100 protein-coding genes and 5 pseudogenes (2 of these 105 running past the window's edge) are annotated in these 115,343 nt (G+C 43.5%); 54 read left to right on the forward strand and 51 right to left on the reverse strand.

Annotated elements, in window-relative coordinates:
• The 4 genes from lpxA to rnhB all read left to right on the forward strand — a co-directional run.
• Nucleotides 1-699, forward strand: partial view of an acyl-ACP--UDP-N-acetylglucosamine O-acyltransferase gene (gene lpxA / locus C8N29_RS04065; RefSeq protein ID WP_107864765.1) — the 3' portion only. It extends 78 nt beyond the left edge of the window; the window shows 699 of its 777 coding nt (coding positions 79-777); its start codon lies beyond the left edge, outside the window; its stop codon occupies nt 697-699.
• Between the two features lie 146 nt (nt 700-845).
• On the forward strand, nt 846-2,108 hold the full coding sequence (locus C8N29_RS04070) for a DNA adenine methylase (protein WP_107864766.1): 1,263 nt from the start codon (nt 846-848) through the stop codon (nt 2,106-2,108).
• Between the two features lie 25 nt (nt 2,109-2,133).
• Complete coding sequence (lpxB, locus tag C8N29_RS04075) at nt 2,134-3,315, forward strand: lipid-A-disaccharide synthase (protein WP_107864767.1); 1,182 nt, start codon at nt 2,134-2,136, stop codon at nt 3,313-3,315.
• Nucleotides 3,315-3,923 carry a ribonuclease HII gene (rnhB, locus tag C8N29_RS04080; protein ID WP_107864768.1) on the forward strand — a complete coding sequence of 203 codons (609 nt, stop codon included), beginning with the start codon at nt 3,315-3,317 and terminating at the stop codon, nt 3,921-3,923. Before lpxB ends, rnhB begins: the two co-directional genes overlap by 1 nt.
• A gap of 76 nt (nt 3,924-3,999) precedes the next feature.
• Here rnhB and C8N29_RS04085 read toward each other — a convergent pair whose 3' ends face one another.
• Together C8N29_RS04085 and C8N29_RS04090 are read right to left on the reverse strand one after the other, a co-directional pair.
• On the reverse strand, nt 4,000-4,938 hold the full coding sequence (locus C8N29_RS04085; RefSeq protein ID WP_107864769.1) for an SDR family oxidoreductase: 939 nt from the start codon (nt 4,936-4,938) through the stop codon (nt 4,000-4,002).
• Between the two features lie 71 nt (nt 4,939-5,009).
• Nucleotides 5,010-5,822, reverse strand: a complete 813-nt coding sequence (locus C8N29_RS04090; protein WP_170106883.1) for a lysophospholipid acyltransferase family protein — start codon at nt 5,820-5,822, stop codon at nt 5,010-5,012.
• 319 nt (nt 5,823-6,141) lie between these two features.
• On the opposite strand from C8N29_RS04090, the gene C8N29_RS04095 reads away from it, so the two are divergent.
• The 3 genes from C8N29_RS04095 (at nt 6,142) to C8N29_RS04105 (ending at nt 9,300) form a co-directional block, all read left to right on the forward strand.
• Nucleotides 6,142-6,414 carry an HU family DNA-binding protein gene (locus C8N29_RS04095; RefSeq protein ID WP_107864771.1) on the forward strand — a complete coding sequence of 91 codons (273 nt, stop codon included), beginning with the start codon at nt 6,142-6,144 and terminating at the stop codon, nt 6,412-6,414.
• Between the two features lie 78 nt (nt 6,415-6,492).
• Nucleotides 6,493-8,397, forward strand: a complete 1,905-nt coding sequence (locus C8N29_RS04100; RefSeq protein ID WP_107864772.1) for a SurA N-terminal domain-containing protein — start codon at nt 6,493-6,495, stop codon at nt 8,395-8,397.
• Between the two features lie 111 nt (nt 8,398-8,508).
• Nucleotides 8,509-9,300, forward strand: coding sequence for a TrmH family RNA methyltransferase (locus tag C8N29_RS04105; protein ID WP_107864773.1), 792 nt, complete (start codon nt 8,509-8,511; stop codon nt 9,298-9,300).
• Between the two features lie 107 nt (nt 9,301-9,407).
• Here the strand turns inward: C8N29_RS04105 and C8N29_RS04110 are convergent, their stop codons facing one another.
• From C8N29_RS04110 to gloB, 10 genes are all read right to left on the reverse strand, one after another.
• The gene (locus C8N29_RS04110) at nt 9,408-10,196 is read right to left on the reverse strand and encodes an enoyl-ACP reductase FabI (RefSeq protein WP_107864774.1); all 789 of its coding nucleotides are present in this window, start codon (nt 10,194-10,196) and stop codon (nt 9,408-9,410) included.
• Between the two features lie 2 nt (nt 10,197-10,198).
• A complete protein-coding gene (locus C8N29_RS04115) occupies nt 10,199-10,936 on the reverse strand; it encodes an alpha/beta fold hydrolase (RefSeq protein ID WP_107864775.1) in 738 nt (245 codons plus the stop codon).
• Between the two features lie 11 nt (nt 10,937-10,947).
• Nucleotides 10,948-12,576 carry an ABC transporter ATP-binding protein gene (locus C8N29_RS04120; RefSeq protein WP_107864776.1) on the reverse strand — a complete coding sequence of 543 codons (1,629 nt, stop codon included), beginning with the start codon at nt 12,574-12,576 and terminating at the stop codon, nt 10,948-10,950.
• A complete protein-coding gene (locus C8N29_RS04125; protein ID WP_107864777.1) occupies nt 12,551-13,570 on the reverse strand; it encodes an ABC transporter permease in 1,020 nt (339 codons plus the stop codon). Before C8N29_RS04125 ends, C8N29_RS04120 begins: the two co-directional genes overlap by 26 nt.
• 1 nt (nt 13,571) lies before the next feature.
• Entirely contained in the window at nt 13,572-14,669 is a 1,098-nt protein-coding gene (locus C8N29_RS04130; RefSeq protein ID WP_107864778.1) for a microcin C ABC transporter permease YejB, read from the reverse strand.
• Between the two features lie 12 nt (nt 14,670-14,681).
• The gene (locus C8N29_RS04135) at nt 14,682-14,870 is read right to left on the reverse strand and encodes a hypothetical protein (protein ID WP_107864779.1); all 189 of its coding nucleotides are present in this window, start codon (nt 14,868-14,870) and stop codon (nt 14,682-14,684) included.
• Nucleotides 14,845-16,476 carry an N-6 DNA methylase family protein gene (locus C8N29_RS04140; protein ID WP_146164419.1) on the reverse strand — a complete coding sequence of 544 codons (1,632 nt, stop codon included), beginning with the start codon at nt 16,474-16,476 and terminating at the stop codon, nt 14,845-14,847. Before C8N29_RS04140 ends, C8N29_RS04135 begins: the two co-directional genes overlap by 26 nt.
• Nucleotides 16,477-16,489: 13 nt before the next feature.
• Complete coding sequence (locus C8N29_RS04145; RefSeq protein WP_107864781.1) at nt 16,490-18,307, reverse strand: extracellular solute-binding protein; 1,818 nt, start codon at nt 18,305-18,307, stop codon at nt 16,490-16,492.
• A 131-nt stretch (nt 18,308-18,438) separates the two neighbouring features.
• On the reverse strand, nt 18,439-20,319 hold the full coding sequence (locus C8N29_RS17465) for a LysM peptidoglycan-binding domain-containing protein (RefSeq protein ID WP_107864782.1): 1,881 nt from the start codon (nt 20,317-20,319) through the stop codon (nt 18,439-18,441).
• Nucleotides 20,320-20,571: 252 nt separating this feature from the next.
• Nucleotides 20,572-21,339: a hydroxyacylglutathione hydrolase gene (gene gloB, locus C8N29_RS04155; RefSeq protein ID WP_107864783.1), complete on the reverse strand. Its 768-nt coding sequence runs from the start codon at nt 21,337-21,339 to the stop codon at nt 20,572-20,574.
• A 22-nt stretch (nt 21,340-21,361) separates the two neighbouring features.
• Between gloB and C8N29_RS04160 the strand changes: the two genes are divergently transcribed.
• From C8N29_RS04160 to C8N29_RS04240, 16 genes and pseudogenes are all read left to right on the forward strand, one after another.
• Complete coding sequence (locus C8N29_RS04160; RefSeq protein ID WP_107864784.1) at nt 21,362-22,144, forward strand: methyltransferase domain-containing protein; 783 nt, start codon at nt 21,362-21,364, stop codon at nt 22,142-22,144.
• Between the two features lie 25 nt (nt 22,145-22,169).
• Nucleotides 22,170-23,367 (forward strand): annotated as a pseudogene (gene dnaQ, locus C8N29_RS17470) (DNA polymerase III subunit epsilon).
• A 387-nt stretch (nt 23,368-23,754) separates the two neighbouring features.
• Complete coding sequence (locus C8N29_RS04175) at nt 23,755-25,431, forward strand: FimL-related protein (RefSeq protein ID WP_107864787.1); 1,677 nt, start codon at nt 23,755-23,757, stop codon at nt 25,429-25,431.
• A gap of 14 nt (nt 25,432-25,445) precedes the next feature.
• Nucleotides 25,446-26,243 (forward strand): NAD(+) diphosphatase, encoded by a 798-nt coding sequence (gene nudC / locus C8N29_RS04180; RefSeq protein ID WP_107864962.1) that lies wholly within the window; start codon nt 25,446-25,448, stop codon nt 26,241-26,243.
• A 192-nt stretch (nt 26,244-26,435) separates the two neighbouring features.
• Nucleotides 26,436-27,473: a protease SohB gene (sohB, locus tag C8N29_RS04185; RefSeq protein WP_239986956.1), complete on the forward strand. Its 1,038-nt coding sequence runs from the start codon at nt 26,436-26,438 to the stop codon at nt 27,471-27,473.
• Between the two features lie 11 nt (nt 27,474-27,484).
• On the forward strand, nt 27,485-27,709 hold the full coding sequence (locus C8N29_RS04190; protein WP_107864788.1) for a TIGR02450 family Trp-rich protein: 225 nt from the start codon (nt 27,485-27,487) through the stop codon (nt 27,707-27,709).
• A 60-nt stretch (nt 27,710-27,769) separates the two neighbouring features.
• A complete protein-coding gene (locus C8N29_RS04195) occupies nt 27,770-28,753 on the forward strand; it encodes a DUF2157 domain-containing protein (protein WP_107864789.1) in 984 nt (327 codons plus the stop codon).
• Nucleotides 28,743-29,792, forward strand: a complete 1,050-nt coding sequence (locus C8N29_RS04200) for a DUF4401 domain-containing protein (protein ID WP_107864790.1) — start codon at nt 28,743-28,745, stop codon at nt 29,790-29,792. The genes C8N29_RS04195 and C8N29_RS04200 overlap by 11 nt, the downstream gene beginning before the upstream one ends.
• Nucleotides 29,785-30,291, forward strand: coding sequence for a GDYXXLXY domain-containing protein (locus tag C8N29_RS04205; RefSeq protein ID WP_107864791.1), 507 nt, complete (start codon nt 29,785-29,787; stop codon nt 30,289-30,291). The genes C8N29_RS04200 and C8N29_RS04205 overlap by 8 nt, the downstream gene beginning before the upstream one ends.
• 37 nt (nt 30,292-30,328) lie before the next feature.
• Nucleotides 30,329-31,711 (forward strand): ATP-dependent RNA helicase DbpA, encoded by a 1,383-nt coding sequence (gene dbpA / locus C8N29_RS04210; RefSeq protein ID WP_107864792.1) that lies wholly within the window; start codon nt 30,329-30,331, stop codon nt 31,709-31,711.
• Nucleotides 31,712-31,713: 2 nt separating this feature from the next.
• On the forward strand, nt 31,714-32,940 hold the full coding sequence (locus C8N29_RS04215; protein ID WP_107864793.1) for a TIGR03862 family flavoprotein: 1,227 nt from the start codon (nt 31,714-31,716) through the stop codon (nt 32,938-32,940).
• A gap of 17 nt (nt 32,941-32,957) precedes the next feature.
• Entirely contained in the window at nt 32,958-33,653 is a 696-nt protein-coding gene (locus C8N29_RS04220) for a hypothetical protein (RefSeq protein WP_107864794.1), read from the forward strand.
• Between the two features lie 149 nt (nt 33,654-33,802).
• On the forward strand, nt 33,803-34,582 hold the full coding sequence (locus C8N29_RS04225; protein WP_170106884.1) for an Lcl C-terminal domain-containing protein: 780 nt from the start codon (nt 33,803-33,805) through the stop codon (nt 34,580-34,582).
• A 243-nt stretch (nt 34,583-34,825) separates the two neighbouring features.
• Nucleotides 34,826-35,071 carry a TIGR03643 family protein gene (locus tag C8N29_RS04230; protein WP_107864796.1) on the forward strand — a complete coding sequence of 82 codons (246 nt, stop codon included), beginning with the start codon at nt 34,826-34,828 and terminating at the stop codon, nt 35,069-35,071.
• Between the two features lie 9 nt (nt 35,072-35,080).
• Nucleotides 35,081-35,602 (forward strand): lipocalin family protein, encoded by a 522-nt coding sequence (locus C8N29_RS04235; protein WP_107864797.1) that lies wholly within the window; start codon nt 35,081-35,083, stop codon nt 35,600-35,602.
• A gap of 230 nt (nt 35,603-35,832) precedes the next feature.
• Nucleotides 35,833-36,144, forward strand: coding sequence for a hypothetical protein (locus C8N29_RS04240; RefSeq protein WP_146164420.1), 312 nt, complete (start codon nt 35,833-35,835; stop codon nt 36,142-36,144).
• Here the strand turns inward: C8N29_RS04240 and C8N29_RS04245 are convergent.
• The 6 genes from C8N29_RS04245 to C8N29_RS04270 all read right to left on the reverse strand — a co-directional run bounded on the left by C8N29_RS04245 (nt 36,105) and on the right by C8N29_RS04270 (nt 42,507).
• Entirely contained in the window at nt 36,105-36,824 is a 720-nt protein-coding gene (locus C8N29_RS04245) for a response regulator transcription factor (RefSeq protein ID WP_107864799.1), read from the reverse strand. The two genes, C8N29_RS04240 and C8N29_RS04245, sit on opposite strands and share 40 nt — an antisense overlap.
• On the reverse strand, nt 36,821-38,440 hold the full coding sequence (locus C8N29_RS04250) for a sensor histidine kinase (protein ID WP_107864800.1): 1,620 nt from the start codon (nt 38,438-38,440) through the stop codon (nt 36,821-36,823). Before C8N29_RS04250 ends, C8N29_RS04245 begins: the two co-directional genes overlap by 4 nt.
• Nucleotides 38,441-38,538: 98 nt before the next feature.
• Nucleotides 38,539-39,108: a TerD family protein gene (locus tag C8N29_RS04255; protein WP_107864801.1), complete on the reverse strand. Its 570-nt coding sequence runs from the start codon at nt 39,106-39,108 to the stop codon at nt 38,539-38,541.
• 71 nt (nt 39,109-39,179) lie between these two features.
• On the reverse strand, nt 39,180-40,409 hold the full coding sequence (locus tag C8N29_RS04260; protein ID WP_107864802.1) for a toxic anion resistance protein: 1,230 nt from the start codon (nt 40,407-40,409) through the stop codon (nt 39,180-39,182).
• A gap of 93 nt (nt 40,410-40,502) precedes the next feature.
• Nucleotides 40,503-41,519 carry a toxic anion resistance protein gene (locus C8N29_RS04265; RefSeq protein ID WP_107864803.1) on the reverse strand — a complete coding sequence of 339 codons (1,017 nt, stop codon included), beginning with the start codon at nt 41,517-41,519 and terminating at the stop codon, nt 40,503-40,505.
• A 64-nt stretch (nt 41,520-41,583) separates the two neighbouring features.
• Nucleotides 41,584-42,507 (reverse strand): lysophospholipid acyltransferase family protein, encoded by a 924-nt coding sequence (locus C8N29_RS04270; protein WP_107864804.1) that lies wholly within the window; start codon nt 42,505-42,507, stop codon nt 41,584-41,586.
• 252 nt (nt 42,508-42,759) lie between these two features.
• Here C8N29_RS04270 and C8N29_RS04275 point away from each other — a divergent pair, with 252 nt between their 5' ends.
• The 4 genes from C8N29_RS04275 (at nt 42,760) to C8N29_RS04290 (ending at nt 47,203) form a co-directional block, all read left to right on the forward strand.
• The gene (locus C8N29_RS04275) at nt 42,760-43,365 is read left to right on the forward strand and encodes a MiaE family protein (protein WP_107864805.1); all 606 of its coding nucleotides are present in this window, start codon (nt 42,760-42,762) and stop codon (nt 43,363-43,365) included.
• 350 nt (nt 43,366-43,715) lie between these two features.
• Nucleotides 43,716-44,651, forward strand: coding sequence for a lipase family alpha/beta hydrolase (locus C8N29_RS04280; protein WP_107864806.1), 936 nt, complete (start codon nt 43,716-43,718; stop codon nt 44,649-44,651).
• Nucleotides 44,652-44,904: 253 nt separating this feature from the next.
• Nucleotides 44,905-45,954 (forward strand): lipase secretion chaperone, encoded by a 1,050-nt coding sequence (locus tag C8N29_RS04285; RefSeq protein ID WP_170106885.1) that lies wholly within the window; start codon nt 44,905-44,907, stop codon nt 45,952-45,954.
• A 313-nt stretch (nt 45,955-46,267) separates the two neighbouring features.
• Entirely contained in the window at nt 46,268-47,203 is a 936-nt protein-coding gene (locus C8N29_RS04290; RefSeq protein ID WP_107864808.1) for a lipase family alpha/beta hydrolase, read from the forward strand.
• 107 nt (nt 47,204-47,310) lie between these two features.
• On the opposite strand, the gene C8N29_RS04295 is transcribed toward C8N29_RS04290, so the two are convergent.
• From C8N29_RS04295 to C8N29_RS04310, 4 genes are all read right to left on the reverse strand, one after another.
• Entirely contained in the window at nt 47,311-48,048 is a 738-nt protein-coding gene (locus C8N29_RS04295; RefSeq protein ID WP_107864809.1) for a UDP-2,3-diacylglucosamine diphosphatase, read from the reverse strand.
• A 449-nt stretch (nt 48,049-48,497) separates the two neighbouring features.
• On the reverse strand, nt 48,498-49,223 hold the full coding sequence (locus tag C8N29_RS04300) for an START domain-containing protein (protein WP_107864810.1): 726 nt from the start codon (nt 49,221-49,223) through the stop codon (nt 48,498-48,500).
• A 1,746-nt stretch (nt 49,224-50,969) separates the two neighbouring features.
• Nucleotides 50,970-51,251: a hypothetical protein gene (locus C8N29_RS04305; protein ID WP_107864811.1), complete on the reverse strand. Its 282-nt coding sequence runs from the start codon at nt 51,249-51,251 to the stop codon at nt 50,970-50,972.
• Between the two features lie 476 nt (nt 51,252-51,727).
• Nucleotides 51,728-52,228 carry a peptidylprolyl isomerase gene (locus C8N29_RS04310; protein ID WP_107864812.1) on the reverse strand — a complete coding sequence of 167 codons (501 nt, stop codon included), beginning with the start codon at nt 52,226-52,228 and terminating at the stop codon, nt 51,728-51,730.
• A gap of 213 nt (nt 52,229-52,441) precedes the next feature.
• Here C8N29_RS04310 and C8N29_RS04315 point away from each other — a divergent pair.
• Nucleotides 52,442-54,070: pseudogene (locus C8N29_RS04315) on the forward strand (glutamine--tRNA ligase/YqeY domain fusion protein); the annotation flags it as partial.
• 73 nt (nt 54,071-54,143) lie between these two features.
• On the opposite strand, the gene C8N29_RS04320 reads toward C8N29_RS04315, so the two are convergent.
• Complete coding sequence (locus tag C8N29_RS04320; RefSeq protein WP_170106886.1) at nt 54,144-54,743, reverse strand: PilZ domain-containing protein; 600 nt, start codon at nt 54,741-54,743, stop codon at nt 54,144-54,146.
• Between the two features lie 61 nt (nt 54,744-54,804).
• Here C8N29_RS04320 and C8N29_RS04325 point away from each other — a divergent pair, with 61 nt between their 5' ends.
• Nucleotides 54,805-56,040 carry a lipoprotein-releasing ABC transporter permease subunit gene (locus C8N29_RS04325; RefSeq protein ID WP_107864815.1) on the forward strand — a complete coding sequence of 412 codons (1,236 nt, stop codon included), beginning with the start codon at nt 54,805-54,807 and terminating at the stop codon, nt 56,038-56,040.
• Nucleotides 56,033-56,722, forward strand: a complete 690-nt coding sequence (gene lolD / locus C8N29_RS04330; protein ID WP_107864816.1) for a lipoprotein-releasing ABC transporter ATP-binding protein LolD — start codon at nt 56,033-56,035, stop codon at nt 56,720-56,722. The genes C8N29_RS04325 and lolD overlap by 8 nt, the downstream gene beginning before the upstream one ends.
• Nucleotides 56,723-56,731: 9 nt before the next feature.
• Here the strand turns inward: lolD and C8N29_RS04335 are convergent, their stop codons facing one another.
• On the reverse strand, nt 56,732-57,322 hold the full coding sequence (locus C8N29_RS04335; protein ID WP_107864817.1) for a DUF2062 domain-containing protein: 591 nt from the start codon (nt 57,320-57,322) through the stop codon (nt 56,732-56,734).
• 262 nt (nt 57,323-57,584) lie between these two features.
• Between C8N29_RS04335 and C8N29_RS04340 the strand changes: the two genes are divergently transcribed.
• The 9 genes from C8N29_RS04340 (at nt 57,585) to murB (ending at nt 66,292) form a co-directional block, all read left to right on the forward strand.
• The gene (locus tag C8N29_RS04340) at nt 57,585-59,861 is read left to right on the forward strand and encodes a DNA internalization-related competence protein ComEC/Rec2 (protein WP_107864818.1); all 2,277 of its coding nucleotides are present in this window, start codon (nt 57,585-57,587) and stop codon (nt 59,859-59,861) included.
• Between the two features lie 85 nt (nt 59,862-59,946).
• Nucleotides 59,947-60,570 (forward strand): MotA/TolQ/ExbB proton channel family protein, encoded by a 624-nt coding sequence (locus tag C8N29_RS04345; RefSeq protein WP_107864819.1) that lies wholly within the window; start codon nt 59,947-59,949, stop codon nt 60,568-60,570.
• 8 nt (nt 60,571-60,578) lie between these two features.
• A complete protein-coding gene (locus C8N29_RS04350) occupies nt 60,579-61,004 on the forward strand; it encodes an ExbD/TolR family protein (protein WP_107864820.1) in 426 nt (141 codons plus the stop codon).
• Nucleotides 61,004-62,755, forward strand: coding sequence for a lipid A export permease/ATP-binding protein MsbA (gene msbA / locus C8N29_RS04355; RefSeq protein ID WP_107864821.1), 1,752 nt, complete (start codon nt 61,004-61,006; stop codon nt 62,753-62,755). Before C8N29_RS04350 ends, msbA begins: the two co-directional genes overlap by 1 nt.
• Entirely contained in the window at nt 62,752-63,750 is a 999-nt protein-coding gene (lpxK, locus tag C8N29_RS04360) for a tetraacyldisaccharide 4'-kinase (protein ID WP_107864822.1), read from the forward strand. The genes msbA and lpxK overlap by 4 nt, the downstream gene beginning before the upstream one ends.
• Nucleotides 63,743-63,928 (forward strand): Trm112 family protein, encoded by a 186-nt coding sequence (locus tag C8N29_RS04365; RefSeq protein WP_107864823.1) that lies wholly within the window; start codon nt 63,743-63,745, stop codon nt 63,926-63,928. The genes lpxK and C8N29_RS04365 overlap by 8 nt, the downstream gene beginning before the upstream one ends.
• A gap of 3 nt (nt 63,929-63,931) precedes the next feature.
• Nucleotides 63,932-64,711, forward strand: coding sequence for a 3-deoxy-manno-octulosonate cytidylyltransferase (gene kdsB, locus C8N29_RS04370; RefSeq protein WP_204509270.1), 780 nt, complete (start codon nt 63,932-63,934; stop codon nt 64,709-64,711).
• On the forward strand, nt 64,704-65,210 hold the full coding sequence (locus C8N29_RS04375; RefSeq protein ID WP_107864825.1) for a low molecular weight protein-tyrosine-phosphatase: 507 nt from the start codon (nt 64,704-64,706) through the stop codon (nt 65,208-65,210). The genes kdsB and C8N29_RS04375 overlap by 8 nt, the downstream gene beginning before the upstream one ends.
• Nucleotides 65,211-65,281: 71 nt before the next feature.
• Entirely contained in the window at nt 65,282-66,292 is a 1,011-nt protein-coding gene (gene murB, locus C8N29_RS04380; RefSeq protein ID WP_107864826.1) for a UDP-N-acetylmuramate dehydrogenase, read from the forward strand.
• Nucleotides 66,293-66,523: 231 nt separating this feature from the next.
• Here the strand turns inward: murB and C8N29_RS04385 are convergent, their stop codons facing one another.
• Nucleotides 66,524-69,745, reverse strand: coding sequence for an Rne/Rng family ribonuclease (locus tag C8N29_RS04385; RefSeq protein ID WP_107864827.1), 3,222 nt, complete (start codon nt 69,743-69,745; stop codon nt 66,524-66,526).
• Nucleotides 69,746-70,364: 619 nt separating this feature from the next.
• Here C8N29_RS04385 and rluC point away from each other — a divergent pair.
• Genes rluC through sppA form a run of 3 tightly spaced genes read left to right on the forward strand, consistent with a single transcriptional unit; the run spans nt 70,365 to nt 72,949 of the window.
• Complete coding sequence (gene rluC / locus C8N29_RS04390; RefSeq protein WP_107864828.1) at nt 70,365-71,327, forward strand: 23S rRNA pseudouridine(955/2504/2580) synthase RluC; 963 nt, start codon at nt 70,365-70,367, stop codon at nt 71,325-71,327.
• On the forward strand, nt 71,314-71,961 hold the full coding sequence (locus tag C8N29_RS04395) for an HAD family hydrolase (protein ID WP_107864829.1): 648 nt from the start codon (nt 71,314-71,316) through the stop codon (nt 71,959-71,961). The genes rluC and C8N29_RS04395 overlap by 14 nt, the downstream gene beginning before the upstream one ends.
• A 40-nt stretch (nt 71,962-72,001) precedes the next feature.
• Nucleotides 72,002-72,949 carry a signal peptide peptidase SppA gene (sppA, locus tag C8N29_RS04400; RefSeq protein ID WP_107864830.1) on the forward strand — a complete coding sequence of 316 codons (948 nt, stop codon included), beginning with the start codon at nt 72,002-72,004 and terminating at the stop codon, nt 72,947-72,949.
• A 23-nt stretch (nt 72,950-72,972) separates the two neighbouring features.
• On the opposite strand, the gene C8N29_RS04405 is transcribed toward sppA, so the two are convergent.
• Nucleotides 72,973-73,545 (reverse strand): TetR/AcrR family transcriptional regulator, encoded by a 573-nt coding sequence (locus C8N29_RS04405; protein ID WP_107864831.1) that lies wholly within the window; start codon nt 73,543-73,545, stop codon nt 72,973-72,975.
• A gap of 168 nt (nt 73,546-73,713) precedes the next feature.
• Here C8N29_RS04405 and fdxA point away from each other — a divergent pair, with 168 nt between their 5' ends.
• The 4 genes from fdxA to C8N29_RS04425 all read left to right on the forward strand — a co-directional run bounded on the left by fdxA (nt 73,714) and on the right by C8N29_RS04425 (nt 78,270).
• Nucleotides 73,714-74,052, forward strand: coding sequence for a ferredoxin FdxA (fdxA, locus tag C8N29_RS04410; RefSeq protein ID WP_107864832.1), 339 nt, complete (start codon nt 73,714-73,716; stop codon nt 74,050-74,052).
• Nucleotides 74,053-74,156: 104 nt separating this feature from the next.
• Complete coding sequence (locus C8N29_RS04415) at nt 74,157-74,942, forward strand: alpha/beta fold hydrolase (protein WP_170106887.1); 786 nt, start codon at nt 74,157-74,159, stop codon at nt 74,940-74,942.
• A gap of 12 nt (nt 74,943-74,954) precedes the next feature.
• Complete coding sequence (locus C8N29_RS04420) at nt 74,955-77,309, forward strand: molybdopterin-containing oxidoreductase family protein (RefSeq protein WP_107864834.1); 2,355 nt, start codon at nt 74,955-74,957, stop codon at nt 77,307-77,309.
• A 19-nt stretch (nt 77,310-77,328) separates the two neighbouring features.
• Nucleotides 77,329-78,270 (forward strand): haloalkane dehalogenase, encoded by a 942-nt coding sequence (locus C8N29_RS04425; protein WP_107864835.1) that lies wholly within the window; start codon nt 77,329-77,331, stop codon nt 78,268-78,270.
• Between the two features lie 38 nt (nt 78,271-78,308).
• On the opposite strand, the gene C8N29_RS04430 is transcribed toward C8N29_RS04425, so the two are convergent.
• A complete protein-coding gene (locus C8N29_RS04430; RefSeq protein WP_107864836.1) occupies nt 78,309-79,145 on the reverse strand; it encodes a metal-dependent hydrolase in 837 nt (278 codons plus the stop codon).
• A 273-nt stretch (nt 79,146-79,418) separates the two neighbouring features.
• Between C8N29_RS04430 and C8N29_RS04435 the strand changes: the two genes are divergently transcribed.
• Complete coding sequence (locus C8N29_RS04435; protein WP_107864837.1) at nt 79,419-80,483, forward strand: NAD(P)H-dependent flavin oxidoreductase; 1,065 nt, start codon at nt 79,419-79,421, stop codon at nt 80,481-80,483.
• A gap of 51 nt (nt 80,484-80,534) precedes the next feature.
• Here C8N29_RS04435 and C8N29_RS04440 read toward each other — a convergent pair.
• The 10 genes and pseudogenes from C8N29_RS04440 to C8N29_RS04485 all read right to left on the reverse strand — a co-directional run.
• Nucleotides 80,535-81,116 (reverse strand): annotated as a pseudogene (locus tag C8N29_RS04440) (septal ring lytic transglycosylase RlpA family protein); the annotation flags it as partial.
• Nucleotides 81,117-81,799: 683 nt separating this feature from the next.
• Entirely contained in the window at nt 81,800-82,354 is a 555-nt protein-coding gene (locus tag C8N29_RS04445; RefSeq protein ID WP_107864838.1) for a YbhB/YbcL family Raf kinase inhibitor-like protein, read from the reverse strand.
• A gap of 156 nt (nt 82,355-82,510) precedes the next feature.
• On the reverse strand, nt 82,511-83,584 hold the full coding sequence (gene mltB, locus C8N29_RS04450) for a lytic murein transglycosylase B (RefSeq protein ID WP_107864839.1): 1,074 nt from the start codon (nt 83,582-83,584) through the stop codon (nt 82,511-82,513).
• A gap of 8 nt (nt 83,585-83,592) precedes the next feature.
• Nucleotides 83,593-84,738, reverse strand: coding sequence for a rod shape-determining protein RodA (gene rodA, locus C8N29_RS04455; protein WP_107864840.1), 1,146 nt, complete (start codon nt 84,736-84,738; stop codon nt 83,593-83,595).
• Complete coding sequence (mrdA, locus tag C8N29_RS04460; RefSeq protein ID WP_107864841.1) at nt 84,735-86,654, reverse strand: penicillin-binding protein 2; 1,920 nt, start codon at nt 86,652-86,654, stop codon at nt 84,735-84,737. The genes rodA and mrdA overlap by 4 nt, the downstream gene beginning before the upstream one ends.
• A 171-nt stretch (nt 86,655-86,825) precedes the next feature.
• Nucleotides 86,826-87,293 (reverse strand): 23S rRNA (pseudouridine(1915)-N(3))-methyltransferase RlmH, encoded by a 468-nt coding sequence (gene rlmH / locus C8N29_RS04465; protein WP_107864842.1) that lies wholly within the window; start codon nt 87,291-87,293, stop codon nt 86,826-86,828.
• Complete coding sequence (gene rsfS / locus C8N29_RS04470; RefSeq protein ID WP_107864843.1) at nt 87,290-87,646, reverse strand: ribosome silencing factor; 357 nt, start codon at nt 87,644-87,646, stop codon at nt 87,290-87,292. Before rsfS ends, rlmH begins: the two co-directional genes overlap by 4 nt.
• The gene (gene nadD / locus C8N29_RS04475; RefSeq protein WP_107864844.1) at nt 87,636-88,295 is read right to left on the reverse strand and encodes a nicotinate-nucleotide adenylyltransferase; all 660 of its coding nucleotides are present in this window, start codon (nt 88,293-88,295) and stop codon (nt 87,636-87,638) included. The genes rsfS and nadD overlap by 11 nt, the downstream gene beginning before the upstream one ends.
• Nucleotides 88,295-89,548 (reverse strand): glutamate-5-semialdehyde dehydrogenase, encoded by a 1,254-nt coding sequence (locus tag C8N29_RS04480; RefSeq protein WP_107864965.1) that lies wholly within the window; start codon nt 89,546-89,548, stop codon nt 88,295-88,297. Before C8N29_RS04480 ends, nadD begins: the two co-directional genes overlap by 1 nt.
• Nucleotides 89,549-89,707: 159 nt before the next feature.
• The gene (locus tag C8N29_RS04485; RefSeq protein WP_107864845.1) at nt 89,708-90,988 is read right to left on the reverse strand and encodes an alpha/beta fold hydrolase; all 1,281 of its coding nucleotides are present in this window, start codon (nt 90,986-90,988) and stop codon (nt 89,708-89,710) included.
• A 321-nt stretch (nt 90,989-91,309) separates the two neighbouring features.
• Here C8N29_RS04485 and cysC point away from each other — a divergent pair, with 321 nt between their 5' ends.
• A complete protein-coding gene (cysC, locus tag C8N29_RS04490; protein WP_107864846.1) occupies nt 91,310-91,915 on the forward strand; it encodes an adenylyl-sulfate kinase in 606 nt (201 codons plus the stop codon).
• Here cysC and C8N29_RS04495 read toward each other — a convergent pair.
• From C8N29_RS04495 to leuS, 5 genes are all read right to left on the reverse strand, one after another.
• The gene (locus C8N29_RS04495) at nt 91,912-92,751 is read right to left on the reverse strand and encodes a class I SAM-dependent methyltransferase (RefSeq protein WP_107864847.1); all 840 of its coding nucleotides are present in this window, start codon (nt 92,749-92,751) and stop codon (nt 91,912-91,914) included. The two genes, cysC and C8N29_RS04495, sit on opposite strands and share 4 nt — an antisense overlap.
• Nucleotides 92,752-92,812: 61 nt before the next feature.
• Nucleotides 92,813-93,082, reverse strand: a complete 270-nt coding sequence (locus tag C8N29_RS04500) for a hypothetical protein (RefSeq protein ID WP_107864848.1) — start codon at nt 93,080-93,082, stop codon at nt 92,813-92,815.
• On the reverse strand, nt 93,066-94,085 hold the full coding sequence (gene holA, locus C8N29_RS04505) for a DNA polymerase III subunit delta (RefSeq protein ID WP_107864849.1): 1,020 nt from the start codon (nt 94,083-94,085) through the stop codon (nt 93,066-93,068). Before holA ends, C8N29_RS04500 begins: the two co-directional genes overlap by 17 nt.
• Nucleotides 94,082-94,576, reverse strand: coding sequence for an LPS-assembly lipoprotein LptE (locus tag C8N29_RS04510; protein ID WP_170106888.1), 495 nt, complete (start codon nt 94,574-94,576; stop codon nt 94,082-94,084). The genes holA and C8N29_RS04510 overlap by 4 nt, the downstream gene beginning before the upstream one ends.
• 213 nt (nt 94,577-94,789) lie before the next feature.
• Nucleotides 94,790-97,399, reverse strand: a complete 2,610-nt coding sequence (leuS, locus tag C8N29_RS04515) for a leucine--tRNA ligase (protein ID WP_107864966.1) — start codon at nt 97,397-97,399, stop codon at nt 94,790-94,792.
• A 195-nt stretch (nt 97,400-97,594) separates the two neighbouring features.
• Here leuS and C8N29_RS04520 point away from each other — a divergent pair, with 195 nt between their 5' ends.
• The gene (locus tag C8N29_RS04520; protein WP_107864851.1) at nt 97,595-98,308 is read left to right on the forward strand and encodes a YdcF family protein; all 714 of its coding nucleotides are present in this window, start codon (nt 97,595-97,597) and stop codon (nt 98,306-98,308) included.
• Nucleotides 98,309-98,340: 32 nt separating this feature from the next.
• Here C8N29_RS04520 and C8N29_RS04525 read toward each other — a convergent pair whose 3' ends face one another.
• The gene (locus C8N29_RS04525; RefSeq protein WP_107864852.1) at nt 98,341-99,252 is read right to left on the reverse strand and encodes a TIGR01777 family oxidoreductase; all 912 of its coding nucleotides are present in this window, start codon (nt 99,250-99,252) and stop codon (nt 98,341-98,343) included.
• 204 nt (nt 99,253-99,456) lie between these two features.
• Between C8N29_RS04525 and zigA the strand changes: the two genes are divergently transcribed.
• Nucleotides 99,457-100,644: a zinc metallochaperone GTPase ZigA gene (zigA, locus tag C8N29_RS04530; RefSeq protein WP_107864853.1), complete on the forward strand. Its 1,188-nt coding sequence runs from the start codon at nt 99,457-99,459 to the stop codon at nt 100,642-100,644.
• 203 nt (nt 100,645-100,847) lie between these two features.
• Nucleotides 100,848-101,849, forward strand: a complete 1,002-nt coding sequence (locus tag C8N29_RS04535; protein ID WP_107864854.1) for a CobW family GTP-binding protein — start codon at nt 100,848-100,850, stop codon at nt 101,847-101,849.
• 43 nt (nt 101,850-101,892) lie between these two features.
• Here C8N29_RS04535 and lnt read toward each other — a convergent pair whose 3' ends face one another.
• Nucleotides 101,893-103,437, reverse strand: a complete 1,545-nt coding sequence (gene lnt, locus C8N29_RS04540) for an apolipoprotein N-acyltransferase (protein WP_107864855.1) — start codon at nt 103,435-103,437, stop codon at nt 101,893-101,895.
• Entirely contained in the window at nt 103,434-104,276 is an 843-nt protein-coding gene (locus C8N29_RS04545) for an HlyC/CorC family transporter (RefSeq protein WP_107864856.1), read from the reverse strand. Before C8N29_RS04545 ends, lnt begins: the two co-directional genes overlap by 4 nt.
• 249 nt (nt 104,277-104,525) lie before the next feature.
• Between C8N29_RS04545 and C8N29_RS04550 the strand changes: the two genes are divergently transcribed.
• Nucleotides 104,526-105,746: a GAF domain-containing sensor histidine kinase gene (locus C8N29_RS04550; protein ID WP_107864857.1), complete on the forward strand. Its 1,221-nt coding sequence runs from the start codon at nt 104,526-104,528 to the stop codon at nt 105,744-105,746.
• Between the two features lie 49 nt (nt 105,747-105,795).
• On the opposite strand, the gene ybeY is transcribed toward C8N29_RS04550, so the two are convergent.
• The 3 genes and pseudogenes from ybeY to miaB all read right to left on the reverse strand — a co-directional run.
• Nucleotides 105,796-106,284, reverse strand: a complete 489-nt coding sequence (ybeY, locus tag C8N29_RS04555; protein WP_107864858.1) for an rRNA maturation RNase YbeY — start codon at nt 106,282-106,284, stop codon at nt 105,796-105,798.
• Between the two features lie 28 nt (nt 106,285-106,312).
• Nucleotides 106,313-107,260 (reverse strand): annotated as a pseudogene (locus C8N29_RS04560) (PhoH family protein); the annotation flags it as partial.
• 302 nt (nt 107,261-107,562) lie between these two features.
• A pseudogene (gene miaB, locus C8N29_RS04565) lies at nt 107,563-108,900 on the reverse strand (tRNA (N6-isopentenyl adenosine(37)-C2)-methylthiotransferase MiaB); the annotation flags it as partial.
• A gap of 334 nt (nt 108,901-109,234) precedes the next feature.
• On the opposite strand from miaB, the gene C8N29_RS04570 reads away from it, so the two are divergent.
• Nucleotides 109,235-109,939: an START domain-containing protein gene (locus tag C8N29_RS04570; protein ID WP_107864860.1), complete on the forward strand. Its 705-nt coding sequence runs from the start codon at nt 109,235-109,237 to the stop codon at nt 109,937-109,939.
• Between the two features lie 246 nt (nt 109,940-110,185).
• A complete protein-coding gene (locus tag C8N29_RS04575; RefSeq protein WP_107864861.1) occupies nt 110,186-112,144 on the forward strand; it encodes a lytic transglycosylase domain-containing protein in 1,959 nt (652 codons plus the stop codon).
• A 140-nt stretch (nt 112,145-112,284) separates the two neighbouring features.
• On the opposite strand, the gene C8N29_RS04580 is transcribed toward C8N29_RS04575, so the two are convergent.
• The 3 genes from C8N29_RS04580 to C8N29_RS04590 all read right to left on the reverse strand — a co-directional run.
• Nucleotides 112,285-113,331, reverse strand: coding sequence for a putative solute-binding protein (locus tag C8N29_RS04580; protein WP_107864862.1), 1,047 nt, complete (start codon nt 113,329-113,331; stop codon nt 112,285-112,287).
• Nucleotides 113,332-113,509: 178 nt separating this feature from the next.
• A complete protein-coding gene (locus tag C8N29_RS04585; RefSeq protein WP_107864863.1) occupies nt 113,510-114,616 on the reverse strand; it encodes a putative solute-binding protein in 1,107 nt (368 codons plus the stop codon).
• A 196-nt stretch (nt 114,617-114,812) separates the two neighbouring features.
• A protein-coding gene (locus tag C8N29_RS04590; protein WP_107864864.1) for a putative solute-binding protein crosses the window boundary here: on the reverse strand, nt 114,813-115,343 show its 3' end. The gene runs 588 nt beyond the window's last position; the window shows 531 of its 1,119 coding nt (coding positions 589-1,119); the start codon falls outside the window, past its right edge; it ends in the stop codon at nt 114,813-114,815.

Below are 115,343 nucleotides of genomic sequence, written 5' to 3' on the forward strand. Positions count from 1 at the left end.
ATTGGTGCAGATGTGGTTATTGGTTCTGGGTGTGAAATTGGCCCGCATGTCGTCATTAAAGGGGCAACAACCTTAGGTAAAAACAACCGTATCTTTCAATTTGCGACCATTGGCGAAGATTGCCAAGATAAAAAATATAAAGGCGAGCGTACATTTTTAGAGATTGGCGATAACAATACCATCCGCGAAAACTGCACTATTCATCGAGGTACTGTACAAGATAACAGTATCACACGTATTGGTAGTCATAATTGGTTAATGGTTAATACACATATTGCACACGACTGTATCGTTGGTGATAACTGTATTTTTGCCAATAACGCAGGTTTGGCAGGACACGTCAAAGTCGGTGACGGTGTCATTGTCGGTGGTAACACAGGCGTACATCAGTTCTGCCAAATTGGCTCTTACGCGATGATGGGGGGTGCCAGTTTAGTCTTAAAAGATATCCCAGCCTTTGTTATGGTGTCAGGGAACCCAGCACAAGCTGCAGGCATGAATTTTGAAGGCATGCGTCGTCGCGGTTGGTCGAGTGATACCATTATGTTGTTAAAGCGTGCCTATAAAGTCGTGTATCGTCAAGGTTTAACCTTAGAAGTGGCAATTCAACAGCTCGAACAGGATATTTTGCCACAGTGTCCCGAAGTGCAATTATTTATTGATTCACTCAAAGCCTCAACACGCGGGATTACACGTTAGTCTGTGTGCTCACTGATGACCGCTAGCTATAGCGGTCATGTGTCTGTTGTCTTGGCAAATCATTTATAGCCCACCGTCAGTATTGTTTTGCTCATCGGCACACGGCATTGAGACGGAATTTTCTATATTGTCACTGATTGTGCCTTATGTTTCATTATCATAAAGACTCACATGCGGCAGCCACTACGCAAGAGTATGTTTTTCAACAATTAATTCCCTATATTGGTAACAAGCGTCGCTTGTTGACCATGATAGCCGAGGCCATTCAATATACAGAAATAAATCCGCGTCAGGCCACATTCTTAGACCTTTTTGCAGGCAGTGGTGTGGTCTCGCGTATGGCAAAACGGATGGGGTTTAGGGTCTTGGCCAATGATTGGGAACCGTATTCAGCCGCCATCAATCAATGTTACATCGCATGCAATCATGCCCCTAATTTTCTGGATTTAGGCGGTTATGACAATGTTATTGCCTACTTAAATGCCTTAAACCCTGTAGAAGATTGGGTAACACGGCATTTATGTCCGAGTCACGATGTCTATTTTGATATTCGCGTCGACCGTATGTTTTTTACTCGCTTTAATGGTCAGCGTTTAGATGCCATGCGTGAGCAAATAGAGCAGTGGCAACAAGCGCAACTCATTACCCCTTATGAGCAGGCCTGTTTACTTGCTCCCTTATTGTTTCAAGCCAGTTATACCAGTAATACCAGTGGCGTTTTTAAGGCCTTTCATCAAGGTTGGGGCGGTAAAACGAAAACTGCACTCAGTCGTATTTTGTCGGTCTTAGAACTAAAAGAAGCCGTATTTTATGATAATCAACGTGCTAATCAGGTGTATCAATTAGACAGTTTTATTTTGGCGCAACAACTGGCACAAACGAATATCAAAGTCGATATTGCCTACTTAGACCCACCGTACAATCAACATGCCTATGGTAGCAATTACCATGTGTTGAATAGTTTGACTTTATGGGATAAGCCCTTAGTCAGTGAAAAAATTCAAGGCCGCAATAAAGCAGCGATTCGTCAAGATTGGCGCACTGAACGTCGTAGCCCCTATAATTACCGTGGCGAAGCCGAACAGGCCTTAGCCCATTTATTGTCAGTTCTAGACGCACACTTTATTTTGGCAAGTTACAGCACAGAAGGCCTAATTAGTTTAGAAAGTCTAGTCAGCTTGGCGCTTGCACGGGGTCATACAGAGTTGTTATGTTATGCGCATAAACGCTATCGCGTCAGTGCGGTGCGTAGTTCGGCTAAACCGATGATTGTCGAATTTGTGTTAGTCATAAATACGCATAAAAAGCATAAAGGTTGGTCGATAGATGCTTTTTGTCAACATATCCGTCAAACCGAGCAGCAAGCCTTAGCACAGCATGCGTTATTGACATTCAATGAAGCACTATAAGTCATTCAAAAGATGAGAAAATAATATGCAGACAACACAGCGCCCCCTCGTGTTTGGTTTAGTAGCAGGTGAGGTATCGGGTGATACATTGGGTGCAGGTTTAATACGTGTCTTAAAGCAACAATACCCTAATGCCCGTTTTGTCGGGATTTGTGGGAGTCAAATGCTTGCTGAAGGAGGGGAGACATGGTTTCCTATGGAGCGTTTGTCCGTGATGGGGTTGGTGGAAGTTTTAGGTCGTATCAAAGAATTATTTGCTATTCGTGCCGAATTAGAACAGCGATTTGTGACCGAAAAAGTAGATGTTTTTATTGGTATTGATGCGCCTGATTTTAATATAGGCTTAGCTGCCAAACTCAAAGCGCAAGGCATTAAAACCGTACATTATGTGAGTCCTTCAGTGTGGGCGTGGCGCCAAGGTCGTATTCATAAAATCAAGGCGGCCATTGATTTAATGTTGTGTTTGTTGCCATTCGAAAAACAATTTTATGACCAGCATCAATTAGAGGCGGTCTTTGTGGGGCATCCCTTAGCCGACAGTATGCCTTTACAGAATGATACGCAGGCAGCACGTCAGCAATTACAATTAAGCACTAATCAACCTGTGATTGCACTATTGCCTGGTAGTCGCGGGGGGGAAGTGTCTCGTTTAGCAGAGCCGCTATTTGCCGCAGGTTTGGCATTACAAAAAAAATATCCTACGGCACAATTTATCATTCCCGCTATTAATCGGTTACGCCAACAACAAATTGAAGCCTTATTAGTTGAGTCAGGTTTGCAAGCCACCGTATTAACCGCAAGTAGTATGGGTGCAAGCGTGGGCCGTTTAGTGATGGCGGCAGCGGATGTCGTGGTATTGGCCTCTGGCACAGCGACCTTAGAGGCCATGTTGCTAAAAAAACCGATGGTCGTCGTTTATAAACTGCATTGGTTAACCTATTTAATTGTTAAACTACTCAGCCATGCTCGTTTTATTAGTTTACCCAACTTACTGGCTAATGAAGCCTTAGTACCTGAATTAGTACAGCAGCAAGCAAGCGCAGAGAATATCGCTCGTGCTAGTCAAGCGTGGTTAGAGCATCCGCAACACATTCAACAGTTACAACAGCGTTTTGATGACTTGCATCGTTTATTACAAGCGGATGGAAGTGTCACGGCTGCAAAGGCTATTCTAAAACTTATAAACAATCCAATGAGAACATCTTGATGGAATTAACCGATATTTTTCAACGCTACCGACTCATTGCAGGGGTTGATGAAGTAGGACGTGGCCCTTTAGTGGGCGCAGTAGTGACGGCAGCAGTGATTCTTGACCCCAATCGCCCGATTGAGGGCTTAAAAGACTCCAAAAAGTTGACGGATAAAAAACGTGAAGCATTAGCCGAGGACATTAAAACCCATGCGCTGGCATGGAGTTTAGGGCGAGCAGAACGTCTAGAAATCGATGAGTTAAATATTTTAAAAGCAACCTTGTTGGCCATGCAGCGTGCTGTGAATGCCTTGAGCATTCATCCTGATTTTGTATTGGTTGATGGTAACAAAACCCCAATTTTTACCTATCCCGCACAGGCGATTGTGAAAGGTGATGCCTTAGTGCCTGCGATTAGTGCGGCGAGTATTTTGGCAAAAGTAGCACGCGACCAAGAAATGTTGATATTACATGATAAATACCCACAGTATGGTTTTGCTGACCATAAGGGGTATCCGACAGCTAAGCATTTGGCAGCACTCAAGGAGTTTGGACCCATTATGGAACATAGACGTTCATTTGCCCCTGTCAGAGAGGCAGTGAGCCAACGTTTATTAGCCTTATAGAATAGATATGATGCCCGCCCTGTTGCACGAGGTGGGATGGGGGAACAGTGACGCCCGTGTACACGGGCGAGGCTGTTTAACTCTTTAAGTTACGGTAATGGGCAAAAATTTCTTTTAAGCCATAACGTGGCTTAAAACCAAAGGTTTGTGCAAATAAAGAACCGTCAATGGTTGCGGCATACTTAAAATAGTCGATAAGGTGCGGGGGGAATAACTCCCGTTTGAACACACTCGACAACAGTTTAGGCATATTTTCTGGTACAGACGGTACAGGCAGTTTTTTGCATCCACATAACTCAATCGCACTTTGATAAGGGACGCAATCGTCGGGCGCGACGTTATAAATACCAGGCTGATTTTGGTCAAAGGCGGTTACAATCGCATCGGCCATGTCCTCCAAATGAATAAACTGCATCATTGGCGAAAAACCCATTAAGACGGGGACGCGTGGCTGCATTAATGCCTGACTGAGGGTGTTGTTAACACCAGGCCCCACGATATTACAAGGGCGTAAAATCGTGATATGTAAGTCTGGATATTTCCATAAATAAATCGTTGCTAAATTTTCAAGTTCTACCGAGTCTACTAAATCCATGGTAATCCCTGCCGCTTTTAAGGGCGAGCTTTCACTCAAATAGGCGGGATTGAGGGGGTGCGCACCATAAACAAAGTAAGTCGATAAAATCAGGGTTTGTTTGACGCCATATTTACGTGCTAAATCTAATAACCGTTGACTGCCAATCACATTAGCGGCATAACGGCCTTCGCGGCTATATTCGTTGGTACCAATCCGACCTAAGTGAATAATCCCGTCAAAATTATATTCCTTAAATAAATCCTCAAAACGACGCTTATTAAAATCGACGTGATAGCTTGGAATATCTTCGGGCATACTGACTTCCCGTCGACTATCGCACACGACTAAGCGGTATTTGCCATGTAAACGGTTAATGACTTGTTGTGCCAGTGCGCCTGCCGCACCTGTAATTAATATGCACGGTAATTTTTCGCTCATGTTCTAGTTCCTTGTCTCAGGCATGTACGTATTAACATAAAATCAAGATATCTTAAGTGTGGATAATACACTCAACGACGGTCACTGTTTTTGTCTTGTGCTTGTTGAATCAATTGGCGAATTTTAGCCTTGACGACATTCACTTTAGCTTCTAAGTCCTCTTCACAATGAATAGGCCCGTCAAAATACATGGGTTCGCCATACACTAAGGTCACGCGTGTCGGAATGGGAAAAGGGACAGTAATCGGAAAATAAGGTAAATTAAATTTTTTCGCTAAGCCTTCGGCATTACCAAACATAGGGAGGGCTTCTTCACAACCCACAATACCGACAGGAATAATCGGTGTATTGGTCTCAATAGCAATGTGCATAAAGCCATTACCAAAACGCTGGAGTTGGTACCGACGGGCAAAGCCTTTGCTAGTACCACGCATGCCTTCGGGAAAAATAATAATCGCTTCTTCTTTTTTGAGCATGTCATAACAGTTTTGTACTTCACCTGTCACTGCACCAATTTTATTTAGCAAATTGCCCATATAAGGCATATCGGTAAATAAACGCTCAATCATCGCACGTGGCACACGTGGCGCATAAGGGTTGGTGAGTAAGCTGTAGCCAACCAGCATGCCATCTAACGGTAAATAACCTGAATGATTACCGACAACCATCACCCGACCTTGTGCAGGAATATGTTCGCGGCCAAAGGCCTGTACCTGAAAATAACGCTCATAAAAATAACGCATCAGCGCGGCGGCTTTGTAGGCTGTTTCTTTATGGTAGCCCCAACGGTCATAATCTAAGCTGCCTAGGGCTTTGGGTGCATTATCTATATTTTGTTTTAAGTCGGCAGGTAATAACCAATCTTCAAATTTTTTCAACCGCATCTTATGCATCCTAGAGTCAATGGTGTGTTATGCTAGCAATAACGACAAATGATTGTTAAGTCAAACACAAAAAAACAGCTTTTAGCGATGAAATACAATACATCAACCGTCTTTAGCTTGACCCTAGTGTATTAGCGTTGTTATAAATTGCGTTCATTGCGCTGCGCCTAAGTTAGCTGCGTATGTCGTTTTCAGGCATTAGGCCTATAGTTTGTCTTTAACCGCACAGAAGTATACCAAACAACGTCTAGATTCGGCGTTAAGTGGTAGTCTGTATGATTCCTGATTTTGAAGATCAGACCAATAACAAGGGGAAAAAATGAATAAGTCCGAATTGATTGATGCGATTGCTGGCTCTGCTGAAATTACAAAAGCGGATGCAGGCCGTGCTTTAGACGCAACGATTGCTGCAATTACGGCAGCATTAAAAGCGGGTGATGCAGTGACCTTAGTTGGCTTTGGTACTTTCAGTGTTAAAGAACGTGCCGCTCGTAAAGGCCGTAATCCTAAGACTGGCGAGTCGTTAGATATTGCCGCCAGCAAAGTACCTGACTTTAAGGCAGGTAAAGGCTTAAAAGACGCAGTTGCTTAAATGAGCACTGTGTTGTTAGTTTAAGCGCGCCCCGTTGGGCGCGTTTTATTTTCGTTTTTTCATGCGTGGTGGATATTCATGCAGGCCTTTCGTGATTTGATACGTGGTTGGCTCGGCAAAGCCTTGCTTGTGTTGTTACTTGTTCCTTTCGCTTTAGTCGGAATAGAATCTTATTTTGTCGGTGGTCAAGCCGCACCAGTTGCCACAGTCAACGACCAAGAAATTGGTCAATTGGAGCTTGATCGGAGCGTTGACCAACAAAAACAACGAATCTTAGCCAGTTTAGGGGAAAACCCAGACCCGTCTTTAATCAATACCACGGTATTACGCCAGCAAGTGTTGAAGGATTTAGTCGACCGTGAAGTGCTAAATCAATATGCGGTGAATGCGGGATTGTTGGTTGATGATGCCAAAATTGCTAAACTACTGCATGAAGCCCCCTCATTTCAAGAAAACGGTGTCTTTTCTCAAGCCCGTTACGAACAAGTGTTGCGTAATATGGGTGAAGACCCTGCAACCTTCCCCGCCAAAGCTAAAAAAGAAATTGCGGTCAGTCAGTTGACGACAGGACTAGGTCAGTCTGCCTTTGTCACCGATAAGCAAATGAATAATTTGTTAGCGGTGATGGGACAAAAACGAGATATTCATATAGCTACTGTCTCTGCGGCGGCATATTTGACACAAGTAAAAGCAACCGATGCGGAAGTACAAAAGTATTATCAAGATAATGCCGCAAAATACACCGTAGAAGAGCAAGTTGCCGTTGACTATATGGAGTTGGGTATTGAGCAATTCATCAATAAAGTGATTGTCTCAAATGAAGATTTAGACGCCCGTTACGCTGAAAAATTAAAAGATGCTGAAAAAAATGAACAGCGTCAAGCCTCGCACATCTTGATTAAAATCGGTGATAAAGTAAAAGAAGCTGATGCGCTTGCTAAGATTCAAGAGATTGAAAAACGTGTCAAAGCAGGCGAAGATTTTGGTGCTTTGGCCAAAACCTTGTCTCAAGATGAAGGTTCAGCGACCAATAATGGCGATTTAGGCATGGCAACTCGCGGCATGTTTGTCCCTGAGTTTGATAAAGCCTTATATGCGCTCAAAGTCGGAGAAGTGTCAGCCCCTGTCAAAACACAATACGGGTATCACCTGATTAAGTTATTGGCCGTCCAAACACCCCCAGTCCCTAGTCTGGCTGAGTTAAAGCCTGCGTTAGAGTTAGAGATTCGTGGCATCAAAGCTGAAGAGTTGTATATAGAAGCCGTTGAGAAAATGGATGCCTTAGCTTATGAGTCCGCTGATTTGCAAGAGGGGGCTAAACAATATGGTATCGCGATTCAAACATCTCCCTTATTTACTAATAAAGGCGCAGCGACAGGGATTATGGCTAGCCGTAAAGTGGTACAGGCAGCATTTAGTGAAGAAGTCTTAAAAGAAGGTAAAAATTCTCAAGCGATTGCTTTAGATAACAAACACAGTGTTTGGTTGCGCGTCAATAAACACTTACCTGCGCGTGTGAAGCCCTTAGAGGAAGTCAAAGTCGATGCCCGTTTAGCAACAGAGTTAGATAAAGCCAGTTTGTTAGCTAAGGCTCAAGCAGAGACGATTGCTAAGGCGGTCAATAGTGGTAAAACTGCGACTGAGATTGCGTCACAGTATAATTTGCAATGGCAAGAGTTTTTAGCGACCGAGCGGCGCGCACCTTCTCCTGCGCCAGAACTACTCAAAACGGCTTTCCGTCTACCCATGCCCAAAGCGAATACGATGACGGCACAAACTGCACCGTCAGGTAAAGACTTTGTGGTCGTGGCGGTGAGCCGTGTCGAGGCGGGGACAGCAGCGACCTTTACCGATGAGCAAAAGAAGCAAGCGATGGCAAGTTTAGCGAATACCGTAGGCCAGCAAAATCTCAAAGATTTTATTGTTCACTTACGTGCGCAAGCTAAAATTAAAGAAACAGCGCCTAAAGCTGCAGAGCAATAATGTGCGTTGTGTGTTGTCCTAGAGACAACCGCCCTTAATAAAGCAGGCTTCGGCCTGCTTTGTTGTTCTTGAGCGCGTTTGCGCACAAGTAAATACCTTAAAGACAATGTGATGAAAACAATTAGCTCTCGACAAAATCCGACGATTAAGCAACTGCATCAATTGGCGCACTCGGCTTCTGAACGACGTAAACAACAGCAAACCGTGTTGGATGGCATACATTTACTGCAAGGTGCCTTACAACACGGCATTGCCCTTGAGTTAGTTTGTGTTAGCGAACAAGGCTTACAACATCCCGAAATCCAAGACTTGATAGCTAGAGTAGAGGCAGAGTATCCCTGTTTGCTGTTGACGGATAGTGTCTTTGATTACATTAGCCCAACAGACAGTCCTGCGGGGGTATTGGCGGTTATCAATATGCCCACACCAACAGAGATGAGCGTGCCAACTCGCTCTTGTATCTTATTAGAAAGTGTACAAGATGCAGGTAATTTGGGCACGATTATGCGGACTGCGGTTGCGGCAGGTATTAACGACTTGGTGTTAAGTACAGGCTGTGCCAGTGTGTGGTCGCCTCGTGTCTTGCGGGCGGGTATGGGGGCACACTTTGTCATGCGTATTCAAGAAAAAAGCGATTTATCGCAGGTGATACAAGCCTACAATGGCCAAGTGTTAGCAACAGGCTTAGAGCTGGCGCAGAGTCTATATGACTTAGATTTAACCCAGCCTACGGCATGGTTGTTTGGTAATGAGGGACAGGGCTTATCGGCCTCTTTGCTGTGTTTGGCACATCAGCGTGTCATTATTCCAATGGCTGACGGCATTGAGTCGTTAAATGTGGGGGCGGCGGTAGCAGTGTGCTTATTTGAACAGCGTCGGCAATTATTACACCTAAGTGCGTAGAACGTGTGGATGCTTGGTACTCGATAATGATATGCGCAGTCGTCATCGACGCTACGTATTTAGCTCACCTCACAGCGAAGCAAGCTAAATCAAAGCAACAGCAAACCTTAGATTTCGCCTGCAGGCATGGCAGTCGTATTAAATCCACCATCGACATATAAAATTTCACCACTAATGCCAGATGCTAAGTCGGAGCATAAAAACGCTGCTGCATTCCCAACTTCTTCAATCGTGACATTACGTCGTAACGGTGTCGCGGCTTCGTTATAAGCCAACATTTTTCTAAAGTTTTTAATGCCACTGGCGGCTAAGGTACGAATAGGCCCTGCCGAAATACCGTTTACGCGAACTCCCAGTGGGCCAAGGCTAGACGCTAAATAACGGACATTGGCTTCTAACGAGGCTTTTGCCAAACCCATGACATTATAATTAGGTAACACACGCTCAGACCCTTGGTAGGTGAGTGTCACCACATTACCTTTGGCATTAACAAGTAACGGTTTAGCAGCCTTGACCAACGCGGTTAAACTATAACTGCTAATGTCATGTGCAATTCTGAAACCTTCGCGGGTGGTGACATCACTAAAATCCCCTTCCAGTTGGTCAGCAGGGGCATAAGCCACTGAATGCACTAAGGTATCCAAACCAGTCCATATTTGACCGAGTGCGGCAAATAAACTGTCAATTTGCGTATCATCGCTGACATCACAGGGAAAAACTAAATTAGACCCAAAGTGAGCGGCAAATTCTTCCACACGGCTTTTGAGTTTCTCATTTTGATAGGTAAAAGCGAGCTGCGCGCCTTCACGATGCATGGCAGCAGCAATACCATAAGCAATAGATAATTTACTGGCGACACCGACAATCAATACACGTTTACCTTGCATAAAACCCATAATTAAGCTCCTGTTTTTGCGTTCATACTGACGGACGTTGTTTTATTAAAAGCGCCTGTCGCCAAAAAGGCTTGAATCTGACGAATGACGTGACGCGAGTTTGCCATAAAAGTGTGACCACTCTCTACCTCAATAAAGTCTTTCATTTCATCGAGTTTCGTACTGGCTACAGAAACCTTACCATCATTTGCACCTGTAAACAGGTGTGTAAACCACGGGTCGGAGGACGAAGTCCCCGCAATAATGCCTATTTCATAAGGAATGGCATGCAGTCGATTGGGTAAGCTATTGGCCTCAGTCCCAAGCTGTTGACCTGCGGAGCCAGTCAACCACTTAAACCACCAGCGGTCTTTATACTTATCGACAATTTCGCTGCCATGATTGGGTGCACCCAACATGACGATACGTTTAACTTGCGTTGGGTGTTGTTGTTGGAAGTAAACCCTCACTAAAATGCCTCCCAGTGAGTGGGTGACAAAGTGAATTGCCTGTGGCTTGTACTTTGCACATTCATTGAGTCCCTGACCCACCACCAAGGCTAAACGCTCAATCTCTGTTTCTCGGGAACGATAACTTTGATTAACGACCCAGTAACCTACTTTTTGTAGTTGGGTGTCAATTTGTTGCATCGACCATGCACTGCGACCTAAACCATGTAGCAACACCACACAGTCTTTGCCATAACTCAGATTAGGCAAGGCAAAGACGGCACTCACGCAGCATAATACAAATGCACGCATATTCTTTGTCTCTACAACACGGGAGTACTGGCAAAAGCGGCAGCGAGAAGCTGTTTGGTATAGGCTTGCTGCGGTGCGCTAAACAGTGCGTGGGTATGATTGGTTTCGACCATCACACCATGACGCATCACTAATACCCGATGGCTGACTGCGCGAATGACCTTTAAGTCATGGCTAATAAATAAACAGGCAAAGCCATATTCTTGCTGTAAACGACGTAGTAGTAATACAATCTGTTTTTGCACGGTACGGTCGAGTGCAGAGGTAGGCTCATCCAAAATTAAGAGTTTAGGCTCTAATACCAATGCCCGCGCAATCGCAATACGTTGCCGTTGGCCACCCGAAAACTCATGGGGATAACGATGTCTTGCGGCTGGGTCTAATTCGACAGCCGTTAAGGCTTGGATAACCCGTTGTTCTTGGATGTCTTTATCTAAACCTAATAACTCTAAGCCTTCGCTGATAATTTGTTGAATACTGAGGCGTGGACTAAGGCTGCCGTAAGGGTCTTGAAAAACGATTTGCAAATCTTTGCGTAACGGTCGTAATTGCCGTTGTGTTAGCCCAGTGATTTCTTGATTTTGAAAGATAAGAGTGCCATCGGTAATTTGATTAAGCCGACTAATGGCAAAGGCAAGAGTCGATTTGCCAGAGCCACTTTCACCGACAACTCCTAAGGTTTCACCTGCTTTGAGCTGTAAACTGATACCATCGACACCTTTAATATAGCCCACCGTCCGTTGCCAAAAGCCTTGTTTAATTGGAAACCAAACCTTTAATTGATTGACGTCTAATAAGGTTGAGGCCTGTTCAGGTACAGGTTGTGGTTGACCATCGGGTTCAGCCGCTAGTAGCATTTGAGTATAAGCATGTTGAGGCTGTTCAAATAATGGCTCAGTATGATTAGTTTCTACGATGAGCCCATGTTGCATCACCGCGACTCTATCAGCAAAACGACGTACTAAACTCAAATCATGCGAGATGAGCAAAACGGCTAGGCCAAATTTATGTCTGAGTTGTTGAATTAGTTGCAAAATCTGTTCTTGTAGCGTGACATCAAGGGCGGTAGTGGGTTCGTCGGCAATCAATAAAGCAGGATTATTGGCGAGTGCCATTGCAATCATCACCCGCTGCCGTTGTCCGCCTGATAATTGATGCGGATAGCTGTTTAAGCGTTTTTCGGGTTCAGGAATACCCACTTCATGCAGTAGTTCCAGTGTACGGGTTTTGGCGACATCTTTGCTCAGTGTCTGATGCGTCAAGAGCATTTCGCTAATTTGTTTTTCGATGGTATGCAGTGGGTTTAACGATGTCATCGGCTCTTGAAAAATCATGGCAATACGGTCACCACGTAAGGCTTGCAAACGACTTTCGGGTGCTTGGAGTAAGTTTTCACCCTGAAACAAAATTTGCCCTTCGTAGTGAGCATGGCTAGGTAGCAAACGCATAATCGCTTGAGCGGTTAGAGATTTGCCTGAACCACTTTCGCCAACAATCGCCAGCATTTCACCCGTTGCTATTTCAAAGCTAACTCCTTGCACGGGTTCGGTAGCAGCCATACCTGTTTGTTGAAAACGAATATGAAGCTTATCAACGCGCAATAGCGGTGCGGCGTTATTGTTTGCGGGGGTCAAAGGCATCACGTACCGCCTCACCAATAAAAACTAACAGGGTTAATAAAATGGCTAAGGTAAAAAAAGCAGATAAACCTAGCCACGGTGCGCTTAAATTATTTTTGCCTTGGGCGACTAATTCACCTAGAGACGGTGAGCCAACAGGTAAACCAAAACCCAAAAAGTCGAGCGAGGTTAATAAACCAATCGCACCTGTAAAAATAAAGGGTAAAAAAGACAGGGTAGACACCATCGCATTGGGTAGAATATGTCTAAACATGATTTTGCTATCGCTTAAACCCAACGCTCTGGCTGCACGCACATATTCTAAATTACGACCGCGTAAAAATTCGGCACGTACTAAGCCTGTTAATTCTGTCCAGCTAAATAACAACATCAAACCCAGTAGCCACCAAAAATTGGGTTCTACCAAGCTGGCCATGATAATTAACATAAATAACATGGGTAAGCCCGACCAAATCTCAATAATACGCTGGCCAATCAAGTCGACCCAACCGCCATAAAAGCCTTGAATGGCACCGACAATAACCCCTACGACGGAGCTAATCACGGTTAAAGTAAAGGCAAATAAAATAGAAATCCTAAAACCATAAATAATCCGCGCTAACACATCCCGACCTTGGTCGTCTGTACCCAGTAGATTATCGCTAGATGGAGGGGCAGGGGCAGGCACGGTTAGGTTATAGTTAATGGTGTTATAACTAAAGCGAATGATAGGCCAGACTATCCAACCTTGTTCGTTGATAAGACTAGCGACATAGGGGTCGCGGTAATCGGCATTACTGGTGAGCGTGCCGCCAAACGTGGTTTCGGGGTAGTCCTTAAAAACAGGGTAGTACAGTGTCTGTTGATATGAAACGACAATCGGTTTGTCATTCGCCCAAAACTCAGCAAATAGACTGATAATAAACAAACTTAAAAATAGCCATAACGCATAATAACCGCGTTTATTCGCCTTAAAATTGGCAATGCGTCGTTGGTTTAATGGAGAAAATGCCACCTTAGCCTCGACTATTAAAATCAATACGGGGGTCAACAAACATATAGGTTAAATCACTGATAATGCGTAATAACAAACCTACGAGGGTAAAAATATATAATGTGCCAAAAATAACGGGATAATCACGATTGATGACCGATTCAAAACTTAATAAACCTAAACCGTCTAAGTTAAAAATCACTTCAATCAGAAAAGAGCCTGTAAAAAATACGCCCAATAATGCCGCAGGAAACCCTGCAATAATAATCAACATGGCATTTCTAAAAACATGGCCATATAAGATTTGTTTATCAGTTAACCCTTTGGCGCGAGCAGTCACCACATATTGTTTATGTATTTCATCTAAAAAAGAATTTTTTGTCAGCATGGTCAAGGTCGCAAAACCGCCAATGGTCAAACAGACCGTCGGTAACACCATGTGATGCGCATAATCGAGTAGTTTATCCACGGTGCTCAGTTGTGCAAAGTTTTCAGAAACTAAGCCTTGCATCGGAAACAATTGCCAATAGCTACCGCCTGCAAATAAGACAATTAATAAAATGGCAAATAAAAAACCTGGAATCGCATAACCAACAATAATCAGGCTGCTGGTGGCCACATCAAAACGTGAGCCATGACGAATAGCTTTTTTAATGCCAAGCGGTATAGAAATAAAATAAACAATCAACGTGCTCCATAAGCCCAGTGAAATGGACACAGGTAATTTTTCTTTAATCAGTTCAATCACAGAGGCATCACGAAAAAAGCTGTTGCCAAAATCAAACTGTAAATAGTTACGAACCATCAACCAAAAACGCTCACTGGCGGATTTGTCAAAGCCATATTGTCGTTCTAAGTCTTTAATCAGTTCAGGGTCTAGACCTTGGGCACCACGATAGCCAGAGGAGTTGTCACCATTATTTGGCTGACTAGGGCTACTCATGTCCCCATTTTCAGTCCCTGTTACGCGCGAGCTGCTATTGTCTAAACCTTGGAGTTTGGCAATCGCTTGTTCTACAGGGCCACCTGGCGCAGCTTGAGTAATGACAAAATTAATCAATAAAATTCCAAACAAGGTAGGAATAATCAGTAGTAGGCGGCGTAGCACATAAGCTAACACGGTAGAGACTCCTTAAACGATAAGACGACTAGCAGCGTGGCGTATGGCTGCTTCTAGATGGTCATCGGTTAGCTCATATTGAGAAAGTACGTGGGTATTGTCCTGTGTGATATGCATTTGGCCTGCATAGGCTTGTGCTAACGCCTCATCAGCGCCATTAAACGAGGCAATTATTTTATTTTTTAATTCTAAAAGTTCCATGTTCTGTTTTCTCAATATTCAGTGCGTTGAGGTAATCCGCTTCTATAAAATGGCCATCTGTTAAAAATTGGGCATGAATAGGCAGACGTTCTAAATCACTTCGCAACACTTTATGGGTATTAAATAGTTTTTTAAACAGCCAGTTAAGTAGTTCGCTATTCAATAAATCAGCAAGCAGTGACATGGAAATAGGAAATTTATCATCAGTAATCAGTAAGTTAGCACTATTAATAATAAAACGAGCTTCTGTGTCATAAAAAAAACATAGCCTTGAAGAAATAAATTTGTAAATGAGTTTTTCTGCTGCCTGATACAAATGTAGAGGGGCAACTTGTTGATATTGTGAAAAATCTGTGCCTAAAAAATTCGTCGCTGTTTTAAGTACTCTGGGTGTGATATCTGACCCTTTATAGACACTCACATAGCCTTGCTCAGGTTTATCACGCAGGTATTTGGTATTATTGCCCGTGACAATGCCTAAGCCCCAACGGGCATAACCTTCTAAGGTGAGGTGAGGAATACGATACAAATGTGTAATGAGCGCTGCTTCGTCGTTATTACAAGAGAGATTAAAGATATATTTAGGATTATGCCTCAAGGAGTCACTCGTACGCTGAAAATGTACATTCTCATAAAGACAATCAATTTGCCGTGCAGCATCGTTTTCTTGTTTGGTCAATACCAAGCCGACGGCGTTTGTTTGTAACCCTTTGAAGGCTTTGGCATAATCGCATAAACGCGTAATTTGGTAGCTTAGGGCAGAGGCTCTGGCATCGGCATAGGCCGACACATTAAAAAAGGCGTCAGGCAATAGCAGTCCGAGTACACCGTGTGTGTTGAGTGCATGTAGGCAGGCAAAGTAAAACAAGGCACAGGTATCTAAACTGTTCCCTGCCTGAAGTAGGCGACTGAGCCTATCTTTTTCGCTTTTGGCGATTTTTTTGCCCCATGGTGGGTTGGTAAAAATATAATCGTAATGCCCCGTTTCTTGAGTGGTCGCTAAGTGTAAAAAATCGGCACAGATAATCTGATTGCTGACAAAACCAGTGTGGTCAAAAATACGTTTTTTGGCAATGGCTACTGCAACAGGGTCAATATCAAAACCAAATAGATTTTCTGGCTTAAAGCCCAAGTCTAACGCCCTGAGTAAAAAGTTACCCGAACCACAACAAGGGTCACAAAAAGTCTTATGTTTTACAGAGGTATCAGAGAGATTGAATAAATCATTGACGATATGTTCAGGCGTATAATAAATCCCTTCTTGATTCTTGTAAGAGTCCGATAGACTGTCTTCGTAGTCCTTACCTAAGGCCTCGTTCGCAGGCTCAGATGATTGAGCGCGTGCTAAAAAGTCAGCACTAATCAGCAGGTGATTATGGCTATCTTTTTGCGATTTATTGGCGCGTTGGTAGAGTTTTTCTTTGCCCAATATCTCACGCTTAAATTGCATGACAGAGGCGTGGCTAACATGCCCCTTATTTGAGAGGGTCAAGTAGCCTGTTTTAATCCAATTTCTCACAGTTGCCTCAGAAACAGCCAGAGTCTTGGCGCATGCTTCGATGCTGAGTGTCTGGCGTGTATCATCATCAAATAACGAAGATTGCATTGCGCCCGACACCTTATTTCACGCCTTGCGCAGCGCGAACCTTCGTGAGTTTTTGACTATTCGCCCACCAAAAGTCTAGGCCTAAGCTGTATTTGGCTTTGATTTTGGGTTGTTCTAAGTAGTTCCAGTAGGCGATACGGTATTTATTAATGTGATAGTGAGGAATCACATAATGATGGGCTAATAACACGCGGTCTAAGGCGCGGCTGGCAGTGACTAATTGTTCGCGTGTAGACGCAGCAATAATTTTTTCGATGAGTGCATCAACCACAGGATTTTTTACGCCAATCAGATTATGACTACTGTCCGTATCTGCCGCTTTAGAGCCAAAAAAGCCACGTTGCTCGTTACCAGGGGATAAGGATTGCGGAAAGCCACCCACCGTCATATCAAAATCAAAATCGCGCATACGGTTGATATATTGTGGCGTATCAATGACGCGTATAGACATATCAATACCTAAGCGTGCTAAGTTTTGCTTAAACGGCTGAACAATACGTTCAAACTCAGGCTGAACCAGTAACATTTCAAAGCTAAACCGTTCATTTTTGTTATTAGTGAGTTTACCGTTTTTAATAGTCCAACCTGCACTGGCAAGTAGTTGTTGAGCTGTCATTAAGCTGGCACGTAAATTACCTGAACCATCTGTTTTGGGGGCTTGATAGGCATTAGCAAAGACAGAGGCTGGCAGTTGTTGACGGTAAGGTTCTAATAACGCTAACTCAGCGGCTGAAGGCAGTCCTGTAGACGCGAGTTCTGAGTTGGCAAAGTAGCTATTAGTGCGTGTATAGGCATTATAAAATAGCGTGCGATTGCTCCATTCAAAATCAAAAGCATACGCTAAGGCTTGACGCACGCGGATATCCTGAAAGACAGGACGGCGAATATTGAATAAGAAGCCTTGCATGCCTTGAGGCGTATTGTCCGTTTCCGTATATTTTTGCACTAAGCCTTGTTTGAGTGCGGGAAAGTCATAAGCCGTTGCCCAGTTTTTAGCACTATTTTCACGGCGAAAGTCATACTGACCCGCCTTAAAGCCCTCTAAAGCAACGGTAGTATCGCGATAAGAGACATAGGTAATGGTATTAAAATTATAACGACCTTTGTTGACCGCGAGGTTAGCACCCCAGTAATTAGGATTACGTTGATACGTAATACTACGGCCTGCATCAATTTTGCTTAAAATATAGGGGCCACTGCCCAAGGGAATATCTAAATTGGTACTATTAAAATTACGTTTTGCCCAAAAATGTTTAGGTAAAATAGATTGTTCGCCCACAATCAGGCCTAATTCACGGTTGTTTTTGACTTTGAAGCTAAATTTAACCCGTTGTTTGTCTAAGGCTTCCACTTTATCAATGTCACGATAATAGTTTTTTAAGCCTGCCGAGCCTTCTTTTTTGAGCAAATTAAAGGTGAAAGCAACATCTTCAGCGGTCACGGCAACACCATCGCTAAATTTTGCTGCGGGGTTAATATGATAAATAATCCAACTGGCATCGTCGGTGTCACGTTCTATTTTGTCGGCTAATAGACCATAGCGTGAGAAGGGCTCATCGAGAGAGGCAACGGTGAGTGAATCATATAAGTAGTCTGTGCCATCAATGGCATTGCCTTTATCAATAAAAGGATTGGTGCTATCAAATCCTCCGAGTGAGGATAGGCGAAGGTCTCCCCCTTTAGGCGCTTGCGGATTCGCATAAGGAAATGCAGAAAAATTCTGACTTAATAAAGGTTTACCGTGTAAGGCAATCGCGTTGGTGATTTCAACAGCAGCGACACTGTAATTAGAAAGTATGGCAATCAATAACCCTAAACTAAAACGCTTCATACCTATTCCTACATTAAAGTTTGCATAAATAGCTTACGCATGTGACGGACGTAAGTCATAACCTATTGTTATTTAACCCCCCAAAAAACAACCGCCGCATAAAAGCGGCGGTGTATTCTTATGAAGGACAATTATCCTTTGGCAAGATACAACACCAAATCTTGGCCAGGTTTAATATGCTTGGAGGCTTTATTCCAAGTTTTAATCTGACTGACCGACACATTATAGCGTTGGCTAATAGAATACAATGTATCACCACGTTTCACTTCGTAGCTAATACGTTTCACACTGTCTTTTTCTTTTTTGCTGCGCTTTTCTTTGGCTAAACGTTTTTCTTTACGAGACGTTTTGTCATCAGCGATATCTTTGTCTTTTTTAGACTTTTTCTCGGCTTTAGCAACTCGTGTATCGTCATGGTCATTTTGGAAAATGACCAATTTTTTACCCGTTTTTAAGCCGTTTTTGACTTTTAGGTTATTCCAGTCCGCTAACTCTTTGACGGTAACATCATATTTTTTAGCGATAGAATATAAGGTATCACCTGCACGTACCTTATGAAAAGACTTACTGTCGTTGTCATCGCTTTTATCTTTTTTGTTGGCGAGTTTTTTATCGTCCTTCGCATTCTCTTTTTCTTTTTGTGCTTCCTGCTTTTCTGCTTTTTCTAGCATGGCAACGCGTTCAGCCGCAGGATTGACCAGTTGGTCAGTATCGACAGTTTCACCACCAACTAGGGTGCGAACCTTAGAGATGACCAACATTTTACCTACAGGCACACGGCCTTTTTTGCCTACTAAGGCGCCATTTAAGCGTTTTAGTGCCGCAGGTGTAGTATCAAATTTTGCTGCAATACGGTACAGAGTATCGCCTTTTTTGACTTTATAGCGCTTTTGCACCGTGACATAACGCTCTGGGGGCGGTAGGCTGGCTAATTGTTCTTCAAAGGTTTCAATGGTATTGATAGGGACTAATAAGCGGTGTGGACCATCAGGATTGGTTGCCCAACGCATATAACCAGGGTTGAGCTGATACAGTTCTTTGGTGGTGATGCCTGCTAATTTAGCAGCCGCGCTTAAATCCACTTGATTCTTGGCATAGGTTTCACGGAAGTGTGGTTGATTGACGATAGGTTTGAGTGAGACATTAAATGCTGCTGGATTTTTGACTATCTGTGCAACCGCTAAAAAACGTGGGACATAAGCCATCGTTTCGGCAGGCATGGTCAATGACCAGTAATCGGTGGGTAAGCCTGCGGCTGTATTTTTATCAATCGCACGTTGTACATTACCAGGCCCCCAGTTGTAGGCGGCAAGGGCTAACTCCCAAGAACCAAATTTATTATATAACTGTGTTAAAAACTTATAAGCTGCGCGTGTTGATTCTAAGACATCACGACGACCGTCATACCACCACGTTTGGCGTAAACCAAAAATCTTGCCTGTACCGGGAATAAATTGCCACATACCAGCCGCTTGTGCGGGTGAGGTGGCAAAAGGGTCATATGAGCTTTCTATGACAGGTAACAAGGCCAGTTCGGTGGGGACACCTGCTTTTTCGGCTTCCGTCACGGTATGGTATAAATAGTGACTAGCACGCGCGGTCATACGGTTGATGTAATCTTGCCGTTTAGTAAACCAGATGCGTTGAGCAGCAATACGCTCGTTATCGACATTATTGAGTTTAAAGCCTGCACGTACACGCTCCCAAACATCACCAAACTTAGCGAGGTCTTCTGGACTGAGGACAACAGCCTCCATATCCGTAACCCCTAATAACTCATCAATATCTTCTTGGCTCGCCACAGTCCCTGTCGTATCGTAATAATCACGTTCATCATCGGAGGATGATGCAGACGCGGCTGCGCCTTGATTGGCGACGATGGGAGTGGCTTTTTTAAGGGTATTGATGGCTTGTGGCTGATGGGGGGTGGTACAGGCACTCAATACTAGGCTAACGAGGGCAAAGACCACCAGTTGTTTGGCGATTTTGCAGAGGTAAAGCCAATATTGCATGCGGAAATACTCCAAAAAAACAGGATTCACACAGGTCGTGGCTGTATACAGTCAGATAGACGATAAAATATGCCTTAAGTTTGGAATATTGTTGACGTCTAATAGGCTTAAAATTTATACAGTGTCGAGGTGTAAATCATAAAACAAAAGAAAATAGCCCTTAAATTCTAGGGATTCGTGCAGAACTCTGGCAAGTCAAGAAACACCATAAATACGACAGAACTGTAACGAAGTGCGGCAAAATGGCTATTTTTAGTGCGACCAGCGGTCTTTGTAGGCACGTAAGGCGGCAAAAGCATGGGCAGGTGTCTTTATTTCTTGGTGCGTGAGCTGTTGAATACGGTCAATTAAATACTGACAACGTAAAAACGGATTATATTTTTTTTCGGCACTTAAGGACGTTGGCAGCGTGGCTAAACCTTGCTTGCGTTGTTGTTGTGCCCATATTCGGTGTTCTTGTAAATATAGATTATCAGGCTCAATCGCTAAGGCAAAATCAATATTGCTAAGGGTATATTCGTGGCTGGCACAAATGCGTGTGTTATCGGGTAGGGATTTAATTTTTTCTAACGCGTGATAAAAATCCAATGCGTTGCCATCAGGAAAAATACGACCACAGCCTGCACTAAATAAACTGTCACCACAAAATAACCAACCATAACCCAAGACATAATAAGCTAGATGAAATCCCGTATGGCCTTTGACATCCATCACCAATATTTTTTCTGCCCATTGCGATACGATTTCGCCGCCATATAAAGCATGAGTAATCCCCTTAATAGAAGGATGACCATAAATGGGTACGTTTGGGTGATATTGCTGTAAAAATGGAATACCCTGCGTGTGGTCGTGATGACGATGCGTGATAAGTACTGTCGTTAGCTGTAAATGATGGGCTTGTAAATAGTCTGCTAATAGGGCGTAATCACCCACATCGATGGCGACAGTTTGCCCATTAGGGTGAATCATGAGCCATAAATAATTATCTGCCAACATGGGCAGACACACGAGCTTAATCATGTTGATGTCCTAGAGAAAATTCATGCGCCTACCGCATTTATGGCAACCAAATGCCCATCACGATATGTCAACGGCCTTAACTGACTGGTTTAACACGGAGCTAGGCCGAGAATTATTGGTGGCAGAAAATCGCTTATTGGGGCATATTTTGCCAGATTTATTTGGCTATCATGCACTACAATTAGGTCAAATTGTTGCCTGTAATTTATTACACAGCAGTCGCATTCATCATCGTATTGTTTGTGATAAGCAATTGACGGCTGTGGAGGGGTTGTCGCCATTACATGCCTTGCCTACGCAGTTACCCTTAGCCAGTGGTAGTTTAGACTTGGTTGTTGTTCATCATGTCTTAGATGTTGTGGTAAGTCCACATGCCGTATTACGAGAGGCGACACGGGTTTTGATTCCCGAAGGACATTTAGTCATTTTGGGCTTTAATCCGTGGAGTTTATGGGGGCTATGGCGCTTTTGTCGTTTGCCGTGGTCAAATACCCCGTGGTTACAGCGTTATGTGAGTCCTCAACGCTTAGCCGATTGGTTGGCTTTATTAAACTTTGAAGTCATCGGTTTAGAAACGGTTTATTTTAAGCCGCCAATTATCACTCCTGCTTTACGCCAGCGTTTTACGTGGTTGGAGTTATTAGGCAGTCGTTATTGGAGTCATGGTGGGGCGAGTTATGCTTTATTAGCAAAAAAACAAATTGCCTGTGTCACTCCCTTACGTGTCAAACAGCCTTTGATACAAATATTACAGCCCCCTTTGATTACAGAAACGCGGGGGCAGCAAAAGACAGTCGACAAGTAAACTCAGTATTTAAGATAGTTAAACGATGAAAACAGTAGAAATATACAGTGATGGTGCGTGTCGTGGTAATCCTGGCATGGGTGGCTGGGGGGCTTTGTTAAGTTTTAATGGCCAAGAAAAGCGTATTTTGGGTTATGAGGCCGAAACAACTAATAATCGTATGGAATTAATGGCGAGTATTGAAGCTCTAAAAACCTTAAATCAGCCTTGCCATGTGATTTTATGGACGGACTCCCAATATGTAAAAAAAGGCATGACCGAATGGTTGGCAGGTTGGAAGGCTAAAAATTGGCGTACAGCCAGTAATCAAGCGGTTAAAAACCAAGATTTATGGCAACAATTAGACCTACAAGCACAACGTCATCAAATTGAGTGGCGTTGGGTAAAAGGTCATGCAGGGAACTATGGTAATGAGATTGCTGACCAATTAGCCAATCAGGCCATCGACCAAGCACAAAAAGCAAATTAAGCTGTCATAATCGTCTGGTAATGTCATTTGGGTTACTAAAACTATGCGACAAATTGTATTAGATACCGAAACAACGGGTATTAGTCCGAGTGATGGGCATCGTATTATTGAAATTGGTTGTCTAGAAATAGAAAATCGGCGTCTGACGGGGCGGAGTTTTCACTACTATTTGCAGCCAGACCGAGACATTGAAGAAGAGGCGATTGCAGTACACGGCATTACCAATGAGTTTTTAGTCGGTAAGCCCCGTTTTCAGGAAATTGCGGCAGAATTAATGGCGTTTGTCAGTGGTAGCGAATTGATTATTCATAATGCCCCATTCGATATTGGGTTTTTAGATTATGAATATAAACGCTTAAATGAAGGTTTTGAGACCATCCGCAATGTTTGCCAAGTCCTAGATACTTTAGTATTGGCACGACAAAAACATCCTGCTCAAAAAAATAACTTAGACGCTTTGGCACGGCGTTATGCCGTAGACCATCGTGAACGCCATTATCACGGCGCATTACTCGATGCCGAAATTTTGGCAGATGTTTATTTGGCCATGACAGGTGGACAAGTCGGTTTAAGTTTGCATGACGACGTGGAAGGTGAAGGTGCAGGCCAAGAAATGATTCAACGTCTAGCCACAGACAGGCCACGTTTAAAAGTTGTTACTGCGAATGCAGAGGAATTACTTGCACATGATGCACGCTTAGATATTATTGATAAGGCAGCAGGTGGTGCCTGTATCTGGCGGCAATTGACCTAAAGGTATTGAAGTCACGAGACGTGACTTAGCATTTTTTGTGCAAATGTCGTCTTTTTCGCGAAGTAAAACTAAAAACTAGTCGCTTAATAGGCTAGTAACTTCGTGATAAAGTGATTATTGTGTGTCGGCTAACTGCTACCGTTAGGAATAAAAAAGCCTAATTAAAGTTGACAGTGTCGGTATAGTAAGCAAAAAGAGTAAGAATTCGCAAAAGTTGTTGACGTATTGCCAACGATAGGGCTAAACACACGTATGTGTTTCTTGTGGGACGGATGGTGTTCTCTACTGAATAGAAGAGACTCCGTTGTCTTCAATATGTCAATGTATAAATAATAAACGGGGTGTATTACACCTTAATCTTTAACTGATAAACGAAGGAAGGAATCCATGCTTCCAAAAATTGATGTTGGTGCCTTAAATTTAATCAAGCCCGAAATTGATGTGTCTTTAACGCAAATTGAAGGCGCACTCAGTGCCTTTGTTGAAGACAACAGTAATAATGGCCCCTTGGCTGAATGTGTGGAAGCCATGGAGCAAGTCTATGGTGCGCTACGTCTGATTGATGTACACGGTGCATCTGAATTAGCCGAAGTTTTATTTGCGCTATTACGTCAAGTCAACGATTTACAAGAAAAAACGCCTGATGCTTACTTCTCTGCGTTGGGTAACGGCATGATGGTCTTAGCACGTTATTTAGAATATGTGCAAATTAAAGCCATCAACCTGCCACAGTTATTAATTCCTGCTATCAACGAATCTCGTCAAGCCTTGAGCTTGCCCATGTTAGGTGAGGGCTACTTTTTAGATGTGCCTTTTTTACCAGATGCGAATATTTCCCAACCTTTAGCGATTGACCATAGTCAAAGTATTGCGCTGGCCAAACGTATTCGTTTGATGTATCAAATTGGCACAGTGAACCTGTTAAAAGACCAAGCGCAACCTGTACACTATCGCCTCATGCGCCGTGCTTTAGAGCGTGCAGCACAATTATGTACGGGCAAGCCTTTAGCGTTGTTGTGGTGGGTTGGTGAGGCGGCATTAGAGGCCTTATCGCAAGGTGTCATGCTCAATGACTCGCGTAAACGGGTATTGGCACAATTAGAACAACAATTACGTCTATTAGTATTGCCGCAAGGTTTAGCACAGCCTATTGATATGACTGTGTTAGCCAATAGTTTAGCGATTGTAGGCTTGGGGGAAACAGGTGGTCGTGTTGAAGAAGTGCAAAAAGCCTTTGACTTAGCGAGTAGCTGTATTAGCCAAACTCAACTGCAAATTCAGCATAGCTCCATGTTTGGGCCTGGTGGCTCGGTGATTAAAACCGTGGCAGCCGTTCTCAAAGATGAAATTGCCCACATCAAAGATGTCTTAGACGTGGTCGCGCGCGGCTCTCAACAAGAAGAAGAAAGTTACCAAACAGTTGCCGATGACATTCAAAAAGCCTCACAAACCTTGGTCATGTTAGGCTTAAACGATGTGGCTCAAGCCATGCGTCATCAAGCAAATATTGTTAAAACATGGACAGATGTGCCTGTTGAACAAAGTCTCAATATTTTGGTAGATGTCTTATTGCAAGCAGATAATGCGGTTGCTACCTTAGATAAAGAAATGACACCTGGTGCGCAGACGGTTATCAACAACACCCGTATTTCTCTACATCAATTGGACGAAGCTCGAGCAATGTTAGTTGCTGAAAGCCGTGCAGGTTTATCGTTGGTAAAACGTGCAGTACTCTCTTATTTAGAGACTAATGGCGAAGACCCGATGCATTTATCCAATATTCCTGCAACCTTGCAATCGACCAGTGGCGGTTTGGAATTCTTATTGATTCCGCGTGGCGCGCAAATTTTACGTTCCGCGGCAGGTTTTATGGAAGTATGGGCAAATAGTAAAAAGATGCCCGCGATGAGTGTGATTGAAACCTTTGCTGATGCCATTGCCTGTGTCGACTACTACTTAGAAAGTTTAGAAATCAACAAGCCTGTCAGCGAAAATGTCTTTGATATTGGTGAAGATAGCGTGGCTGAATTAGGCTATCCCGTGACCAATAGACAGGCAGCTTAATGACCAATCCAACCATGCCAGAGTTAACGCTCTGGCTCGCGTTTAGAGGCAATGAGTTATTAGTCAACTCAGATAACCTTAGTTTTCCACGCTGTGCCGAGCTGATAGAGCTAGACTTAGTGGCTCAAGAGTCACACCGTTTAGTCCATGATGACGGTGGCAATGTGGTCGTCGTTCGCTTAGCAGACACTGCACAAGCCCCCGAAGGGTATCATTTTCAATCGCTACGGGCATTATTGACGCAAATCAATCAAGCGCACTTTTCATTGGCGGGTACGGCTGCTCAAATCTTAGAGTGGTCGCGTAACCATCGCTTTTGTAGTCGCTGTGGCACAGCCACTGTGCCGCACGCGCAGGGTGAACGTGCCTTAGTGTGTCCAAGCTGTCATTTTTCGCAATACCCACGCATTAATCCTTGTGTCATTGTCGCCATCACTAAAGATGATTCTATTTTGTTAGCGCGTGCTTTGCGTTTTAATCGTCCGATGTACAGTTTGTTAGCAGGCTTTGTCGAAGCGGGTGAAACCTTAGAGCAGGCGGTTGCGCGTGAAGTGGCGGAAGAGTCGGGTATTCAGGTTAAAAATATTCGTTACTATGCCAGTCAATCTTGGCCTTTCCCCAATAATTTAATGTTGGCCTTTAGTGCAGAGTGGGCAAGTGGTGATATTGTGATTCAGGAAGATGAGTTGCTGGATGCGCAATTTTTTCGCTTTGACCAGCTACCCGAAATCCCCCCCAGTGGCAGTATTGCCCATCAACTCATTCAAGCGACCGTCAGCGAGTTGTCTAAAAAATATGCCCATCCTAGATGATAATCCTGTCTTGTGTTACGCAATTTAGCTTGAGTCGCTCTTTTTTCAAGGCTAAGGTTGGCATAAAGCGATATATTATCGGCTAAGTCAGGACAGACAACTCGTACAAATCAGCGCATTTTACTGTCTAAATCACATGAAAAGTGCTGAATTACCCTGTCAGTCCTAAAATGTATTCTATCAGGAAGGTCTATGATTGATTTACTGTTGCAGTATGGTCTGTTTTTAGCCAAAGTGGTCACGATAGTGATTGCGGCCTTATTTATTATTGTCACGGTTGCTAATGTGGGTGAGCGTCGTCGGCACCATGATGAGGATGGCGATATCGAAGTCATGAGATTAAATGAGCGTTTTGAGCATTTTGCCAATACCTTGCGGATGGCGGTATTAGATAAAGAGGCCTTAAAAGCACACGATAAACAAGAAAAAGAAAAACAAAAAAAAGCAGCCAAAAAAGATGAAGTGACGACAAAAAAGCATATTTATGTCATCAATTTTAATGGGGATATTCGTGCGTCAGCGACTGAAAATCTACGCCAAGAAATTACTGCTATTCTGACCATTGCCAACAAAGAAACCGATGAAGTGGTTATTAACTTAGAAAGCCCAGGCGGTATGGTACATGGCTATGGTTTAGCCGCTTCGCAATTAGCCCGTATTCGTGAGCATGGTTTGCCGCTGACGATTTGTGTCGATAAGGTGGCCGCCAGTGGGGGCTATATGATGGCGTGTTTGGCAAATACCATCATTGCTGCGCCATTTGCTGTCGTTGGTTCGATTGGCGTTGTAGCGCAATTACCCAATTTTCACCGTTTATTAGATAAATGGGATATTGATTACGAAGTGCTAACCGCAGGTGAATTTAAGCGTACACTGACTGTATTTGGTGAAAATACCGAAGCTGGCCGCCAGAAATTTATAGCTGATTTAGAAAGTACGCATACCTTGTTCAAAGATTTTGTACAAAGCTATCGTCCACATTTAGACATTGCACAAGTCGCCACAGGTGAACATTGGTATGGTAAACAAGCACTGGATTTAGGCTTGGTTGACCGCTTGCAAACCAGTGATGAGTATTTATTTGCTGCCAGTAAAGAGGCAGATATTTTTGCTGTTCGTTTTATTCATAAACAAAACTTTATGCAAAAAGTGGGGTTAACGGCGTCAGCAACGGTAGATAGTTTGCTGGTCAAGTGGTGGGAGCGTCTCACCCAAAAACCACACTTTTAATGTGTGTCCCCATGCAACCTCGTCTAAATCCTAAGAAGCTATTGCTGTCCAAATGGACAGCAATACAGCCACAACAAAAAGAAAAACATTTTATTGTCACTCAAATTGCCAATGATTCTACCCCGATAGATGAGCGTGACCTTGTGACCTTAGAGGCAGTCTATACGCGCCGTAGTTATCGTGTGGATTGGCATACACTCTTAGATATCACTCAATGGCAACAAGGATGGCATTAGGCGCTCAACGTAGTCTGTAGACGGCACGTCCCGTTGTTGATTTGCCGTAGGAGTAGCGATATGGCTTCGGCACGACATAAAGCCTTGCTGATACAGTGGCTTAAACAAAAACAGCTTGCACCTGACAAAAGTGCAGAAGCCTTAGCAGTGGCAGATATTAGGCCGCCTGCCCATGCATGGCAGGGCTTTATTGACAAGCTGTTACTGATTAACGGCGCTGCTTTGCTCTTGGTCGGTATTTTGTTCTTTTTTGCTTTTAACTGGCAAGCTATCACCCGTTTTCACAAGTTTGCTGCCTTAGAATTGCTGATTGTAGTCTCTGTCATCGCCTATTATCGTTTTTCGACACGGCCATCCGCTCATTATTTGATTTTGGCCGCTTCGGTATTAGTGGGCGTGTTATTGGCTTTATACGGCCAAACCTATCAAACAGGCGCAGATACATGGCAATTATTTGCCTCGTGGGCGTTATTGATTAGTCCGTGGGTTTGGTTGGCAAAACTACCGAGTTTATGGCTATTGTGGCTGTTATTAGGCAACATTAGCCTGATTTTATATTATCAAACCTTTCATGGTTTACTCGGGGTGATGTTTGGTAGTCATACCTTGTTGTTGACCTTATTTCTGTTTAATAGCCTGAGTTTAGCGGTATGGGAATGGGCAGCAAAAACAGTGTTTTGGTTACAACAGGGGCGGCAAGAGCCACGTCTCCTCGCCGTCATGACAGGTTTTAGCAGTACATGGTTGATGCTGAGTTTTATTTTTAACCCTGATGCCTCTACGTGGTATTGTTTAGTGCTATATGGCGTGTGGTTGCTGGGGGGCTATGCTGTTTATCGTTATCGCATTCCTGATGTTTTTATGTTGGCAGGAGGATGTTTAAGTCTTATTTTGGTATCCAGTGTATGGTGGACTCACCTGTTTTTCAAAAACACAGACGGATTTGCGTTGTTGCTCATTAGTTTCTGGGTGATGATAACGTCGGGTTATGCTGTCCGCTGGTTAAAAATAGTCGCACAGGAGTGGCAACATCATGACGGATGAGCAACTATGGCAGCGCTTACGCCAAGCACAGCTAGTCACAGGTGAGTGTCCAGAGACAACCATAGAAGCACACCCTTGGTACTTGCGTGTGTTACAAGGACTAACAGGCTGGTTTGCCGCATGGTTTTTGTTGGCGTCGGTATTTATTTTCTTTAAGGACGTGATTGAATATAAAGCCATTACCTTAATGCTAGGTGGCTTCTGTTTGTTAGCGGCTTATGCCATTTATCGGGCGAGTCAGAGTGATTTTATTCAGCAATTTGCCTTAGTTTTGAGTTTAACTGGCCAGTCTTTAGCGATTTTTGCGTGGCGTGATGCGCTAAAACAGCCCGAAGGTTGGTGGCTTGTCTGTATTATGGCGGTGACTCTGACATGGTTGATGCCGTCATTTATTCACCGTTTTTTATCGGCCAGCATGGCGTTATTTGCCTTGGTAATGGCGTGTGTATCGTGGCCAGTTATTTGGTTGATGCCCGCTTTGGTCATGGGCTTGATGATTGTTGCATGGCTGACAGAAGCCCGTTGGCTGATAGACAGTGAGCGTTGGCGGCCTATTTGTTATGCCATTACCTTAGCAGCCTTACAAATGCACAGTCTTACCTTATTTAATGCCTACCAACTACACGATTTACTTGACCGTCATTTGGTTGCTTCTGGGTCACAATGGATTCCCCTGAATGAAATCTTGATAGGCATATTTTGGGTGATGACGGTAGGGGTATTACTACAACGCTATCAACAACGCCTGACGAGTCCATTAAGTATCGCCGCTTTGCTGATGAGCGTGATGATTGCTGTGATGTCGCAACAGGCGACAGGCTTAGCCGTGGCATGGACATTGATGTTATTGGGTTTTGCGAATGGTCATAAGGTATTATTGGGTTTAGGTGTCACTGCTTTTTGGTTATATCTCAGTCGTTATTACTATTATTTACCGCTGAGTTTGCTCAGCAAGTCGTACTTATTAATAGCGTTGGGCACTTGTTTACTCGCCATGCGTTATGTCTTAAAACGATATGGAGCTAAACTGCATGGCTAAATATGGTGTTGCATTGGTGGCAGCCTTGATATTGTTGGTGGTGAATGCCTCGATTTGGCAAAAAGAACGTGTATTAGCCAACGGAAAAACGGTTTATTTAGCGCTTGCCCCTGTTGACCCGCGCTCCCTGATGCAAGGAGACTACATGCGCTTACGTTTTGCCTTAGAAGAACATATTCGTGCCCATTTACCGACACCACCGCCTGATAGCCAAGACGGTTATGTTGTCGTTAAACTGAATGCACAACAACTGGCCGAGTTTGAGCGGCTGAGTCCTACGCTCCCATCATTACCCGATACACAACAGCTCGCTTTGCAGTATCGTATTCGTCAAGGGCAAATCAAGTTTGCTACGAATGCTTTTTTCTTTGAAGAAGGGCAAGCAGACACGTATGCGCAAGCCAAATATGGTGAGTTTAAGGTAGCTGACAACGGCGAGCTACTGTTAAGCGATTTACGCGGTGAGAATTTAACGGTTTTAAGCAAAACTCGGTTATGATGCGCCGTTTTGTTTTTTAGCCTGTTTGAGTGTTGTTATGACCACTGCCGCGTTTAGTTCCTTACCGTTATTGCCTGAATTATTGCAAAGTGTGGAGTCGTTGGGCTACCAACAAATGACTGCCATTCAACAACAAAGTTTGCCCTCCATGTTGGCAGGCAAAGATGTTTTAGCAAAAGCCAAAACAGGCAGTGGTAAAACAGCCGCGTTTGCCTTAGCCTTATTAAGTAAAATTGACCCTGTCAGTTATCACACACAAGCCCTAGTCTTATGTCCTACGCGTGAATTGGCCGAGCAAGTCAGTAAAGAAATTCGCGCTTTAGCACGGTTTATGGCCAATATTAAATTATTGACCTTGTGTGGTGGTACACCCATTGGCCATCAAATCAACTCTTTAGAACAAGCGCCTCATATTGTGGTTGGTACAACAGGACGAGTCTTAGACCACCTACAGCGCAATACCCTTGCATTAAACAAAGTCAAAATTTTAGTGTTGGACGAAGCCGACCGTATGTTAGATATGGGCTTTGAGGAAGATATTCATCAAATCGTTAAAAAAACACCTAACACACGGCAAAGTCTATTATTTTCAGCTACTTACCCTGATGCCATTCAAGCGATGAGTCAGCGAATATTGCAAACGCCTGTGGTGATTGAAGTCGAAACCGAACATGACAGCAAACATATCAACCAACAATTTATTGAATTGGCGTATCAGGAAAAACCTGCTGCCGTGATTCAATTATTGGCGCATTATCGTCCCGAATCGACGGTGATTTTTTGTAATACCAAAGCGGATTGTAACGAACTGACACAGCAATTACGCACCAAAGGTTTTGATGTCTTAACTCTGCATGGTGATTTAGAACAACGTGAGCGCGAACAAGTGTTATTGCGTTTTGCTAATAAAAGTTGTCCTGTTTTAGTGGCCACCGATGTTGCTGCACGCGGTTTGGATATTAAAGACCTGAGTGCCGTGATTAACTTTGAATTGGCGTATGACCCCGAAGTGCATATCCACCGTATTGGCCGAACAGGTCGTGCAGGTAATCAAGGTTTAGCCTTTAGTTTGTGTTCGCCTAAAGAGGCCTCGCGTGTCGTGGCAATAGAAGACTACCAAAAAATAAAAGTAGAGTGGTTGGATTTAAGCCGTTTAGCAAACACAACAACAGCCCCCTTAAAAGCCAGTATGACCACCTTGTGTATTGAGGGTGGGCGTAAAGATAAATTACGACCCACCGATATTTTAGGGGCATTAACAGGTGAAGGTGGTTTGGCAGGTGCAGATGTCGGCAAGATAGATATTTTTGATATTCGCACTTATGTGGCCATTAAAAATCAATTTGCTAATCAAGCCTTAAAACGTTTGCAAGCAGGGCAAATTAAAGGCCGCCGTTTTAGAGCCAGTAAAGTTGTGTAGTAATGAAGACAGTAGCAATTATTGGTGGCGGTGCGGCTGGCCTGATGGCGGCTGATATATTGCGTACTTACCCTGTGCAAGTGACAATTTATGAAGCCAAACCCTCGGTTGGTCGTAAATTTTTATTGGCAGGCAAAGGCGGTATGAACATCACCCATTCCGAAGACTTTGACCCATTTTGTCAGCGTTATGGTGCAGAAAAGCCATTTCTCCAGCCGATGCTTGAGCAATTTACTAATCAAGCAGTGCGTGATTGGATGCAGGGTTTAGGTTTTGACAGTTTTGTGGGTAGTTCTGGCCGAGTGTTTCCTACCGATATGAAGGCTGCACCGTTGTTACGGGCGTGGTTACATCGTTTGCGTGAGTCTGGCATTAAAATTTGTGTTCGTCATCGTTGGTTAGGTTGGACAAACGAAGGCAATTTACGTTTTGCTACACCAGAAGGTGAACAACACATTGCTGCCGATGCGGTGATTTTGGCGTGTGGTGGTGGCAGTTGGCCACAATTAGGCTCTGATGGTGCATGGCAGTCGGTGTTACAAGCACAAGGTATTAGTGTAAAGCCATTACAAGCGGCCAACTGTGGTTTTGATAGCCAATGGTCAAGCAACTTTAATCAAGAATTTGCAGGGCAACCCATTAAATCTGCGGTGTTAGCGTTTACAGATGCACAAGGTAATGCCTATCGCAAACAAGGTGATTTTGTCATTACCGCAACAGGTATTGAAGGTAGTTTGATTTATGCCTTGTCACGGCCATTACGCGAAACAATCAATCAAAACGGCAAAGTTACCGTTTATTTAGATTTATTTCCCCATAAAACCGTTGAGCAACTTTATACCTTGTTAAACAAGCCACGAGCCGCTTCGTTGTCGTGGTCGAGTTTTGTGCGTAAACAATTAGGCATTCAGGGGGTAAAAGCGGCCTTATTACGTGAGTGTACGACTAAGCAGCAAATGCAAGATGCCAAACAGTTGGCCAGTTTGTTAAAAGCCTTGCCAATTACCTTAACGCAAACACGACCCATTGCTGAGGCGATTAGTAGTGCAGGCGGTGTGGAGTGGTCGGCATTAACGGCAGATTTGCAGTTAAAAAATCGGCCTAAAGTCTTTTGTGCAGGTGAAATGATTGATTGGGAAGCCCCAACAGGCGGTTATTTGTTAACCGCATGTTTTGCAACAGCAAAATGTGCAGCGTTGGGTGTGGTGAGGGAGTTGGGATTAAATTAATAAATAGGAGTATAAGAATGGGCAATCGTCATGATGTGTATATTTGGGATGCAGATGTTTATGGCAAGCCTCAACACTTTGAAGAGGTGATGGATATGGCTCAACGCCTAGCCAAACAACGCATTGAAACACAAACCGCTAATATGCTGGCTTTTGGTCAAACCGTAGAAAAATTGCTCAAAACCTATGATGAAGATGAACAAAGTGAATTATTTTTAAAAGGAATAGCTGCCGATATTGCCAATACTCATAAAGCTGCTTACAACATGGAAATTTCAGAGATTGGACTGTGGCCATTATTAGTAAAAATTTTATTTGATGCGGCTAAAGAACATTCCGTGGTTATTTTTGACCAAGAAGCGTGGATTGCGTGCGTGTCACCCAATAATACGATTTTACCTGAGTCAGCGGAGATAGAATGGCAAAGAACAGTTGAAAAATTTACAACCAATAAATTTCCTAAAACGCCAAAACAAATGAAAAAACACTTTGAACCATTGTTGACTGATTTATTAGTGCCTTATGGTTTTAGACATGTAAAAGACCCTGATGGCCTAATACAATTTAAAAGAGACTATACTTTTTTATCGCAGTTATTAAGGTTCGGAGTAGATTGGTGTCATAATAATCTTGAAGTAATAGTATTATTCACTGGTGTATCTGATAATGTTGCTATAATGAAAAAAAACTTAACATTAATAGCGATGATTTAGATAGAAATCGTACTGTATTTTATTTTGATCTTTTTGGTCCATTTACTCATAAATTTAAAAAAGAGATAGGACATAGTTTAGATATTATTAAGAATGAACTTGATGTCATTAGAGTACTAAATCTCATTGAAAACTTAGCACTTCCTCTATTGAATGATATTAAAGATTTAAGAAGTACCCATATTGCTTTAAACACAGATAAGTTTCCTGATTTTAGACGCTGTGCAATTTTACAAGCACATTATCAGAAAACAGCTTTAGCAATTGCACGTTTTGCAAACCCCAACAATATAGAAGAATTTGAACGAGTAGTATCTGATTATATTAAATCCAATTTAGAAGTGACTCAAACTAAAGATTGGGAATGGTTTGTTGATAGTTTAAGAAAATTAGATGTGGAAGATTTTTTTGAAGAACAAAAACGTTTAAAAGAAGAAGTTAAATTAAAAGAGCAGCAATATCAACAATCTATTAAAGAACACTTAACGAAAAAAACGCCATCTCAGCTATTGGATTTAGGAGGGTGGTATGATGCAGAAACAAATTTAATATGGCAGCGTTATTGCTTAGGTCAAGAATGGCAAAATGGGAGCGTTAGTGGTCAAGGGAGCCAAATGACATGGACAAAAGCCGTTGAATTAACTAACGCAAAAGAAATCAAAGATTTTGGCTGGCGTTTACCGACCGAAAAAGAACTAGCTAGTTTAATGTTGGCAGATAAAGCGGGCTATAAAACAGAACAAGGTATTTTATTTTGCCCTAAAGAAGAAGGCCAGTACGCCACATTTTGGACATCCACCACCGAAAAAAACAGTGACAATGCAAGTGTTGTGGTTTTTTATGAAGGCAAAGTTCGTAAATATCCAAAAGGTTATGGTTGTTTTGTTCGCTTAGTAAGAAATGGAAAAAATCGGATTATCAATGAGTAAAAAGCAAGTGTAGCCCGTATGGAGCATTGCGAAATACGGGATTAAATAATGCAAACACACTAGCTTATTGTTTTAAAACGGATGTAATCCCGTGTTACGTTGCACTTCATACGGGCTACAAAACTGACTCATTGTTTATGACTCACCAACCTGATACACAAATGCCACGCTCATTAAACTTTGTCCTATTGCCAGTTGTGCCGTCTTATTTAAGATGAAGCAAACCCAACTGGAATACAGGCAATGCAAGCGCAAGACCTATCACGCATTATCGAAATGGCATGGGAAGACCGAACGCCCTTTGAAGCCATTGAGCAACTTTATGGCCTAAACGAATCAGCCGTCATTCGTTTAATGCGTCAAACACTCAATCCCAACAGCTTTAAATTATGGCGAAAACGAGTAACAGGTCGAAAAACCAAACACCTTGCCTTGCGTGGTTTTGATAGTGGACGGGCGTATTGTCCGCAACAATACAAACATCATTAGGAGCAAATTATGCGCTATTTTGTGTTGTTGGCCTTTATGCTTTGCCATACCGCATGGGCAGAATTTACCCCTAAAACAGTCTCAAAAGTAGACTTAAACCGTTATATGGGCAAATGGTACGAAGTCGCCAAAATCCCCAATACCTTTCAAAAATCCTGCGTGCAAGATATTACCGCTAATTATACTTTGTTAGCGAACAATCAAGTAAAAGGCATCAATAGTTGTCGCAAAGCCAATGGCCAAATTTTTCAAATGGGCATTCAAGGTAAAGTCAAAGATACTAGCAACGCGAAATTAGGCTTTAAAATCACCTCAAGTTGGCTGCGTTTTATTCCGATGTTAGAAACGGATTATTGGATTGTCGATTTGGCAGAAGATTATAGTCATGCCACTGTCTCAACCTCAGATGGCAAATATTTATGGATTTTAGCCAGACAACCACAACTCGCTGAACCTGTTTATCAACAAATTTTGCAACGTGTTGCTAAATTAGGCTTTGCAACCGATAAAGTGGTTAAAAATAAAAGCTAGATTAGGGGGCGTATTGCACTGGAGTGGCTACAGACACGCGTTAGGTGAGGCGCATGACGAGTCAATATAAGCTGTCGCCACGAAAATGTGCCTATATCTAACAATTTGTCATTTTCTGTTCATTTTTCTATACGTTTTTCGTCATATATTACGTCATCAATATTCATCAAATAACTCAGCATATTTCATGCAATGCTCACGAGACTAACTGACGCTGTGTGCCAATCTATATGGAAATCAATCGTCTTTTGAGGGGCATGATGATGGGTACGTCAATCAATAGTTTCGTTGGGGTGAAAAACAGCCGTCATTTACCAACAATGTCGCAGGTAATGACATATCTTATTAAAGAGGCATCAGCACCCGATGCGATTTATAGACATCAGGCGGCGATGAAAATTATACAACTAGAAATGCAGCTAAAATACGCGCAACAACAAATCGCCGTACTGACGCAACAACAAAAAACGCTAGTAGAAAGTATTGAAACGATAATGACCTATCAGTCTTTAACTGCGTCATTAACCGATTCTAAGCGATAACCTAAACCCCGTTGGGTATGAATGAGTGGGTTAGGGTTGGTGCCATCAATCTTGTGGCGTAATCTGCGAATGTAAACATCGACAACATTGGTTAAGGGGTCTTCGTTGACTCCCCAAACATTCGATAAAATGCGTTCTCGGCTAAACAAACGGCCTGGTGAAGACATTAATAACTCTAGGAGTGCTAATTCACGGGCGGTTAAACTAATGACTTTACCTGCCCGTGTCACCCGCATGGTATCGCGGTCTAGTAATAAATCGGCGACCATTAAACGGGTTGGCATACTGGGGCTAAGGCTTTGGCCGCGTCTAAATAAGGCTTCAATTCTGGCCAGTAGCTCTTCAAACGCAAACGGTTTTACCAAATAATCGTCCGCACCCAACCGCAACCCCGAAATCCTGTCTTCTAAATTACCCAAGGCACTGAGCATTAAAATCGGCCATTTAATGCCTGTGGTGCGTAAAGTTTGACAGACCGAAAAGCCCGTCATATCGGGTAGCATGACATCTAAAATAATCACCACCGCTTCGTTTTCACTGTGTTGGCTTGCCCAATCGCGGGCAAGGGCAATGCCTGCTTGAGCCGTATGCGCCACTTGAATACGGTAGCCTTCTGCCCTTAGGCCGCGTTCTAAAAAATCGGATACACGCAAATCATCTTCAATAATTAAAATATTCATAGCGTATCTTCTAATAATATGTGAGGTTCAATATACATGGGTAAACGGACATAAATCGTGGTGCCTTGCCCTGTTTGGCTTTGTACCTCAATGTGACCGCCATGTGCTCGGACTAAAGCAGCAGCAATGGATAAACCTAAACCATTGCCATCGGGTCGATGTTGACGGGCTGACGGACTACGAAAGTTGCGTTCAAAGATATAAGGCAGGTCGTCGGGTGGAATGCCAATGCCTTGGTCACGTAGACTAAGTAGCCAATAGCGAGAGCCTTTATCTTCCTGTTTACGGGCATCAATAAATACCTTGCCGTATTCATAAGAATAACAAATGGCATTATTTAGCAGCACAATAAACAGTTGACGTAGGCGTTGTGCATCACCCAGCACTTTGACACCGTCCTCTATGTCGCTCTGTAGATTCACTTGGCGAATTCTAGCCAAACTATCGACCTGTAATATGGCATCTTGTAAAGTGGGGGCGATGAGCATGGGTACGCGTTCGAGTGCCAGCATATCAATATCACTGCGTGCCATGGTCAGGAGGTCATCAATAATCGTAGCGAGTTGTTTAGAGGTTTCAACAATACGCTGTAAGGCACTTTTATAATCCTCAACAGGTTTATCGCGGCCTCGTAAGGTAATTTCGGCTTCTCCTCGAATGGCGGTCGTGGGGGTGCGTAGTTCATGGCTAATGTCGGCAAAGAGTTGTCGGCGGCGGGTGTCCAGTTTTTGTAGGGTTTCTAGGGCATTTTGCAGTTCATTGGTGCGCGCTTGCACCAGTTCTTCTAGATGTTGACGGGCGGCCACCTCGGTTTTGCGATGTTGGTCGAGTTCGGCAGCCATTTGATTGACCCGACGAGCAAATAATGAAAACTCGTCTTCGCGGTTATCAGGAATACGGTGCTGTAAATTACCCTGTTGGAGTTGATAGGCACCATCACTTAATTCGGCTAAGGGCTGACGGAGGGCGCGGGCAAAATACAGTGCTAATGATGAGGTGAGTAGGGCTAACAAAATGGTCGTTCCTAACGCCAAACTACTCACCAATGTGAGCGAGGCATCGGCGGCGGCACGTTCTCTGACTACCGCAAGGCGTTCTTTGCTGATACGCTCACTCAGTAGGGCATAGGCATTGTCGCCATCATGGATAAAAATTTTTTCTATTGCGTCGGTTAAAACCAGTGTCGAGATATTATTATTGTCTACAGAGTGCAGACTCTCTAGGATGGCATTAATGTCTTGTAGGTGTTGTTTGAGCGTGTTTAGGGCTTCGACACGTTCGATATCTTCAGTCGTGATTTCGCCGCGTACTGCATCCAGTGTGGCTGCTTTTTTGGTCAGAAACTCTAAGTTGCTGACAATGTCTTGCATTTTTTGTTGAAGTTTTTTGCGCTCATTCAGGTCGATACGTTTTTCTTCAATCGCGGTGTTGAGCCATGTTCTTAATTCTTGTTTGGTAGAGGCTAACTCAACAAAGTCGGTCATGAGGTCGCTGGCCACTCGACCACGTTGCACATTGTCTACGGCGGTATTGATTGCCCACCACGAAATACTGCCTTGTAAGAGGGCAATAAAGGCTAAGATAATAAAGACGATTAACAATTTGGTACGAAACATATATATCGTCTCTTGGCATTGGGCGATAAGCGTTAATAGCCTATCAACGGGGTACACGCGGCAACAAATGCCTTATGTACCGCGTTGAGCAGGGCGATTTATTGATACCCTTCGACGAAATCGCCTAAGGTTAAGCGATAACCTGCACCCACTGCCTTGAACAACCATTCATTATCTAACTTAAAAAATGAACCAAATTGCACCGCTGTTTCATTAGAAAACATTTCGTCTAAATCATAGTCAGCAACGACTTTATCGTTATCATACAAACGAATATACGCATTTTGGATTTGACCAAAACTCTGATGACGTGTTTCGGCTTCGTGAATGGTGACCACAAAGGAAATCTCTTGGGCTTGGGCGTTAATTTTACCTAAATCAACCATAATGCTCTCATCATCCCCTGCGGCGTCGCCTGTACGGTTGTCACCAGAATGTGTGACGGCGCCGTCAGGCGATTGCTTGTTGTTATAGAAGATAAAATAATCATCGCCTAATAATTTTGGCTCACGGCTCGCATTCAATTTACAGACAAAAACCGAGACATCTAAGTCAAAATCTGCACCGCCTGCACGTTTGTCCCAACCTAAACCGACACGAATTTTACGCAAGTTAGGTTCACGTTTACTTAAGTTAATGGATTCGCCTTTTTTTAAGTTAATGGCCATGTTGTTGCTCCTATTATTTGATACGTCTATTCCCTCCCCCTTGAAAGAGGGGGAGGAGATAAGGTCGAAACCTAAGTTCGACCTGCAAACTTACTAATCAGTTCACCTTTCATACTTTCCATTTTAATGACGGCATCTGCACGTGCTTGCTCGCCATCACGCTGAATTTGTTCGACTTCTTCAATAGTAGAAATTAAAGTTTGTTGGACAAATTCTAGTGTCTCTATATCGACGACTGCGCGTTGATTCGCGCGCGCGGTATTCACCGAGTTTTGTTTTAATAATTCGGCATTACGACGCATTAAGTCATTGGTGGTGTCGTCAATTTTTTGAGTGAGTTCAACCGCTTTTTGCTGCTCAATTAAGGCAATCGCCAGTGTAAATTGCTTTTTCCAAGAGGGAATGGTCAGTTCTTGTAGATTGCGGAACTTGTCAATAAGCAACTGATTATTGCTTTGCACCATACGAATCATCGGTGCGGTTTGCACGGCCACCATTTGCATCGTGCGTAAGTCATGGACGCGTTTTTCTAAGCGATTAAGTACGTCTTGTAAATTGGCAATCGCTTGTGCTTCCATCGGGTCGCTGGCCGCAGGTGCTGCTTGGCGTTCGGCTAGTTCAGCGCGTAGCTCTTCGGCTTTGACTTCGCCGACTAAAATAAAACATTCAAGGGCGTGATATTCTTCGACATTAAAATGATAGACCTTTTCGAGGTCTTGAATACGATTGGCTAAACGTACTTGTGAGCCTTGCATCTCTTTGACGAGTTTTTCGATTTGTTTACTGAGGCTTTCGTAGCGACCAAGCACTTTTTCTTTATTCATCTTAAACGAGTCAATCAGTCCGCCAATTAAGGGGATTTTGGACTTGGAGCTGTCGACTAAACTCGAAATATTGATGCCTTTAGCCATTAAGACGACTTCGTTCAGATTATCACCTAAACCTTCTAAATCTTTACTTTTGACCTGAGACAAGAGTTTATCGGAGTATTGAACCACTTTTGCGCCCGATTGAGAGCCGAGCGTATGGATTGCATCGACACGACGCGGGTCAAAACTATGGACAATCTTACTGACTTCGCTACGTACTTTATCAATATTGACTCCAGCATCTTTGAGGCGTTGTTCATGTTTCGCAAAGACCGTTGCGACAAAGTCGGTGCTTTGTACAGGTGCAGGGGCGTAATCTGTGCGTGTTGCCAGCTCTTGGCTGGCAGGTGGGCTAAAGCTGGGTGTAGGACTGGCAGTGGCTGTTGCGGGGCTGACAGCATCAAATGCGGAGGCAGGTTTGAATTTACTCATAGTCGTTCCTTTGTCAATCAAACGTGTACTATCGGGACATCGTGTATGATGGATAGCGATTACTTTACACCGAGATACCCGTCTATCGTGTTGTTATTGTGAGAGTTGTGATAGTTTTTGTTGTAGCTCCTGCTGACTAGTCGCGAGTTGTTGATATAAGGCTTGCTGCTGCTGGCTTTGACTTAGACTAAATACGGCTAACATTTGTTGTCGCCATGCAGGAATCACTAAGCTGAGAATTTCATGGGCTTGGTCGATTAAGGTCAGGGTATTTTGTTGCTCTAAGCGTAATTGACCCACACGTAACAACACGGTGTGTCTGAGGACACCCAAGGTTTGTAAACGGCGTTCAAAACGGGCAAGCGCTTGTTGTTTGTCGAGTAAGGCTTGTTGGGCAAATAAGTCTTGACTGTTTGGTGTTTGCGACAAAACGCTGTGTTCTGCTTCGACCTTGAGTTGACCTGCCAATAAATAAATACTCAGGCTTTTGAATTGTTGTTCGTTTTGACTAAATAAATCACTAAAAATTTGTTGCGTTTTTTTGAGTTGATTCACGCGCTCTTGGCATAAAGCCATATAACTTTTGATTTGACGCTCAAGCGTCATAAATTCACTTTTACTGTGGATAGATTTGCTGAATAAACGGGTAAATAACGAAGGGCTATCACTTTTTTGTATGGCCTTAATATCGACACGTTGAATTTCTTGCAAAATCAGGCCGAGGTATTTTTTGATGCCTATCATCGCGTCGGCATGGGTAATGGTATTTAATTGATTTAGAATGTTTTCTGATAATTGACTGGCTTCGGCGCCGTAGTCAGTCACGTAATTGGGGTCTTGTAAACGAATAGTATTTTTAAGCAACGATGCGCGATGAATATCGGCTGGACTAAACTGAAAGTCATTGAGTTTTAGGCGACTAATCGCCTGTTCTACTTGTTGTAAGTCATAAGCATCGACACTCGCTTGTACGGTGGGCTGAAACAAGGCTTTGGGTGGATTACCCGCTTGTGGCGTGCTGTTGGTTGTATTGGGGCTAAAGCCTGTTTTTTCGGCAAGTTGTGCCTGTTGATTTTTTTCGGCATTCACTTGATGAAAGGTTTTAACCACCGTTTATCTCCTAGTCTTGTGGCGTCTCTCTGACATATACGGATTGCATCGTAATATAGTCTGGTTATTGATACACGTTTTTTAATGTTTCACATTTTTTAAACCGTTTATATGTCCATTGATATTGACTCGGGTCACGACGAATCAGTTGTTCGACACTACGGTTTAGCGCATTAACCGATAACTGTAAATCGGTACTGTAGACTTCGGGGTCAACTTTATCGGCGACTATCTTAAATCCTGCGCTATGGGCTAAACGCGTACATGACAACATGACAACCGCACACTGTGTTTTTTGAATCAGGCGTGAGCTTAAAATACCCGACCACACCGAAATACCAAAAAAGGGCGCAAATATGCCGCCATTATCGTGTGGTACATGGTCAGGCAGTAAAATAGACACCCCGCCAGATTTGAGTGTTTTAAGGATAGACTTTACGCCTTTTTCATCGGTTGGGACTAAACTCGCTTGTAAACGGCTACGTGCTTCCCAAACAAATTTATCCATAATCGGATTTTTACTGGGTTTGTACATAATTACGGGTTGGCTCTGTTGGCTCACCCAAGGGTTCATAAACTCCCAGTTACCATAATGCGGCACAATCACTAAACACCCTTTGGGCGACTTAATAGCCTCTAAAAATAGCTCAATATTTTCAAACTCTTTCATTTGGGCAATGCTGTAGTCGGCAGGCATGCCCCATGTTTTGGTAAACTCTAAACCTGTTTGTGCGGTATGAATCAGGTTTTGGCGAGTGACTTGGTTTATCCAGCGTTCGGACTGTTCGGGAAAGCAAAGTTTAAGATTACGACGAATTACCCATGCAGGCCCTTGGGGAAACCAAGCGGCAATCGTGCCAAGCATTAAGCCCAAACCTTGTAAAAAAGCCAAAGAACGGCGGCTAAAAAAATAAAGAACCGACAACAAAAAGTGTTGTTTTTGATTGAGTGTCGGTGTGTTATTGGAGTCAGAGCTAGGTACAGACATTATGGAGTCAACGTCAAAAGTAAAGTAATAAAATAGGATGGCTGAGGATGAGTGCTTTATTTAGACGAGATATAGGTCTGAATGATGGTTCAGAGGCAACCACTGTCTAAGCCCTCAACGCCGAAGTATAGGGGGTGATACTCTAGCTGCCAAGATTTTCAGCCTACACCATTGCCGATATTGCATCATCATCATGCGTCAGGGTTGGTAAATGCGTATAATTCGCGCGCTAAGTTAACCGCGAGTAGGGTCATGAGTGATTTTTTACAACCAGTCCGTGATTTTTTGGCTTGTTCAACGCCACAGGCATGGATTGATGCTGCCATCCAAGATATTCCCTTATTATTACAGGACCATGCCAACTGTGAAAAAAAAGCCGCAGGCACGGCGGTCAATTTATTGTTTAGATACAACGATAAATTGCCACTGCAAGAGCAACTTGCACAACTCGCGCGCGAAGAGTTATTGCATTATGAACAAGTCATGGCGATTATGAGTAAACGCGGTATTGGCTATTTACCCATTAGTCCCGCACGTTATGCTGCAGGCATGCGTCAACATGTCAGAACCTATGAGCCACAACATTTAGTAGATATTTTGATTGTGGGCGCATTTGTAGAGGCGCGCTCCTGTGAGCGTTTTGCTGCGATTGCGCCGTTTTTAGATGACGAATTAAAAAAGTTTTATACCTTTTTATTAAAGTCAGAAGCCCGTCATTTTGAGTATTATTTATCTTTAGCGGCACATTATAGCCCTGAGCCTATAGAAGAGCGGGTTACTTTTTTTAGACAGGTCGAAGCCGACTTAATTATGCGACCCGATACCGAATTACGCTTTCACAGTGGTATCCCTGTCTAACAGCGAATGTGCTCAGCCGTGTGACCCAAACTCAGTAGCCAATCAGATGCATCCTGCTATGGCTGGGTAGTTTGGGTCACGCGTTCAATCTAGTATTATCTTTTAGCCTGCCTAAAAACCGCTCATCAATTATAAAATACCGTTTGTTGTACAAAACCATTCGTCGGCATGACGTGAATTCACAGACTATGACGTCAATTAGCAAGTTTGGTGACGTTATTTTCATTAAATTTGGCATCAATGAAAACAAAAGACTTTTAACCCAAAAATAGTGTTTTTACTCTAATAAAATCAATTGCTTAATAATCTAAAACGCATTAACAACAATAGTAGAGTAGGGGAAAACAAAAATGTTAAAACACGCTATCGCCGTTGCAACATTAGTAGGTACTGCCTTAACCAGCGCAAATGCCAGTGCATTTTGTTTGTTTAACTGTGATTACACAAAAACCAAACATCCTATTGTTTTAGCACCCGGTGTTTTGGGCTTTGAAAAATTATTGGGCTTTGCAGATTACTGGTATGGTATTCCCAGTGCCTTACGTGATGGTGGTGCTAAGGTTTATACGACTTCTGCCTCTGCTTTTAACAGTTCCGAAGCCCGCGGCGAACAATTATTGGCGCAAGTGCAAACTATTTTAGCGGTGTCTGGTGCGCAAAAAGTGAATTTAATGGGGCATAGCCACGGCGGTTTTTCGGTACGTTATGTGGCCAGTGCTATTCCAACCAAGGTCGCTTCTGTTACCACCGTACATAGCCCCGTGAAAGGTGTGAATGGCGCAGCAATTTTAACGGGCACAGATGGCACGATTGCGGGTAGTTTGGTACAAACCGTGGGCACAGCCGTGTCTGGTTTTATTACCTTTTTAGCAGGTAACGATTACAAAGAAAACTTTATGGCGAGCATGAAGTCTTTAGACCCTAAAGGTGCAGCTGCATTTAATGCCAAACATCCTAATGGGGTGCCAACAACAGCTTGCGGTGAAGGTGCTTATACAACGAATGGCATTAAAAACTATTCATGGAGTGGTACATCCGCAGTGACCAATGTGTTAGACCCCTTAGATACGTTCTTTGGTGTGATGTCATTGGTGTCAACCTCTGAAGCCAATGATGGTTTAGTCGGTAAGTGTGTGAGCCATTTTGGTAAGGTTATTCGTGACAACTACCCACATAACCACGGCGATGCTATCAATCAACTATTTGGTGTTCGTGGCTTATTCACGCCTGCACCCACAGATTTATACCGTGAACATGCAAATCGTTTGAAAGTGGCTGGTTTATAAGCCCATAACTGGTATAGAGCAGCACATCTATACGCTGTACAAAAATAGGCGGTATACTTACCGCCTTTTTTATTGGAAGAAACATTGGCCTTGTGGCATTTTATGGGCACTTCGCTCTAATCGGTAAAAACAACAACAACCCCTTGTGCGCTTCCCAATTGAATCAACCATGATGACGTTGATTTAACCGAAGAAGAGGCAAACGAGTCATATAAACATAATAACTGATTCTTTTTCGATGGAGATTTCTGTCATGAAACCTAAAGTGGCTATTGCCGCAACAGCACTGTTATTGATATCCGCAGGCGGATTTTTGTGGTTAGCACGAGATACCGCCCCTGAATCAAGTAGTGTCGCTAAACAGCAAATGAGCTTGTCGCCCGAACAAACGGCCGCGGTCGTTGCAGACGCAATTGCTAAATCAAAAACCGATACCCGCTTTAAGACAGGCGTAGAGAATATGCCCCGTTCTTTACAAGATACCGAAGTGGATGGCGCTTTATCGGTGGATAATGCAGGTAATTTGATTATTAGCCGTAGTATTCGCCAAACCTTTGATTATTTTTTATCGGCCATTGGCGAAGAAGACTTAACAACGATTGTCTCGCGTATTCGTGCCTACATCCGCAACAAACTGGCCGATTATCCCAAAGCGATGGCACAAGCCGAACAAATTTTAGATGGTTATTTATCCTATCGTGAAGCCTTAGGGCATATTGCACAAATTGGTGGTAATCCTGCCGATAACATTTCGGGTGTGCGCCAACAAAAAGAGCAAATTGCCTCGTTGAGAACACAATATTTGTCGCGTGAGGTGATAGAAGCCTTTTTTGGTGATGAAGATGCCTATGACCGTTATACGATGGCGCGTATCGAAATTATGCAGGATAAGAATTTATCGGCCACAGAAAAAGCAAAACGTGCGGCGGAGTTGTTGAACACCTTGCCTCCAGAACTCAAAGAAAGCGTAGAAACCTTAAATAAATATCAAGAACTAACCAGCTTAACGGATGATTGGAAAGCGCGTGGCGGTAAACCAGAAGAGCTACGTGCCATTCGTGAACAATTGGTGGGTGTAGAGGCAACCGAACGCTTAGAAGCCTTAGACCAAGAGCGCGCTGCGTGGGATGGTCGTATGAATGATTATCTCTCACAACGCGACACCATCCTGAAAAATCAAGCACTAAGTCAGCAAGACCGCGAACGGCAGGTAAACGACTTAAAACAGAAAAACTTTAACCAACAAGAGCGTATTCGTGTTGATGCTTTAGAAACCATGCACGACCAAGGCATTAAGCCCTAAGCCGCCCAAATACCGCTAACAGAGTGTGTCAGTGCATACACTGACCACTCATCTTCAGATTTAGACCGCACAGCCAATATGACGTTTTTTATCAAATAAAAGACGTGAATTACCAACCATTCAACTAGGCATTTTTTGTGATTGCGTCTATATTTTATTCTGTAAATTAGACTATTTACTCTAAAAATTATCTATCCGTATTTTTTATGTAAATGGCCTCATGGATTGTGGGTCGTCAGTTTTATCAAAAATAATCAGTTAACAATACCTCAACAAGTAAAACGACCAACACAAAAGAACAGGGGACAACAACATGAAAAAGCTACTGTTATCGACAGCAGTCTTAACCTCCGCCATGTTAGCAAACTCGGCACAAGCCTGTTGGTGGTGGGAAGATTGCACCTACACCAAAACAAAATACCCGATTGTATTAGCACCAGGTGTCTTGGGCTTTGATAAATTGGTAGGTTTTGTAGATTACTGGTATGGTATTCCTAGTGCGTTAAGCTATAGCGGGGCTAAGGTATATACCACCTCCGCTTCTGCGTTAAATAGTTCTGAGGCACGTGGCGAGCAGTTATTATCACAAGTCCAAACCATTCTCGCTATTTCTGGTGCGCAAAAAGTCAATTTAATGGGACATAGTCACGGTGGATTCTCGGTACGTTATGTGGCGAATGCGATTCCAACCAAAGTATCCTCATTGACCTTAATTCATAGTCCTGCGAAGGGCAGCCCTGTTGCTGACTTAGTGAATGGTATTGTCCCCGCAGGCACAGCACAAACATTTATTGGTAATGTCACCAATGCCTTAATGAGTATTCTGGATTATTTGGCAGGTAATAACCGTCCAGAAGACTCTTTGGCGGCCTTAAACTCATTAACAACAGCAGGCGCTGCCACATTTAACGCAAAATATCCTAATGGCTTGCCGACAACGGCCTGTGGTGAAGGCGCATATACGGCGAATGGCATCAAAAATTATTCATGGAACGGGACTTCGTCCTTTACTAATGCCGTCGACCCCTTAGATTATTTCTTTGGCATTACAGGCTTGGCAGGCAGTGAACCCAATGACGGTTTAGTGGGTAAATGTTCTAGCCACTTTGGTAAAGTGCTGCGTGATGACTATCCATGGAACCATGCTGACGCAATCAATCATACCTTTGGTGTGCAAGGCTTGTTTGCGCCAGACCCTAAAGATGTTTACCGTGCGCATGCGAATCGTCTGAAAAACGAAGGTGTCTAATTCGTATTATCTATTCGGCGATACACAAAACGGTCACTAGTCAGTGGCCGTTTGTATTTTATCTGTTGCTAAATCCACATGTTGTCTCAAGCGGTGCGTAGTCAGCACTAGAATGTATAAGTTTCTAAACGTATGCCTGAGGCATCGGCGACACCAATGATGGCATCACCCGTGTCTTCACGCCAATCGCCCAGCACAATACGTTGTGCTGATTGATGTGGGGCGGTGTTAAGTTGATGAATCTGTGGACGATGGGTATGACCGTGTAACAAAATACTGACTTGAAACTGATTTAACACCGTCGTTACCTCTTCGGGGCTAACGTCCATAATGTTTTCGGGTTTATTGCTATTTTGCATTTTGCTTTGCAAACGCCATAACTCAGCAATTTGCACTCGCTCGGCTAAGGGTTTGGCCAACATGCTTTGTTGCCATAAGGGGTGACGGCTTTGCGCCCGAAACGCCATAAACTTTTCATCTTTGGTGCATAACGCATCCCCATGTTCAATTAAAATACGCTGTTGATGGATGTCAATAATGGTACGTTCACCTAACAATTGGCCACCACAGGCCTTGGCAAATGATTCACCCAACATAAAATCACGATTGCCATGTACAAAATATAAAGCCGTACCTTGGTCACTCAGTTGTCGAAATTGCGCAATAATCTGTTGATTATAATCAGATAAATTGTCATCACCTACCCACACTTCAAACAAGTCGCCTAGCACATATAAAGCCGTCGCTTGTCCCGCAATCTGAGTCATTAGTTGCGTAAAACCTTGGGTGACACGCGGTAAGTCAGCCGCTAAATGTAAGTCAGAGATAAAGTAGGTGGGTTTCATGGTGTTGATATATTAAGAGTGGCTAATCGTTGTGATTATATGTGTTGCAAGATAATTTATAAATGCTTAGTGACTTTAGCCTGTGTACCGTAGCGAAATACAGGGAAAATAAACGGCAGTTGGCATTTCGATTGTGCTTGCGAAGTCTATTTTAGACTGACACGCTAATCGCTGAGTTGTGATTAAAACTGCTACACGGTTTGATATTTACAATACGCGCTTATCTCGGTGTGACGTGTCAGTAAAATTATTTATGGAAAATATGTGGCGTGATTTACATGGTTTAGTCGTTGCAGATAGTCAATTCGTAAAAAAATCGCCATAAGAAATAGCTCTTTCGTTGCGTATCCTAATAAAGTCTGTCTATACAGTGCGACAAAATTGACTATGACAGACGAAACTTATCATATAAAAATGATATGTTTCGTCGCGCATCTTCCAACAAGCACTTACTCTTTGTACTTGAACTGAACAGGCGTATCACTTGTTATACATTTTGTGATTGCACGTTTCCTTCCGAGCATGTTTGCATATGGGGTTCGACGTTGAATATGATTCACTAACCAAACAGGTAAGCCAGAACCACCTGGGTCAACGTAACCTTCCATATGCTCTTCAGTTTCATTATTGCCTGCGGGTTTGAGTTTTATACTCGTTTCATAGGCAGGCATGCGTATGACACCCGGTTTAGTAGGAATAAAGTCGGGGGCAGCACTGTAAACAATCCCTAAAAATCCTGTTTTACTAGAATAAGGATGAACTTTAGCATGAATGATCACGTCGCGATTTGGTACACCAAATGGCATTTTGATAAAGAAATAAAAATAATATTCAGTATCGCTGACACGCTTTAATAGCTTAGCTTCCGTTACATTCATATACCAATTAGGTATGTTTTCAATATCAAATTGACAACGGGCTGCCGCTTCCAGAGAGCCATTTAAAACGCCTTCTACTTTAAATGAACGAAAACGACGATTATCTTCCTGCTTAGAATAGGTTTTGATTTGATGTCTTTTGTCATCTTTGATTAGAGACCACTCTTTGACTGTTTTTTCGTTGTAGGGAAGGTACTCTGTGGTGTCGTCGTCGCCATCTTTGGCAGCATAGCTAGTGTTGGTAGCTAATATTAAACAGAGTAAACTTGTTTTTAAAAACAAATTATACTTATTCATTGTATATGCTCTTCTGTTTTTTGGTTTGTGGTTTTGTAACTTTTCCATACATTGGGTTTGGCTATCTTCTTTGTAAAGTGCCATAATGATATTTAAATATTTTTATATTGGTTTTTTAGTCGTTTTTTGTCTTAAATGATCGCTGTAATATATAATGTTTTTCTATGAATAAAAATTTATATTTGTTTAATATTGTAGCTAAAGTGAATTATAACGTAAGATTAGTTATATGGATATGCAAACTATGGTTTGTTTATATCTTTACTGAAAAAATATTTTTACGCGCATGTATTTGTCTGTGCTTTATATGTGGCTACACTTAATAGGTGAATAAGAATAAGATGAGGGGCTACCAATCATCATGATATGTATATTGGGTATACGAGTGTTTATGGCAGGCCAATAGATTTTGAAGGTATGATTGATATGGCAGCAGAGTTATCGCAAAAGTGTCTAGTATCATAGACTGCTAACATATTGGTATTTGTTTTGGTTAAACTGTAGAAAAATTACTTAAAGCAAGTGTGGTCTGTATGCAGCGTAGCGAAATAAGGAATTAAATAGTTAATAAATATTTATTGGGTAGTGCATTTTGACGTGATAAAAACTTTCTATCCATTGGTAGACAAAGGTTCTATGGAAGTATCACATTATTTTTACACACTACCACTTATTGTTTTAATGCGGTCATCAATCTTGTGTTACACAGGATACACTCGCTGTTGCTGCTAAACATGAACATGCAGCACTGTTTTATCAGATTATTGGTTTTAGAGCGTTACCTAATCATCCCTTAAAATTATTTTTGCCTGTCACATAGTTGTTAAAATTTTTGTAGCGTGTGGTTGAGGAACGAAACCTATGATTAACGATAGTTGTTAAAATATGAATTTTCTTTGTTTATGTTGATGGATTTGAACCCATAAAAGCTATATTTGAGATTTATTTAGGTTTGTTTTTGAAAATTATGAGTTGCTTTCTTCAGACCATTCTTAAACATTATTTTTGAATTGTATAATACACAATAAGTTATATATAGTATTTTTATGGCTTTTTTGTGTGGTGTTGACTATATAGTGGTCAATTATGTTTTTTGATATTTCTAATGTCTTTAAGGTGAGTATTGATTTTGTATAATCGAAAAAAGACCTTCGTGCTAATTATTATGTTTTAAGTGCGCTATTATTATTTATTTGAATGGTTTTTATAGGCGGATTTTTATTTAGGTAAGCAGGTGTAGCCTGTATGCAGCGTAGCGAAATACGGGAGAAAATTTAATAAATACTTATTGTGTTAATTCCGCTATAAAACCCGTGTAACCTTGCCCGTCACAGAAACTACAGTTACTAACATAAATGCCTATTAACCCAATTGTAGCATAAATTGGTGATTATAGATGATGTGAGAACTGCGGTAAATGCAGGAAGTGTGGTGACGATTAGTCAATATCCTATAGTTTATAATGGCTGGACAGGTACAGGGTATAGTATTGTTGACACAAATACAGGGGCTCATTTCATTGGTTGTGGCGGATAGGGCTTTGATTTTATTGAGTTCAGTAACTATGTTGATGTTATTGGTAATAGGGTTATAACTTTAACGCCAAAGGGTAGCAATCCCACAACAAACTAAAATCTGAGATTGATCTAAGAACCATTCAAAAAAAATACTAAAAATGCGCGGGGTACTATCCTTTTGGGGTATTGACTTAGAGTGCACTTTAAAACTCAATAAAAAAAGGGTGATTTATTTTAATCTAAATTTATCAATATATGCTCTTATAGCGATTGATACAGCCAAAAAGTGTGCTGCCATAAATGTTAAGAATTCAAACTCAAATATAAAGCCAGTACTTAAGATAAAAAATAGAATTAAAAATAAATTATTAAAAAATAAAAGACACTTAAGGTAGATTGGTTTAAGAGTAAGTTTATCATCAACTAATTGTAAGCCTTGAATCATTAGAAAAAGAGTTAACAAATATGGCAATGCTACCAACAATGTAATCCATTTCTCATGAACTGACATAAAGCTCTCTAACTTGCAGTAAGGTGTACCAAGAATAAATGCTACTGTAGCGTTTTTAGAGGCGTAAGTATCCCGCCACGGCCAATGTTGAAAATGTCATGAAAACACTTAACCTTGTTGAACCTAACGTCCAAGACGATGGCGGGCATAGTAGTATTATAAGCAATAATCATTTTTTTTCAGTCCTTCTATGTAGATCGCTGCCCATTTGACCCGTCACCTAACATTATCAGTTTATTGCAAGATGCTGGCCTATCGATATTTTTGCATGAGTCGGTGCATTTCTTTTTAGAGACGGATATTCCTATTGAGATTCAAATTATGAGCCAAAGTGATGTTTTTGATGCTTCTACTATGCTCAAAGCGAGTGTAGTCTGTACGGAGCTTAGCAAAATACGAGGTTAAATTTGGCCATAAAACCCGTGTCACCTTGCACGTCACACGGGCTATTTCTAAGCTAAAATATAGCCTAAAAATTATTCAATCACTTCCGCTGTTTCAATCACGACTGGCTCTAATGGCACATCACCATGATAGCCTTTATTACCTGTTTTTACGCCTTCAATTTGTGTCACAATGGCCATGCCTTCGGTCACTTTACCAAACACTGCATAGCCCCAACCTTGCACCGTTTTGCTAGAGTGATTCAAAAAGCTATTGTTGGCGACGTTAATAAAAAATTGTGCAGAAGCAGAGTGTGGGTCTTGAGTCCGTGCCATGGCAATCGTGCCAACATCATTTTTTAGACCATTATTCGCTTCGTTTTCGATGGAGGCCTTTGTCGTTTTTTGATTCATGGTTTTGTCAAAACCGCCGCCTTGAATCATGAAGCCACGAATGACACGATGAAAAATCGTACCATTGTAATGGCCACTTTTAACATAGTCGACAAAGTTAGCAGTCGTTTTGGGGGCATTGACGGCATCAAGTTCGAGTACAATACGGCCAAAATTGGTGTTTAAGGCAACTTTCATCATCGTTATCCTATTGGTTGAAACTAATTACTTGAGACAGCGACACGCAATCGCTAGACTCTGTACTTTTCTTGGATGGGTTATCTTCATAGCCACAGCCAAGCATATAGGACATTCCCTGTTTGAATAGGGTCTGTTCTGTGTTCATTATGCTGGCCGCTAATCATAGTGGTTGGCGCTACGCTTGTCATGCGAGTTGTTTTAATGGAAGCCAAAGATTTTATTCGTTCACACATAATTGAAGATTTAGCGGCGGGTAAACATACAAAAGCGGTGACCCGTTTCCCGCCCGAGCCAAATGGCTATTTACATATTGGTCATGCCAAGTCCATTTGTTTGAACTTTGGCATTGCCGTCGAAAGTCAGGGTGATTGTCATTTGCGTTTTGATGACACGAACCCCGAAAAAGAATCACAAGAGTATATTGATGCCATTAAGCGTGATGTGACGTGGATGGGTTTTCAATGGGCAGGTCAGGTACGTTATGCCTCTGACTATTTTGATGCCTTATATGATTTTGCTTTGCAACTCATCCAGATGGGTAAAGCCTATGTGGACTCACAAACACCCGAACAAATCCAACAAACGCGCGGTAGTTTTACCGAAGCGGGTAAAAACTCGCCTTATCGTGAGCGCAGTGTCGAAGAGAACTTAGCGTTATTTGAAAAAATGCGTTTAGGTGAGTTTGCCGAAGGTGAATGTGTGTTACGTGCCAAAATTGATATGGCCTCAGGTAATATCAACTTACGTGACCCTGTGTTGTATCGCATCAAAAAAGTGGCACATCATCAAACGGGCGATAAATGGCTCATTTACCCCATGTATGATTACACGCATCCCATTTCTGATGCCTTAGAGTACATTACCCATTCGTTATGTACCTTAGAGTTTGAAGACCATCGACCATTTTATGATTGGTTATTAGATACTTTAGGCACGCCTGCGCACCCGCAACAAATTGAATTTTCGCGCTTAAATCTCAATTATACAGTCACCAGTAAGCGTAAGTTAAAGAAACTGGTCGACGAGCACTTAGTTAATGGTTGGGATGACCCACGTATGCCAACCATTGCAGGCTTACGTCGTCGGGGGTATACACCTGAGTCTTTACGTGATTTTTGTGAGCGTATTGGGATTACTAAAAGTGACGGTGTCGTCGATTTTGGCTTATTAGAGTTTTGTATTCGTAACCATTTAGAAAACACAGCGCCTCGTGCGATGGCGGTCTTGAATCCACTCAAAGTGGTGATTACTAATGTGGAGGAGGCGACCTTAGCCTTAACCTCGGCACGTCATCCCAATTTACCTGAATTGGGCGAACGAGAGATTCCTTTTACCAAAGAAATTTATATTGATGCGGCCGATTTTAGCGAAAACCCACCCAAAGGTTATAAGCGTTTAGTCGTGGGCGGTGAAGTGCGTTTGCGTCATTGTTATGTCATTCGTTGTGACGAAGTCATTAAAAATGAGGCTGGCGAGATTGTAGAGCTGCGCTGCTCGGCCGACTTAAATACCTTAGGTAAAAATCCTGAAGGCCGTAAAGTCAAAGGGGTCATTCAGTGGGTATCAGCCACACTAGGCATGCCTGCAGAAATTCGTCTATATGACCGCTTATTTAATCAGCCTGACCCTGAAGCGGGTGATAATTTCTTGGACTGTATCAACCCTGATGCCTTAACCGTCGTTCAGGCTGTCGTAGAACCGAGTTTGGCGAATGCTCAACCTGAGGAGCGGTTTCAATTTGAACGCGAAGGCTATTTTGTGGCTGACTTAGTCGACTGCAAACCCAACCGCTTGGTGTTTAACCGTACAGTGGGCTTGCGTGACTCATGGGGTGGGGCATAATGGCGGTGTTGGGGTAACGTCTGTAGTTACCCCATTTATTAATGACTGCTTAAAACGCTGGGTGTCTTTACTCTTAATCTTCGGGATTGGCAAAAGCCCGTATGGTTTCGTGGTCTTGTTGTTTACGGGCAATATCTTGTGCTAAGCGTGCACGGTCGCTGGGGTTGATATTGATAAAATACACGCCCGTTCTAAAACCTTCTAAATCTTCATCCTCGCAATAAACCACACGTGCGGTAGCCGCAATGTGATAATGATGCTCTAAATGGCTAATCGCTAAATGTAAATGTGTGCCTGGTGGTAAGGCTTCGGTGGCATGAAAAGATAAACCGCTTTCGCTCAGGTTGACTTGTTGTGGAATGGGGGATAGCAGTTTAGCCAAACCGTCATAAATAGCCCCTGTCAGTAACTCAATTTTGAGATTCACGGCTTCCATTAAGCCGTGTACACGCTCATTTTCACGGGCTAAAAGCTGCATTTGTCCACGTTGTACACTATTCACCTGTTCTATTTCGGCAAATAGCGTAAAGTAACGCGGCAAAGAAAAACTCGAGTCATACGGGTCTTTTAACGAATCTGCACTACTAATTGGTTGGTAATGCAGCGATAGTGTTGAGTCAACACGATTTAATAAACGTCTTTCAAAGGGATTGTCTGTAATCGTTTTTGTCATGATGTTTAACTCATAGGGCATACTTGCCGTTTGTTACTAGTATTATGGTTCAACTTCTACCATGTTCAAGCCAGTTTCTTTATTAATCGGTTTGCGTTACACCCGCGCTAAACGCCGAAACCATTTTATTTCTTTTATCTCCTTAACTTCAATTATTGGATTGATGTTAGGAGTCGCTGTCTTAATTACGGTGTTATCTGTGATGAACGGATTTGACCGAGAACTCAAAAACCGTATTTTGGGCATGATACCTCATGCCACCATTAACTCCCGCGAGCCATTTCACGATTGGCAGAAATTAGCAGAGTTTGTACATAAAAATCCAGAGGTTGTTGCGGTTGCGCCTTACACGCAATTACAAGGCATGTTGACGGCAAATGGCCAAGTGACAGGTGCACTGATTTCGGGGATTGAACCCATATACGAACAAAAAGTATCAATTATTGAACAACATTTTCAAACAGGTAGCCTGAATCAATTGCGTGCAGGTGAGTTTGGGATTGTTTTAGGTTCAGGCTTGGCGGCAAACTTGGGGGCAATGGTGGGGGACAAAATTACGCTCGTCTTGCCCGAAGCCTCTGTTTCACCCGCAGGGGTTATCCCGCGTTTTAAGCGTTTTACTGTGGTGGGTATTTTTAAGGTCGGGGCAGATGTGGATGGCTTGTTGGCGTATATCCATATTAGTGATGCAGGAAAACTCCTAAAAATTGGCGATACGGTGCAGGGAGTACGTCTCAAATTACACGATATTTTTCAGTCGCAACAGGTTGTACATCAATTACTTTACGATTTACCGGAGTATTTTTATGCCACGGAATGGACACAGACGCACGGTAATTTGTTTAGTGCCATTCAAATGGAAAAAGCGATGATGGCCTTATTGTTATTGCTAATAGTGGCGGTGGCTGCATTTAACATTGTTTCTAGTCTGGTGATGGTCGTCACTGATAAAAAAGCCGATATTGCTATTTTGCGCACCTTAGGCGCATCGCCACACACCATTACCCGTATTTTTATGGTGCAAGGCGCAGTGATAGGCTTGTTTGGAACGGTATCTGGCGTGTTATTAGGCGTGTTAATTGCCACGAATATTAGTGGTTTTATGACGTGGATTGAGCAAGTGACAGGCATGTCTCTATTTGATGCCTATTTTGTCAATTATTTGCCGTCAGAATTAAAATGGAGTGATGTGGCATGGGTGAGTTTGGTCTCGGCCATATTAAGTTTCTTGGCCACGATTTATCCTGCACGCCGTGCTGCCAAAGTACAGCCAGCGGAGGCTTTACGTTATGAATGATGTTGTCTTACGTGCCGAGCAATTAGCCAAAACCTTTAATGAAGGATTGCAGGCAGTTGATGTGCTCAAAAAAGTAGATTTCAGTATTAAACGTGGTGAGTTTGTGGCGATTGTCGGTAGTTCTGGCTCGGGCAAAAGTACCTTGTTGCACTTGTTGGGAGGGTTGGAAACCCCAAGCTCAGGCCAAGTGACCTTATTAGGGCATGTGTTGAGTCAAGCGAATGATGTCAAACGTGGACAACTACGCAATCAATATTTGGGGTTTGTCTACCAATTTCACCATTTGTTACCCGAATTTACTGCCTTAGAAAATGTCTGTATGCCGTTATTATTGCGCGATACGTCGGTCAAGGAGGCGGAACACGCTGCGACAGCGTTATTAGTTCGTGTAGGATTGGGGCATCGTTTGGCACATAAACCTGCTGAGCTATCAGGCGGAGAGCGGCAACGTGTTGCGTTGGCGCGCGCTTTAGTGACAAAACCAGCTCTCGTGTTGGCTGATGAGCCTACGGGTAATTTAGACCAACAGACCGCCGAAGAAATTCAGCAACTCTTACAGGAATTAAAACAAGAATTAGGCATGAGCCTTGTCATCGTGACACATGATTTGCAATTAGCGCAGGCCGCAGACCGCGTATTGACAATGAAGAGCGGGGTATTGATACAAGAGGAGCCGTGCTAAATCAGCAATCTACTCTTGTTCGTCTGTAGATTTGGTGAGTGATTTACGGAACTGGCGTTTATTCCATGCTTTAGTAACATGGTAACGCCAGTACCAATTCATCGCTAAATAGCCAACACAACCAAATAAAAACCCTGTGACTAACATCCCTAGTAAAATAGGTTCTATGTGTCGGCTTAGATTGAGTGCGGTTGTCTCGTGACTTTGTCCAAAAACATTACTCACCATGGCACCGAGATTATCGACAATTTGTCGCATTTGCTCTATGTCTATCATCGGCTTATGTAAAAGAGATGCGCCAATAAAATACGACACATAAATGACGGGAATCATGGTTAAGGGGTTGCTAAGCCACACTAAGACCACACACAAGGGTAAGTTGACTCTAAACACCAATGCCGCAATCGCCGCAGGTACCATTTGAAAGGGCATGGGTAAAAAAGCACACCATAATCCCCAAAACATCGCACCTGATGCAGAGTGACGGTTGAGATGCCATAAGTTAGGGTCTTGCAAACGGTGACGTAAAAAGCCTAAACCAGGCGTATTAGCCAGTTTTTCTGGATTAGGTAAATATTTACGAATAAGGTGTTTGGGCATACCCACATCCACAAGTTCAGGGCGCAGGATTGTTTCCTATTTATGGCAATTCTGCAATCTTTTCGCGCGGCTTGCTGACAAAAATACGTCTTTTTTAGCGGTTGTTTTCTCTGTTTTAGATAATCTGTGGCAACTAGCCGATTATCAGGCATGCTATGGCCTATCTGTTTTGCCTCAGTTATGATTTGTTCTTCTAACAAACATCCGTACGATAATCACTTTGTAGTGTTCAAAACAAGGAAATTCACATAAGGACTGTGTCATGACAATCGAGCGTTGTTTATGGGGCATTGCTGCGGCTGCACCTGTCTTATTGCTATGGCCAACCTTGCCAAATGTCTATTATTTTTGTCTAGCGGCCACGCTCATGAGTGTAGTCGCTTTACGTTGGTCATGGGCTTGGCTATTAGTCGCCATGCTCCTGATGATGGCGTGGTCTATACAACAGGCACAGACTTACTTGGCCGCTAGACCACCCGCAGCACTCGAAAATACCGCCTTTAGAGTACACGTACAGATTCAGGGCTTAGCGGAGCAAAGCGAGTTTGGTTGGCGCTGCCGCGTCAAACCCATCAAATTATTATCTAAGGTCGATTATCCGCATTGGCAAGACAGTGAATGGTTAATTACGACGCCGTCTCGCCACGAGCCAAAGGCTAATCAAATTTGGCAAATGACGGTTAGCTTAAAAAAGCCTCATGGTTTGGCTTCGGCAGGGAGCTTTGACTATCAACAATGGCTATTAGGAGAACAAATTCATGCTGTGGGTCGTGCGAGTCGCGCCATCTATATACAGGAAGGTGCATGGACGATGAATGACTGGCGGTGGCGTATTCGTCAGCAAGCACAGGTTTTAGCGAGACATGCACCAGAAGCAGGCATCGGTTTGGCGTTATTGACGGGCGACCGTATGCTAGTCCCTGACACGGCTTGGGACTTATATGCGAATACAGGCATTAGCCATTTGCTGGCTATTTCGGGTACGCATGTGATGTTGGCTGCATTGATGACGGTTTGGTTATTACAACAGTTAGTAAATTACTGGCCAAGAGTATATTTACGTTGGCCTGTACATCAATGCAAGTTACCGTTTATTTGTGCGATTGCTCTGTTATACGGTTATTTAGCGGGCTTGTCGTTGCCGACCTTACGCACCTTAGTGATGGTATTATTAGCCAGTTTTTGGTCATGGTATAGACATAGCGTCAGCCCTATACAAACCTTACTCAGAGCCTTTGTACTATTGGTGTTATGGCAACCCTTATCGGTACATGCGATGGGGTTTTGGTTGTCTTTTGTTGCGGTGGCGGTATTGATGTTAGCCTTGCATGTGCAACATGCATCCCCCGTCTGGCATTTTGTGCGTTTGCAGTGGCTTTTAACGTGGGCATTGTTACCGTTAACCTTATTTTTATTTGGTCGTATTGCATGGGTATCCCCATTAGCCAATGTAGTCGCTATTCCCACTATGAGCTTTCTGGTTGTTCCTTTAGAGTTAGTCGGTCTGGCTCTAGGAGCAGTGACCACCGTAGGTCAGACTTTATGTTGGCTAACGGCTGCCAAGATTATCGGTTGGTTAAATAGTTATTTGTCGTATTTAGCAGGCTTGCCATTTAGTCAGTCGTTTGCGATATTGTCCTTACCAAGTTTTTTCTTTTTGCTGGCCGCATTGGGCGTGTTATGCCTCCCTGCATCGCTAGTGCCACGCAGCGCAGCAGGTTTTTTTATATTGCCTGTCCTCTTTAGCCGCTCAAGTATGCCGCCACACAGTTTAAGTGTGCATGTGATAGATGTGGGTCAGGGTTTGAGTGTGTTAATACAAACCCAACATCATTTTTTGTTATATGACACAGGCGCAAATACACAGGCAGGTGAACAAGTCATTGTCCCATATTTGCGCTGGGTGGGTGTCTCGCGTCTCAATGGCTTAATGATTAGTCATAATGATAAAGACCACACAGGTGGCGCAAATGCTGTACTAGCGGCCTATACGCCACAGCAACTTTGGTATAGCGCTGCTCCCGAGGGGTATCAGGTCGCGCATAACCAAACGCAGCGTTATTGCCAACAAGGACAATCTTGGCAGTGGGATGGGATTCAATTTAGTGTATTATCACCCCAATCAACACAGACCTATAAAAAAGATAATGACCGCTCCTGTGTTCTAAAAATAGCAGGTGATGGTTTTAGTGTGCTGTTGACGGGCGATATTGAACAAGCGACTGAACAAGTTTTAGTGCGTCAATCGACACTGGATTTACGTGCGAACCTGTTAGTATTAGGGCATCACGGCAGCAAAACTTCATCTAGTCTGCCATTTTTGCAACGGGTACAACCTGACATTGCGGTTGTGTCAGCAGGATACTTGAATCCTTTTCAGCATCCTTCGCCCGCTGTCATCGCACGTTTGCAGCAAGCAAAAGTGACCATAGATAGCACGATTGAGCAGGGAACGTTGCGTTATCATTGGCAGTCTCAACAGAAAGTACACAAGGAAGCATGGCGTTTACGAGGCCATTACTGGCTAAATGCCCCTTAAATCGGTAAAGTAAGCAAATTTTTAGCATGGTACTGAGAGTGATTATCAGACCAGCCATAATAAATCATCAATTGAGGACAATCGTGTGTGGGAATTAGTTAAATCTGGTGGTTTGTTAATGATTCCATTACTGTTGGCATCCGTATTGGCATTAGCTATTTGCCTAGAGCGGGCATGGGCATTACGCATGTCACGTGTTGCCCCTGCCAATTTGCTGGCAGAGGTGTGGAGCTGGATTCGTAATAAAGAGCTGAATGCCGATAAACTGCGTCAGCTCAAAGCTAATTCTCCATTAGGAGAAATTTTGGCCGCAGGCTTATTAAATTCACGACATGGCCGCGAAATTATGAAAGAGGCCATCGAAGAAAAGGCGAATGTCGTCATTCACCATTTAGAGCGCTATTTGACCTTGTTGGGAACTTTGGCGATGATTTCGCCACTGTTGGGTTTATTAGGCACGGTTGTGGGGATTATTGAGGCGTTTATGGCGATTAACAGCTCAGGCATGGGTGACCCCGCCTTATTAGCCAGTGGTATCTCTAAAGCGCTCATTACGACAGCAGGTGGATTATTTGTTGCGATTCCAGCCATGATTATGCACCGTTATTACCTACGTCACATTGCGACGATGGCGGTAGAAATGGAACAACAAGCCATTAAATTAGTTGATATCGTTCACGGTGACCGTGAAGTTGATTTCCAACCATAGGTCGCTGTATGAAATTTCGTCGTCCTCAAGCCGAAAACTTAGAAATTAATTTAACGCCTTTAATTGATTGTTTGTTGTTTTTAATTATCTTTTTGATGATTTCAACCACCTTTAACAAGGCGAGTAAATTACAAATAGTCCTACCAGAAGCCAAAGGTGATGCCGCAAAACCTTCTAAAGCCAAATCGATTGAAATTGGTGTCAGTGCAGGCGGTATCTATACCATCAATGGTCAAGAATTGGCAGTAAAAGACCCTAAACAATTACAAAGTGCCATCGAAAAAGTCAGTGAAGGCAAACGAGATTTACCCTTTATCATTGCCGCAGACGGTAAGGCAAGTCATCAAGCGGTGATTACCGTGATGGACGTGGCAGGGCAAATGGGTTTTGTCAATTTAAGTATTAGTACGCGTGTCAGCAGTGAGAACCCCTAATGGCAGATAAAACAGGTTGGTTAGCCTATAAACGATTATTAGGCTATAGCAAAGCCTATTGGGGAGCATTTGCATTAGGCGTATTGGGGTTTATTTTGAATGCCCAAACCGAATGGGCAGGCGCACAACTGATTAAATTTGTCATTGATGCCATCCAAAATAAAAGCCAAGCCGACAAAAATCTATTTCCCTTGTTTGTGATTGGAATTTTCTTTTTACGTGGCGTAGGCACATTCATGGGAAGTTATTATCTCTCCCTTGTTGCGCGTAATGTCGTGTATCAACTCCGCAAAGAGTTATTTGCTAAGCTCTTGGTCTTGCCCAACCAGTATTATCATCTGCATTCTGCAGGCCATCTCAGTGCCAAACTGATTTATGATGTTGAACAAGTCACCGAAGCTGCGTCTGAAGCCTTAAAAACCTTAGTACGCGAGGGTTTTGTGGTCATTGGTCTGCTCGGGTATTTGTTTTATACTAACTGGCGTTTGTCTATTTCCTTATTAATTATTGGTCCTATTGCTGCAGGTTTAGTGCGTAAAGCCAGCAAACGCTTTCGCATGTTATCGCATAAAATTCAACACACGATGGGTGACGTGAACCATATCGTCAATGAAACCATTAATGGTTTTGCGGTCGTCAAAAGTTATGGTGGTCAAGCCTTTGAACAACAACGTTTTGAGCAAGCCTCGCGTGAGAATCTCAAACAAAGTATGAAAATGGTGGTAACAGCCTCGTTAAATACCCCCATTATTCAATTTTTAATGGCCGTTGCGATGGGCTTTGTCATTTGGTTGGCCTTGCAGCCGCACATTTTAGGGGATGTATCTGCGGGTGAGTTTGTGGCTTACATTACCGCAGCAGGTCTGTTATCTAAACCTGTGCGCTCATTGACGGACGTGAATTCTAAAATTCAAAAAGGCATTGCTGCCGCACAATCCGTCTTTGAGTTGCTTGATAGCCCTGTAGAGCCTGACCACGGCCAATATCAAGCCTCACGCGTGCGTGGTGATTTAGAGTTTAAGCAAGTCTCTTTTAGCTATCCGACAGGCGAGCGCGTGTTACATGACATTAACTTGACCATTCCTGCGGGTAAAACGGTTGCCTTAGTCGGGCGTTCGGGGTCAGGCAAAAGTACCTTAGTCAGCTTATTGCCGCGTTTTTATGAGTTAAACGAAGGCCAAATTTTATTAGATGGTCAACCGTTATCTGACTACACTTTAGCCAGTTTGCGTGAGCAGGTAGCCAACGTTAGCCAAAAAGTGGTCTTATTTGATAATACGATTTTGCATAATATTGCCTATGGCTCATTGGCTAACAAATCTTTTGCTGAGGTAGAAGCGGCAGCTAAAGCGGCCTATGCCCATGAATTTATCGAAAAATTGCCCGAAGGTTATCAAACCCGTGTGGGGCAAGACGGTACGCAATTATCGGGCGGCCAACGTCAGCGTTTAGCCATCGCTCGTGCGTTATTAAAAGATGCGCCCATTTTGATTTTAGATGAAGCCACCTCTGCGTTAGATAATGAGTCTGAGTTTTATATTCAAGCGGCTTTAGAAACCATCATGCAGCATCGAACAACGCTGGTGATTGCCCATCGTTTGTCTACTATTGAGAAAGCGGATTTGATTGTGGTTTTAGAAGCAGGACGTATTGTGGAGCAAGGCACACATGCCGAGTTACTTGCAAAGGCGGGTTTATATGCACAATTACATAGCCGTCAATTTGCAGAAGATGAAGATTTGCCATCATGAGTCAAGCCCTTGTACAAGCGTGGTATCAAGGGCATTGGGCATTAACGTTATTGCGCCCCTTGTCTCTCGTATATCGGGTCATCAGTACAGTACGACGTTGGGGATATAGACAAGGTTATTTACGCAGTGAGCGGGCAGCACTGCCTGTCATTGTGGTGGGTAATATCACCGCAGGGGGGACAGGTAAAACGCCGTTGACCTTGGCTATCGTACGTTATTTACAAACACAAGGTTATCGTCCTGCTATCGTTAGCCGCGGTTATGGTGGTAAAACCGTTTATCCTGCCTTAGTGACAGCCCAGAGCCATGCGTCTGAAGTAGGGGACGAGCCGTTGTTGATGGCTCAGTTAAGTGGTGTACCCGTCGTTGTTGCGCCTAAACGTATGCAGGCGGTGCAGTTAATTGAACAACAACAATTAGCCAACGTGATTGTCTGTGATGATGGTTTGCAGCATTATGCTTTAGCACGCGATATAGAAATTGCGGTGATAGACGGTGAACGTGGCTTGGGCAATGGCCGATTACTCCCCGAAGGGCCGTTACGAGAGCCAAAATCGCGTTTAGCGGAAGTCGATTTTATCGTAGTGAACGGCTCAACTAACCGTTGGCCAGCCAGTTATGCGATGCATTTGGTACCTCAAGGGTTGACGCGTGTGGGTGAGCATGCGTATCTCCCGCCGAGTCCCCCAGCGTCAGTGCATGCCGTCGCAGGTATTGGTAATCCAGCGCGCTTTTTCGCGACGGTGAATCAACTTGGGTTTAGCAGTATTAATCATGCCTTTGCTGACCACCACCCCTTTATTGCCCAAGATTTGGCCTTTAATGATGATTTAGCTATTGTGATGACGGCAAAAGATGCGATTAAATGTCAGCACTTTTCAGCATTAAATTTGTGGCAATTACCCGTACATGCACAGTTAGACCCTGCTTTTTTTCAACAATTGCATCAGCGTTTAACTGAGTGCCAAATAAAATTGAGTCATAAACATGATTGATAAAAAACTAATCGCTATTTTAGTTTGTCCCATTTGTCAGGGCAGTTTGAGTTATAATGCCAACCAACAAGAACTTATTTGTAAGGTAGATGGTTTAGCCTATCCTATTCGTGATGATATTCCTGTGATGTTGGAAAGCGAAGCTCGTCCTTTAACACTCGAAGAAAAATTAGGCTAAATCATGACTAACTTTCATGTAGTGATTCCCGCTCGTTATGCCTCAAGCCGTTTGCCCGCCAAACCGCTAGCAGATATTGCAGGCAAACCCATGGTTGTGCATGTTTATGAACGTGCGCGTTTAAGTGATGCCCAGTCGATTATTATTGCGACAGATGACGAGCGTATTGCCGAGGTAGCCAAAGCCTATGGTGCTCCTGTGGTGATGACGGCCAGCCAGCATCCATCAGGCACTGACCGCTTGCAAGAAGTAGCAACAATCATGGGGTGGTCAAGTGATGACATTGTTGTCAATGTACAAGGTGACGAACCACTAATTCCGCCCACTTTAATCAATCAGGTGGCGGCAAATTTAGCAGCCCACAGTCAAGCAGGCATCGCCACTTTGGCCGAGCCTTTACATGATGTTACGCAATTAACTAACCCGAATGTGGTTAAATTAGTGCGTGATGTCCACAACATGGCGCTGTATTTTAGTCGCGCTCCCATGCCGTGGGCACGCGATGCGTTTAGTGAGGCCATCACTGCCTTACCAAACCCCGAATTATATATGCGGCATCTAGGAATTTACGCTTATAGAGTCGCTTTTTTGAATGCCTATGTGCAATGGCCACCCGCCTTATTAGAACAAGTAGAAGCGCTAGAGCAACTACGTGCTTTATATTATGGCGTTAAAATACATGTTGATTTAGCCTCGGTAAATTTGCCCGCTGGCGTAGATACCTTAGCCGATTTAGAACGTGTGCGAGAAATTTTTAAGCAGGGTTTACACGAGAATGTCTGACAAAATTAAAGTTTTATTTGTATGTTTAGGCAATATTTGCCGCTCTCCCACCGCCGAAGGCGTTTTTAGAACGATGGTCGAAAAAGCAGGCTGGCAAGAGATGTTCCATATTGACTCAGCCGGTACAGCCGCTTTTTATGTGGGTGAACCACCTGATCGTCGCGCACAAAAACATGCCAAAGCCAGAGGATATGACCTATCTAAATTAAGAGCACGCTTTATTTCCCCGCAAGATTTCAAAAAGTTTGATTATGTACTGGTGATGGACAGAAAAAACTTGGCTGAAATGGAAAAAGTGCAAAAATATTGCCGAGACGCAACGGCAAAATTGCAGTTATTCTTAGATTATCATCCCACAAAGGCAGCTCAAGAAGTCCCCGACCCTTACAACGGCGGCGATAAAGGTTTTGAGCAAGTCTTAGACTTAATTGAACCAGCGGCTGAAAACTTACTTAAAACCTTATTGGCACAAAAAGGCCTTACCAACAGCAGTTGTTAAGTGCTATTAAAACGAGGCGCTCCACAGAGGAACGCCTTGTATCTTCATCTTTTTAGACCAGTACTCTGTCCATGTTTTTAGAAAACGTCTCTCTCCAAAAATATCACAGTTTTGCCTTGGCGACACAAGCGCGTTTTTTGTGGACAGTCAACCGTGTGGAGCAATTACAACAAGCATTGCGTACGATAACTGCCAAAAATCTGCCTGTATTTATATTGGGGGGAGGTAGTAACGTTATTTTTACACAGAATTATGCGGGCTTGATATTGTGTCCTCAGTTAAAGGGTATACGTTATCAATATGTCAACCACACTCAGGTCTTGGTTGAAGCAGCGGCAGGTGAAAACTGGCATGATTTTGTGCAATATTGTTTAGCTAAGGGTTGGTATGGTTTAGAGAATTTATCACTCATTCCTGGCACGGTAGGGGCAGCGCCCATTCAAAATATTGGCGCTTATGGGGTGGAGATTAAAGATTGTTTTGCTAGTTTAACTGCGATACATCGTCAGACGGGGCGAAGCCAAGAATTTAGCTTACACGATTGTCAATTTGCCTATCGTGACAGCGTGTTCAAGCAACACTTAAAAGACCAGTTTGTTATTACCCATGTCCGTTTTTTGTTATCTACCCAATCACTTGTGAAAACACAATACGGCGATATTGCTGCACGCTTAAGTTCATGGCATATCACACAAGCCACCCCGCAAGATGTGGCACGCGCTATTATTGCTATCCGTCAGCAAAAATTACCAGACCCCGCTCACATCGGTAATGCAGGCAGTTTTTTTAAGAATCCTGTGGTGACGGAAGCGCATTTTAATCAACTCAAAGCACAGTATCCGCACATTGTGGCTTATCCACAAGCACACGGTGTTAAGTTGGCTGCAGGCTGGCTAATTGAACAAGCAGGCTGGAAAGGACAAAATTTAGGGCAAGCAGGCGTCTACGAAAAACAAGCCTTAGTCTTAGTCAATCGCGGTGCCGCAACAGGACAAGAAGTGATGGCATTAGCTCGGCAAATTCAAGACAGTGTGTGGGCTAAGTTTATGGTTGCTTTAGAGATTGAAGTGAATTTGCTCTAACTTAAGTTCGGGATAAGCCTAGGGCTTTTTAGTTGAAATATTACTGTTTAGGGCTTGAAATAATTTCTATATAAAACTCAAGAAATTAACATTTTTGTATCCCGAACTCTGGTTACTCTAAGTGCAGCGTATCCATTCATGGACAGTGTTTTTCTTATCCCTCAAGTTGTTTAAGCGGCAACGTCAAAAATAGTATAAAAAAACGGGCTTACGCCCGTTTTTTATCTGCTTTTATTTTTCAGTCAGCGCCTGCTGTTTTTTCTGCGCACTCATAAAGGCAGCAACAACCTCTGCCCCTGTGACAACTTTGGCATCAGGCATAAACGCGGCAATAAATTCACCGACGGTATACCATGTTGTAGTGACAGGTAAATTGGGAGTCTCTACGACGGCAGATTCAGGTTCAATCGCTTCGGCTGTCACGGTGGGTGTATCCACGACAGTTGTATCGGCTGTAGTCTCAGCAACAGGTGTTTGCTCACTCAGCACTGTCTCAACGGTAACGACTTCAGGTGTCGTCACTGCTGCGGCCTGTGCAATCGCTGCAGCAATCTCTTGCTGTTTCTTTTGCGCAGCCATAAACGCGCTGACGATGTCTGTACCTGTTTCAATATTGGCATCAGGCATAAATGCCAAAATGAACTCGCCAACGGTACGCCATGTCGCAACAGGCATGACGGGGACAACAGCCGTAGCTTGTTGTGCTTGTGCAGCCGCCAAGGCAGCTAATTCTTCAGCCAAGCGCTCGGCGGCTTCTTTTGCTGCTTGTTCTGCCAGTACACGTTCCGCTGCTTCACGAGTTGCGCGCTCGGCGGCTTCACGTTCACGACGACGGCGCTCGCGCGGGTCATTCGCTGCGCGTTGTGGGGCAGTTGAGGTATCGTTCTCGGGTGTGACAGTTGCTTCAACTACCGCGGGTACTACTGTCTCTTCAATAACAGACGTAACGAATGTAGTCTCTGCAGCGGCGCTATTATTTGGCACTGCTTCAGAGGCCGCAAGTACGTCAGTCACTTGCTCGGCAACGGTATCAATAGTCAAACTATGGATGATGACGGGCTCAATATTGTCAACCACGACCGTATTAACAGGGCTGTCGGGTGTGTCGGTACTGATGGTTTCTACCGATGACACGGTTTCAGGGACTGTTTCACTGATGATAGGTGTTTCTGCCACACTTAATGTAGGCGCTTCAACTAAGCCCGCATCAACCAAGACCTGTTGGTCACGTTCACGCGGTGGACGCTGACGACGGTTATAGCCATGACCATTTTGACGGTCACGACGACGACGTTGTTGTGGCTCTTCTAACGATACTTCGTGGTTAATCACTTCTTCAACAATCGGAGCAGCAATTTCTACAGGCACTTCTGCGCGGACAGGACGTTCGGCTCGTGGTTCGCGTTGTGGACGTGGCTCACGTTGTGGACGTGGTGCTGGTTCACGCTCAGGTGCGCTGACACGGGCATTTTGGTTGTCTCGTGTTTCGTTGTTGTCATGACGTAGATTAGGACGTTCACGGACAGGACGTGTGCTTGGGCTAAACTCGTTATTGTCCGTACTTTGACGTTGAGGGCGTGCATCGCGCATAGGGCGTTGTTCGCGTGGGGTGTATTCGTCACGCGGTAGACGTGGCTCACGTACGGTACGTTCTTGAGGCTCTTCAACCACAGGTAGCGTAGGGGCTAATTTGGTCTCAATCGCATAGGTGTTTTCGGGTTGGCCATTAAATAAATTGGCAAACCACGCGTAAAATCCTTTACGGCTATCGGTATCGCTTGGGCGTTTTTCTTCTTTCGCCATCGCGGGGGCATGCCGCGGAGCAGGTGCTTGTGTATCGGGTTGAATCATTTTGACGGCCGCTTCTTGACGACGGACGGTCGCTTTTTCTTCACGACTATATAGACCATTATCCTCATGCACAGCATGGAAGTTTTCTACTTGCTGGAATGACGGCGGAGTTTCAAAGTCATCGTCCATCTGGTCATCGCGCAGACGAGACACTTCGTAGTGTGGCGTTTCCAAATGTGGGTTCGGGAGAATAATAATGCGTACACCACTGCGAGCTTCTAAAGCAGTGATTGCGGCACGCTTTTCGTTTAATAAGAAGGCCGCTACTGTCACGGGCACTTGTGCCTGAATTTCTGCACTGCGGTCTTTTAAGACCTCTTCTTCAATCACACGCATAATAGACAAGGCTAAAGAGCGTACATCACGAATGACGCCTGTCCCATTACAACGTGGGCACACCAAACCTGTTGTTTCTTCTAACGAAGGACGTAAGCGTTGACGTGACAATTCTAATAGACCAAAGCGTGAGATACGGCCAATTTGTACCCGCGCTCTGTCCATGGCTAAGGCATCACGTAGTTTATCTTCAACCATCCGTTGGTGTTTAGGTGGCGTCATATCAATAAAGTCGATGACAATTAAGCCACCAATATCACGCAAGCGTAATTGGCGCGCAATTTCCTCAGCCGCTTCTAAATTAGTATTTAATGCGGTTTCTTCAATATCGCCCCCTTTGGTAGAACGGGAGGAGTTGATATCAATAGACACAAGCGCTTCGGTGGGGTCAATAACAATAGAGCCGCCTGATGGTAATTTGACTTCGCGCTGATAGGCGGTTTCGATTTGGCTTTCGATTTGATAACGGTTAAATAAAGGCACCGCATCACGATACAATTTAATTTTGTTTTGATAATGCGGCATTACTTGACGCACAAACTCAATGGCTTGGTTATAAGCAGCTTCGCTATCAATGAGAACTTCATTGATGTCATCACGCAAATAATCACGAATAGCGCGAATAATCACATTGGATTCTTGGTAAATCAAAAAGGGGGCACTGCTTTGTGCGGCTGCTTGGGTGATAGATTTCCACAAAGTTAATAAATAATCTAAATCCCATTGTAGTTCTTCTGGGCTACGACCCAGACCAGCAGTGCGTACAATCACACCCATATCGGCAGGAATGGTAATGGAGTTTAGTGCTTCTTTGAGTTCTTCGCGTTCTTCACCTTCAATACGACGCGAAATACCGCCCGCACGCGGATTGTTTGGCATTAATACTAAATAACGACCTGCTAAGGAAATAAAGGTCGATAAAGCAGCGCCTTTGTTGCCGCGCTCTTCTTTTTCGACTTGGAGAATAATTTCTTGGCCTTCTTGAATGGCATCACGAATGGTGACACGGCCAACATCGCGGGGATTACGATTAAAGTACTCGCGTGCGATTTCTTTTAAGGGTAAAAAACCATGACGGTCAGCACCAAAATCGACAAAGGCTGCCTCGAGGCTTGGCTCGACGCGGGTGACACGGCCTTTGTAAATATTGGCTTTCTTTTGGACGCGGGAGTGATGTTCTAAGTCAAAATCGTATAAACGTTGGCCATCGACCAGTGCAACACGCGTTTCTTCGGCATGTGTTGCATTAATTAACATGCGTTTCATAGATGAATGTCACCTAAATAAGTGACATCTACATTGGGCGTAGAGAAACGATGGCTCATCAGTGGCCAGCCAAACAATACGTTTGGGCTAAAAATAAATTTTGGGCGTTAGTCGTGATGAGACTAGACGCAGTAGCAAACCGTCATGCGGAGTTGCTAAAAAATTCGTTTCAATCCGTCCACAATATAGAAGTCAGTGGAGTTTTTACAGCCTAATTGGCTATCTTTATTGACTTACGCGGCAATGTGGTCTTTGTGCGTATAAACCTTACAGGCACAAACGAAATGAAGAGATGCGTGCGTAAGTCGCTATATTTGAGCATAAACAGCGCGAGGCGTTATTTAATCGCTCATTGTCGAGTGATGGGGGCGGTATTCCGCTGCATAAAAGCCCATACAAACACGCAATTTACCTATATAATCCGTTCGCCATTGGCTAACACCGAGATAATTAGCGTCTCAGGCTGCTAGATGATTCAACGCGAACAGTTGGCAATGCTGACTATAACAGACTCTGCGCAAAGCTCACACACTTTTTATGCCCAGCACAGATATAAGTTTGTTATCGAATGTTTATTAAGCGACTGTTTTTTCTTATTGAGCAAGATATAAGCAATTTTATGACTGAACAACACAGTAACCAACAAGTTCGTCTACTCACGGTGAGTGAACACGACGAAGGCCAACGTCTGGATAATTTTTTAATTACCGCGCTTAAAGGTGCACCTCGTACCTTAGTCTATCGTATTGTTCGTAAAGGCGAAGTGCGTGTGAATAAAGGGCGTAGCAAGCCAGAATATCGGTTACAAATAGGCGATGTGGTACGTATACCACCGATTCGTTTAAGTGAAGAAAGTCCTGCTATTACACCCAGCCCGCAATTATCTCAGCACCTTTCGAATCGTATTATTTATCATAAAGATGGCATTATTGCGCTTAATAAACCTTCGGGTTTAGCGGTACATGGGGGGAGTGGTGTTGCTTATGGCGCTATTGAAGCCTTACGTGCCATTTACCCTGACAAAGAGTTTTTAGAGTTGGTACATCGTTTAGACCGTGATACCTCGGGTTTGTTAATGATTGCCGATAAACGCAGTGTTTTACGCGTGTTACATGAACAATTACGCGATGGCAAAATGCAAAAAGTATATGTTGCTTTGTTAGCAGGCCGTCTCAAGGGCGGGCATCACAAAGTTACCGCGCCTTTAGATAAAAATAATTTAGCCTCTGGTGAGCGTGTCGTGCGTGTCTCTCGAGAAGGAAAAGCCGCAGAAACCCATTTTCAGGTTATTGAGCGCTTTGCCAACTGTACCTTAGTTGAGGCTCGGCCATTAACAGGTCGTACGCATCAAATTCGAGTTCATGCGCAGTTTTTGGGGCATCCGATTTTGGGTGATGACAAGTATTGCTCTAACGAAAATAATAAATGGGCAAAAGAACAGTTGGGCTTAAATCGTTTGTTTTTACATGCACGCGATTTGACCTTGGCCATGCCTAATCAACCTGACCCTTTAACATTACATTGTCCTTTAGCTCCTGAATTAGAAGGTGTTGTGCAGAGGTTACGAGATGTCAGCGTATAAACTGGCTATTTTTGATTGGGACGGTACCTTGATGGATTCGGTAGCGCATATTGTGGACAGTATGCAGCAAGCCGCTTATGCCGTTGGAGAGCCTGTTCCTGCGAGTGCAGAGGTACGTCATATTATTGGTTTGGGGTTACCAGAGGCAATAGCTCAGCTTTTTCCTCATGCCAAACCCCATACTCATGAAGCGATTAGGCAGCAATATGCACAGCATTTTTTAGCACATAGTGCCAGTCGTAGCCAATTATTTGCGGGAGCTGAGGCTTTATTAGCACAGCTTCGTCAACAAGGGTATTTATTGGCGATTGCGACAGGTAAAAGTCGTTTAGGTCTCAATCGGGTCTTGGCACAAACGGGGATTGGACATTATTTTGTCGCTACCCGTTGTGCAGATGAAACAGCGTCTAAACCTGACCCCCAGATGCTAAAAGAACTATTGGCCTATACAGGCGTCTCTGTCGACCAAGCAGTGATGATTGGGGATACCAGTTATGATTTAGGCATGGCACAAACCTTGTCTATGCCGCGTATTGGCGTATCCTATGGCGTACATGGTGTAGAGGTTTTGCAGACTTATCAACCGTTGGCGATTGTTGATAGCTTATACCAGCTACACGACTATTTATGGTAATAATAGAGTCTGTTGACTTAAAGCAAGATAAGGAACCAGTATGAGTGATAATGGCCGCGAATGGCAAATTCTTGAAAAAGCTGTCATGGCATCGGTAGATGAGCAACGTAAAGCCAGACGCTGGGGGATTGTCTTTAAGATACTTACGTTTATCTATATTTTAGTCATTATTATTATGGTGTCGTCACCCAGTAAGCACAAAGGCAGCGCCATAGATAGTTCAGGTACACACTTAGCGGTTGTCGAGGTGAATGGTGAGATTGCCGATGACAGTGAAGCCAACGCGGATGATATTATTGCAGGTCTAAATGATGCGTTTACAGCGACCAACAGTAAAGCAGTCGTTTTACGTATTAATAGTCCAGGTGGCAGTCCTGTTCAGTCGGCGTATGTATATGATGCGATTCGTCAATTAAGAGCAGAGCATCCGAATAAAAAACTGTATGCAGTGATTACCGATTTGGGCGCATCGGGTGCTTACTATATGGCATCTGCCGCTGACCAAATTTATGTCAGTCCAGCCAGTTTAGTGGGGTCGATTGGCGTAATTATGCAGGGGTTTGGTGTACAAGGTCTTACACAAAAAATTGGTATTGAAGACCGTACCATGACCGCAGGTAATCATAAGGCAATTATGAACCCGATGGCGGCTGTTAGCCCAGAAGAAAAAGCCCATGTCCAAAAACTGTTAGATACCATGCATCAGCAATTCATTACGGCTGTCAAACAAGGACGTGGCCAACGCTTAAAAGAAAATCCAGATATTTTTTCGGGTTTATTTTGGACTGGCCAACAAGCAGTCGAGTTAGGCTTAGCCGATGGGTTTGGTTCGGTCAAAACGGTCAATAAACTGGTTGGGACTGACGAACAAGTGAATTATACAACCAAGAAAAATCCGATGGATGATTTTATTCGTAAATTGGGGGCAAGCATGGGCGAAACCATTGCCGCCAAATTAGAGCTTGGTAATGATTTGAAAGTACGTTAAGTTCTGTTTTTTTGGTCAAAGGTTTAGGAGTTAACCGCCCCTAAACCTCCCTCGCTCATCATGAGCAATATATTTTTACACGACTCCAATAATATCTGCTGTTGCTCACCAGTCGGCATTGCCCTAGCCAAATTAACCGCGCCCACCGTCATTGCCAATGTCGCCCATGCCAGTTGTGGATTTGCCAAATGCGTATTTAAGGTGTGATGAATTTGCGCTAAACCGTCAGCAAAGGTCTGTTTGATTGCTTCATCCGCACGACTCACTTCCGTTGTTAAAGAAGGCAACGCGCAGCCCAAAGCAGGAAAATTCAGGTGTAATTGACTCAGGTATAGGTCTAAAAAAGATTCAGTAGAGGCATTAGCTAGGTTCGTTTCGAGCAAGTGCTGTGATTTTTTCAATTCTTGACGAATAATTTCTAATAGCAGTTCATCTTTAGATGAAAAATGATTATAAAAAGCGCCTCCTGTTAAACCAACAGTCGCCATTAAACTATCTACTCCTGTGGTGGCAAAGCCATCTTGTTTGGCTAATGCACCTGCCTTTTCAATCAATGTTTGCCGAGTTTCTGCTTTATGTTTGGCGGAATAACGCATGATATTTCTCAAACTTTTTGGTTATTTTAGCTGACGACCGTTTACTCATAAAACCATTATTTGGCTTTTAATGCTGTAGTTTTCTCTTTTTCAGCCAATTGACAAGTGATATTTTATAAATTAACGTCCGTTTAGTAAACGTTCGTTTATTAAGAATGAGGCAATATCATGGCATTTGTGGTCTTAGAAGAGTGTATTCAATGTAAACACACCGATTGTGTAGCCGTCTGTCCTGTTGATTGTTTTTATGAAGGGCCAAATTTTTTGGTGATTAATCCTGATGAGTGTATTGATTGTGCTTTATGCGAGCCTGAATGTCCTGTTGATGCGATTCGTGCCGAAGAAGAAGTACCAGATACACAACAGCATTTTATTGTCTTAAATGCCGAGTTGGCTAAACATCCGAATTGGACACAAATTACCGAGCCGAAAGTAGCCTTACCTGAGCACGCGCAATGGAAAGGCGTAAAAGGTAAATTGGCGCACTTAGATAGAAATGGGGCGTGATAGCTTGTAGTAGATGTCACCAACGCATAAGTCCTGTTGTGGGCAGGACCTCTAAACGTATGATGCTGATATACGACAAAAGCCATTTAAGAGGAAGAATAACCATGAGTCAGAAAAAACAAGCATTATCTGTTTATAGTGAGGGACAAGGCGAACAAACCATTTTAATGATTCATGGTTGGCCTGATACCTACCGAGTATGGGATGAACAAGTCGCGGCTTTTTCAGCTAATTATCGTTGTTTACGAGTCACCTTACCGAATTTTGATAGTCAAGGAGCGCGTCAAACTTATCGTTTTGACGAAGTGGTGACAATGATTAATCAAGTGGTTGAGGAGTATTCGCCCAATAAACCCGTCATATTATTAATTCACGATTGGGGTTGTGTGTTTGGTTATCAGTTTTATCGGCAATATCCGCATAAAGTTAGCCATTTAATTAGTTTAGATATTGGTGATGCCTTATCTAAAGACTACTTAAAGTCATTAAAAGCCTATCAAGCCTTAATGATTGTGACTTATCAGCTTAATTTAGCGGCGGCATGGTTTTTACCTGAAGCTGTGGGTACCACATGGACAAAAGGCATTGCCAAACTCTTGCAGCAGCCAACACCCGCCGAACCTGTGCACCGTGGCATGAATTATCCCTATTTTCAAACGTGGTTTAAACCGATTAGTGATCCTGTAAAACCCTTTAGCATCGTGCCAGATTGTCCGATGTTATATGTGTATGCCAAGCGTAAACCTGTGATGTTTCAGTCTAAACAATGGTTAGAACAAGTCGCTGCCAAACAAGGTAATCAAGTGGTGGCGATGGATGCTGGACATTGGCTAATGCGCGAACAAGCATCTGCCTTTAATGCCTTAGTGTTGAATTGGTTATCAAAATAAGAGGATATTCCCATGACCGCAGCTCAGGTTTTTAATGGCGCAGTTAATGTGCCAACAAATGCAAGCAATTTAGCAACCGCTTGTGCCTTGTGCTCACATAATTGTGGCTTACGTGTCGATGTGGCCGATAACAAAATTGTTGAAGTTCGCGCCGATGATGACCATCCCTCAACCAAAGGTTATTCTTGTAATAAAGCCTATGCCATTGCCAACTATGTCAACCATGCCCAACGCGTGACACAACCGCTCAAAAAATTAGCTGATGGCAGTTTTAAGGCAATTAGTTGGGATACAGCAATTAGCGAAATTGCCGAAAAATTGAATCATATTCGTAAAAATCATGCACCACGCAGCATTGCTTTTGCAGGGTTGGGTGGGCAGGGTAATCATTCCAGTGGTTTGGCGGCTATTCCGTTAATGTATGGCATTGGCACACCCATGGTGTTTACCGCGTTAGCCCAAGAAAAAACCCAACATTGGCTCAATGATAGACGCATGATTCGTGGTACAAATGATATTTATCTCACCGCAGATAAACATCATGCCAAATTTATGCTGTTACTGGGCACAAATCCGCATATTAGTAATCAAGGGGCTAATCCTAAAGAAGCTTTAAAACAATTATTTAGAGATTCTGAACGGCGTATGGTGGCGGTTGACCCACGTATTACTGAAACCACACGTTTAGCCGACCGTCATTTACGCATCAAACCTGCCAAAGATATTTATTTGCTCTTAGCCATTGCAGCAGTTTTAGTGCAAGAAAACTTAGTGGATAAACCCTTTATTGAGCAGCACAGTGTTGATTATCAGCGACTTGCACAATTATTTAGCACCGTGAATGTGGCAGAAATGGCACAACGTTGTGGCTTAAACGAAGAAGATGTTCGTTTAACCGCACGCGAATTTGGCCAAACCAAACCTGCTTGTATTGCCTTAGACTTAGGCATCGAGCATTCATCACATAACACCTTAACATCTTATTTAGTGCGCGTGTTATTGGTAATGACGGGTAATTATGGCCGCAAAGGTGGCAATATTTTTGTGCAATTATTTGGCCCAAATATGCCCTATTGGTCAACGATGACCAAAGCTTTAGAGTCTTCTATCGAGTCAATTCCTGCTTTATTACCGATTCCACAATTACCACCCGCCATTATTCCCGAAGAAATTTTATCGCAGCATCCTGACCGTATCCGTGCCTTGATTTGTGATGGAGCCAATCCAATTGCCAGTTATCCTGATACCAAACGTTTTAAAGAAGCCTTTGCTCAGTTAGATTTATTGGTGGTGATTGACCCAGCCATGAGCGAAACCGCACAAATGGCCGATTATGTTTTGCCCAGTTGTACAGGTTATGAAAAATGGGAATTTTCGATTTTTCCTAAGGATATTATTGCGCCACAAGTACGCCCACCTGTGGTTAATCCTATCGGTGAAGCCTTACCTGAAGTAGAAATTTATTATCGTTTGGCACGAGCGATGGGCTTAGTGGGGGCAGCACCAAAATTTTTGCATCGTTTAGCTAAACAAGCACGTAAACCGTTAATGACACCTGCTTATTTAGCCGCAGTAAATAGTTACGCCTTAGCCAGTAGCAAATTGCAAGGTGTTGGTTCTATTGTTGCCCGTTCGGCTTTTTTAATGTACGAAACCTTAGGTAAAACCTTGCCTAATCCGATGTTGGCGTATATTTGGTTATTGACTTTAGGTTATGCAACCACACGTCGTGACCAAGTCATTCGTGCCTTGCCTGAAGCCAAAGCGATGCTTAATCCTTTTGCGTTAACAGAGTATTTATTTGCCAAAATTTTGGCTAATCCACAGGGCGTTTTATTAGGCCATTATGAAATAGAGCATAATTTTGAATATTATTCGAAACATCAAGATGGCAAAATTCGTCTATATTTTGCTGATTATGCTGAGGATTTAAGTCGTTTGATTGCTCAAGATGTAGAGCCTGACGAAAAAGATTATCCTTTTGTCTTAAATGGTGGATTAAGAACAGGTTTTACCGCCAATACCATTATGCGTGACCCGAGTTGGCGTAAAGGACGTGCTATTCATGCCTCGTTATATATGTCCGAAGCCGATGCCGCCGCTCTAAATGCCAAAGAAGGCGATTTAGTCAAAATTAGCTCCAAACGTTCTTCGGTGATTGCACCTGTTAAAGTCGATAAAAATACCTTAACAGGCCATTTGCATTTACCTAATATTTTAGGGCAGTATTATCCTGATCCAGTCACAGGCGAATTAAAAGCCAACGGTATTGCCATTAATGAGTTAGTTGATTTAACCGATAGAGACCCTTATACAGGTTGTCCGCATACCAAACGGATTCGTTGTAAAGTGGAATTGGTCAATTAAAATAAAAACGAGGAATCCTATGCGTTATTTAAGAACGCCAGATAGCTGTTTTGTCAACTTACCTGAGTATCCCTTTGCACCACATTATCTGATGGTTGACGATACCGAAGGTGGCCAATTGCGTATGCACTATCTTGATGAAGGTGAGCGCCAAGCGCCTGTGGTGTTAATGCTCCATGGTGAGCCAAGCTGGAGTTTTTTATATCGCAAAATGATTCCTTTAGTGGTTGCGGCGGGCTATCGGGTGATTGTGCCAGATTTAATTGGATTTGGTCGTTCTGATAAGCCTACCGAACAAAGCGATTATAGTCATAGTCGGCATATTTTTTGGGTGGATAGTTTATTAAAACAATTACAACTCAAAGATATGGTGTTGGTGTGCCAAGATTGGGGTGGGTTGATTGGTTTACGCTTGGTGGCAGAGCAGCCTGAATTATTTGCAGGGGTGGTGGCAGCCAATACCATGTTGCCAGCATTTCCGCTAAAACATCCCAATTTACGAACCGCATTTAGCAAATGGCAACAACTTAAAGCCACCGTGGGTTTTGGCAGTTGGTTTAGTTTTTCCCAATTATATCCCTCATGGACAGCCGCCTTTGTGATTAATTTAGGTACGGCTTTGCGTTTATCACCAGCAATTAAAGCGGCTTATAATGCACCTTATCCTGACCAAACGTATATGGCAGGGGCGCGAGTTTTTCCACGTTTAGTGCCCAGCGAAATGAAGCAAAATAGCCGAGCATGGAAAAAATTGATGACCTTTGATAAACCTTTTTTATGTGCTTTTAGTGATAAAGACCCGATTATGTCATCAATGGCGGGAGTTTTCCCTGCCTTAGTGGCGGGATGTCGCGGCCAATCTCATACTACCATTTATAATGGCGGCCACTTTTTGCAAGAAGACCAAGGTGAGCAGTTAGCAAACGTCGTGATTGCCTTTATAAAACAAGCGATTAGCTAAGACTGCGCCATTAACAGCACAAATTATGTCTTATACCATTAAGCAGCGACTGCTAACTGTGCATATGCTCGCGAGAGATAGCGGCTATTATCATCTTGCCAAGGGTGAAAATCGGCTTTGAAATAGTTAAAGTATTCTTTAATCGCAGGTTGTAATAAGCCTTTGTAACCCAATAAACGCCAATAGCCGCGTACGACTCGCCACGGTTGTTTGCGTAGTACCCCATCTTGCCTCAAAAACTGCCACGTAAAATAGCCACTAAAAGCCAATAGATACAGTGTGCCTAAGACCATCACTGTATTTTTCTCAGTCATTTTTTGGTGACTAATCTCTTTATATAAATCAAAGGCAACGGCTTTATGTTCCGTTTCTTCAATCGCATGCCATAACCATAAGCTACGAATACTAGGATGAATCATGGCTAATTGTTGGGGATGCTCTAATAAGGTTTTTGCTAACACGGCTGTAATATGCTCTAGTGCAGATGTAATCGCCAGTTGTTCACGCGGAGTCAGTCGTAAACGTCCACCTTTTAATAATTTACTGGAGACGCGTTCGGTACGCTGAACGAGTTTTTCGTAGCCTTGTGTGGCTAAAAATTGGTTATAGGCTGCATGTTCACGTGAATGAAGGGCTTCTTGGCCAATAAATCCTGAAATATCTTTTTGGCGCTGCGGGTCATCTACTTTATCGCGGAAAGCACGAACGCTGTCTAAAAAGAAACGCTCACCTTCAGGAAAGGTGATTGATAGTACATTCAAAAAATGCGTGAGCACTGGGTCATTGGCAAACCAATAACGTGGAATATCCTGATTAAACGCGAATTGTAGATGACGGGGTTTAATGGTGATATGTGCAGGGGTTAAAGTCGGCATGTTTGGCCTCCAAGCGGCAGCAGTAGCGCGCTAGAATTTAAGAGTAAGTCATTTAATTTTGTTGTTTGTTGGACGATATGCAGGTATCTTAGATGGGTATTAGCGGCGTATATAGTCTCTTGGGGACAATTTTTAGTCACTTCAGGACATTTTGCAGGCTAAATACAAACAGCATACGTGTCATCATGGATAACGTCGGTCATTTTTGCACAAGCCTCTGACAATCCTGATGGCATGTGCACAATTTTGCCGATTTAGCTTGAGGTTCATACCATGCGTACAGCCATTACCCAGCTTTTCGATATTGACTATCCTGTCATTTTGCCTGGTATGAGTTGGATTTCTACCCCTGAGTTAGTCGCAGCGGTCAGCAATGCGGGCGGCTTGGGCATTTTGGCCTTAGGCCCTTTGAATCCTCAACAAACACGAGAGTCTATACAACGTGTGCGTGAACTAACCGATAAACCTTTTGGGGTGAACTGTGCCTTAATTATGCCAGGGGCTAAGGAAAACGCAGAGATTGCCTTAGAGCTAAAAGTGCCTGTCATCAATTTTTCGTTAGGGAAGGGTGATTGGTTAATTGAGCGTTGCCATGCCTATGGTGGTAAAGTGATTGCCACTGTCACGACGGCAAAACACGCGCTAGCGGCACAGCAACAAGGTGTAGATGCAGTGATGACGACAGGTCACGAAGCGGCGGCACACGGTGGCGAAGTAACATCCTTAGTATTAGTGCCTACGATTGTTGATGTGTTAGATATTCCTGTGATTGCTTGTGGGGGTTTTGCTGACCATCGGGGGTTATTGGCTGCTTTAACCTTAGGAGCGCAAGGTGTGGCAATGGGGTCACGTTTTGCAACAGTCAAAGAAAGTCCTTTGCATGAAAATATTAAACAACAGGTGATTGCCAAAGACCAGCACGACACCATTTACTCGCCCCATTTTGATGGTTTACCTGCCCGCTATATGAAAACGCCGACCGCTGAAAAGCTAACACGTAAGCCAATGAATTTTTTTCTTGCCGCATGGCAGGCGCTATTTGCTGCACTGAGCTTAAAAGTCCCACTGTGGAAGGTCTTTGCAGGTCTCTTGGTAGAACCGCAAAAAATCCGTTTATTAGCAAATTTTGGTGCAGCAACTCCACGATTAAAAGCAGCGACTGAGCAGGGGGATTTAGAGCGGGGCATGCAGTTTATTGGCCAGTCACAAGGCTTAATTAACGATGTTTGTACTGCTGAGGAAATGATGCAACGTTTGGTCAAACCGTTAGGCTCAACATGGCAGCAGGTAGCACAACAGCTAGAACAGAGCGCGGTAGCCTTACAAAAAGCGAGCTAAAAGGCACGGAATTAAAAAGGCATCTAAAAGATGCCTTTTTTGTTTGATTGTTTAGCGGCGAATGATGATGGGATTAACTGCCGCCACTTGTAATAAATAGCTGCGTGCTTTTTCGGCACTCTCGGCATCAGCAAAGGGACCAATTTGTACTTTATGAATACGTTTAGGTTGGGTGACATCGCTAATTTCGATGGGAAGTGGCACGATTGACGACAATTTACTTTGTAAACTTAAGGCATTATCGACTGTGCCAAAGGCACCAACTTGTACAAAAAATTGTTCATTCGTCGTTGCGGAAGTGGCATTGTTATCTACTGTAGCAATCGCACGATTTTTATCGCTGGTATCAATGACCTCAATACTAATCTTGGCTGTGCCTTTATCAAGCATATCTAATTTGGCAGCCGCCGCCCAAGATACATCCATCACACGACTACCATGAAAAGGGCCTCGGTCATTGACTTTCAGGACAACACTTTTACCATTTTCTTGATTAGTGACACGGACATAACAAGGGATAGGCAGGTTTTTGTGTGCAGCAGTCATTTTGTACATGTCAAAGCGTTCACCGCTAGAGGTACGTTGGCCATGAAATTTCTTACCATACCAAGACGCTAAACCCACTTGCTTGAATCTTTTGGCTTTGGCCATGACCGTATAGCTTTCGCCAAGCACACGATAGGGACTGACATTACCGTATTTACTTAATGGTTCATCCATCGGAACAGCATCAGGGATTTGAGCTAATTGCTCTGCTGTCAAGGGATTATCTGGCGCACTATCCACGGTGGGACGTTCGCTAAAGTGATTATCAATCGCAGGTGTACTCGACAACAACGATTCTGTTTCTACTGCTGTGTTACTAGCCATAGCAGTGTGAGATATGCATGCAGCAAGCAAAACGCTTAAAAAAGCAGAAGTGCGCGTACGTACATTTAATTTGTTAGATGTCATCGGTATTACTCCTAGACATTACGCAGAACTTGTATTGTATCCTTCGTGCGGAGGTTTTTTTTAACGCAAACTAAGCTCTCTGTTGGCTTAAAACAGGCGTTAAATACATACAAGCCCTAACAAGTTAACGACATTACCCAAGGAAATTTTTATTATTGATTGGGCGGCGATGACCGAATGCTAACTGTTTTTTGAGCAGTTGTCACATATTTCTGACGACGAACAAGGGGTTTTAATGCTTAAAACATGCCAAAAGTGCAAGAAAATGTTTCAAAGAGAGCTTTTTTAGCTTAAAAACTCAGCAATTGAATGATGGCGATGACAAACAATTGCTGGCTTTTATCAAAACGAGAGTCCTCAGTTTAACGACCATAAGTAGCGGTAAAGCTGGCTTTTGCAATGCGGTGTGCATTCAGCATAAAACCAATATGGGCGGCACTGGCTTCGGAGGGTAATTCGAGTTTTTCTACGTTAAGTGCATGAATTGTAAAGATATAACGATGGGGCTTATCGCCTACAGGTGGACAAGCGCCTAAGAAGCTATGACTACTGGCATCGGTGCGTCCTTGAATAGCACCCGTCGGTAGTGTGGTACTGTTTTCTGTGCCTGCACCTTCAGGGAGTTGTGAACTTTCTTTAGGAATATTGTAAACCACCCAATGCCACCAACCCGAACCAGTCGGTGCATCGGGGTCATAGACCGTAATTGCATAACTTTTGCTCGTTTTTGGCGCGTTTTGCCACATGAGGGCAGGGGAAATATTCTCGCCTGTGCAACCAAAACTGTTAGCCACTTGTTTTAGGCTCAGTTTATTGGCCTTAATAGAAGGGCTGCTCAGAGAAAAGTTAGCACTGATAGCGTGACCACTGATGAGTGTACTCGCCAATATGCCATAGCTGAGTAGTTGTTTTAACATTAAGATATCTCCTTAAAATGAATATAGTCTATGTTTGCTTATCTGTTAATTAATAGCGATAAGACAAAGCTCTGTTTGCGTTAACCTAAGTAGCTTCATATCACTGTGAATAGTCAATCTCAAACGGTAGTCAATAAGGCAATCACCAGATGACCCTCATAGTGATGGCGGATTTGTACTGGGGCTTATCGGCTCATTGACGGGCGTATGACTTAAATTAAACGCATCTGTCCCAATTTTGAATTGATTACGCACTTCTTTAATGGATTCACTTAACTGAAAAACAGCCATCGCATACAGCAAACTACGGTTGTAACGGGTAATCACATAAAAATTGTCAAAGGCTAACCAAAATTCAGCGCCATTATCGCCCTGTAAACGAATGGCATTCACCGCCAAATCTGACGCTTTGACTGTATCGCGGGGGACTAAACCTAAGGCACTTAAAGCATTGAGTGTAGAAACGGCTTTTAGGTCTTTGTTATTGGGCGCATCGTCATAATTATCAGCGATAATTTTAGCACGACTCACGACAGGTAGGCCTGTTTGCCAGCCATTCGCCTTAAAGTAGTTGGCTACAGAGCCAATCGCATCGATGGGGTTGTTTAATAAATCTATTTTACCATCTGCATCAAAGTCAACGGCTAAATTGCGCCAGCTAGAAGGCATAAACTGGCCAAAGCCCATTGCGCCTGCATAAGAGCCGTAAGTTTCTAAGGGATTTAGATTTTGTTCTTTAGCCAGTTGTAAAAATGTGCGTAACTCTTTACGAAAAAAAGGTGCGCGCGGAGGATAGTCAAAAGCCAAGCTAGTTAAGGCATCAAGTACTTTGAAGTTGCCCTTATTCGCGCCGTATTTGGTTTCTACGCCAATAATAGCGACAATAATTTCGGGGGGTACGCCGTATTGTTCGCTCGCCAAATTCAGGGCTTTATTGTAGCGTTGCCAAAACTCAACACCATTATTAATACGCTCAGCACTTAAAAATTGATTTTTATAGTCTTTCCATTCTTTGGTTTTTTCAGCAGGACGTGCAATCGCGTCCAGTGCCTTATTTTGTCGTTTGACCATCGAAAATAAGGCCGTTAATTCCCCTTCAGGGTAAATACCTTCACGTTCCATGCTGCTAATTAAGGCTTGTAATTCTTCATAATTATCAAAATCGCCTGCGGTTGCCATTTGTAATGGACAACTTAATACAGCAAGTAGACATAACAGCGTCGTACGCATAACTGTTCCTAGAGCATTAATTGTTTGTGAGTATGAATGGCCATTAACAAACCAAAACCCGACATTAAGGTAATCATGGCTGTGCCACCATAACTAATAAACGGTAAAGGTACCCCGACGACAGGCAATATACCACTGACCATCCCCGCGTTAACAAAGACATAGACAAAAAAAGACAAGGTAATTGCACCTGCAAGGAGTCGGCTATAACTATCATGTGCCGTCGCGGCAATATATAAGCAGCGCATAATAATCGCACTATACAGTACGAGTAATAAAATAATGCCCACTAAGCCCCGCTCTTCGGAGTATGTGGCGATAATAAAGTCGGTATGACCTTCAGGTAAAAACTCTAAATGGGCTTGTGTCCCGTGTAGCCAGCCTTTGCCCCACAGGCCACCAGAGCCGATAGCGGTTTTAGATTGAATAATATTCCACCCTGTGCCCAAGGGGTCGGCCTCTGGATTAATGAGGGTCAAAATGCGTTGTCGTTGATAGTCATGCAAAAAATGCCATGCGAGCGGAGCAATCGCGGCAAAACCAACCACTGCCATACCCATAAACCACCAAGGCAAACCTGCCAAAAACAACACAAATAAGCCACTCGCGGCGACTAATAAAGCTGTCCCTAAGTCTGGCTGACGGGCAATTAAACCGGCAGGTACTGCAATAATCACTAAGGCTAACATAATCCGTTTGAACGAGGGCGGTAAGGGGCGGCTGGCTAAAAACCATGCCATCATCATTGGCATCGCTAATTTCATAAATTCAGACGGTTGAAAACGGGTGACATGTGGAATAGTCAACCAACGGCGTGCACCCATGGCAACCGTACCAAATAAGGCAACGGCAATTAATAACGCCAACACGGCAATATATAGCCACGGTGAGATGGTTTGATAAATACGCGGTGGAATTTGAGCTAAAAAGAATAACACGCTCAAACCGAGCATAAAGCTAAAACATTGTTTGGCGACCAAGTCCATATCCATCGCGGAGGCACTAAATAACTGAATCAACCCCAATAAATTAACCGCGATTAACAACAATAAAAGCGGCAAGTCGAGGTGTAAACGTAACCACCATGAACGTTGATATTGCGTGGGATGATAGGGCGCTTGCCGTAAAAATTGATATTGTTGTTTGCGACTCATTCATCACCTGTGGGTGCAGTCGTGTCTGTGCTGCGCTGAGCAGGCGACGACGTGGTGGGAGTAGGAGTATGATTCATTTGATGGATAACGTAGTCAAAAACCGCTTTAGCAATAGGGCCTGCGGCACTGTTACCGTGTTTGCCATTTTCTACCAAGACAGCAACGGCCACTTGAGGATTGATAACGGGCGCAAAACCAACAAACCACGCATGGTCCCAATGACGTTCATCCAGTGCTTTTTCATTATAGCGTTCACCTTGTTTAATCCCTTTTACTTGTGCGGTGCCAGTTTTACCTGCAATTTCATAGCCTGTTAAGTCTCGACGTAAATTACCTGCGGTGCCTCTACCATGTACCACATCACGCATGGCAGCATGCATCAAGTCCCAATGTATCGGGTCGCCAGAAAATTGGACTTGACCGTCGGGTTGATTGAGTGTGGATGACGCAGGCGCATTATTGTCAGCTTTTAACAAGTGAGGTCTAATATGTTGGCCTTTGTTGGCGGTAATGGCGGTAGCCATCGCTAATTGTAAGGGGGTAGCGGTAAAGTAACCCTGACCGATGCCAACCGATAACATTTCACCTGCATACCACGGGGCTTTGAGCGCTTTACGTTTCCATGCAACGGAAGGCAGTGTGCCACTTTTTTCGCCAACTAAATCGACCCCTGTGGGTTGACCAAAACCAAATTGCTGCATCCAATCGTGAAAACGGTCAACGCCCATCCGACTAGATAACTGATAAAAATAGGTGTCACAAGAAATTTCCACGGCACGATGAAGGTTAACAATACCATGCCCTGTTTTTTTCCAATCACGAAACAGATGGCTATCACCAGGTAAATGGTAAAAGCCAGGGTCACGAATTTTATAATCCCAATCCACTAATCCGTAATGAATGCCGCCTAGGCCTTCGAAGGGTTTAATGGTGGAGCCTGGTGGATAAATACCTTGTAAAGCGCGGTTATATAAGGGCTTATCGGGATGGTCGCGCCAAAACGTATAAAGGCTTTTGGGTACGCCATTAACAAAAGGATTAGGGTCAAAACTCGGGTTGCTGACAAAGGCTAGGATACCGCCTGTGCTGGGTTCAATGGCCACAACAGCCCCGCGACGGCCTGCGAGTTGCTCGTGAATTAACTTTTGTAAACCATAATCTAAATGCAGTGTTAAATCGTGACCGCGTGTAGGGGGCGTACGGTCAAGTAAACGTAAGATTTGACCGTGTGCATTGGCTTCAATGTGTTGATAACCCGGTCTACCTTGCAATAAATCTTCGTAGTATTTCTCTAAGCCCGTTTTCCCAATTAAATCTGTACCTGCATAGATGCGTTCATCAATGGTGTTGGCTTCTTTTTCGGATATACGGCCAACATAACCTAAAACATGGGCAAATAACTCACCATAAGGATAATAACGCGCTAACTTCGCCTCAATATCAACGCCTGTAAATTGAAAACGGACTTCGGCAAAACGGGCGATATCGGCTTCATTGAGGTTTAATTTCAGGGCAATAGACTCGTAACGGTGTGCGGCCTTTAGCCGTTGCCGAAAACGCAGAATGTCTTCATCGGTTAGCTGAAAAATGGGACGTATGCGTGTCAAGGTGTCTTCAATATCTTTTATTTCTTGACGATTGATAACAGCAGTAAACACAGGACGATTATCGGCCAATAAAATACCGTTACGGTCATAAATATAGCCTCGCGGCGGGGCAATGGCTTGCAGTTTTACCCGATTACTTTCGGCCAGTGTGCTATAGGTTGTGTATTCAAAAATTTGTAAATACCCATAACGGACAATCAAGCCCATAAAGGCAAGGCTAACGATGAGGCCAGCAATGATGACACGGTGCTTAAAAATGCGCTGTTCACGTTCGTGGTCTTTTAACGGGGTCAGTGAAGGACGTGACATAGACGGCCTTTGTAATGAGTCAGACGTTGGATTGCTAAGTTACTGTATTTTGAGGTACTTGTTAAAGTCTAATCTGTATTTTTTGTGCTACTTCGGAGGGAGTCCATAGATTTTGTAGAGACTTAAAACAAAATCGCTATCTATTTGACATTGATATGGACTGTCTATTGCTTAACGATGATACGGATGCCCCTTGAGTAATGTCCACGCTCTATAAAGCTGCTCGGCAACAATGACCCGTACCAACGGATGAGGCAGTGTCAGAGGGGACAACGACCATAAGCTATCCGCCCGTTTAAGAACGGCACTGCTTAGGCCATCAGGGCCACCCACCAGTAAACAGACATGTTGGCCGCTTTGTAGCCAATTATCCATCTGTTGACTGAGTTGAGGTGTGGAGTATTCTTTACCGCCTACTTCAAGGGCAATCACGCGTTCATTAGGATGGATAGCAGCAAGTAGGGCGTCACCTTCTTGCTGTTTCATTTTATCAACTTCGCTATTTTTACTGCGTTTGGCCGCAGGAATTTCAACCAGCTCTAGACGTACATCATCTGTGAGTCGTTTGGCATAATCTACATAGGCGGTTGTAACCCAGTCGGGCATTTTTTGCCCGACGGCAAGCAGGCGAATTTTCATCCTTGGTGTGCGGCGGCATCAGGCGTTGTCCACAAACGCTCTAAATCATAGAATTTGCGCGTGGCGGGCAGCATCACGTGGACAATCACGCCTGCTAAATCAATTAACACCCATTCCGCATCGCGTTCGCCTTCGACCCCAAGTGGTCTGAAGCCAGCATCTTTGGCTTTTTCTACGACATTGTCTGCCAAGGCTTTGACATGACGCGAGGATGTGCCACTGGCAATGACCATAAAGTCGGCTATGCCCGTCAGTGAGCGCACATCTAAAGATAAAACATTTTGTGCTTTGATATCAGCAAGGGCATCTAATACGACAGCGGCTATTTGCTCAGAAACAGAATCAACTTTCATGCGTGTGTGTAGCTCCGTAGAGTTGATGAGAATAAATATAATCTAAAACAGCTGAGTTTAGGCCAGTTATCTGCGCAGCCGAAGTAGCAAGTTGTTGGCGAATAGCCGTACTACTGAGCGCATAAAGCGGTGTTTGGGCAAAAAAAACTAAGCCATTGGCCGAATATCGTAACATTTTTTGTTGCTGACAGCGACGACTATTCAACCACTGCTGAAGGTCTTCACTAAAATCTGCGCGGTAAGTGGGACGTGTCATCACAATCAAATGACCATAGTCGGTCAGCTCTTGCCAACGATACCAATGTGGCAGTTGTAAAAAACTATCCATGCCCATCACAAACGCTAAGGCTTGTTGCTGACCATAACGCTGACGTAGTGCCTCTAAACTATAAATAGTATAAGACGGTGCGTTTTGTTGGAGTTCTAAGGTTTCAATCTGTAGACTGGGTTGTGCCGCAATCGCAAGCTGTAACATCGCTAAACGGTGATGTGCAGCCGTACTTTGTGCTTTTAACGGAGACACAAAGGCGGGCATGAGATAAAACTCTGCGCCATCGAGTTGCTGTTGTAACGCCAGTGCGGTGGCGATATGACCCTGATGCACAGGGTCAAATGAACCACCCATAAATGCAAGTAAAGAAGGCTGCATTACTGACGAATATGTCCGTCACCTAAGACAATCCATTTTTGCGACGTGAGACCTTCTAAACCTACAGGCCCGCGCGCATGGATTTTATCGGTAGAAATGCCAATTTCTGCCCCTAAGCCATATTCAAAACCATCGGCAAAACGTGTGGAAGCATTCACCATCACCGAACTAGAGTCAACTTCAGCTAAAAAGCGACGTGCTTTGCTGTAGTTTTCGGTAATAATCGCTTCGGTATGGTGTGAGCTATATTGGTTGATATGCTCAATAGCAGCGTCTAAATCGTCCACCACTTTAATGGCTAAAATTGGCGCTAAATACTCTTCGTACCAGTCTTGCTCGGTAGCAGCTTGGGCATCAATAATCGCGCGAGTACGTTCACAAGCGCGTAACTCTACCTGTTTACTGGCATATAACTCAGCTAGTTTAGGCAATACGTGTGCAGCAATCGGGGCATCAATTAATAAGGTTTCCATGGCATTACAGACACCGTAGCGATGTGTCTTGGCATTAAACGCAATGGTTAAAGCTTTGTGAATATCTGCTTCGCGTTCAATAAAAACGTGGCAATTACCGTCTAAATGTTTAATGACAGGCACACGTGCGTCACGGCTAATACGTTCGATTAAGCCTTTGCCACCACGTGGGACAATAACATCAACATAGTCGGGCATCGCAATCAGTTGACCAACGGCTGCGCGGTCAGTCGTATTGACTACTTGCACCACACTGGCAGGTAAGTTAGCGGCAATTAAACCTTGTTGAATACAGTCAGCAATCGCCTGATTGGAGTGAATAGCTTCTGAACCGCCGCGTAAAATGGTGGCATTGCCTGATTTGAGGCAGAGTGCAGCCGCTTCTAGGGTGACATTAGGGCGAGATTCATAAATGATACCAATCACCCCTAAAGGGACACGCATTTTGCCCACTTGAATACCAGAAGGACGATACGCTAAATCAGTCATCACACCAATTGGGTCAGTGAGGGCGATGACTTGCTCTAAACCTTCTAACATGCCGGCAAAACGACTGGGTGTTAATTCCAAACGGTCTAATAGGGCAGCATCTAAGCCATTCTGACGGCCATTTGCCATATCCTGTGCGTTAGCAGATAAGACTTTATCTTGATGTTGTTGTAATGCCTGATATATGGCTTGTAAGGCAGCATTTTTTTCGCGTGTATTGGCGCGGGCAATTGCGCGTGATGCGAGGCGTGCCGCTTGCCCTAATTCTTGCATGTAAATTTCAACGTTCATGAGACTGTAGCCCATCGCAGTAAGTCTATGACCATACGGGTCATAGCTTAAATAAAAAGAAAGTAGTCTTGCATTATCGCAGAAGAAGATGAAAGTGCAACCCGATGGCGCACTGTCGTCAAGGTTTTGCTGAGTGCTTCATCGAGTCAATCACACAGACTAGGCTTCAACAGGACGTTGACCTAATTGGGGCAATATATAACAGGCTTCGGGGTCATCGAGTAATTTTTTGAACTCTTCCGCCAAGAGTGCGCTGCCGTGTTTGAATAAGCAACGTAGCCAACCATCACCACGCTCAAAAATTAGAATCTCTAAACGCAATAAAGAGTCAGGTAGGCATAAGACCAAACCGCGTGCATATTCTTGAACAGTGAACACCACATCTTCTGAATGTAATAAACAGCCAAAAAAATTGATGTCCACGATTTTGACTGCTGCATCAATTTGCACGGAGCCATCTACATTAGAGAAGCCTAATACATAGGCTTCGGGTTTATATAAAGCATAACGTGGCTCGCCCCGACGTTCAATCGCTAAGCTATCGGCACGGCTCATTTTGCGAATGCCTGGTACTAAGCCGACATCTTCACCTTTCAGGTGAGCGCAGAACATGCCAACGGTGGCGTCACGGCGTTCGAGCTGAGGTAAGTGGTCAGCTTTTTCGATAATCGCAAACGTGGCATTAGGGCAGTTCGCAGCAAAAATTGCATTTTCGTAGGGCAAGGTAAAACTGTCATATTGACCAGTCGCCACCACTGTGGGGCAAGTAGGATAGCCCACGACTTCTTCCACAGACAATAAACGACGGGCGTTAATACGGTAGCGCTCTTGCTCATTTTCGGTGAAGTTTTTCATTTGCCGACGAAAGAGTCGACAAGCAACATCAGGAATGCCCGTTTCTTTGAGTTTGGCGTGATTGACTAAATATAAAACCACTGCCTCACCAAATTCGGTCATCCGTTGCGCATCTAAAACGCGTAAGGACTCTTCTAATAACATGCGCCATGATTTACGAGGTTTAGACAAGGTACCCGTCATAATTAAGCGGTCGGACATTTCAGGGTGTTTAAAGGCAAAGGTACTGGCGACTACCGACCCTAAAGACAAGCCCATTAACGATACTTTGGGAACATCTTCTTGTACAAGCCATTGATATAACATATCGGCCAAATCTTCTAAACCTAAGTCAGAAGCGAGTTGACTATTATTACCCAACGAGGGCAAGTCAACTAAAATGATAGGGACAATTTCTAATACTTCGTCCATAAAAAAACGGTACGAGGTGAAGTTTTGAAAAGCACCCCCTAAGACCACAATCGGGGCTTGCTGGCAATCTGCTGGGCCTTCAAAGGCTAAATAATGGATTTCCCATTTGCCTAGCATCGAAATTCTTGGATCTTTTTTGAGCGAATTTTTCTCATAAGGTTCAAAAATCAGCATGTATGCCTCATTATTGTTGTTTACAGCGTGTCAAGATAAATGACAGTCATTTATTTTAGTACTTAGCATCCGATAAGTATTGTGCGATGATTGCACGGCGAAATCTATCTACTCTGTCTGAATTTTTTATGTCAAAAGCCTAGAATAATGTTTTGCCTTCAAAAAAGCATTTTGCTAAAGTGCGCACCGCGAATCCTACAATGATTTAGACAATGTGGGTATAGTTGTACAGACTAATCTTGTGGTTGTTTGATAAAATATAGTCAAGTCGTCGATTTAGTATTCGATGGATGCAGTCTGAATTTAGCAGAGAGAAATTTAATGGCTTCAACAAATGTTGTTTGGCAAAATGCCACTATCACTCGTGAACAACGCGAACAGCGTAATGGTCATCGTGCAGTCACCTTGTGGTTTACGGGTTTATCGGGTTCAGGAAAATCCACTTTATCAAACGCAGTTGAAGCACGTTTATTTGAATTAGGCTGTAATACCTTTGTGTTTGATGGCGATAATATTCGTCACGGTTTATGTAAAGATTTAGGATTTTCGGATACTGACCGTACAGAAAACATTCGCCGTATTGGTGAAGTGGCTAAATTGGCGAATCAGTCAGGGGTCATTGCTTTAACTGCCTTCATTTCGCCTTTTCGTGCTGACCGTGATTTAGTGCGAAATACCATGCCTGAAGGTGATTTTATCGAAGTATACGTGAAGTGCGCTTTAGAAAAATGTGAAGAGCGTGATGTAAAAGGTTTGTACAAAAAGGCACGTGCTGGCTTAATTCCTGCATTTACAGGCATCTCTTCACCTTATGAAGAACCAACCCATGCCGAATTGACCGTAGACACGGGTGAAACTGACATCCATACCTGTGTTGAGCAAATTGTGAACTATTTATTGGCTAAACAAGTTATTAGCAAAGCCTAAACCTCTGCCCGCAATACCCACACCAATGCCCCGCCTTTCGTGGGGCGTTCATTTAACTCTATATCGGGGTTGAATACCGTCGTTTGCTGAAAGCCACACGCCTTAAAACATAAAGCGGCTTCATCTGTTTGTTCAAAGTGCATACTAAAGCTGCTGCGCGAGGATACTTTGAGCGTTTTGTTAGCAAATTGAATCCAGTGATAAAAACGGTGTTGTGTGACTTTGGGATAGACATCAGTCAAATAAAAACCCGCAGGGAAGGCTTTTAAGGCCTGCGCCAAGCGTGACCAAAATGGCATAATATCGTCGAGCTTAAAATAATTGACTAAGCCTTCGGTAATGACGACTAAAGGTTTATTGGGATTAAATTCGCGTTGTAATAAAGACTCTAAACTATCAGGATTATCCTGCACTAAAATATTACAGACACTGACTTTATGTGTTGGGTTAATGGCAGACAATTTATTTAATAATTGATGTTTTTGCTCGGCCATACCCTGTAAGTCTGCTTCTACATAATGAATGTAAGGATACTTTTTATTAATGCGCCAACCTCTGGGCGATAAACCACAGGCCAGTTCTAAGACTTGTAAATCGGGATGTTGATGAATAAGCTGTGTTAATTCTCGGTCTAGCAGTTGATGACGCTGTAATAGTGTTGTTTTGATATCGGAGCCAATCACCCCTTTAGCCAGCACTTCGATAGGCTTTAGCAGTTGATAGTAAGCAAAGCCTTGTTTGGTGGCAAAGGCTTGGTGTGATAAGCGATTTTTATACCAAACATAACCCGTATAATGTGCAGTAAAGGAAATACTAGAGGTGTCGTTATTCTTCATGGTGCTACTGTAGTCGTTAGTTTAAATTTTTGTGTCAGTCTAGCACCAAAGTGCCACACTGTTAATGTCTTTCCCGTTCTTGACGGGCTTGTTGCCATGCTTGTAAGCGGCGTAAACGAACAAAAAAGAAACGTAAATTGATAATGCCTGTACCTATCAGCAGGGCTTTTGCATAAGGGGTTTGTAGCCATATTGGCCAATTTGTTGCCCCTTGGCTAAATACTAAATATAAACCTAAACCTAAGGCTAAATTGCCTAAGGTATCCATAATTAAGTCGCGATAAACTAAACGTGATAATTGTTGAAATTCACTCTCAGATAATGGCTTCAAACAAACTTACTCCTGCTAATCCTAAACTTAATCGTAATAGTATATCCCAAGCATTTTCTAAACTTTGCCCTTTAATGGCTTTGTCTGCTTCTAAAAGGGTGTGATTGAGTGCTTGAAGGCGTTTAAGACTTAAGCGTTTGAGTGCTTTTTGTATTACTGCTTGTTGTTTAGACCAAACCCCGTGTTGTTGAAATAATTGATTAAGCCCTATACCTTGCTGTAAGCCTTCACTCAGCGCCAATAAGGTACGAATTTCTTTGTTTAATACCCACAATATTAAACTTTCAGCTTGACCTTCACCTTTGAGGCTAAAAAAGATTTTGGCTGTTTTGCTTGCATCCCCCATGAGGGCAGTGTTGGCTAAGTCAAAGAGTTCAAAACGTGCGTTATCACTGAGTGCATGTTGAAGATGTTCGCGGGTTAATAGTTCCTCACCATAAAGTAGACTGAGTTTAGTCAGTTCTTGATGTGCGGCTAACAAATTACCTTCGGTTTGTTGGCATAGTTCATCGAGGGCATCGGCCTGTAGTTGCAGTTTCAGTTGGCGACCACGTTGGTTTAGCCAGTCTTTGAATTGTTGGTCGGACAGTGGTGCACAAGAGACAGTCACGCCAAGCTCATCGCAGGCACTAAACCATTTGGACTTTTGTGTATTGCTATCGAGTTTAGGCAATACTAAAACCACCACATTGTCGTCAATGGGATGTTTGACATAGTCCTCAATGACTTTTGCCCCTGCGGCATCGGGCTTATTGCCATAAATTTCAATCAATTTTTTATCGGCAAATAAAGAAAGCGCATGGCTATCACTAAAAGCCATCGACCAATCGTGTTGTTTATCTATATCGTGGCGTTCTCGTTCGCTAAAGCCTTGTTGTTGTGCGGCTTGGCGGAGGGCAATCAGTGCTTCTTGCTGTAATAAGATTTCATCGCCGTGTAGCACATAGACCTGACGTAGCGGATGTTTGAGATGTTTAACTAAGCCCCAATAGTCGTATTTCATGGTGCGCGGGTATCAGTATTAAAAGCACGAAGTTGTTGCACAATTTGATGTGCCGCATCTTGATAAAGTTCGCGGATGAGCAGTTCTTCTTCGGCACCTTTACCGACAATCGCCGTTGTGTCGTATTGATAACTGCGACGTAGGAGTAACCGTTTAACGGGCAATACAGTTTTATTATCGATACTTTTGAGTTGATATTCGACTTGATAATATAAGGTGTATTCTGCTGCTTTAGCACGGCTGTCTGTGCTAGTTGTCTGTTTGTTTAGTTCTTCACTGACGATTTCGAGAGCATAATTGCCTTCATCAAGGTCTATCCCCGATTGAATGAGGGTATTACGTAATGGCATGGCAAGATTGCTACTGGTGTTCAGTCTTAATTGCAGTTGCTGTAGGGCAGGCGGAATATGATAACTGCCCCGTAGTTGATAACCGCAGGCCGTTAGGCTGAGGGCAATTAATATGCCAAGCACAGAATGACGAAGTTTCATTAACAACATACTCTATGGCTGTAGGATGAGTCGAGATACGAGACTCATCCATTTTTTTGGGTGGGTTTCCTTTGTCAACCCATCCTACAAAATCTATAACGATGAAATTCCCCTCTCACCTAAATAGCCTGTGTGCAGTGCAACCTAACACAGGATTTACCTGTATTTCGCTACGCGCCATACAGGCTACAAAATGCTCAAGAGGGGACTACACTACACCACAATATTGACTAACTTACCTTTCACCACAATCACTTTTTTCGGTGGAGTTTCTAAAAAGCGTTGGATTTCAGGTTTAGCCAAAGCCAGTTGCTCAACTGTGGCATTATCTGCATCAACAGCAACTTCGATTTTGCCGCGTAACTTGCCGTTGACTTGAATCATTAATTCAATGCTAGAACGTGTTAACGCATTTTGATCAACCATTGGCCATGCAGCATTGACAATATCGCTATGGCCTAATGATTGCCATAATTTTTCGGCAATATGCGGCACAATCGGCGACAAAATCAAAATAGCGGCTTCTAAGGCTTCACGCTCAACAGCTAAGGCTTGACCTTCTTTGGCATCTAATTTTTGCACACTGTTTAACAACTCCATAATCGCAGCAATGGCGGTGTTAAAGGTAAAACGGCGTGCGATGTCATCAGTGGTTTTGCCAATCGTTTCGTGGGTTTTACGGCGTAAATCACGGCTATTATTGTCTAAGTTGGCAACATCTAGGGCAGGGATAAAGCCTTTTTGTTGATGTAAATAGACACTGCGCCACAAACGTTTTAAGAAACGGTGCGCGCCTTCGACGCCAGCATCTGACCACTCTAAGGATTGATCGGGTGGTGAAGCAAACATCATAAACAAACGGGCAGTATCTGCCCCGTATTGGTCAATCAATGCTTGTGGATCAACACCATTGTTTTTAGATTTTGACATTTTTTCCATGCCGCCAATCAACACAGGCTGATTGTCAGTGGTCAAAATAGCGTTAATCGCACGACCTTTGTCATCTTTTTCTAAAGCAACATCAGCAGGATTAAACCAATCTTTTTTACCATCAGGCATTTCGCGATAATAGGTATCTGCTAACACCATGCCTTGGGTTAATAAACGTTTAAACGGCTCATCACCTTGTACCAAACCTTCATCACGCATTAACTTGTGAAAGAAGCGGGCATATAACAAGTGCAAAATTGCGTGTTCAATCCCACCAATATATTGGTCAACAGGCAACCATGTGTTTGCTGCTTGTGGGTCTACCATGCCTGTTTCGCATTGTGGTGACGCATAACGCGCATAATACCAACTCGATTCAACAAAGGTGTCCATGGTGTCAGTTTCGCGAGTGGCTGCACCACCACAGCTTGGACAAGTGGTTTGGTAAAACTCAGGTAAGCGTTTTAAGGGTGAAGCACCGCCATCAGGCACGACATCTTCGGGTAAAACCACAGGTAATTGATGATCTGGAACAGGCACATCACCACAGCTTGGGCAATGAATGATGGGAATTGGACAGCCCCAATAACGTTGACGAGAAATCCCCCAATCACGTAAGCGGAATTGAGTTTTGCGAGTGCCATGTTGTGTCGCTTCTAAATCGGCAACGATGGCATCAAAAGCGGCCGTAAAACTTAAACCGTCATACTTGCCATTATTGATGGAGCGAATGCTGTCATCTTTATTGGCATACCAATCTTGCCAAGTGTCAACGTTAAACTCTGCACCTGTTGTCGATTGATAGACTTGTTTAATGGTTAATTGATATTTATGGGCAAATTCAAAATCGCGTTCATCATGGGCAGGAACAGCCATGACTGCGCCTTCGCCATAGCCCCATAATACATAATTGGCAATCCATACTGGTAATTTGTCACCCGTTAATGGATGCGTGACATAAAAGCCCGTTGCAACGCCTTTTTTCTCCATCGTTGCCATGTCTGCTTCGGCCACAGAGCCTGCTTTACATTCGGCAATAAAGTCTTGTAACGCGGGATTTTTTTCAGCCGCTAAAGTTGCTAAAGGATGTTCAGCTGCCACTGCGACATAGGTTGCACCCATTAACGTGTCAGGGCGTGTCGAGTAAACTTTTAATTGACCTGCTTGACCAATGCTGTCTTGGTCATAATCAAAAATAATGTCTGCACCAAAGCTTTTGCCAATCCAGTTGCGTTGCATGGTTTTGACTTGTTCTGGCCAGCCGTCTAATTGGTCTAAATCGGTTAATAATTGGTCAGCATAGGCGGTGATTTTAAAGTAATACATGGGGATTTCGCGTTTTTCAACGACTGCACCCGAACGCCAGCCTTTGCCATCAATTACTTGTTCGTTGGCTAATACGGTATTGTCAACAGGGTCCCAGTTCACAATCCCTGATTTTTTATAAATAATGCCTTTTTGAAATAAACGCGTGAATAACCATTGTTCCCAGCGATAATAGTCTGGTTTACAAGTGGTTACTTCACGTTGCCAATCAATCGCCAAGCCCAAAGACTGTAATTGCTTTTTCATATAAGCAATGTTGCTGTATGTCCATGCGGCAGGTGGCACATTATTTTTCATCGCTGCATTTTCAGCAGGCAGACCAAAGGCATCCCAACCCATCGGTTGTAGCACGTTAAAACCTTGCATTTTTTTGAAGCGGGCTAATACATCGCCAATGGTATAGTTACGCACGTGTCCCATGTGTAGCTTACCTGATGGATAAGGAAACATGGATAAACAATAATATTTGGGTTTGTCGCTGTTATCATTGGCGGCAAAGGCGTTGTTGTCTGCCCATTGCGCTTGTACGGTGGGTTCGATGTCTTGGGGTAAATAATTTTCTTGCATGGCCGTTGCAATATCTGTTGTTTGTAAAAGTTCGATAGGATAACGCACCCGTCGCCTAACGCAAAGCTGAGACCACATCGCAAGATTAGGATAATCGTATTTTGTTTGTATTTTGGGCAATAAAATACCGTCTCGTGTCCTTAGGCTTGAGAATAGCGTATAACCGAGCTTGATACTTTGGCTTTGAGTAAGGGCATGAAGACCTTTTTTAGTTTTCCATTTTTATTGATGTATAGCCTGTTAGTGATGGGGCTATGTTGGCATTATGACTATAAAAAAACGGCCTACGGTATGTTATTGAGCCTCATATTAGGTATTTATTTGTTATGTACACCCTTGATGACGCGTATGTTGCAGGCCGTAACGGGCACATATCCGCCCTTAAATATCCTGTCAATTCCTAGCCAATATCAAGCACTGGTTATTTTGGGCGGGGGAATTTATCGGGGGGATGAACTCAATCAGCAAGTACAAGCGGGGGGCTACTCTTTGTCGCGTTTGCGTTATGGTGCGCATTTGGCGCGTGCCACGCAGCTCCCTGTTTTGTTGTCAGGCGTAGAAGCGCCTGCCTTAAACAATACCTTAATTCAAGACTTTGGTGTCATGACGCGTTGGCAAGAAGACAAAAGTCGCAATACCGATGAAAACGCCCGTTTTAGTGCCGCTTTGCTGCATAACATGGGGATTAAAGACATTATTTTGGTAACAGATAGTTGGCATATGGGGCGTGCTAAGTTAGCTTTTGAGCATTATGGTTTTAAGGTACTGCCTGCGCCGACCGATTTCCCGATGGGCTTTTTTGACCGCACACCTGCCATTTTACAGCCTAAAGCCGCTTTATTTATGATGAATTTATTTGGTTTAAGCGAATGTTTGGGGCAAATTAAATACCGTTTACAGTATCTGTAACAAGAAGACCTAAGCGAGCTTGGCAACAGACCCTATGCTGTCTGTTTGAGTTTTAATTCCTGTATCAACGCTTGTTTGAGATTAGGCGTTTTGAAATGAAAACCTGCATTCAATAATCGGCTAGGGAGTACGCGTTGGCTATCCAGTAAAATGGCTGACATTTCGCCCAACAGCAGTTTGAGTAGCGTGCTAGGCATGTGTAAAAATGCCTTGCGCCCCAAGAGTTCGGCTAAGGTTTGGGTAAAGTCGGCATTGGTGACGGGTTGAGGGGCGGTCAGATTAAATACTCCCTTAAGTGCAGGGTTATGCAATAAAAATAGCACTGCCGATAAAAAGTCACTCAAACTAATCCAAGATAACCATTGTTGGCCAGACCCCAAACGTCCGCCTAAAAATAGACTAAATACGGGCAGTAAACGTTTTAACATGCCGCCATGTCGACCTAAGACTACCCCTGTGCGGAGGATACAGACTCTAATGCCTAAACTTTCGGCACATAATGCGGCTTGCTCCCAGTCATGGCAGAGTTGATGCACATAATCTTCTTGATAAAAAGAGTCTTCATCGAGAATAGTTTCACCTTGATGGCCATACCAGCCTATAGCCGAGCCAGAAATAAAGGTATGTGGCACACGACGCACGCGCCGTAACCAATCCACCAGTTCCTCAGTCAGGTTAACTCGACTGGTTTGTAATTCTAATTTGCGCTGTGGTGTCCATGGTTTATCGGCAATACCTTCGCCTGCTAAATTAATAATCACATCAAATTCATCATCAATCGTCAGGTCGGCCAAGCGTTTGAGTGCGCGTACTTTACCCGTATAACGGGTAAAGACAGTTTGAGGTTGACGACTAATGAGAGTCAGTTGGTGATTTTCGGCTAATAAGAGAGGACAAAGGTGACTGCCTAAAAAGCCTGTACCGCCAGTGACTAAAATTCGCATGTTTGGTGTCTCCGTATCTGCATTTAGAAGCTGGCGTTTGTTTTCTGCCTGTCTGAGCTCATCAGTTGCGGTAGCGCGGCGCAGCAGCCAAAGTAACACAATTTTTTTTACTGTAGCAATATTTAACCTGTGCGCGGATTAGACAAACACTAGGCAAATATAATGTTATGTTATAACATAATATTTTTATCGAGGAGATGCGTCATGTTACCAGTGACCGTGTTATCGGGTTTTTTAGGTGCAGGTAAAACCACTGTATTGCAGCATATTTTGCATAATCGAGACGGCTTAAAAGTCGCTGTCATTGTCAATGACATGAGTGACATCAATATTGATGCGGCGTTGGTGGCGGGTGAGGTGCAATTGGATTATCAACAAGAGCAACTCGTTGAAATGTCGAATGGTTGTATCTGTTGTACCCTACGTGAGGACTTATTAAAAAATATTCACGCCCTTGCTGAGCAGAAAAAATTTGATTATTTATTGATTGAATCGACGGGGATTTCTGAGCCTTTGCCTGTGGCAGAAACTTTTAGCTTTGTCGATGAGCAAGGCAAATCCTTATCGGAAGTAGCACGTTTAGATACGATGGTCACGGTGGTCGATGCCTGTCATTTTTTGCAAGATTATCAACAAGCACAAAGTCTGCACACGGTACTTGCTGAGATTGATAAAGACGACGAACGGACAATTAGCGATTTGTTGATTGAGCAAATTGAATTTGCCGATGTGATTTTACTCAATAAAATCGATTTAATTGGTGAGGCACAACAACAGAATCTGACGCAAATTTTAGCGAGTTTGAATCCAAAAGCGCGGATTTATCCGATTCAGGAGGGAAAAATTGAACCACAGCTAATTTTGAATACCCACCTATTTACCCTAGAAAATGCACAACAGGCGGCGGGCTGGTTGCAGGTGATGCGCGGCCAAGAGCTACCCGAAAGCGAAGAGTATGGTATTCGTGCCGTGAATTACGTGGCAAGACAACCGTTTCATCCCCAACGTTTTTGGCAGTTTTTACATCAAGATTGGCAAACGGGACGTTTATTGCGTGCCAAAGGCTATTTTTGGTTAGCGTCCCGCCTAAAAATGGCAGGCGTGATGTCGCAAGCGGGCGGTGTATTACGACACGGTGCGGCAGGGTATTGGTGGGCGGCTGTACCTGAAGAAGAATGGCCTCAAGAGGCGGAGTATTTGGCAAATATTCAGCAAAAGTGGCATGATGAAGTAGGCGATTGTCGTCAGGAGTTGGTATTTATAGGCCAACATTTACCCGCAGAGCAGTTACGTCAGCAATTGGATGCCTGTTTATTAAGCCCTGAAGAGATGGCCTTGGGCTTTGAGGTTTGGGAACAGTGGCCAGACCCTTTTCCTGAATGGGTAGAATAAACCCTCTCCATACAGAAAACCCTAGTGATTGTATTGTCTGTTCACCCTCAATGGGAGAATTTACTGTGGTTTTCAAACTAGACGCGGTTTAGACGCTTTCTCAATCACAATCAAAATATCAACAGATGCCAGATACTTTTGGGGCATAATACGGCTTTAAGTCCTTTCTTAGCTCTGCATTTGCCCTTTTGGTATAGATTTTTATGATTAAACCCGTTTGTAGTGCTGTCCCCACCAATCTGATTACAGGTTTTTTAGGCGCAGGTAAAACGACGCTCATTCAACAGTTATTAGCACAAAAGCCATCGCACGAACGTTGGGCGGTGTTGGTCAATGAGTTTGGGCAAATTGGGATAGACCAAGCCTTAATGGGGACGAGCCAAGACATTTATATCAAAGAGGTCGCAGGCGGCTGCATCTGTTGTGCCAATGCCTTACCTATGCACATTGCCTTATCGCAATTATTGGCCAAGGCAAAACCACAACGGGTGTTGATTGAACCGACAGGTTTAGGGCATCCAAAACAGATTTTAGAGACCTTATCGGAAAGCCACTGGCAAACAACCTTAGCACTACAGGCGACCTTATGTGTGATTGATGCCCGTCAATATCAAGACCCGCGAGTGCAAACGCATGAAAGTTTTTTGGCGCAAGCAGAAGTGGCTGATATTTTGGTTTTTAGTAAAAATGAGGTCTTAGACGACGCGCAACGTGCCAGTGTTTTAGATTTTGCTCGTCAACTGCCTCCACCTGAGCGTCAAACCGTATTTATCAGTCAAGGACAGTTGGATGCTAACTATTTGGCGATGCCTAAAAGACCGTCACGACAGGTGAAACGCTCGTTGTTGCACTCATTACCCACCGCCTTGCCACCTGTAGGCCTCGTCAATCAAGATAGCATTGAAGCTCCGTACCACTACCATCAACGCGCATTAGAGACAGAGGTAGGTGGCTGGGTCTTTCCTGCTAGTTGGCAATTTAACCATAATGCCTTATTGGATGTGTTATTTGCATTGACGACTTTACGCATTAAAGGGGTGATGCACACCCAAGAAGGTTGGTTAGCTATTAACCTTACGCCTTTAGATGCCAGTTTGAATAGCACCCATGAGGCGTATGATAGTCGTTTAGAAATTATCAGTGAGCAGCCAATAGATTGGTCTACCTTAGAGCGCGAGTTGTTAAACACGCGCTTAATGACTTGAATACGGCCATTGATTGATGGTGAAAGTGTGGTCGCTGAGACGATTAAGTGATTAACGTGGTTGGTGTGATTTGATGTTTACGGCGATAATTCCGCCATGTAGCGATAGCCAGTAGACTAAAACTGACGATTAATATCGGCCAGTTACCCAATCGACTAAAGGGGGTTTGCCCCTGTACACCATAAATAGTACCACGTAACACGGTGCGCTCAAATTGAGGGGCTCGATATCGGATATGGCCGTGTGGGTCAATCAGTCCAGAAATGCCATTATTGGTTGCTCGAATAATCCATTTACCCGTTTCTAAAGCACGCATTTGTACCATTTGTAAGTGTTGATGAGGCCCCGTTGAGTGACCAAACCAACCATCATTACTTAAGGTTGCCAAAAAATCAGCCTGTTTAGCGTTATGACGAGTCAATTCAGGATAGGCTATTTCATAACAAATCGCCGCCCCCAAACGGTAATTTTGAACGGTTAATGGTGCTTGCTGATGATTGCCTGCACTAAAGCTGGACATATCACGACTAAAAAAAGGAATCGTGCCACGTAAGATGGCTTCAAAGGGAATGTATTCGCCAAAGGGGACGAGCCGTTGTTTCCAATACAAGCCTTCGCCTACACCCAAAGCAGCCATGCTGTTATAAAAGGGAGGGATACCTTCGGCATTGAGTTGGCTTAAATCGGCATAGGGAATGCCTGTCACAAAAGCAGAGCCATGCTGGGTGGCAAGGTCATTGATTTCGTGTAAGAAGTCATTGGCTTCATACTGGAACATGGGAATCGCCGCTTCAGGCCAAATCACAAGGTTTTGTCCCCATTCACTGGCAGATAACGATTTATAAATTGCTAAGGTTTTATCTCGCCATTCCAATTGCCATTTCACATCTTGCGGAATATTGCCTTGGATAATGCTCACCGAGAGTGGCTGTTGTGGATTGTTGCTGACCCATGTTTGATACTGTAGTGCAAAACCTGCACCCCAAATACTGAGCACCAGTAAAGCAGCAGACCACGCATATTGCCTATATTTGAGGATACTCAGTAAACACTGACCCGAAATGATTGCTAATAGACTCAAACCAAACACACCCACTAAAGGTGCATAGCCCACTAAAACAGAGTCTATATAACCATAACCCACAAATAGCCACGGAAAGCCTGTAAATAGCCATGTTTTTAGCCATTCAAACAAAACAAACAACGGGGCAAAACTCAATAACGCATGTTGGTCAAATGCCCAGCGCCGATAGACATACGCCATGACCGCCGTAAACGCTCCCATGATGAGCGCGACGGCCATGACCATGAGCGCAGCAAGCCAAGTTGGGGTTTGGCCATAATCATGTAAAGAGACAAATAACCACCAAACGCCTGATGCCCATAAGCCAAAACCAAAACTCCAGCCCCGCAAGACGGCTTGTTTCGTTGTTTGACCCGTTAATAATTCGGCAAATAGCGGAATGGTCAATAAACTGATAAACCAATAATGGTAAGGTGCTAAACTAAATGGCGTGATTGCCCCTAACAGCAAAGCAACTAACCATGCCCAAGGGGCGTTTTGCAGGCGAATAAGCAGTGTTTTCATGCCAGTTTTTCAACTTTAAGCACACTAATCATACGTAAGTCAGCGGCTAAAATGGTAAAGCGCCATTGACTCAGTTCGATGCTTTCATTGATGCGTGGCATTCGTTCAAATTCACTTAAAATAATACCCCCGATGGTTTCAAAGTCTTCGTGACTAAATTCGCTGCCAAAATAGTCATTAAATTCGGTAATTGGGGTAATTGCTTGCACCACAAAAGAGCCGTCTGCTTGTGCACTAATCCAGTGTGAGTCTTCGTCGGCATCGTCATGCTCGTCGTGGATATCACCAACAATTTGTTCGAGAGCATCTTCTAAAGTGACAAGTCCTGCAATGCCGCCGTATTCGTTGACGACAATCGCCATGTGACTTTGTTTGTCTCTAAACTCACGTAATAAACGGTCTAAGTGCGCAGATTCGGGCACACAAAAAGCGGGGCGTAAGTAGTCTTTGAGGTCAAAACGTTCAGGTTTTTGGCCGATGAGACGTAGCATGTCTTTGGCTAATAAAACCCCCATCACTTCGTCTGAGTTGTCAGCCGCTAACACGGGAAACCGTGAGTGTGCAGATTCAATCATCACGGCTAAAAAATCTTTGGGTTCACTGTTATCGCGAATCGAAATAATCTGTGCCCGTGGCACCATAATTTCGCGCACCTGCATGTCTGCTACGCGCAGCGTAGACTCAATAATTCGTTGTGACTCTGCATCCAAAACACCACGACTGCCCGCATTACGAATGATGGCTAGAAGCTCGGTGCGATTTTCTGGTTCGGTCGTGAGTAGATTGCTTAAGCGATTTAGCCAAGATTTTGGGGACACCGTCCCTCGCTCATCACCCATGTTTATCGTGTCCTATGAAATAAATATCGCGCTAAAGATGCAGATATTATGCCGTGTCTGGCACATTCTCGCATTTTCTTTGGCATACAAATAGCAAAAACAGATGACGATAGTTTGTCATTTGTGAGCTAATAGCCAACTTTTAGTCATTAATGGGCTATAAATGGGGATATTTGCTAAATTCTCAAGTTGCCGAATAGAATAACAAACTCTAAAGTATACAGAGCTTGCCCAAAATAGGAGATTGGTATGCGCGTGGCGCCATTACCCGAAAATGAAGCCCAACGTTTGCTTGCCTTATCAAAATATAAAGTGCTCGATACCTCATTTGAGCAGGCTTATGATGAGTTAACTCAATTAGCCTCTCAAATTTGCCAAACGCCTATCGCATTAATTAGTTTGATTGATACCGACCGCCAATGGTTTAAGGCAAAAGTGGGTCTAGAAGCACGTGAAACGCCACGTGATTGGGCATTCTGTGCGCATGCCTTGTTACAAGAGGATTTGTTGGTTGTTGAGGACACATTACAGGATGAGCGATTTTTTGATAACCCCTTAGTACAAAACGACCCGTCAATTCGTTTTTATGCAGGCGCGCAAATTAAAAATCAAGAAGGCTATATTTTAGGTACCGTCTGTGCGATTGACCGTATTCCACGCCAATTGACAGATTATCAGTTGAACGCTCTCAAAGTGTTAGCTAAACAAGTGATGACACAACTCGAGCTGCGTTTGGCATTTGAGGATTTGCAAAACTACACGCAGCAGCTACATGACAGTAATCAAAGTAAAGATAAATTGTTTTCGGTGATTTCGCACGATTTGCGCGCTCCGATGAGTGGTATTTTTGGCTTAAGCGAGTTATTGATTGAAGATATAGAAACTCAACCCAAAGAGGCCTGTAAAGAATTGGCTTATGAAATTCATGATGCCAGTCAGCAAGCCTTATCCTTATTAGATAATTTATTGCGCTGGTCATTATTGGAGCGTGGTAAGTTTGATTTTCAGCCAATGGCTATGCCGTTATTGGTATTAATTCAAAAAAGTATTCGTTTGTTGGCGTCAGTGGCCACTAAGAAAAATATTCAGATTGAGGTTGACTGTGCGAGTCACTTATTTGTGGTTGCGGATAAAACCATGTTGGCTTCTATTCTGCAAAATTTGTTGGCGAATGCGATTAAGTTTAGCAATATCAACAGTAAAGTTTATGTACAGGCAACCGAGCTAAAACGGCAGATACATATTAGCGTTAAGGACACTGGGATAGGCATGAGTCCAGCACAACAAGAAAATCTATTCAAATTAGACAATAACACAACCACCGTCGGTACGGCAGGTGAGTCAGGCACTGGTTTGGGTTTAATGTTATGTAAGCAGTTTTTGGCCATTCACCAAAGTGATTTGCAAGTGCATTCGGTGCTGGGTGAGGGCACAACCTTTAGCTTTTACTTAAAAACGATTCAAACTTAACACAGTCAAAAGGAGTGCCTTGCAGGAGGGTTTTTCCTGCAAGAACATGTTAAGCTGCATCACAGGTATAAGGGTTACTATAGCCCAATAATGCCATTGCCTGTACTTCTAAAGCCTCCATTTGCTCGGCTTCATCGTCATCAATGTGGTCATAACCCAATAAATGCAATACCCCGTGTATGGTTAAATGCGCCCAATGCGATTGCAGACTTTTTTCTTGCTCCTTGGCTTCGGCCATCACCACAGGGGCACAAATGATAATATCGCCCAGTGGCGCGCGTGTCATAGCGGCAGCAATTTCGTGTGGTAGCTCCGACGGAAAAGATAAGACATTTGTGGCGTAGTCTTTGCCCCGATATTGGCCATTCAGACTTTGGCTTTCTTCATCATCGACAATACGAATCAAGACTTCGCTGGCAAACTGGTAGTTTGCAACAATCATCGCAACATTAATCCACGCTCTAAAGTCAGCACTTTTGGGCAGTTCTTTGTGGGTAGTCACACGTTGTAGTGACAAGGTGCATAAAGCTCTAGTCATATCGTTTACTTACTACTGGATGGTCTTTGTCCCAAGCCTCATAGGCTTCGACAATCCGTTGTACTAAGTGATGACGCACGACATCTTGGGAGTTAAAACGTGTAATGTGAATCCCGTCCACATCGCCAAGTACCCGTAAGCAGTGTGCTAAACCAGACTCGTGACCTCGTGGTAAGTCAACTTGGGTAATATCGCCAGTAATGACGGCGCGTGAGCCAAAGCCTAAGCGGGTTAAAAACATTTTCATTTGTTCGGGGGTCGTGTTTTGTGCCTCATCTAAAATGACAAAGGCATTATTTAAGGTACGACCTCGCATATAGGCAAGGGGAGCAACTTCAATAATTTGCTTTTCTATCATTTTAGCAACACGTTCAAAACCTAACATTTCATAAAGGGCGTCATACAACGGGCGCAAGTAGGGGTCAATTTTTTCTGATAAATCACCAGGTAAAAAGCCTAACTTTTCGCCAGCTTCTACGGCTGGACGCACCAATAAGATGCGTTTAATCACATCTTTTTCGAGTTGGTCTACGGCAGCCGCAACAGCCAGATAGGTCTTGCCTGTCCCTGCAGGGCCAACACCAAAACTGATGTCATGCTTTAAAATATTAGAGACGTATCTCGCTTGATTCACCCCGCGTGGGCGGATGCTGCCTTTGCGGCTAAACAATACAGGAAATTTATCTTGTTCGTTGGACGTATTATGTTCAAGCACAGGGGCTTGGCTAGTTTGTAACATAAGATGAATCATCTCTGGCGATATATCTTGGCTAAGGGCAGTCTCATCGTACAGCTTGAGGAGTAGGCGTTCGGCATGGGTAACTGCATTAAGCTGGCCGTGGACATGAAAGTGATATCCGCGATGATGAATATGCACATCCAGTCGCTGCTCTATTTGTTTTAGGTGCTGATGAAAAGGCCCACAGAGGGCATTTAAGCGTTGTGGGTTTTGTGGCTCTAACTGTAATTGTCGAATGGTGGTTACGCTACTGTTCAAACTGTACGTATCTCCAAAACAAAGGGCGGTCTCGTGTTGACGTAGCCGTCATTCACTCGCGATGGAATCTATTAAGCAAAGAGCATGCCTACAATATGCTAATGATGATTGTAACAAGCATTTGATGAAAGCATAGACCAAGTTTGAGTATTTCGACAAGCAGTATCCGTGTTTTCTGTGTCTAAAACGTGACAACCCTCAGGGGACAAAAAACAAAGGATAGACAGCCTAATAACCTATAATGAGATGTTAGATGATTGGGCGGCTGCAAGGTCATTAACTTAGGCTTCAACCCATAAAATCTCGCTGGCTTTGACGGTGTTGATACTGAGTATATCGCCGATGGTCACGTCTACAAAGCGGCCGATTAAATCTGCTTCGGCAGCTACCAATACTTGACGTGTATTTTCAGCAGTGCCCACCAAATAACCTGCCTGTCGGTCAGACGTTTTCTCGAGTAATATGCGTTGTTTTGTGCCGAGCATCGCTTGTGTTTTGCGCAAGGTGTTCAGTTTAATCCGTTCTTTGAGGCGTGCTAAACGCTCTTTTTTAGTCTCTTCACTCACCGAGTCTGGCAGTTCAGCCGCAGGCGTACCAGGCCGTTTTGAATAAATAAAACTGTAAGAGTGGTCGTAGTCGACTTCAGCAATCAAATTCATCGTATCAATAAAATCGTCATCCGTTTCATTAGGGAAGCCAATAATAAAATCGGAAGAAATATGAATATCGGGTCTAGCGGCTTTGAGTTTTTGAATACGTTGTAGATAGTCCGCTGCGGTATGATTACGTTTCATGGCGGCTAAAACGGCGTCAGAACCAGACTGTACAGGTAAATGCACATGCGAGACTAATTGCGGTAGCTCTTGGTAGGCGGCAATTAAATCGTCCCCAAACTCTAGGGGGTGAGAGGTGGTATAACGAATACGACCAATACCATCAATGTTGGCAACGTGTTTGAGGAGTTCGGCAAACGTACAAATTTCGCCGTCATGGTAATGCCCACGATAACCGTTAACATTTTGACCTAATAAGGTGACTTCACGCACGCCTTGACTTGCTAAATGCACGATTTCAGCAATGATATCGTCAAATGGACGTGATACTTCTTCACCACGGGTATAAGGTACAACACAGAAAGAGCAATATTTAGAGCAGCCTTCCATAATAGAAACATAGGCTTTATAGCCTTCGACTTTTGGCTCGGGCAGAAAATCGAATTTTTCAATATCGGGAAAGCTAATATCGACGATGGCGATTTTTTTGTGTTGACGCTCCTCGAGCATTTTGGGTAAACGATGTAGTGTTTGTGGCCCAAATACCATGTCCACATAAGATGCACGTTTACGAATACTATCACCTTCTTGCGATGCGACACAGCCGCCTACACCAATGACAATGTCGGGGCGTTTCTCTTTCAATTTGCGCCAACGGCCTAATTCAGAGAAGACTTTTTCTTGCGCTTTTTCCCGAATAGAGCAGGTGTTCATCAATAAAACATCCGCTTCTTCTGGGTTTTCTGTTCTGACCATACCATGAGATTCACCCAATAGATCGGCCATACGCGAACTATCGTATTCATTCATTTGGCAGCCTTGGGTTTCGATATACACTTTCTTTAACATGGCAGTAGTGTCAGTTGTAAAAAAGAAGGGCGCATATTATACCTATGTTCCTGTAATACACACGAGTATCTTAATGTAAAACTGTGATGAAAATTTTGCTTTTGTAGCGTTGAGACATATCCTAGTATTATGATAAGGTATTTGCTGAAAATTCACTCTCCTGATGTGGTCTTAAACATTCAATAAATTATCTGTTACTAATCATTTGATGATGGTGTGCCTGATTATCTGAGTACGCTATAAAACGAAATATCTACTATTGCGATTGGCCTTAATGCCTCTTTGGGTAAAGGCTAGGCTGTTGATTTTTAGGTACTAACGGGGATAGTGAATGTTAATAGTCAGATGGTTAATAGTCTTTAGTATGTTATGCAGTACCGCGCTGTATGCCGCAGAAAATGACCTCCAAGATTTGCGTCGTGACGATGGCAATCCAAATGAGTGGCGTTTAGTCTTTAATAATAAGACACAAAAGATAAAAACCTATTTCAAAAAAGAAGACAAAAAGCGTGTGCGCTCTTTTAGGATGGAGGCTGAATTAGACGCGCCCTTATCGACGGTAGCGAATGTTGAGTTTGACGCCGATAACTACAAAAATTGGTATTACCAAGTAGAAGAGTCAAAGCTACTCAAAATCGTGTCCGATACCGAGTTTTACACCTATATTCGTTATAATTCACCAGGTGGTCTGCCTGACCGCGATACGGTCTTTCAAACCGTCATTAAACCCTATAGTAAAAAAACGGGTTATATGATGATGCTCATCAAAAATAAAGATGATTATATTATGCCGTCAAACGGTATCACGCGAATTGCTGTTTTGGATATGGTGGCTAAATTTACTCCAATTGGCACACAAAAAACCTTGATGGAAATCGAGGGCTATATGGACCCGGGTGGATTTGCCCCGATGTGGGCGGTTAATTTAGTACAGCGTACGACGCCGTTAACGACGATTATCGGTTTGCAGCGCATGTTGTTATTGCCGCGTTACAGCTCTCCCACTTATAACAATCCGTTCAAATATACCGAATAACACGCTCAAACCTCTCAAGGATGAGAGCATTCCAACACCTCACGCCAGCTCACTCACACGCCAACAACCAAGATATACTTGAAGCATAGTGCTTAACAGTGCTTTAGTATGGTTGTACGCATTTCACTGAAATTAGCCTGTTTTCATTCACTTCGCTCTCCAATCATTCGGGAGATGCCGTAAGTAGGGACGAGGAAGTGCGAACCTGCCGAATAGCCTATTCATTTTTAAGTCTTAGGAGTCATCATGAGAGTGCGTTTTGCTGCGTTTATCTGTGCCAATTTGCTAGCGATAACGGGCGCTTGGGCAGACGATAAAGACTTTTTAGCCGCACGAGACGCATTTAAGCAAGGTGACTTAATCGCATTGACTGACTTACGTGGCAAGTTACAAGGCGATATATTTCAGGTCTATGCCGACTATTATTGGTTAAACAAACAATTAGATACCATCGACCCCATTGCGGTTATCAGTTTTTTACAAAACTATCCCGATACATGGCTAGCAGAAAAATTGCGTGCAGAATGGTTGATTGTCTTAGCCAAACGCCAAGATTGGGCAAACTATCAGCAGTTTTATGCGGCCTTACAACGCCCTGAACCAGAGCATAAATGTTATAGCTTAATTGCGCGTATCCATATGGCAGACAAAGCCGCTCTTGCACAAGCCAAGAGTGACTATTGGCCTGTTGCGAATAACTCATCCAATGTTTGCGAACAATTAAATTCGCTGTTAATGCAACAAAGCATACTGACAAACGATGACTATTGGTTGCGGCTAAGGCTGGCCTTACAAGCCAATAATCGTAGCTTAGCGCGCACGTTGGCTGGCAAACTGGGTTTGGATTTAGACAATAAGTTATTAGACCAAATTGCACAAAATCCGCAAAAATACCTTGCTAATCCTGATGTGGAAACTGCCTTGGGGCATGAATTATATTTAGCCGCCTTAGCGCGTTATGCGCGTGCAGATTTGAACAAAGCCATCAGTTATTGGCAAACGGTGGAAAAACGCTTTAATCATGAAGATAGGCCGTATGGTTGGCGTATTTTGGCCGTATTAGCGGCTAAAAAGCAGGATGAGCGCGCCGTAGATTGGTTTAAGCTGAGTGAGCATGTCTATTGGCCAGATGAAGATAAAGAATGGGCAATTCGGATTGCCATTCGTGCTGAACGCTGGGATGAAGTCTTATTTTTTATCAATCGTTTGACTGCAGACAAACAACAAGAGCGGGCATGGAAATATTGGCGTGCGCGCGCCATGTTGGGGCAGCCAGATAAAGCCAAACTGGTACAAGCCATGCTGAGTGGTTTAGCGGTTGATGATGATTATTATGGTTTATTAGCGCGTGACCAATTAGGTAATAAAATTCATAGTCAGCCCAAAATCTATGTACCTACGGAGGCAGATAAAAAAGTTGCACAAAACCATCAAGGCTTACAAAGAGCCTTAGCGTTGTTTGCTTTAGATTTGCGTACAGAAGCGGTGCGCGAATGGAATTGGAGCTTACGTAATGCCGATGACAAGCTCTTACTGGCGGCGGCGGAGCAAGCCGCAAATGTTCGTTGGTATGACCGAGCGATTTATGCGGCAGAGCGCACTAAACAATTACACAGTTATAGCTTACGTTATCTGACACCTTATGAGGAAGTCGTGCGTGGTTATACCCAAGAGTTAGACGTCGACCCTGCGTGGGTGTACGGTTTGATTCGTCAAGAAAGCCGTTTTGTCGTCAATGCTAAATCGGTGGTAGGTGCGGGTGGACTCATGCAATTAATGCCTAAAACAGCGCAGTGGGTTGCGAATCGGCTCAATATTCCCTATCACGCAGGTATGGTGAATGAAATAGGAACCAATGTCCGTTTAGGAACGTATTATATTTCGTATGTGTTTAAGCAATTGGGCAATCAGCCTGTCTTGGCGACAGCGGGTTATAATGCGGGGCCAAGCCGTGCCAAGCAATGGCAAGCCACGAATAGAACGTTGCCTGTCGATGTGTATACCGAAAGTATTCCGTTTACCGAAACCAGAGACTATGTCAAAAAAGTCATGACTAATGCAGTGCACTATGCACTAGGATTTGGTCAAGGTGCACAGTCTATTACCGAGCGCATGGGAACACGTATTCCTGCACGTATCGTCCAATCGTCGGAGCTAGGGGAAGGGGCTGTTCAAGCAGAACAAGCTACGTTGGTAGAAGAGTAAAAAACCGTCCTTGGTGTGTGTTGAACACAAGACATGCGCGTCTTAGGGCTTATGTCTATTCACCGTCTCAGTTGCTGTATCGAGACGGTGATAGAACATCGGTCTGTTAATGGCGAACGAAGTCCTAAGCACGCATTAAATCATTCATCTTTGAGAGAGCATTCGGAGTTTGCTGGGTCAAACTTACAACGAATCTTCTTTAAGATAGATAGCATTTTAGGGTCGTAAAAACCTTCTTTCATCATGCTAATACGTGCTTCACGCATTAACAGGGTATATTTTTCTTTGTCTGCGGGGGTTAAATCTAACCAGTATTTTGCAGGAATATCGGCTTCGCTCTTTTGCACCATTTTTTCAATCATGTCGATTTTAGTGGTTGCAAATTCACGCATTTTAATCACACGGGCATCAAAGTCAGGAATATCTTTGAACTTGTCGCGGTTGATGATAATAGAGGCAGTAACTTGTAACAGAGGAAAGCGGAAAATAGCCCCTTTATCACCCAAACCACGGTATAACTCTAACGGACGATAAGCTAACGCAGGCGCACCAATGATATCGACTTGACCGTTATTAAACTTACCTGCAAAGTTGGTAATATCAGACGAAACAGGCTGTGCACCGAGCTTCTGAATGATTTTGGCTTGTGCTTTGTCAAAGTCTAAAACGGCAACTTTTTTGCCTGCTGCTTTTTCTACAGAGTCAATACGGCGGTCGTTTACAAACACATAAGCTGCACCTAAGGGAATAACGGCAGCGACCTGATAGGGACCATTAATGGTGAGATTATTGAGTTTAGGATTCGCTAAGGTGTTGACTAATTCACGCACGTGCTTAAACGTAGGTAATGCACCTGGCGAGTCTACACTACCAATAAAGAAGTTAAATTGTTTGGCGCGCATGGTAGAGATAGCCACACCTTCACATTGTCCAGCTTTAAAGTCTTCAGCGGCAATACGTTCATCGGTATAGACTTTGAGGTCAACGTCTAAATTCCATTTTTTGGCTTCTAACACTAAGTCTTTAGCGTAGTTATACGCATCGCCTTTGGTGCCAGCAATATCAAAAATACAAAAACGCATTTTGACTGTTTTACCAAATGGCATTGGCTCGACGGCAGCAGCTTGAGTGCTTGTCGCGAGTAGTGTGAACCCCATAGCAGCGGAAAGAGCTAAGTTTTTGAACATCTGTGGAAAACCTTAGTTATGTGTGTCGTAAGAGTCTGTGGTTATGACGCCATGCTAACGGTTTAGCAAAAAAAGGCATTGGCATCCTTGCCATACTATAGCGTCATTTCAGTAAGCTGGCATTTAAGTGTGTCGGCAGATTCAAACCACTAATCTAATTTTTTGAATCTTTGATGATTTATTCATCCGTCAAGGCGCACTCAGCCGCACTAGGCTCATGTTTGCAGCGAATTTTTTTCAGTAAACGCATCATCCGTGGGTCATAAAAGCCATCTTTAGTCATCATGATTCGTGCTTCGCGCATCATCATCAAGTAGCGTTTTTCATCTTCAGGCGGTAAAGTTAGCCAGTATTTGCTGGGAATATCGGCTTCGGCTTTGTCGATAAATGCAAACATTTGGTCTAAAAAGGTATCTAAAAAGCGCACGCCGACCTCACGCAAACTCATTATTTTTTGGTCTAAGTCGGGTAGTTTGACTCTTAGACGTTCGCGGTTAATCACCAAGCTACCTGTAATTTGTGCTAAGGGAAAACGATAAATAGCCCCCCCCTCAGCATCTAAACCCCGATACAATTCTAAGGCTCTAAAGGCAATCGCAGGTGCAGCAATAATATCGACTTGGCCATTATTAAACTTACCTGCAAAATTGGTAATGTCGGAGGCTACAGGTTGAGCACCCAGTTTTTCGACCATTTTTGCCTGCGATTTATCCCAGTCCAACACAGCGATACGTTTACCTGCGGCTTTTTCGATGGAGTTAATTTGTTTGTCGCGTACCATGACATACAACGCACCAATCGGTAGCACACCCACAATTTGATACGGCTCGGTAATCGACAGTGGAATCATTTTGGGGTCGAGTAGGGTATGTAACAGGGTGCGCATGTGTTTATAAGAGGGGACACCTCCGACCGAGTCAACACTGCCAATAAATTGATTAAACTGCCTTGCCCTGAGTGTAGAAATCCCTGCGGCCTCACATTGACCTGCCTTAAAGTTTTCGGCGGTAATGCGTTCGTCGGTAAATACTTTAATATCGACAAACACATTCCAACGGCGAGCGAGTAAGGTTAAATCTTTGGCTCGACTATAAACATCGCCATTTTTACCCAAAATATCAAACAAACATACCGAGACATACAACGGTTTATCTAGTGCAGGCGGTAAACCATTTTCACCAGGCTTAAAAGAGCCACCAATGGCCATGACTTCGGTGGCGTGGCTGTTGAGGCTGGTGATGGCACTACTGAAAATGAGTAAACAAGTGGCAATAAATTTTTTCATGGGCGCTACATCTCATGGCAGTGACTGCTACGCATTGTCGTTATCGTGTCCAGTAGCCGTCTATTATTATGGGATAGAGTTTGTTCGCATTTTGCCTGTCTGTGTGGGCAAAACCTTAGCCAAATATTTCCCAATATAGCCTAGCCTATGAGCTAATCAGAGTGCCAAATGTCATAAAATTGCTCAATTTAGCTGTTTATTCGTCGCTGAGTGAGCACTCTGCATTTGTGGGTTTGCTTTTACAACGAATACGTTTAAGCAAAGCCATCATTTTGGGGTCGTAATAGCCCAATTTGGTCATTTCTATACGCGCTTCACGCAATAAGCCCCAGTAATGTATTTCTTCTTCGGGGGTGACATTTACCCAGTATTTAGCAGGAATTTCAGCTTCCGAACGTTCAATGGCTTTATAGGTTTGATTAAGAATTTCATCTAAGAATTGTGCGGCGATACTACGAAATGCAACCAGTTTTTCATCTAAGTCGGGCATTTTCTTTTTAATACGGTCGCGGTTAATGACTAAACTGCCTGTCATTTGTGTCAATGGAAAACGATAAACACCGCCTTTATCGCCCAAACCACGCTCTAATTCAAAAGCCTTAAACACCAGTGCAGGCGCGACAATAATGTCCACTTGGCCATTATTAAATTTACCTGCAATATTGGATAAGTCTGATGGTACAGCTTGCGCACCAATACGACTGACGATTTCAGTTTGGGATTTATC

Source organism: Agitococcus lubricus (assembly GCF_003051055.1).
Lineage (GTDB): Bacteria > Pseudomonadota > Gammaproteobacteria > Pseudomonadales > Moraxellaceae > Agitococcus > Agitococcus lubricus.

Coding starts and splice junctions, on each gene's coding strand:
- C8N29_RS04585 (WP_107864863.1), bottom strand. CDS start 114,616: ATGAAAAAATTTATTGCCACTTGTTTACTCATTTTCAGTAGTGCCATC.
- rodA (WP_107864840.1), bottom strand. CDS start 84,738: ATGAGTCGCAAACAACAATATCAATTTTTACGGCAAGCGCCCTATCAT.
- C8N29_RS04485 (WP_107864845.1), bottom strand. CDS start 90,988: ATGCTGATTTTTGAACCTTATGAGAAAAATTCGCTCAAAAAAGATCCA.
- C8N29_RS04235 (WP_107864797.1), top strand. CDS start 35,081: ATGCGCTATTTTGTGTTGTTGGCCTTTATGCTTTGCCATACCGCATGG.
- C8N29_RS04545 (WP_107864856.1), bottom strand. CDS start 104,276: ATGGGTGATGAGCGAGGGACGGTGTCCCCAAAATCTTGGCTAAATCGC.
- C8N29_RS04285 (WP_170106885.1), top strand. CDS start 44,905: ATGAAACCTAAAGTGGCTATTGCCGCAACAGCACTGTTATTGATATCC.
- C8N29_RS04230 (WP_107864796.1), top strand. CDS start 34,826: ATGCAAGCGCAAGACCTATCACGCATTATCGAAATGGCATGGGAAGAC.
- cysC (WP_107864846.1), top strand. CDS start 91,310: ATGGCTTCAACAAATGTTGTTTGGCAAAATGCCACTATCACTCGTGAA.
- dbpA (WP_107864792.1), top strand. CDS start 30,329: ATGACCACTGCCGCGTTTAGTTCCTTACCGTTATTGCCTGAATTATTG.
- rnhB (WP_107864768.1), top strand. CDS start 3,315: ATGGAATTAACCGATATTTTTCAACGCTACCGACTCATTGCAGGGGTT.
- C8N29_RS04160 (WP_107864784.1), top strand. CDS start 21,362: ATGCGCCTACCGCATTTATGGCAACCAAATGCCCATCACGATATGTCA.
- C8N29_RS04145 (WP_107864781.1), bottom strand. CDS start 18,307: ATGAAGCGTTTTAGTTTAGGGTTATTGATTGCCATACTTTCTAATTAC.
- C8N29_RS04365 (WP_107864823.1), top strand. CDS start 63,743: ATGATTGATAAAAAACTAATCGCTATTTTAGTTTGTCCCATTTGTCAG.
- sohB (WP_239986956.1), top strand. CDS start 26,436: ATGATTGATTTACTGTTGCAGTATGGTCTGTTTTTAGCCAAAGTGGTC.
- C8N29_RS04200 (WP_107864790.1), top strand. CDS start 28,743: ATGACGGATGAGCAACTATGGCAGCGCTTACGCCAAGCACAGCTAGTC.
- C8N29_RS04110 (WP_107864774.1), bottom strand. CDS start 10,196: ATGGGTTTTATGCAAGGTAAACGTGTATTGATTGTCGGTGTCGCCAGT.
- sppA (WP_107864830.1), top strand. CDS start 72,002: ATGAGTGATAATGGCCGCGAATGGCAAATTCTTGAAAAAGCTGTCATG.
- lolD (WP_107864816.1), top strand. CDS start 56,033: ATGAATGATGTTGTCTTACGTGCCGAGCAATTAGCCAAAACCTTTAAT.
- C8N29_RS04415 (WP_170106887.1), top strand. CDS start 74,157: ATGAGTCAGAAAAAACAAGCATTATCTGTTTATAGTGAGGGACAAGGC.
- C8N29_RS04350 (WP_107864820.1), top strand. CDS start 60,579: ATGAAATTTCGTCGTCCTCAAGCCGAAAACTTAGAAATTAATTTAACG.
- rluC (WP_107864828.1), top strand. CDS start 70,365: ATGACTGAACAACACAGTAACCAACAAGTTCGTCTACTCACGGTGAGT.
- C8N29_RS04495 (WP_107864847.1), bottom strand. CDS start 92,751: ATGAAGAATAACGACACCTCTAGTATTTCCTTTACTGCACATTATACG.
- holA (WP_107864849.1), bottom strand. CDS start 94,085: ATGAAATACGACTATTGGGGCTTAGTTAAACATCTCAAACATCCGCTA.
- C8N29_RS04290 (WP_107864808.1), top strand. CDS start 46,268: ATGAAAAAGCTACTGTTATCGACAGCAGTCTTAACCTCCGCCATGTTA.
- C8N29_RS04090 (WP_170106883.1), bottom strand. CDS start 5,822: ATGCGGTTGAAAAAATTTGAAGATTGGTTATTACCTGCCGACTTAAAA.
- C8N29_RS04085 (WP_107864769.1), bottom strand. CDS start 4,938: ATGAGCGAAAAATTACCGTGCATATTAATTACAGGTGCGGCAGGCGCA.
- lpxB (WP_107864767.1), top strand. CDS start 2,134: ATGCAGACAACACAGCGCCCCCTCGTGTTTGGTTTAGTAGCAGGTGAG.
- C8N29_RS04100 (WP_107864772.1), top strand. CDS start 6,493: ATGCAGGCCTTTCGTGATTTGATACGTGGTTGGCTCGGCAAAGCCTTG.
- C8N29_RS04205 (WP_107864791.1), top strand. CDS start 29,785: ATGGCTAAATATGGTGTTGCATTGGTGGCAGCCTTGATATTGTTGGTG.
- rlmH (WP_107864842.1), bottom strand. CDS start 87,293: ATGAAAATTCGCCTGCTTGCCGTCGGGCAAAAAATGCCCGACTGGGTT.
- C8N29_RS04115 (WP_107864775.1), bottom strand. CDS start 10,936: ATGCGTGCATTTGTATTATGCTGCGTGAGTGCCGTCTTTGCCTTGCCT.
- C8N29_RS04135 (WP_107864779.1), bottom strand. CDS start 14,870: ATGGAACTTTTAGAATTAAAAAATAAAATAATTGCCTCGTTTAATGGC.
- C8N29_RS04340 (WP_107864818.1), top strand. CDS start 57,585: ATGACAATCGAGCGTTGTTTATGGGGCATTGCTGCGGCTGCACCTGTC.
- C8N29_RS04570 (WP_107864860.1), top strand. CDS start 109,235: ATGTTAATAGTCAGATGGTTAATAGTCTTTAGTATGTTATGCAGTACC.
- C8N29_RS04140 (WP_146164419.1), bottom strand. CDS start 16,476: ATGCAATCTTCGTTATTTGATGATGATACACGCCAGACACTCAGCATC.
- C8N29_RS17465 (WP_107864782.1), bottom strand. CDS start 20,319: ATGCAATATTGGCTTTACCTCTGCAAAATCGCCAAACAACTGGTGGTC.
- C8N29_RS04395 (WP_107864829.1), top strand. CDS start 71,314: ATGTCAGCGTATAAACTGGCTATTTTTGATTGGGACGGTACCTTGATG.
- C8N29_RS04525 (WP_107864852.1), bottom strand. CDS start 99,252: ATGCGAATTTTAGTCACTGGCGGTACAGGCTTTTTAGGCAGTCACCTT.
- C8N29_RS04070 (WP_107864766.1), top strand. CDS start 846: ATGTTTCATTATCATAAAGACTCACATGCGGCAGCCACTACGCAAGAG.
- C8N29_RS04260 (WP_107864802.1), bottom strand. CDS start 40,409: ATGAGTAAATTCAAACCTGCCTCCGCATTTGATGCTGTCAGCCCCGCA.
- C8N29_RS04480 (WP_107864965.1), bottom strand. CDS start 89,548: ATGAACGTTGAAATTTACATGCAAGAATTAGGGCAAGCGGCACGCCTC.
- C8N29_RS04195 (WP_107864789.1), top strand. CDS start 27,770: ATGGCTTCGGCACGACATAAAGCCTTGCTGATACAGTGGCTTAAACAA.
- C8N29_RS04175 (WP_107864787.1), top strand. CDS start 23,755: ATGCTTCCAAAAATTGATGTTGGTGCCTTAAATTTAATCAAGCCCGAA.
- C8N29_RS04510 (WP_170106888.1), bottom strand. CDS start 94,576: ATGAAACTTCGTCATTCTGTGCTTGGCATATTAATTGCCCTCAGCCTA.
- C8N29_RS04305 (WP_107864811.1), bottom strand. CDS start 51,251: ATGTCAGTTCATGAGAAATGGATTACATTGTTGGTAGCATTGCCATAT.
- C8N29_RS04405 (WP_107864831.1), bottom strand. CDS start 73,545: ATGCGTTATTCCGCCAAACATAAAGCAGAAACTCGGCAAACATTGATT.
- C8N29_RS04215 (WP_107864793.1), top strand. CDS start 31,714: ATGAAGACAGTAGCAATTATTGGTGGCGGTGCGGCTGGCCTGATGGCG.
- gloB (WP_107864783.1), bottom strand. CDS start 21,339: ATGATTAAGCTCGTGTGTCTGCCCATGTTGGCAGATAATTATTTATGG.
- C8N29_RS04220 (WP_107864794.1), top strand. CDS start 32,958: ATGGGCAATCGTCATGATGTGTATATTTGGGATGCAGATGTTTATGGC.
- C8N29_RS04280 (WP_107864806.1), top strand. CDS start 43,716: ATGTTAAAACACGCTATCGCCGTTGCAACATTAGTAGGTACTGCCTTA.
- lnt (WP_107864855.1), bottom strand. CDS start 103,437: ATGAAAACACTGCTTATTCGCCTGCAAAACGCCCCTTGGGCATGGTTA.
- C8N29_RS04325 (WP_107864815.1), top strand. CDS start 54,805: ATGTTCAAGCCAGTTTCTTTATTAATCGGTTTGCGTTACACCCGCGCT.
- C8N29_RS04255 (WP_107864801.1), bottom strand. CDS start 39,108: ATGGCCATTAACTTAAAAAAAGGCGAATCCATTAACTTAAGTAAACGT.
- C8N29_RS04375 (WP_107864825.1), top strand. CDS start 64,704: ATGTCTGACAAAATTAAAGTTTTATTTGTATGTTTAGGCAATATTTGC.
- C8N29_RS04520 (WP_107864851.1), top strand. CDS start 97,595: ATGAAGACCTTTTTTAGTTTTCCATTTTTATTGATGTATAGCCTGTTA.
- C8N29_RS04435 (WP_107864837.1), top strand. CDS start 79,419: ATGCGTACAGCCATTACCCAGCTTTTCGATATTGACTATCCTGTCATT.
- ybeY (WP_107864858.1), bottom strand. CDS start 106,284: ATGACTAGAGCTTTATGCACCTTGTCACTACAACGTGTGACTACCCAC.
- lpxK (WP_107864822.1), top strand. CDS start 62,752: ATGAGTCAAGCCCTTGTACAAGCGTGGTATCAAGGGCATTGGGCATTA.
- C8N29_RS04430 (WP_107864836.1), bottom strand. CDS start 79,145: ATGCCGACTTTAACCCCTGCACATATCACCATTAAACCCCGTCATCTA.
- C8N29_RS04425 (WP_107864835.1), top strand. CDS start 77,329: ATGCGTTATTTAAGAACGCCAGATAGCTGTTTTGTCAACTTACCTGAG.
- leuS (WP_107864966.1), bottom strand. CDS start 97,399: ATGCAAGAAAATTATTTACCCCAAGACATCGAACCCACCGTACAAGCG.
- C8N29_RS04295 (WP_107864809.1), bottom strand. CDS start 48,048: ATGAAACCCACCTACTTTATCTCTGACTTACATTTAGCGGCTGACTTA.
- C8N29_RS04240 (WP_146164420.1), top strand. CDS start 35,833: ATGGAAATCAATCGTCTTTTGAGGGGCATGATGATGGGTACGTCAATC.
- C8N29_RS04105 (WP_107864773.1), top strand. CDS start 8,509: ATGAAAACAATTAGCTCTCGACAAAATCCGACGATTAAGCAACTGCAT.
- C8N29_RS04535 (WP_107864854.1), top strand. CDS start 100,848: ATGATTAAACCCGTTTGTAGTGCTGTCCCCACCAATCTGATTACAGGT.
- C8N29_RS04385 (WP_107864827.1), bottom strand. CDS start 69,745: ATGAAACGCATGTTAATTAATGCAACACATGCCGAAGAAACGCGTGTT.
- nadD (WP_107864844.1), bottom strand. CDS start 88,295: ATGCAGCCTTCTTTACTTGCATTTATGGGTGGTTCATTTGACCCTGTG.
- C8N29_RS04245 (WP_107864799.1), bottom strand. CDS start 36,824: ATGAATATTTTAATTATTGAAGATGATTTGCGTGTATCCGATTTTTTA.
- mltB (WP_107864839.1), bottom strand. CDS start 83,584: ATGCGTACGACGCTGTTATGTCTACTTGCTGTATTAAGTTGTCCATTA.
- C8N29_RS04320 (WP_170106886.1), bottom strand. CDS start 54,743: ATGACAAAAACGATTACAGACAATCCCTTTGAAAGACGTTTATTAAAT.
- fdxA (WP_107864832.1), top strand. CDS start 73,714: ATGGCATTTGTGGTCTTAGAAGAGTGTATTCAATGTAAACACACCGAT.
- C8N29_RS04335 (WP_107864817.1), bottom strand. CDS start 57,322: ATGCCCAAACACCTTATTCGTAAATATTTACCTAATCCAGAAAAACTG.
- C8N29_RS04270 (WP_107864804.1), bottom strand. CDS start 42,507: ATGTCTGTACCTAGCTCTGACTCCAATAACACACCGACACTCAATCAA.
- rsfS (WP_107864843.1), bottom strand. CDS start 87,646: ATGAAAGTTGATTCTGTTTCTGAGCAAATAGCCGCTGTCGTATTAGAT.
- C8N29_RS04120 (WP_107864776.1), bottom strand. CDS start 12,576: ATGCCTTTGACCCCCGCAAACAATAACGCCGCACCGCTATTGCGCGTT.
- C8N29_RS04095 (WP_107864771.1), top strand. CDS start 6,142: ATGAATAAGTCCGAATTGATTGATGCGATTGCTGGCTCTGCTGAAATT.
- zigA (WP_107864853.1), top strand. CDS start 99,457: ATGTTACCAGTGACCGTGTTATCGGGTTTTTTAGGTGCAGGTAAAACC.
- C8N29_RS04190 (WP_107864788.1), top strand. CDS start 27,485: ATGCAACCTCGTCTAAATCCTAAGAAGCTATTGCTGTCCAAATGGACA.
- C8N29_RS04300 (WP_107864810.1), bottom strand. CDS start 49,223: ATGAATAAGTATAATTTGTTTTTAAAAACAAGTTTACTCTGTTTAATA.
- murB (WP_107864826.1), top strand. CDS start 65,282: ATGTTTTTAGAAAACGTCTCTCTCCAAAAATATCACAGTTTTGCCTTG.
- C8N29_RS04420 (WP_107864834.1), top strand. CDS start 74,955: ATGACCGCAGCTCAGGTTTTTAATGGCGCAGTTAATGTGCCAACAAAT.
- C8N29_RS04580 (WP_107864862.1), bottom strand. CDS start 113,331: ATGTTCAAAAACTTAGCTCTTTCCGCTGCTATGGGGTTCACACTACTC.
- nudC (WP_107864962.1), top strand. CDS start 25,446: ATGCCAGAGTTAACGCTCTGGCTCGCGTTTAGAGGCAATGAGTTATTA.
- C8N29_RS04275 (WP_107864805.1), top strand. CDS start 42,760: ATGAGTGATTTTTTACAACCAGTCCGTGATTTTTTGGCTTGTTCAACG.
- kdsB (WP_204509270.1), top strand. CDS start 63,932: ATGACTAACTTTCATGTAGTGATTCCCGCTCGTTATGCCTCAAGCCGT.
- C8N29_RS04310 (WP_107864812.1), bottom strand. CDS start 52,228: ATGATGAAAGTTGCCTTAAACACCAATTTTGGCCGTATTGTACTCGAA.
- C8N29_RS04575 (WP_107864861.1), top strand. CDS start 110,186: ATGAGAGTGCGTTTTGCTGCGTTTATCTGTGCCAATTTGCTAGCGATA.
- mrdA (WP_107864841.1), bottom strand. CDS start 86,654: ATGTCACGTCCTTCACTGACCCCGTTAAAAGACCACGAACGTGAACAG.
- C8N29_RS04250 (WP_107864800.1), bottom strand. CDS start 38,440: ATGTTTCGTACCAAATTGTTAATCGTCTTTATTATCTTAGCCTTTATT.
- C8N29_RS04550 (WP_107864857.1), top strand. CDS start 104,526: ATGCGCGTGGCGCCATTACCCGAAAATGAAGCCCAACGTTTGCTTGCC.
- msbA (WP_107864821.1), top strand. CDS start 61,004: ATGGCAGATAAAACAGGTTGGTTAGCCTATAAACGATTATTAGGCTAT.
- C8N29_RS04445 (WP_107864838.1), bottom strand. CDS start 82,354: ATGTTAAAACAACTACTCAGCTATGGCATATTGGCGAGTACACTCATC.